The following is a 108,733-nucleotide window of genomic DNA, read 5'->3' as shown; positions in this document are numbered from 1 at the left end:
GAGACGGCCTTGGTCACGCCCTTGACGTGCTGGAACACGCCCTGCACGCCCCAGAAGCAGCCTCCGGCGAAGATAGCCTTCTCGCTGCCGCTGGCGGCCTTCTCGTCCACTGCCGGCGGCGGGATCACCACCGCGTCCTCGGCCGAGCGCGCCGGGCTCTGCCAGAAGGCGGCCGCCGCGGCCGCGACGATGAGCGCGGCAAGCGCGCTCTTGAAGATCGGCGTTCTCGTCCTTGCAATGCCGGTCATGTCTGATCTCCTTGATGGTGGCGAAGACTATACGACAGAACGTCCCGCCAGGTTTCTCAAATTGCCGTGCGCCGGCCCGGCCATTGTGCGGCCGGGCCATGGGACCAAGCCTTATTGCGCGGGCGCCATGGCGTCCGCCGGCTTCATCGCATCCGTTGCGGGCTTCATGGCATCGGCCGGCTTCATGGCGTCGGTGGCGGGTTTCATCGCATTCGTCGCCATCGGATCGGCGGGCTTCATGGCATCGGTCGCCGGCGCCATGGCATCGGTCGCGGGCTTCATCGCCTCGGTGGCCATCGCCGGCTTCATGGCGTTGGTCGCTTCGTCGGCACGGGCGCCGGCGGCGAAGGCGGTCATCGAAAGCGCAAGGGCGAGCGCGGTCAGAGTCTTGGTCATGATGGTATTTCCTCCTTGAAGAGGGCGCGCGGATGCGAGCCCGGTTATGCCGCGCTAGCGGCGTTGCGTAGAAAAAGAATCAGTCGGCGGCTGCAGCCAGGATCGGCCCGCCACCCGGCGACTGCACCAGCACCGCGGTGCTCAGCCCGCCGCTTGCCGCCGGCAGCGGCAGCGTGGTGGCGTCGCCGCTCCAGCTGCCGAGTTTCTCCAGCGAGTGCACGACATTGGCATGCGGCAGCGTGCGGCCGGTGTTCTCGCCGCGCGCCACCGGCACTTCGACGACGCCCTTGTTGTAGCGGACCAGCCAGACATCGGCGCGGCCGGCCGGCGCGGAACCGGCGCCGATGCTGATCTTGCCGCCGTCGAGCGACAGCGTCGGCCCGTTCGTGCGGCCACTTGCGGAAATCAGCTGCTCGATCTCGCCTGATGCCGCGCCCACCGCATCGGCACCGCCATTGACCACCACCTGCGGCGTGAACGGGCCGGAGCGGCCGAGCGACGGCTCATAGCGCACCTGGCGCTGGGTAAATTCCTCGCGGCCGAAAATGTCTTTCCAGCCGAGATAGTCCCAGTAGGTGACGTTGAACGACAGCGCCAGAACGCCCGGCTGGTCCTTGACCTTGATCAGGTTGGCATTGGCCGGCGGGCAAGACGAACAGCCCTGGCTGGTGAACAATTCGACCACGGTGAGCGGCTGGGCGAAGGCGGTGCCGCCAAGCATCATCAGCGCCGCGCCTGCGGCAGCCAGCATGCCGGCGCGTTTTGGGTTAAGTCCAGTCATCGGGGGTCTCCGTTGCGGCGGGTTCATCCCACACTTCGTCGCTGCCCGAGGCTTCGTTACATGGTTCACCGCTTCGTGATTGGGGGCGGACGCGTCGTTGCCTTCTCCCCTTGTGGGAGAAGGTGGATCGGCGCGAAGCGCCGAGACGGATGAGGGGTGTTCCAGCGGAGTGAGACGTTGGTTAATCTAACGTCATGCCACATCAGCCCGTCGCTCCTGCCAAACGAAACTTTGCCCGTTCGCTCCGACGTGAAATGACGGAGGCGGAAGACAAACTGTGGCACGAACTACGTGACCGCAGGCTCGATCGGATCAAATTTCGGCGCCAAGTTCCTGTTGGAAAATACGTCGCCGATTTCGCTTTGTCTTGAATCACTCCTCATCATCGAGATCGATGGGAGTCAGCATGCGGACTCAGAGTCAGACCAGGCCCGTAGAACGGAACTGGAGGCGAGAGGCTTTCGTGTGTTGCGCTTTTGGAACGACGATGTCCTGAAAGACATGGACAGCGTCTGCACCACGATAATCGCTTATGTAAGGGATGTCAGTTTGCAGCCATGGCGGTGAAAGAACGCCGGCGTCAAGCTGGAACACCCCTCATCCGTCTCGGCGCTGCGCGCCGATCCACCTTCTCCCACAAGGGGAGAAGGCAAGGGCACCGCCACCCCGCTTGCCCCTGCAACCCGCCCCTGCTAAAGCGCGCGGCATGAGCACGCCTCTCGACCACATCCGCAATTTCTCCATCGTCGCCCATATCGACCATGGCAAATCCACGCTTGCCGACCGGCTGATCCAGTCCACCGGCGGGCTGGAGCTGCGCGACATGAAGGAGCAGGTGCTGGACTCGATGGACATCGAGCGCGAGCGCGGCATCACCATCAAGGCGCAGACCGTGCGGCTGAAATACCGCGCCAACAATGGCGAGGACTATATCCTCAACCTCATCGACACGCCCGGACATGTCGACTTCGCCTATGAAGTGTCGCGCTCGCTCGCCGCCTGCGAGGGCTCGCTGCTGGTCGTCGACGCCTCCCAGGGCGTCGAGGCGCAGACGCTGGCCAATGTCTACCAGGCCATCGACAACAATCACGAGATCGTCGTGGTGCTGAACAAGGTCGACCTGCCGGCCGCCGAGCCCGAGCGCATCCGCGAGCAGGTCGAGGAAGTCATCGGCATCGACGCCTCCAACGCCGTGCTGATCTCGGCCAAGACGGGTCTGGGCATTCCCGATGTGCTGGAGGCAATCGTCCACCAACTGCCGCCGCCGCGCGAAGGCGACGCCTCGGCACCCCTGAAAGCCATGCTGGTCGACAGCTGGTACGACGCCTATCTCGGCGTCATCGTTCTGGTGCGCATCATCGACGGCGTTTTGAAAAAGGGCGCAACCATCCGCATGATGGGCACCGGCGCCAAGCATCTGGTCGAGCGCACCGGCGTGTTCACGCCCGCCCGCATCAATGTCGACGAGCTCGGCCCCGGCGAGTTCGGCTTCTTCACCGGCTCGATCAAGGAAGTGGCCGACACCCGCGTCGGCGACACCATCACCGAGGACAAGCGCCAGACCGCGCATGCGCTGCCCGGCTTCAAGCCGGCGCAGCCGGTGGTGTTCTGCGGCCTGTTCCCGGTCGACGCCGCCGATTTCGAGGATCTGCGCGCCGCCGTCGGCAAATTGCGCCTCAACGATGCCAGCTTCTCCTATGAAATGGAAACCAGCGCCGCGCTCGGCTTCGGCTACCGCTGCGGCTTCCTTGGCCTGCTGCATCTCGAAATCATCCAGGAGCGGCTGGAGCGCGAGTTCAACCTCGACCTGATCGCCACCGCGCCGAGCGTCGTCTACCGGCTGCTGCTCAATGACGGCTCGGTCAAGGAACTGCACAACCCCGCCGACATGCCCGACGTGGTGAAAATCTCGGCCATCGAGGAGCCGTGGATCCGCGCCACCATCCTGACCCCCGACGACTATCTCGGCGGCATCCTGAAGCTTTGCCAGGACCGGCGCGGCATCCAGGCCGACCTGTCCTATGTCGGCAAGCGCGCCATGCTGATCTACGACCTGCCGCTCAACGAAGTCGTGTTCGACTTCTACGACCGGCTGAAGTCGATCTCCAAGGGCTACGCCTCCTTCGACTATCATCTGACCGACTACAAGGAAGGCGATTTGGTGAAGATGTCGATCCTGGTCAATGAAGAGCCGGTCGACGCGCTGTCCATGCTGGTCCACCGCACGGCGGCGGAAAAGCGCGGCCGCCAGATGTGCGAGAAGCTCAAGGAGCTGATCCCGAACCACCTGTTCAAGATCCCGATCCAGGCCGCCATCGGCGGCAAGGTCATCGCCCGCGAAACCATCTCGGCGCTGCGCAAGGACGTCACCGCGAAGTGCTATGGCGGCGACGTCTCGCGCAAACGCAAGCTGCTGGACAAGCAGAAAGAGGGCAAGAAGCGGATGCGCCAGTTCGGCAAGGTGGATATTCCGCAGGAGGCGTTTATCCAGGCCTTGAAGATGGGGGATTAAGAAGCCGCTTGGCGCAACAGCGCGCCAAGTCATCGATCTGGTGGATCGATGACAGGCTTCGAAAGCGGGGGGAGCTGCCGGAGGCGTCGGGCCTCCCGCCAGCGCGGCGTTGAAGCTGCAAGGTGGAGAAGGCGCGCTCTGCGTAGCGGCGAGTCGATCGAACTACTCCTCAGCGAAATATCGATTTACTTCTGTAAGCATGTCACAGAATTCCACATCGAGTTCTGACGCGTGGAATTCATCCAAAACCTGAAACAACGAGATAGAGACCCCGAAGGCCTCGTCGAGCGCTCGATTAAAAGCAGAAAGAATTCTTTTCCCGAAATCCGATAGCCGAACCCGCGCGTCGCCCAATCTTTATCAAATTCGCTCTTAGCCAACTTTAGAATAGTTTGAGTGTCTCTCGCATCTCGCTTGAGTTGGTAGTATTTGCTCGTGGAAGATTGAACATTTATAAGGCAGTCCTCTCGAAAATCGGAAGAGATGGAAGACAGCAACTCACTTAACCAATCGTCTCCTATAATTTTATTCTTCTTCTTGGCAGCTTTTTCCGCGGCTCTGCAGACCGCATCGCGAGCGATGACGTAGTTCTCGATCTCCTTGCGCCGGAGGACGTGGCAAAAAACCCCTGACTTTCTAAGCTTCTGTTCGTGGCCTTCAATTTCCTCCAAGCATCTATAATCCCTGTCAAAGATCGCAGCGATCTTTGGCTGAATTCCAAACAACTCCTGAAATGCCCACGGCAAATTTCCGACCCGAGGCCATTGTTCATACCCACCAATTTTAAGCAGCATCGTATCAGGGTCGCTAAATACCCCATCCGAAATCAGCATCTGCTCAAACCTGCGATAGATGGAGCGATCATTTCCCTCGAATGCTATTATTCTTTTGGCTCTGGAAAGACGGGCAAAGTCAGCGTTTTCGGATGACCCCAACAGTGCATGCGCGCTCCGGTAGCCTTCTTCCGTCGTGATTCGTTTTCCGGTCTGAAATTCTGTCCTTACCAGGACGACGTCGCCCGAATTTGCTTCGTTCATGATCTCCGCAGAGTGCGTGGCAAGAAATATCTGAGAAAATCTTTTTTTGGCAATGCTGTACAGCTTTCTCTGAAGGTCCGCATGGAGATACACGTCTGGCTCGTCCAAAACGAGAATGTCTCCTCCCGACCCTCGAAGAAAATGGGTCATAATTTGCATCCACGCCTGGAATCCAAAACCCGACAAATATATTTCTCGCGGGTACTCGTTTTCGAGATAGATCATCTCCAGCGTTGATGGCACCCCGACAACTACCTTTGGCTTCCGAACCTCGATCCCTTTCCAATTTCCTTCGACTAGAGTCGAGAATTCCTGAAATTCGCGGTGGCTTTTCTGTCGCCATATGTTTCTAAAATTCCTTGCCGCAAGTCTCGTATGCTCGACGCTCTTAACGTAGTCGAGACCGTTTGGTTTCTCCGTCTCTTCAAACTGGCCTAAGGTCGGAACAACAACTATAGATTCCGGAAAGCACTCTTTGAAATACGATTTCGTGCTCCTTGCCCTGTTATCTGATTGGATAAAAACAATTGGCTGGCGATCGATGTTCAAAACAAGATGGAGAGCCGAACCATTGTCATGATATATAGAGACTATAACATCGTTCTCAGAATCGTTCGTCGGTATGTTCGCTATTGGGAGGCAAAAATTCTTGTTGGTCATTTCGTACGTCGCGCAGACGCCGTACGGATTTTGTGTCTTCAGAACTGGGAGTCTGTATTCTGCATAGCGTGCAACGTCTGCGAACAACCGAAGCGCGTCGAGGACAGTGGACTTGCCAGCATTGTTGGGGCCTACAAAGACATTTCTCTCTTTGCAGACAACGCGGAATTTAGAGTGCTTTCTAAAGTTTTCAAACTCAATTCGTCTTAGAATGTATGCCTCCCCTCGCCAAAACGGGCCAGAGAATGTTTACACGATTCTGTGAGAGTCGTAATAGTGCACACCTGTGTTTTCATTCCTTGCCGGGCAACGCGCGGGATTCCCAGTCCAGCGCTAATTGTCTTCATCGATGTCTCCCTTGTCCCAATCGATGACACCCTCCCGGATCAGCATTTTGATCTGATCCCAGATTAGCACTCGAGCTACCTCACTCGCGGTCTTGCCGTGTACGCCCGTCTTTGTAAGCCGCTTCAGATACTTGATGGTCTCTGGAGGCAAACTCGGATTGAGCGGGGAAGCCTTCTGTTGCCCCTTCGTCATAACTAATTAGTAGCGGATTAGTTATTGACGGTCGAATCCGGCCATGACACGAATTGGACTCGACACCGCTTTTGATTCGTGGTGCGCTAAAAAATGAGCGGGCGGCCCCTTGTGGATCCGCCCGCCCCGTCTCACTTCGATACCTTAGTAGGTCGCCACGTTGCACCGTGGCGGCCTACGAAAATGAGAGACAACCGTCTCCCATCGTCCGTATCTGAGACGAAGGTATTCCCGCACAAAGACGGTTTTAGCTTCGTCCCACACAAATCGCATCTGCATCGCAATCACCTCCTTCCTCGGAGCAGTCGCCCCGGGCTTAAAGGGCAATGTCGCGAGAAGGCGGCGATCCGAATCGAACTCGAATCGTGCGTTTCTAATATGGCTGATTCAATTGTTTGCCACCAGCCCTAGCAATTTAACAACGCACCGCTTGTAGGCGTCGCGGTAGCCGGTGATCGGACGCTCTCGTCCAACACCGTGCGTGGCGGTGCGCTGGCCCTTGAGATAGGGAGACCGGCTTTGGGAGCACTCCACCCTGGAGTATTCTCCTCCCGGCAAAGGATACATTACATGCGTTCCACCTCGCCGAAGGCGACAGAGGGGGTCGCCTCGCGTGAAGCGCTAGCCTTCATCTGTCGCAACAAGGCAACAAGGTTGAGCCCGGTCGGACCGACCCCCTCTGGCCTGCCGGCCATCTCCCCCTCAAGGGGGGAGATTACCCGCTCGACCGCCTCGCGTCGCTTCTCCGCTCATGCTCTAGTTCCCGTCTCCGATTCGGGACCGCCCATCATGCTCCGCCTCACCCTTGCCGCCCTTCTCCTCACCACCTCCGCCGACGCCGCCGATATGGCGTTCTTCGTCAAGAATTTGCGCAAGCAGGCTGTGGCGGTGGAGCTGTTCAGCCGTGACCGCAGGATGTCGTGGCCGGGCGGCGACCAGGTGTTTTTGATCGAGCCGAGCTCGCAGAAGTCGGTGCCGATCTCGTGCAATCCGGGCGAGAATATCTGCTACGGCGCCTGGGTGGATGGGCAGGATAATATCTCTGCCGGTGTCGGGCCGGATAATGACCAGCCGTGTGATACGTGCTGTTTCATCTGCGTGGAGAAGACGACGGAGACGATCGATCTGGTTGAGTGAGGGGCGGGGCGCCGAAGCTGCTGATCTCCCTCCTCGTGGGGGAGATGTCCGGCAGGACAGAGGGGGGCGCGAAGGATCGCCAGCGTATGGATCAGCAAGCCTAAAATTGAAATGACGCGGCTGCAGGAATGAGAGGTCGGCGGGACAGCGCCCCCCTCTGCCTTGCCAGGCATCTCCCCCACGAGGAGGGAGATTAGCGCTCCGCCGCCTTCGCCAATCACCCCAAAATCAGTCAGCCGCTCCCCTTCAATGTCAGCCGCCATCATGCGATGCTGGTTCCCTCGGCCGGGGGGCCGATTTGCCTCGGGGGAAACACCATGTCTTTCACTTGTCTGCGCCGCGTCGTCGTCGCGCTCTCGCTTGCCGCGCTGTTTGCGCCGGCAGCGCACGCAGCCGACATCACCTTCGCCGTCAAGAACAGCCATCCCAACGCCATGCGCCTCGAGCTCTACAGCCAGGACCGCGACTATGTCTGGCCGGGCAATGACAAGGATTTTTATCTCGACGATGGCGAGACCAAGCAGATCCCGGTGTCGTGCGACGAGGGCGAGTCCATCTGCTACGGCGCCTGGGTCGACGGCGACGAGGGCACCTATTGGGGCGTCGGCCCCAACAACAAGGAAAGATGCGAGGATTGCTGCTACACCTGCAATGGCGGCGAGACGGAGGAAATTGAACTGACGCCTTAGGAAGTACAGCCAATCTCCCCCCAAGTGGGTTCCAAGTGGGGGAGATGTCCGGCAGGACAGAGGGGGGCGCCATAGAGCGCAAGCCTCGGCAACCACCGAGCATCGTAATGCCGCACACGCCTCTACCGCCTCGACGTCGCGCAAACGCCAGATCGATGCGCAAAGTCCTGACGCCAGCCGAACTCAAGCTCTGGAACGAACTTCGTGCCCACCGGCTGATGGGGCTTGGCTTCCGGCGACAATTTCCGATTGCCGCCTACATCGTCGATTTCGCTTGCCCGGAGAAGAAGCTGGTCATCGAAGTCGATGGCTCCCCGCATGCGGACGCCGGCGCGGCTGCCGGTGATGAAACGCGGACATCGCACCTCGAACAAGATGGCTGGACCGTCCTGCGGTTCTGGAATGACGACGTCATCCGCGACGTCGACAATGTCTGCCAGCATATTGTGATTGCGGCTGGGCTTGGACGCGCATCCTGAACGGTGCCGGTGCTGGGCTTTAGGCAGGGAAAGGTCGGCGGGACAGCCCTGGCCTGCCGGCCATCTCCCCCACGAGGGGGGAGATCGGGTTTCGCCTTGGCTTTCGCCAATTATCCCAGCAATGCCCTCTGCCGCTTCGGCCCGCCCGCCTTGCGCCAGGAGTTGAACCGGTGCGTCGCGGCGGCAAACGAGATCTTCATCTGCTGGGCGACCGAATAGCGCGACTTGCCTTCGTCGAACAGGCGGTAGCAGCATTCGACGCCCTCCTCGGTCAGCTTGCCGTCGGGCGCCTTGTTGTGCGGATTGGCGGGGTCGAATTTTTCGACCTGCTGTTCGACCAGGCCTTTCAGCCGCTGCAAATCGGCCTCGATGCTGGCGATAAGATCGAGGACGGGTTTCGGATCGAAGTGGTCGTGCGGCTTTGCCGTCATCTCTTGGATACCTTTCGCTTTGCGTGTCGCGACCCATATAGGTGAACATTTGCCGATAATGAAGGGCGCGTTGCAATCCGGCGCTTCAACATTTCTTGACTGGTGATTGACCGCGGAGATTGCAGCGCCTAGTTTAGAATTGTTCTAAACTGGGGTGAATTTCTCATGCTTTCCCGTGTCTTCGGTTTCGGCCGCCGTCCTTTCGAAACGCTGTCGGAACAGGAGATCCTGGCGCTGGCAATTTCATCCGAAGAGGATGACGGGCGCATCTACCGCGCCTATGCCGACGGGCTGGCGGACAGTTTTCCGCAATCGGCGAAAGTGTTCGAGGCGATGGCGGCGGAGGAGGACGGCCATCGCGATTCCCTGATCGAGCTTTACCGCAAACGTTTCGGCGAGCGCATTCCGCTGCTGCGCCGCGAGCACGTGAAAGGCTATTACGAGCGCAAGCCCGACTGGCTGGTGCGGCCGCTCGGCATCGAGCATGTGCGGCGCCAAGCCGAAGAGATGGAGCGGCAGGCCTATCGCTTCTATGTCGAGGCGGCCAAGCGCACCGGCGATGTCTCGACGCGGAAACTACTCGGCGACCTGGCCACGGCCGAGCAAAGCCATGAGAATTCGGCGCATCGGCTGGAACAGAAACTCGTGCCGGGCGAGGTGAAGGACGAGGAAGCCAGCGCCGAGCAGCGCCAGTTCATCCTGACCTATGTGCAGCCGGGACTGGCCGGGCTGATGGACGGCTCGGTGTCGACACTGGCGCCGATCTTTGCCGCGGCGTTTGCCACCCACGACACCTGGCAGACGCTGCTGGTCGGCCTCGCCGCCTCGATCGGCGCCGGCATTTCGATGGGCTTTACCGAAGTCGCTTCCGACGACGGCAAGCTGTCGGGGCGTGGCTCGCCCATCAAGCGCGGACTGACCGTCGGCATCATGACGACGCTGGGTGGGCTGGGCCACGCGCTGCCTTACATCATCCCGCATTTCTGGACGGCGACGGCGGTGGCGGCCGTGGTGGTGTTCTTCGAATTGTGGGCGATCGCCTTCGTGCAGAACCGCTACATGCAAACCCCGTTCCTGCGCGCGGCGTTTCAGGTGGTGCTGGGCGGGGCGCTGGTGTTTGCGGCCGGGGTGCTGATCGGGAATGCGTGAGCGCCAAGCGCCCCCTCACCCAGCCTCCGCTTCGCTCGGCTGACCTCTCCCCGAGGGGAGAGGAGATTTTCGAAGCCTGCGCCAGTCTCTTCTCCCCAGCGGGGAGAAGGTGGCCGCGAAGCGGCCGGATGAGGGGGCCTGGCGCGACGCCGATACCTAGTCACCCATTCACCGCCCTGCTATCCTCTGGCGCCTCGTCCCTCTCCGTCAGCCCGTAATCCCGCAGCACATGCGCAATCCGCAGCCGGTAGCCGGCAAATATTCCGCCGCGGCCCGCATGCTGCGCCTGCCGGTGCTCTTCCGTGTTGCGCCAGGCTTTCACCGCTTCCTCGTCGCGCCAGAAGGACAGTGACAGGACCCGGTTGGGATCGCCCAGGCTCTGGAAGCGCTCGATCGAGATGAAACCGTCTATGCCGTCGAGCAGCGGCCGCAGTTCGGCAGCGATACCGAGATAGGCATCGCGCTTTCCCTCAGCCGGTTGCACCTCGAAGATGACAGCGATCATATCTCCTCCTTGACCGCGGTCTGGAACAGCTGCCGCGGTCCATGCGGCCCCGACACCAGCTTCAGGAAGATGCGGTCCTCTTTCAAGATGAACTTTTCGCGGCGGGCGAATTCGTAATTGGCCTTGCCCGCCGGATCGGCGGCGAGACGGGCGCGATATGCTTCGTAGGCGGCGAGGCTGTCGATGCTGTAGGCGGCGTAGGCGGTGGTGGCCGAGCCCTCATGCGGGGCGTAGTAGCCGATCAGATCGGCGCCGCAGCGCGGGATCGCCTGGCCCCAGGCCTTGGCATATTGCTCGAAGGCCGGCTTGCCGAACGGGTCGATCTCATAGCGGATGAAGCAGGTGATGGTCATCGTGATCTCCTTGGGTTTCGCATCGATAGTTCGAGCGGCGTCGAAACGTTGTGCCGCAGGGTCTGCTAAGCAAAAGCGCTGGCGGTCAGGCCTGCCAGAAGGATTTTGCGCATTCGCGGCGCACATCCTCACGGGTCAGGCCGAGATCGCGCAGCAGATGGTCGTTGACCTCCGCGAGATCTAGCCGCTGCAGATGGCGGTCGTACCAGCGGGCGAGAAGCCGCCGTTGCAGCCAGGTGACGAACGGGAACGGCCGGCGGCTGGCGAGTGGGGCGGAAGCGGTTGGCATCGGCGTTCTCCTTGATCCCGCCCGACAATAATGCTTATCTGACGAGAATGCTTCGATGGAGGCCTAACTATGCGTGAAGGACCCGACATTGCCCGCATCGCCAGCCTGGTCGGCGATCCGGCGCGGGCAAACATGCTGAATGCGCTGATGGGCGGCACGGCTTTGACGGCGAGCGAACTGGCGCTGGAGGCCGGCGTCTCGCTGCCGACGGCGTCCTCGCATCTGTCGAAACTGATGGAGGGCGGGCTTTTAACTTTGGCCAGCCAGGGACGGCATCGCTATTACGGCCTCGCCGGGCCGCAGGTTGCCGGCATGATCGAGGCGATCACCGGGGTGGCCGAAGCGGTCGGCCCCAAGCGGGTGCGGCCCGGCCCGCGCGACGGCGCCATGCGCGTGGCCCGCGTCTGCTACGACCACCTCGCCGGCGAGCAGGCGGTGGCGATGCTGGACCGGTTCGTCGCGCGCGGCATCCTGTTGCGCGACGACATTGAGATGAGGCTGGGGCCAGCAGCAGCCTCGCATTTTTCGGCCATCGGCATCGACGTCGGCGCCAAGCCGCGCCGGCCGGTCTGCCGCGCCTGCCTCGACTGGAGCGTGCGCCGCTCGCACCTTGCGGGAACGCTGGGCGCGGCTATTCTGGACAAGATCCTGGCGGAGAAATGGGCAAGGCGGGAGAAGGACAGCCGCGCGGTGGTGTTTTCACCGCCGGGGAAGCAGGCGTTCGAGCGGGTGTTTTTGGCGTAGAGGTTCGGCAGCGCTAATTGGGCGACGCTGGCGGGACAGCACCCCCCTCTGGCCTGCCGGCCATCTCCCCCTCAAGGGGGGAGATTACGCGCTCAACAGCTTTCGCCAATCTCGAACATCGTAAAGGTGAGCTGCGCCTCGAAGCTGCCAATCTCCCCCCTTGAGGACAGAGGGGGGTGTGACGGAACGCTTGCGTAGCAGGTGAGGCGCGCGACGCTCACCCCCGCTTCAGCACCTTCGCCTGCTCGAAGAAATCCGCCCACGGATCGGCCTTCTCCAATTCCTTCAGCGTCGTCTTGTCGCCGATCGGGAAGGAATTCGGCGCTAGCCCCTTCTCAACCTCCGCCCACGTCACCGGTACCGAGACCGTCGCGCCCTTCTTGGCGCGGGAAGAGTAGGGCGCGACGGTGGTCGAGCCCCTGCCATTGCGCAGATAGTCGACGAAGATTTTTCCGGTGCGCGCCTTTTTCGACAGCGTCGCCGTGTAGCGGTCGGGCGCGGCCTGCTCCAGCGCCTTGGCGAAATCATGCGAGAAGGTTTTGACCGCCTCCCAATCCGCCGACGGCTTCAGCGGCACCAGCACGTGATAGCCCTTGCCGCCTGACGGCTTGACGAAATTCGGCAGCGACAGATCGTCGAGCTTGCCTCTGATGTCGAGCGCGGCCTCGCGCACCGCCTTGACGTCGACGCCTTCGTCGGGATCGAGATCGAAGATGATCTGATCCGGCTTTTCCAGCTCATCGATCTTGCAGCCCCAGATGTGGACCTCGACTACGCCGTACTGGACCAGAGCGGCAAGGCCGTCGAAATCGCGGATGAACAGGATTTCCTCGCCATCGGTCGGGTCCTTCATGCGGGCAATCTTGTCGCTCATGCCGGCCGAAGCATGTTTCTGGAAGAAGCGCGGACCGCCGATGCCATCCGGCGCCCTGACCAGGCTGAGCGGCCGGTTGACGATGAACTGCTCCATGCGCGGCCAGACCAGCGCGTAGTGTTCGAGCAAGTCCTGCTTGGATATTTTCTCCTCGGGCCACAGCAGCTTGTCGGGATGGGATAGTTTTACGCTGGTCGTAATCGTCGCGGGCGCCTTAGCCCCGGCGGCCTTGCCGGCGCTGCTTGCCGCCGGCTTTGCCTTGTTCGCCGCCTTCGATGGCTTTTCCTGCACGACTTCCTCCGCCGGCTTGTCCTCGCGCAGTCCCTGGAACGACGCGTGGCGTATTATACGGTCCGAGGTCCAGCTGCGGAACTCCACTTCGCCGACAAGTTCGGGCCTGACCCAGACCAGGCCCTTGCCCTTCGGCACGGCGGCGGCAAAGGGCGAGGCGTCTGCCTTCAGCGCATCGAGTTTTTTCTTCAGATCGGTGGCGCTCCTGGCTGTGAAGCCCGTGCCGACGCGGCCGGCATAGTGGAGCTTGCCGCCCTCGTGGTAGCCGACCAGCAGCGAGCGCAGGCCGCGGCCGGTCTTGTCCGAGGGCAGATACCCGCCGATGACGAATTCCTGGCGGGCCGTGCATTTCGACTTCACCCAGCTTGGGCCACGGCCGCTGCGGTAGGGCGCATCGGCGCGCTTGGAGACGATGCCTTCAAGGCCCATGCGGCAGGCGTGCTGCAGCATGATCTTGCCGGGCTCGGCGAAATGGTCGCTGAAGCGGACGGGGGCATTTTCGGCCGTCTCGCCGAGCAGCTCCTGCAGCGCCTGCTTGCGCTCGACCAGCGGCTCGCGGCGCAAATCCTTGCCGTCAAGCCGCATCAGGTCGAACACATAGTAGGTGAAGCGGTCGGTTCGATTGGCGGAGAGATCCTGCTGCAACAGCGAGAAGGATGAAACGCCGCTGTCGGCGAGCACGACGATCTCGCCATCGATGATGGCGTCGCTGCATTTCAGCTGGGCCAGTTCCGCGACGATCTCAGGGCCGAATTTCTCCGTCCAGTCGAGGCCGGTGCGGGTCAGCAGCCGCACTTCCGTGCCGGCGATCTGCGCCTGCATGCGGTACCCGTCGAACTTCACCTCATGCAGCCAGTCCTCGCCGGGCGGCGCCTCGCGCTCCAGCGTCGCCAGCTGCGGCTCGACAAAGTCGAGGCGCTTGCCGGCTTTCGCCTTGCTGGATGCCGCGGGCTTGTTGGAGTGCCAGACCTTCGGCTTCTTGCCGTCGGCGGTCTTGCCTTCCGCGACCTCTTCGATGGTCAGGCCGGACTTCACCGATTTCGGTGCGTCCTTCAGGATATCCTCGCCGGGGCGGGCGGCGGCATCGTCGGATTTGATCAGCAGCCAGTTGTCGCGCTTTTCGCCCGGGCGGGGTCTTAATCTGACCAGATGCCACCGCCCATTCAGCTTCTGGCCGTTGAGTTCGAAGTCGATATGGCCCTTCTTCATCGCCTTGGCCGGGTCGATCTCTGGCGTCCATGTGCCTTCGTCCCAGACGATGACGGTGCCGCCGCCATACTCGCCCTTGGGAATGGTGCCCTCGAAGCCGGCATAGTCGATCGGGTGGTCCTCGACATGCACGGCCAGCCGCTTCTCGTGCGGGTCGAGGCTCGGGCCCCGCGTCACCGCCCAGCTCCACAACACGCCCTCATGCTCGAGGCGGAAATCATAGTGCAGCCTGGTCGCGTCGTGCTTCTGGACGACGAAGATGCCGCCGGGCTGCTTGCCGCGCGCGACCTTGCCCGCCGGCTCGGCCGTCTTCTTGAAATCGCGCTTGGACTGATATTGTTCGAGGCTGGCCACGGCGCCGACCCTCAAGCCGACTTGCGCTTGGGCGCAGAAGCTTTCGCCTTGCCGCTTTTTGCCGCCGGCTTGGCCTTCTTCGCCGGGCCTTCCGCCTGGCCGCCATCGGACAGGCTCTTCTTCAGCGCGTCGAACAGATTGACGACATTGGACGGCTTGGGCGCGGCCTGCGCTTTCGGCGCCTTCTTGCCGGCCTTCTTGGCGCGGATCAATTCGAGCAGCGCGTCCTCATACTTGTCCTCGAATGTCGACGGATCGAACTTCCCCTTCTTCTTGTCGATGATGCGTTCGGCCATATCGGTCATCTCCTGGTCGGTCTTCACCGCCTTGATGTCGCCGAAGATGCTCTCCGGCTCCCGCACCGTGTTGCCGTAGCGCAAGGTGGTCAGCACCATGCCTTTGCCGCGCGGCTCGATGACCACGGGCCGCTCGCGGCTATAGAGCACGACGCGCGCCAGCCCGGCCATCTTCTTGTCCGCCATGGCATCGCGGATGACGGCAAAGGCCTCCTCCGACACCTTGTCGGCGGGCGTGACATAATAGGGCGTGTCGAGATAAATCTGCTCTATCGAGGCTTTGTCGACGAAGCCATCCAGCGCCATCGTGTGCGAGGACTCGATCTGCACCGCTTCGATCTCTTCGTCCTCGATATGGACGAACTCACCGGGGCTCACCTCATAGCCCCTGATCTCGTCGCCATCGCCCAGCGGCTTGCCGGTTTCAGAATCGACATAGATGCGCTTGACCGTGTTGCCGGTCTTGCGGTTGAGCACCCGGAACGAAACTTTTTCGGCGTGGGTGACGACGTTGGTCAGTTCGACAGCGCAGGTGACCAGCGACAGTTTCAGATAGCCCTTCCAGGCCGGGCGAGGTGCCATGGCGAACTCCTGCGCGATGCGGTTCAAGCGAGAACGGGCAAGGCCCGTTCCGGTTCCGGGCGCGCAACCAGGGGCATTTCGGCAGCGAGCATGGAAATTTCGAGAGGCTCGCCAAATCTGAAACAGAACCGCGCCCAAGCGACATCCAGACGAAACATATGTGATGCAAAAGTCACAATGCCGGAAATGGCGACGAACCACACCGAAAGACCCCCAAACAGCCGCATTCCGGCCACGAAGCATGGGGTTTTCGACCAAAGATTAACATCGTGTTCACCGACTATTCACGCCTCGACACTATGATCCCCGCAATCGGACGGGACATCCGAAAATCGGGACAGGGACTTGAGTAAAATGAAATTCTGGGGCCACATCGCCGGCTATGCCGCCGCCATCCGTGAGTTCATCGCGCCGACCTATCGGCCGGAGCGCTACTACATGCGCGGCCCGGGTCCGGCCTGCGCCCGTCGCGGCAGCTCGCTCGGCGCGCATTGATCATGACATTCGAAACGCGTCACGACAGCCGGATCTGCAGACCGGAGGCCGATCCCCGCGCAACCACCTATCGCGCCGAGCGCCCCGCGCTGGCCGCGAGAAGCCGTGCGACAACGCCGCGGCTTTGATCCCGCTGCCGGCGGGCTTAGTGTCTGAAGACACAAGCTGCCGGACGTCCCGTGACTTCTTCTCCTGAACCCTTCGATGCCAGCCAGCCATTGATCGTTTTCGACGGCGTCTGCGTGCTGTGCTCGGGCTTCGTACGCACGGTGGTCGGGCTCGACCGCAAAAACCGCTTCCGCTTCGCCACGGCGCAGTCGCCCTTCGGCGAGGCGCTGTTCCAGAGATACGGGCTGCGCACCGACAGCTACGAGACCAATCTGGTCCTTGTCGGCGGCGCTCCCTTCATGCGGCTGGACAGTTTCATCGCGGTGATGGCCGAACTGGGCTGGCCGTGGCGGGCGGCGAAAGCGCTGCTGCTCATCCCGCGCCCCTTGCGTGACTGGCTCTACGAACGCATCGCCAAAAACCGCTACGCCATGTTCGGCCGCAAGGACAGTTGCGAGATCCTGTCCGCCGCGATACGTGCGCGCGTGATCGGCTAATCACATGTCACCCAAAAGTGACCTCGGTTCCGGGAACGACATACGCAAAAAGAGCGGCGCGATGAGGCTTCTGGTCGTTGGCGGCTATGGCATTTTCGGCGGCCGCATCGTGCAATTGCTGGAGAGCGAGCCACGCCTGATCCTGCTCGTCGCCGGGCGCTCACTGGCCAGAGCCGAGGCCTTGTGCAACGCCCGCACCGGCGCGGCGGCGCAGCTCGTGCCGGCGCGCTTCGATCGCAACGGCGACCTCGCGCAAGGCCGGCCTGTTCGTTCGCGCCTCAGTCCGGCAGCGCCGCGACGGCGACGATCTCGATGACGATGTCTGCCTGGGCAAGCGCTGCGACGCCGATTACCTCCGAAGGCGGCGGATTGTTGTCGCTGCAATGCTTCGGACAATGCTCGGCGAAAAACGCGTCCAGCACGTCGAGACGAAAATTAGGCGAGCTGAGGACGCCGCCGTCGGGAAATGGCCCTTTGACGAAAAAGGTCAGCCTGATGAGATGGTCGAGCCCGCTGCCAAGTTCTTCCAGATCCGATTTGATGTTGCCGAGAACTTCCCGCCACTGCGCCGCGGCATCGCCGGCGAAGCCGCCACCCTTCTTGCCGGCCGGATCGTAGTCAGCCGATGTCGCGGTGTTGCCGCAGAGATAGACGGTGCCTTTCGCACCGCTGACGACCGTGCCTTTGCCCCATGGCATCAACCGGCCGTTCTTGAATTTCTTGTGGGTCACGAGTTCCATTCTCTTCTCCCATGCCTCGTGTGACGTGCCCGCCAACGACAGAGGATAGTGCTGGGCGGAGCCACGGCCAGTCCGCTGCCGGTCATCCGCCAGCAGACGGAGGAACATCTGGTCCTTGCGAAATCTCCTGGCGGAGGCGAAGTTTTTTTCTGAAGCCTGTCGAAATCGGCCGCCGCCGCGCGACATACGTCTGGCCCCGCTAGGACGCGGCCTTCGAAACCACGGGAGAAGACCCATGCGATACATGCTTTTGATCAACAGCGACGAAGCCGCGCAGGCGAACACGCCAATCGAGAAGGCTCAGCAGATGAGCGCAGCATATGCCGCCTATACCGAAGCGTTGAAGAAATCCGGCGCATGGCTCGCCGGCGAACGGTTGCGCCCGACCCAGGCGACCACCTCGGTGCGGATCACAGACGGCAACACCAACGTGATCGACGGCCCCTATGCCGACACCAAGGAGCAGCTTGCCGGCTTCTACATGATCGAGGCGGCCGATATCGATACCGCCATCGACTGGGCGGCGCGCTGTCCGGCGGCGAGCGCCGGCACGGTCGAGTTGCGGCCGATCTGGGAAATGGCCGACTACATGCCCAAGAAATGACACCGTGATGGACAATCGCCCGGAGATCGCGCGGGCGGCGGCCGAAGCGGCCGCCCGGCAGAGTTACGGCAAGCTGGTCGCCTACCTTGCTGCGCGCACCCGCGACGTAGCCGGCACCGAGGACGCGCTGGCCGAGGCCTTTGCCGCGGCCCTTGAGCGCTGGCCACAGACCGGCGTGCCCGAGAAGCCGGAAGCATGGTTGCTGGCCGTGGCGCGCCGGCGGCGCGTCGACGCGGTGCGCCGTCGGCTGACCAGCGAGGCGAGCCGCGACCATCTCAAGCTGATGGCCGAGGAGATGGAGGCGAGCATGGAAGACGAAGACCTGCCCGACGAACGTCTCAGGCTGATGTTTGCCTGTGCGCATCCGGCGATCGAAGCCAGCGTGCGGGCGCCGCTGATCCTGCAGACGGTTCTGGGTTTCGACGCGGCGACGATCGCCTCGGCCTTCCTGGTTTCGCCGGCGACGATGGGCCAGCGTCTGGTGCGTGCCAAGAGCCGCATCCGCGAGATCGGCATTCCGTTCCGCGTGCCGGATCGGGCCGAACTCGGCGAGCGGCTGGAAACGGTGCTGGAAGCGATCTACGCGGCTTTCGCCGAAGGCTGGACCGACCCGGCAGGGACCGAGACGAGAGCGCGCAATCTGGCGACCGAAGGCATCTGGCTCGGGCGTCTGGTGGCGTCACTGATGCCGGACGAACCGGAAGCGCTCGGCCTGCTGGCGCTGATGCTGTTTGCCGAGGCGCGCCGCCCGGCGCGGCGCGATGCGGCTGGAGATTATGTGCCGCTCGCCGAACAGGATTGCCGTCTTTGGGATCACGCGCTGATCGACGAAGCCGAGGCGCTGCTGGGCCACGCCGCCACCATGGGCGTCATCGGCCGCTACCAGCTCGAAGCGGCGGTACAATCGGTGCATGCGACGCGGCGACGGACCGGCCAAACCGATTGGGCGGCGATCCGTAACTTCTACGATGCGCTGTCGGCGATATCAGGCTCGCCGGTGATTTCGATCAACCGCGCCGTGGCGATTGCCGAGGCCGAAGGGGCGGCGGCAGGACTGGCGGCGCTCTACGTGCTGGGCGACGACAAGCGGCTCAACGACTATCAGCCCTATTGGGCCGCTCGCGCCGGCCTGCTGGCCAGGCTCGGCAATGCGGCGCAAGCGGTCGAAGCCTATGACCGGGCGATCGGCCTTGAACGCGACCCCGCCGTGCGCCGCTTCCTGCAGGCGAAACGGGCGATCCTGCGAAATTGAAGCGTCCGTTCAGGCCGGCCACATCTCATGCGTGGTGTTGAGCCGTTTCATCAGCGGATGCGCGCGCAGCGCCGACCATAAGCGTTCGATGTTCGGCCAGTCGGCTCGCGCGTTGTCCATATCGGGGTGCCAGGCCACCAGCATGACGAGGTAGACGTCGGCCAGCGACATCGCGTCGCCGACCAGCCAGCCGCGCCCCTCGAGGGCTGCATCGACAATGGCGAAGCCGCGGTCCATCTCGGCAATGGCTGCCTGCTTGACGGCTTTCTTGCCGTCGGCATCGGTGGTGTAGCGATGGGCATAGTAGAGGCGCAGGATGGCGGGGTAGAGCACCGATGACATGAACGCCATCCAGCGCAGGAAACCGGCGCGATCCGGCGATCCGGCGGCCGGCGCCAGACCCGCCTCCGGATGGCGCTCGGCAAGCAGGATGCAGATCGCCGCCGATTCGGTTATCGATTGACCGTTGGGCAAGGTCAGCACCGGAACCTGGTTCAACGGGCTGATGTCGAGGAAAGCCGGGTCCGGCGGATCCTTCTTCGGCACGTCGATCTGGTCGAATTGCGCGTTTGCCAGCGCCAATGCGGCCTCGACGACGAAACCGCCACTGCCTGGGCGCGTGTAAAGTCTGTACATGAATGTCCTCCCCGGCCCACGCGGGCCGTTGGAGATTTGCACCGGCAGAGCGCCGCGCTCAAGCGGGTCGGTGCGGTGCCACGCGGTATTTTGTGCGGTCCAGACGGGAGCAAGCGCTGGAGATGTCGGCGGACAGAGGGGGTGACGGACCGCTACCTATCCGTCCTTCCCGCTCCGCGAAAACTAAGCTCCCAGCCCGTCGAACAGGATCGTCGACAGATAGCGCTCGGCGAAGGACGGGATGATCACCACCAGGTTCTTGCCCTTGTTCTCCGGCCGCGACCCGACGACGATCGCCGCTTGCAGGGCGGCGCCCGACGAGATGCCGACCGGCACGCCTTCAAGGCGGGCGACGAGGCGGGCGTTGGCGACCGAATCCTCGTTGGAGACCTTGACGATCTCGTCATAGATCGAAGTGTCGAGGATCTTGGGCGCAAAGCCGGCGCCGATGCCCTGGATCTTGTGCGGGCCGGGCTGGCCGCCCGACAGCACCGGCGAGGCCTCCGGCTCGACGGCGACGACATGCACCGAGGGCTTGCGTTGCTTCAGCACCTGGCCGACGCCGGTGATCGTGCCGCCGGTACCAATGCCGGCGACGAAGATGTCGACCCCGCCATCGGTGTCGTTCCAGATCTCCTCGGCGGTGGTGCGGCGGTGGATCTCCGGGTTGGCCGGGTTTTCGAACTGCTGCGGGATGACGGCGTCAGGCAGGGTGGCGGCCAATTCGTCGGCCTTGGCGATGGCGCCCTTCATGCCTTTCGGCCCTTCCGTCAGCACCAGTTCGGCGCCGAGCAGCGCCAGCATCTTGCGGCGCTCCACCGACATGGTTTCGGGCATGGTCAGGATCAGCTTGTAGCCCTTGGCGGCGGCGGCGAAGGCGAGCGCGATGCCGGTATTCCCCGAGGTCGGCTCGATCAGCGTCGTCTTGCCGGGTTTGATCCGGCCCGACGCTTCCAGCGCCTCGATCATGGAAACGCCGATGCGGTCCTTGACCGAGGCGATCGGATTGAAGAATTCGAGCTTGGCAAGAAGGTTGGCAACGACGCCCTTCTCCTTGGCGAACTTGTCGAGCCGCACCAGCGGCGTGTCGCCGATCGTCTCGGTGATCGAGTTGTAGACACGGCCGCGGCCGGGCACGCGCGCGGAAGGCTTGTTCATTGGTTTCGCTCCCAAATCAGATCAGGCAATTGGCGTCGGCGGACAGAATAGGGCTTTCGCCCGCGCAAGATAGGCTGCCGGCCGAAAATATCGAGTGGGCCGCTTGCTGAAAACGCTTGTCTCCTCAAGCCGCATTTTCCGGATGGACCGATCGGCGGAATGGATGGGCCTGAACCGATCTACTGACGTGCGGCAATGGCAGCGGCCGCGCCCACCATGAAGCCGGCGGCGGTGCGGTTCAGCGCCTTCAGCGCGCGTGGCGATTTCAGGAACCAGCGCGCCTTGGCGGCCAGCGCAAGATAGGGCACCAGCACCACGAAGAGCACGATAACGGTGAGCGCGACCAGGATGCCGTAGTCGGCGAGCGTGATGGTCTTCAGGTCGACGATGGTCGGCGTGATGGCGAGGTAGAAGATCATCGTCTTCGGGTTGCCCAGCGTGACGGTGAGGCCGGCAAGGAAGCTCGATACCAGGCCGCCCTTGCCTTTCCTGGCCTCGACAGTCTCTGGCGTGATCCCGGCCGTCCAGAAACGCCAGCCGAGGAAGGCGAGATAGGCGACGCCCAACCATTTGATGGCGAGAAACACCATGCCGAAGCTTTGCGCGACAAAGGCAAGGCCGAGCACCACCGCGGTGAGATAAATAAGGTCGCCGAGCATCAGGCCGAACGACATCGCCAGCGACGAGCGGAAGCCGGATCCGAGCGCCCGCGCCACAAGCGCGGTGACGCCGGGACCGGGAATGGCGGCGGCGATGCCCAGCGCAGCACTGTAGGCAAGGAAGCCGGTGAGGGTCATGACGGTCGCACCTCGTGAAACGACTCTGATGCCATGAAAGCCTGCAACGGCAAAAAGGATTCGATTGCGCCAAGCAGGACATGAAAGCCGGTCGTCATCACCTGAAAGCGAGAGATGGTTCACTTACGCCCCGAAGGCGGTCGGCTATCTCGCATGGCTCCGAACGGCAGGAGCACCCATGTTAGCCAAAAGACTTCACATCCAGCTCATGAAGTGGATGCCCAACAACTATTCCGAAGCACGCGGTCACGTCCACGAGCTGGAATGGTATCTGTGGTTCGAGGGGCGTCAGGCTTTCAGCCTGTTCGACAAGGGCGATAGCGATGTCGTTCCGCAGACTGGATATTTTACCGACAGCCGGGACCCTGGCGCTCACCCCATTCGTCCGATGATCTATCCGCTGGTCGTCAACAACCGGTTCAAGGTGCGGCTGGTGGCGATCGAGCGTGACGGACCGCAAAAGATAGACCCCGACGACACCGCCAAAGGCGAATTCTACATCGACCTCGACATCAAATATCCGCCGGTCTCCGACTGGCGCATCATCGCTGCCGATCCGCGCAACACCGACCCTCAACGTGGAAGCGTCGTTCCAGCTGCAATGGCTGGATTATGTCGATACCGCCGAGATTGCCGAGGATGGCCCGCCACGCATCATCGACAAGTCCAATTATCCCTATCCCTGGGGCGCCAATGTGATGGTGTTCGAGCACTGGCTCGGGCTTGGCCGCAAGGCGCCGCTCAAACTCATCGACCCGAACCGCGCATCGCGCCGCGAATACTGGATGATCAATGGCAATGCGGCTCGGCGCATGGTGCAGGACCTCTATCGCTTCCACATCAACCAACTGGGCGTCGCCAACGACACCATCAGCAGTGTTTACGTGCCGAAGCTCAATGCCGGCCACGTCACGGTGAGCCTTTACGAGCACGATTTCAGCGACAGCCGCTTCGCGCAAGGGGCGAAGAAGTCCTTCGGCTCGGTCGGGCTCTTCAATCTCAGGGATACCGGTTTTGATGACCGCGTCTCATCGGCCGAGGTGATCCATACCTATCCCAAGGTGATCCATCGGGACGTGCATTAGGGCCGGATTGCGCTGTTCGCCGGCTCAGGATGGGCCATCGACATGGGTGATGCGCCAGATGGTGCCGTTGCCATCCTCGGTGACGATAAGCGCGCCGTCCTTGGCCACCGCGACGCCGACCGGCCGGCCCCAGACGGCGTCGTCGGAGAGGACGAAGCCGGTGATGAAATCCTGGTACTCGCCGGTCGGCTTGCCGTCGCTGAATCTCAGCCGCACCACCTTGTAGCCGGTCCTCATACCACGGTTCCAGGAGCCGTGCAGGGCGACGAAGGCGTCACCCTTGTACTCTGCCGGGAAATTGCCGCCGTCATAGAAGGCGATGTTGAGCGGCGCCGAATGCGCCTGCATCAGCACGTCGGGCACGGTGACCGAGCCGGCGAGGTCTGGGCGCGCGCCCTCGTGACGCGGGTCCTGGTTGGCGCCGATATAATACCAGGGCCAGCCATAGAAGGCGCCGTCCTTGACTGAGGTGGCATATTCGAACGGCACATCGTCGCCGAGACCGTCGCGCTCGTTGACGACACACCACAGCGCGCCGGTGGCCGGCTGCACGGTCATGCCCGAGCAATTGCGCAGGCCGGTAGCGAGGATGCGGCCATTCTTGCCGTCGGGGCCGAAGGCCAGCACGTCGGCACGGCCATCCTCGGAACCCCAGGTGGCGCCGAGTGGCTGTGATTTTGCCCAGGCGTCAAGGCCGCCCTTCGGTGCCTTCTGCATGCCCTCCGCGACGTTCGATCCGGAGCCGACCGAGAGATACAGCGTCTTCCCGTCCGGCGAGAAGGCGATATCGCGGGTCCAGTGGCCGCCGGTAGGGATGTCGGAGACAATCGTCTCCGGTTCGCCGGAGGCTTTAAGGTCGCCGTCGCGATAGGCGTAGCGGACCACGCTGTCGTTGTTGGCGACGTAGACCCATTGCGGCTTGTCGCCAGGCGGGTAGAAGGCGATGCCATAGGGCTGGTTGAGATTGTCGGCAAAAATGCCCTCTTCGGCCGGCTTCGCGCTACCCTTGGCCAGCCGATAGACGCGGATCTGGTTGGCGTCGCTGTCGGCGACGAACAGGTCGCCGTTCGGCGCCACGCGCACGACCCGCGGATTGGAAATGCCGGAAGCAACCAGTTCGGCCGAAAACCCAGGCAGCAGGACGGGCTTCGCGCCCTCGGGCCGATCGCCAAGGCCGGCGCTGTTGGAGGCGGATTCGGTCATGTTGGGCTTTTGCAGATCATCCGGCTTGATCAGCCGGCGCACACCTGGCTTGTCGGCCTTCCAGTCGCCGAAAGCGTCCTTGCCGGTCAGCAGCGGTTGATCGGCCTCCTGGGCGAAGGTGCTGGTGGCCAGAAGCAGGGCAAGGCCTGCCAAGCCGGCAATCCGGATCATGCTGTTCTCCTCGAACTCGCGCCGGTCGGCGCGTCATGCACAAGGGAGATATTGTGCAGCCGCCGCAAAAGAGAAGCGTGCGCGCGCGCAGATTCGACGAGAGAACCGCTCAACTTTCCTCTTCGACGTCCAGATCGTCGTCGAGACGCTTTTCCAATGCGACGAGATCTTCCGGCAGCGGCAAGCCCATGGCGCGCATTTCGCGCAGTTTTTCGCGCAGCTGCTCCTGGATTTCGTGCTCGTCCTCCGGCTGGTTGACCATTTCTTCGAGCAGCATGCTGATCTGGGCCTTGAACGATTCAAGCGCCATTCTGCGCCCTCCTTTACGGTGATCCCGGCTTCGGAATTATCTTAACATCCGGGTAATCAATTGGGCCGTGTAGTCGACCATCGGCACGATGCGGGCATAATTCAGCCTGGTCGGGCCGATGACGCCGAGCGCGCCGACGACGCGGGCGTCCTTGTCGCGGTAAGGCGCCACGACCAGCGACGAGCCGGAGAGCGAGAACAGCTTGTTTTCCGAGCCGATGAAGATCCGCACGCCGGGGCCGTCCTCGGCGAGGTCGAGCAGCTGGATCAGCCCGTCCTGCGTCTCCAGATCCTCGAACAGGTGGCGCAGCAATTCGATATCGGCCTGGGCGGTGACGTTTTCGAGCAAATTGGCGCGGCCTCGCACGATAAGGCGCGCCGGCAGGCCGCTATCGGCGCCGGCCCACACCGCCAGGCCTTTCTCGACCAGATCCTGCGACAGCGTGTCCAGCGCTGCCCTGGTCTCGTCCTTGATGCGGGCGATCTCGATGCGCGCCTCGGCGAGCGTGCGGCCCCTGATATGGGCGTTGAGGAAGTTGGAGGCCTCGTGCAGCTGCGAGACGGTGATGCCGGCCGGCAGGTCGACGACGCGGTTCTCGACATCGCCATTCTGCGACACCATCACCGCCAGCGCCTTGGTCGGCTCGAGCTGGATGAACTCGATGTGCTTCAGCGCCACCTCGTTCTTGGTGGCGAGCACCAGGCCGGCGCCGCGCGACATGCCCGACAGCATCTGGCTGGCCTCGGTCAGCATGTGTTCCAGCGTCGCGCCCGAGCCGGAGGCGCGCACCTGCGCCTCGATGACCCGGCGTTCCTCGTCGGAGAGATCGCCAAGCTCCATGAAGGCATCGACGAAGAAGCGCAGGCCGGTCTGGGTCGGCAGGCGCCCGGCCGAGATGTGCGGGGCATAGATCAGGCCGAGATGCTCGAGGTCGCTCATCACGTTGCGGATGGTCGCCGGCGACAGCGACGACGGCAGGATGCGCGACAGGCTGCGCGATCCCACAGGCTCACCGTCCTTCAGATAGGATTCGACGATGCGCCGGAAAATGTCGCGCGAACGCATGTCGAGCGATTGCAGCGCGGGCGCCAGCAGACTGGGTTCGGTGACTGCCTTGGTCATTCGAGCCAAAAACCTCCGGCTCAAGGATATAGACTTCCATCGCCCCCGCGCAACCCGGCGTCTGTGCCAGATCGCCCGGCCTTTTCCTTTGCGCCATGGGCTGCATGCGTCTACAAGCCGCCGACGCAACCGTAAAAGAACAGAAAGAGGCCTCGATGCGCCCTTCTAAACGCCAAGCCGACGAAATGCGCGCCATCTCCTTCGAGCGCGGCGTCTCCAAACACGCGGAAGGCTCGTGCCTGGTGAAATTCGGCGACACGCATGTGTTGTGCACGGCGAGCCTGGAGGAAAAGGTGCCGGGCTGGATGCGCAATTCCGGCAAGGGCTGGGTGACGGCCGAATACGGCATGCTGCCGCGTTCGACCGGCGAGCGCATGCGCCGTGAAGCCTCGGCCGGCAAGCAAGGCGGCCGCACGCTGGAAATCCAGCGGCTGATCGGCCGCTCCTTGCGCGCCGTTGTCGACCTGCAGGCGCTGGGCGAACAGCAGATCACCGTCGACTGCGACGTCATCCAGGCCGATGGCGGCACCCGCACGGCCTCGATCACCGGCGGCTGGGTGGCGCTTTACGATTGCCTGCGCTGGATGGAAGCGCGGCAGATGGCCAGCGTTGCCAAGGTGCTGAAAGACCATGTCGCGGCAATTTCCTGCGGCATCCATGACGGCCAGCCGGTCATCGACCTCGACTACATCGAGGATTCATCTGCCGGCACCGACGCCAATTTCGTCATGACCGGCAAGGGCGGCATCGTCGAGATCCAGGGCACCGCCGAGGGCGAGCCGTTCTCGGAAGGGCAGTTCGCGGAGCTGATGGGCCTGGCAAAGAAGGGCATTCAGCGGCTGGTGAGCTTGCAGCAGATGGCTGTGGCCTGATTGAATTTAACGTGATGACGTCGGCGATCCTTCACACCCCCCTCTGGCCTGCCGGCCATCTCCCCCGCAAGGGGGGAGATCAGAGGTCGCTACCGTTTTCGCCAACCATCAACGTTGAGACGCCGCCAGCGGAACTGCCAATCTCCCCCCTTGCGGGGGAGATGCCCGGCAGGGCAGAGGGGGGCGCCTGATGCAACCCTCCGCTATTCTTGAGTCAGCGCTTTACGTCACGGATCTCGCCGCTGCCGAAGCCTTCTACTCCAACGTCCTCGGCCTCCCTCTCCTCGGCAAGGTCGACGGCCGCCATCTCTTCTTCCGCTGCGGCCCGGGCGTACTGCTCATCTTCAACGCCGAAGCCACCAAAATCCCGCCGGCACCGGATGCGCGGCTGAAAGTGCCGCCGCATGGCACGGTCGGCGAGGGCCATCTCTGCTTTGCCGCAAGTGCGGATGAACTCGCACAGAGGAAGGCGCAACTTGAGGCGAAAAACATCGCCATCGAAAGCGAATTCGAATGGCCGCAGGGCGGGCGTTCGATCTACATACGCGACCCCTCGGGCAATTCGATCGAATTCGCCGAGCCAAGGATCTGGGGCCTTTGATGCATTCTCTCGATGGAAAGAAGATCGTCGTTGCCAGCCACAATGAAGGCAAGCTGCGCGAATTCGCCGATTTGATGGGTCCGTTCGGCTTCGAGGCGAAGTCGGCCAAGGACTACGGCCTGCCGGAACCGGAGGAGACCGGCACCACCTTCGAGGAAAACGCCTACATCAAGGCCTTCGCCGCGGCTAAGGCGACCGGCCTGCCGGCGCTGTCGGACGATTCGGGCCTGTGCGTCGACGCGCTCGACGGCGCCCCCGGCGTCTACACCGCCAATTGGGCCGAAGCTCCCGATGGCAGCCGCGACTTCGGGATGGCCATGCAGCGCACCGAAGTGGCCTTGCAGGAGGTCGGCGCCGCCAAGCCAGCGCAGCGCAAGGGGCGGTTCGTCGCCGTCATCTGCCTGGCCTTCCCCAATGGCGAGGCTGAATATTATCGCGGCGAAGCTGAGGGAACGCTGGTGTGGCCGCCGCGCGGCGAACTGGGCTTCGGCTACGACCCGGTGTTTTTGCCCGACGGTTTCGACAAGACGTTCGGCGAGATGAGCGCTGAGGAAAAACACGGCTGGAAGCCCGGTCAGCCGACGGCGCTGTCGCACCGCGCCCGCGCCTTCCAGAAATTCGCCCGCGCCAGGTTAGGCTCAGCTTAATGTCGCTGGACCGCAGCCCGGGCTTCGGGGTCTACATCCATTGGCCGTTCTGCGCGGCCAAATGCCCGTATTGCGACTTCAACAGCCATGTCCGTCACCAGCCGGTCGACCAGGAGCGCTTTGCCCGCGCCTTCGAGAACGAGCTGAAGACCATGAGCGAGCGGACCGGGCCGCGCGAAGTGACCAGTATCTTTCTCGGCGGCGGCACACCGTCGCTGATGCAGCCGCAGACGGTGGCGGCGGTGCTGGACGCCGTGGCGAAGAACTGGACGGTGCCCGACGGCATCGAGGTGACGCTGGAAGCCAATCCGTCCTCGGTCGAGGCCGAGCGATTTCGCGGCTACCGCGCCGCCGGCGTCAACCGTGTGTCGCTCGGCGTGCAGGCGCTGAACGACAAGGATCTGCGCTTCCTCGGCCGGCTGCACAATGTCGACGAGGCGCTGCATGCAATTGGCCTGGCACGGGACATATTCCCAAGACTTTCCTTCGACCTGATCTACGCCCGCCCCGGCCAGACGCTGGACGACTGGCAGGCGGAGCTCGAACAGGCGATCGGCCATGCCGCCGACCATCTGTCGCTCTACCAGCTGACCATCGAAGAAGGCACGCCGTTCCATGCCCTTCATGCGGCGAACAAATTCATCATCCCCGATAATGACCGGGCCGCCGATCTCTATGCGCTGACGCAGGAGATCACCGCAGCGCATGGCCTGCCGGCCTATGAGATTTCCAACCACGCCAGGCCGGGCGCCGAGAGCCGGCACAATCTGACCTATTGGCGCTATGGCGAATATGTCGGCGTCGGACCGGGCGCGCATGGCCGCTTTATCGAGAACGGCCACCGCACCGTGACGATCGCCGAGCGGATGCCGGAGACCTGGGCCAATCTGGTGGAGGCCAGGGGCCATGGCGTCACCGGCGGCGAGATCCTGACGCGCTCCGAAGAGGCCGACGAGTTCCTGCTGATGGGGCTGAGGTTGGCCGAAGGCATCGACCTTTCCCGCTACGAGGCGTTTTCCGGGCGCGGCCTGTCGAGCGCCCGGCTGACCGTGCTGCAGGATGAGGGGCTGGTGGCGCCGATCGGCAATGCCAGGCTACGCGCCACGCCAGCCGGCATGATCGTGCTCGATGCCGTGGTGGCGGATTTGGCGCGGTGAGCCCACAGGGCAAATGGCCGGGCTGTTGGACGATTTATCGGCTTGAGCAAGGATGTTAGAAAGTCGACTTGTTGAACCGCTGGCGTGCCAGCGCCGCATCCGAGGTGACTCCTGCGATGACGTTCCTGATCCACGAGACCTTGATGACATTGAACACGGATGATGTGTTCGAGTTTGGATTGACCGAAATCTTGAGATCTCCAGAGCAAGACGACCTCTTTGAGGCTCAGGCGATTTTCATCAGGAACGCAACGGTCACATCGAAACTAAAATTGACCCACTTGAGCGAATTCAGCGTTGTCCTCAGTTTCATAACATATATTGGAAATAAGCTTCGCGGAATCGCCAAGGATGAGTTGCTCGAGTTTGATCTGAATGGACTCACATTTGATCAGTACATCCCTCTCAGCAAAAATCTGCGTAAGATCTGGGATGAGTAGTCGGTGAAGAACGTCCTGTTCGTCTGCAGCCAGAACCGCTTGCGCAGCCCGACCGCCGAGCAGGTGTTCTCCAAACGTAGGGATATCGAGGTCGAGTCGGCCGGCACCAATCACGATGCAGACACGCCGCTGACGCATGAGCTGGTCGCCTGGGCCGACATCGTCTTCGTGATGGAAAAGGCGCACCGCACCAAGCTGCAGAAGAAATTCAAGGAGAGCCTGAAGAAGGCCCGCGTCATCTGCCTCGACATCCCGGATGATTACGGATTCATGGATCCGGAGTTGGTGCGATTGCTGGAGGTGAGGGTGACGCGATACCTGGGCTGACTGATGTGGTTGGGGCGTTCCACGCCCGCGTTCGCCATCCTCGGACTTCACCCGAGGATTCATGCCGCGAGGTTAAGGCGCTGCAGCGGTTCAGAATTCTGCGCCGCTGCATCCTTCGGCAGAGGTCACGGAATGGATCATAGGGTCTGCGCCGCGTCACTTCGCTCCTTGCTTCGCCCTAGGATGACGATGTTGCACCGATCGACAAACTAAGCGTCGTGCTTGAAGCGGCGCTTGCCGCGGTGTTTCTCGGCATGCGCCTCTCCGGTCCGGGCCGGCTTGGCGTCGCTCTTGTCCCGGCGGACGCTGTTCTGGTCGTTCATCGGATGCGGCGGCGCGCCTTCGCGGGCGCTCTTCGTTTCAAGACGGGTGATGAAGATATCGAAACGATTGGGCATCGTACGGTCAGTGCTCCGTCGTGCTGTCCGGTTTGTTGTCCGAAAGCCTGACATTCGTCGGCAAGGCGGTGGCCGCCCGACTGGCCAGGCCGGTGTCGCTTTCGGCGAGCGCACGCTTGCCCTTTCGCGCAGTGAAGCGCTTGCGCTCGGCATAATAGGGCTCGAAAACGTCCTGCAATTCCAGGCTGTCCATCCTGTCCTCCTCCTCAAGAGACTCAGGTATTCAATCCGCCAGCCACGCTTTCGTTCCCCACTGTGGCAAAGACATGGCCGCCGGGTTACATCGGCGTCAGGTTTGGCTCGACGTTCGGGAGTTTTGCAACCCCGCGCGCGCCGTGCCAAACAGGGCGAAATGGAGAGACCCCGGTGACCGGCGAGAAGCGCAGCTATGTGATCGGGCAGACCGAGATCGCGGTCCGGTCGCTGGCGCCGGCGCTGTATCTGGTGGCGACGCCGATCGGCAACCTCTCCGACATCACGCTGCGCGCCTTGGAAACGCTGGCTGCCGCCGACATAGTCGCCTGCGAGGACACCCGCGTCTCACGCGTGCTGCTCGACCGATACGGCATCCGCAGGCGCACAACCGCCTATCACGAACACAATGCCGGCGAGGCGGGACCGAAGCTGATCGCAGCACTCGAGGCCGGGCAGAGCGTGGCGCTGATTTCGGATGCCGGCACGCCGCTGATCTCCGACCCAGGCTACCGGCTGGTCGGCGAAGCGCTGGAGCGCGGCCTGCGCGTGGTGCCGATCCCCGGCCCATCGGCGCCGCTGGCGGCGCTGACGGCGTCGGGCCTGCCGTCCGACGCCTTCCTGTTTGCGGGGTTTTTGCCGGTGAAAGCAGGGCAGCGGCTCACAAAGCTCGAAACGTTCAGGACGGTGTCGGCAACGCTGATCTTCTTTGAGTCGCCACGCAGGCTGGCCGATACGCTGCTTGCGATGGTCGAGGCGCTGGGTGATGGGCGCAAGGCGGCCATCGGCCGCGAGCTTACCAAGACTTTTGAAGAGATGCGGACGGGAACGCTGCAGGCGCTGGCCGACCACTATGCGGCGGCTGACACGCCGAAGGGCGAGATCGTCATCTGCGTCGGGCCCGCCGAGATCAAGGCCGAGCAACCCGCCGACATCGACAGGCTGCTGCTGTCGCTGGCCGCCGAAATGCCGGCGTCCAAGGCGGCGGCGGAAGCGGCGAAGATGACAGGCGGGCAGAAGCAGTCTCTCTACCGCCGGCTGCTGGAACTCAGGAATGCGGGTGGAGAAGGCGAAGGTGGCTGAGCGCCCGGCCGCCAGCCGCCAAAAAGCCTATCGGCGCGGCCATCGCGGCGAGTGGCTGGCGGCGGCGGCGCTGATGCTGAAAGGTTATCGCATCCTCGCCCGCCGGCATCGCACCCGCTTCGGCGAGATCGACCTGATCGCCAGGCGCGGCGACCTGGTGCTGTTCGTCGAGGTCAAGGCGCGGCGCACGCTGATGGAAGCGATGGAGGCGATTGGCCACGAATCGGAGCGCCGCATCGAGGGCGCGGCCGACATCTGGCTGTCGCGCCAACCGGACTACGGCAGATTGTCGATGCGCTTCGACATGATCGCGGTGCTGCCCTGGCGCTGGCCGGTGCATGTCGAGAACGCGTTTTTTGGGAGGAGTTAGCGGCCTTTACCCTCCCCCTTGCGGGGAGGGTCGGTGAGCAAGCGACGCGACGCGTCGTTGGCGAAACGGGGCGGGGGTGTGGCGCCGACCCCCACCCCGATCCGCTTTGCGGATCGACTGACCGGGGCGAGCCGCCTGTCTCGCCCGTCCTTCGGACCCCCACAAGGGGGAGGGTAAAGCTCACCCCCAGATCATCAACGCCACCAGCCCGACGCCACCCACGACCAGGCGCCACCAGCCGAACAGCGAATAGCCGTTGCGCGAGACGTAATCGAGCAGGAAGCGCACGACGATCAGCGCGGTAACGAAGGCGGCGACGAAGCCGATAGCGATGATCGGCAGATCGGCGCTGCTCAGCACGTTGCGGTTCTTGAACAGATCGAAGGCGAAGGCGCCGACCATGGTCGGGATGGCGAGGAAGAAGGAGAATTCCGCCGCCGCGCGCTTGTCGACGCCCAGCAGCAGCGCGCCGACGATGGTCGAACCGGAGCGCGACGTCCCGGGGATCAGCGACAGGCACTGGAACAGGCCGATTTGCAAATAAAGCCTTGTCGGGAAGCGCTCGACGTCGCGGTAGACCGGCTGCAGCTTCATGCGGTCGACGACCAGCAGCACGACGCCGCCGATGATCAGCATGATGCAGATCAGCCTTGGCGATTCGAACAGCACCGTCTTGATGAAATCATGCGCCAGCGCGCCGATGATGGCGGCCGGCAGGAAGGCAATCAGGATGCCGAGGACGAAATGCCGCGTCAGCCGGTCATGCGGCAGGTCGAGCAGCATCTGCCACAGACGGCGGAAATAGACGCTGAGGATCGCCAGGATGGCGCCGAGCTGAATCAGGATCTCAAAAGCCTTTCCGGTGGAATGGAAGCCGAGGAAATGGCCGGCGAGCAGGATATGGCCGGTCGAGGAGACCGGGATGAACTCGGTCAGCCCCTCCAGCAGGCCGAGCAGCAGGGCTTCGACGATGGTGTGGCTATCCATGGCAACCTCGGCATTCAAGGGACGGAAGGAAACGGCTGGCAAAAGGGCTTGCTTGTCACGGCGCGGAAGTCCCCCTATAGGTCGCAGCACCGTGACGGCCGCATGACGGGCCGCCAAGACTTACCGGTGCGGACGGCGATTCGCCAGTGCGCCTTAATATCGCGGAATCATGCTGACGCTTTTCCATCACCCGATGTTCGCCACCTGCCGCTTCGTGCGCCTCGCCTTCGGCGAGTATGGCGAGGAGCTGGCGCTGATCGAGGAAAAACCGTGGACGCGGCGCAAGGAGTTTTTGGCGCTGAACCCGGCCGGCACCTTGCCTATCCTGCTGGCCGAAGGCGACGTGCCGATCGTCGGCGCCATGGTGATCGCTGAATATCTCGACGAAACACGTGGTGTCCTGAAGCGCGACAAGCGCCTGTTTGCGGAAGACCCGATGCAGCGCGCCGAAATCCGCCGCCTGACCGACTGGTATCTCAACAAGGCCGAGAGCGAAGTGACCCGGCATCTGGTGCGCGAGCGCGTGCTGAAGCCGGTGATGCCGGAAACGGCGGGCGGCGGTTCCCCCGATTCGGCGGCGATCCGCGCGGCGCGCGCCAACATTCGCCAGCACATGAAGTACACCAACTGGCTGGCCGGCACCCGTCATTGGCTGGCCGGCAGCAAGGTCACCTATGCCGACCTGGCGGCGGCCGCGACGCTGTCGGTGCTGGATTATCTCGGCGAGATCGATTGGCGCGAGCATGCCGCGGCGCGCGAATGGTACACGCGGGTGAAATCGCGGCCGTCGTTCCGGCCGCTGCTCACCGACCGAGTGCGCGGCCTGTCGCCGGTGTCGCATTATGCGGACCTCGACTTCTAGAAGCCAAACCCTGCGCGCGCTGATCGACGCCGAGGCGCGGCGCGCCGGCTTCGATGCGGTTGCCGTCACCGCGCCCGATGCGATCCCGCTGGCGCCGGCCAGATTGGCCGAATTCATCGCCGATGGTTTTCACGGTTCGATGGCGTGGATTGCGGAGACGCTCCAACGCCGCAGCGAGCCTTCGACGCTGTGGCCCGAGGTGCGCTCGATCATCGTGCTGGCAATGAATTATGGCCCCGACCACGATCCGCGTGCGCTGCAGGCAAGGCGCGACCGCGGCGCGATCTCGGTCTATGCGCAAAACCGCGACTATCACGAGGTGATGAAGGGCCGGCTGAAGGAGATCGCCGGCAAGATCGTCGCGCGGGCCGGCGGCGACGTAAAGGTTTTCGTCGATACGGCGCCGGTTATGGAAAAGCCGCTGGCTGAGGCCGCCGGGCTCGGCTGGCAAGGCAAGCATACCAATCTGGTCAGCCGCGAGCACGGCTCCTGGCTGTTTCTCGGCACCATCTTCACCACGGCTGAGCTCACGCCCGATGCGACCGAGGTAGACCATTGCGGTTCCTGCCGCGCCTGTCTCGACGCCTGCCCGACCGATGCCTTTCCGGCGCCCTATCGGCTCGATGCCCGGCGCTGCATCTCCTACCTGACCATCGAGAACAAGGGGCCGATCCCGCAAGAATTCCGCGAAAAGATCGGCAACCGCATCTATGGCTGCGACGATTGTCTCGCCGCCTGCCCGTGGAACAAGTTTGCCCGCGCCGCTTCGGAAGCCAAGCTTGCTGCCCGCGACGAACTGCGCGAGCCGCCGCTAGGCGAGCTGTTGCAGCTAGACGACACGGCGTTCCGGACCTTTTTCTCCGGCTCGCCGATCAAGCGCATCGGCCGCGACCGCTTTGTCCGCAATGTGCTGGTTGCCGCCGGCAATTCCGGCGATGTTTCGCTGGCCGGCCCGGTGCGCGATCTGCTTGGCGATGCCTCGCCGCTGGTGCGCGGCGCGGCGATCTGGGCGCTGTCGCGGCTGGTGCCGGCCGCCGAATTCAACAGGCAGGCGGCGATCTACTCGAACACTGAAACCGACACGACAGTGCGGGGCGAATGGCTGTCCGTATTGCCAATTGAGGCGCACGCATGAGCGAAAAACAGGTTTTTATCTTCGGCGCCGGCTATTCGGGCAAAGCCTTTGCACGGGCCAATGCGGAGGCGATTACGATCTTCGGCACCACGCGCTCGGCCGAGAAATTCGAGGCATTGCGTCAGGCCGGCATCGCGCCGCTGCTGTTTCACGGCGCCCTGACACCTGAAATCGGCGAAACGCTGGAGACCACCACCCATCTTGTCATCTCCGTAGCCCCGGAGGAGGCCGGCGACCCTGTGCTTCTCGCCGCGCGCAAGGCGATCGAGGCGATGCCGGCGCTTCGCTGGATCGGCTATCTCTCGACCGTCGGCGTCTATGGCAATTATGACGGTGCCTGGGTCGATGAAACGGCCGAATGCCGGCCGGTGTCGAAACGCTCGTCGATGCGAGTGGCGGCCGAGCGGGGCTGGCTGCAGCTTGGACTCGAGACCGGCAAGCCGGTGGCCATCCTGCGGCTTTCCGGCATTTACGGGCCGGGTCGCAACGCGCTGGTCAATCTGGAAAACGGCACGGCCAGGCGGCTGGTCAAGCCCGACCAGGTGTTCAACCGCATCCATTGCGACGACATCGCCGGCGCGCTCTGGCACCTCATCGGTGGCAATAGAGGCGGCATTTTCAACATCACCGATGACGAGCCGGCGCCGCCGCAGGATGTCGTCACCTATGCCGCTTCGCTGATGGGCGTCGAGCCGCCGCCGGAGATTCCTTTCGAGACCGCCCAACTTTCGCCCATGGCGCGGTCCTTCTATGGCGAGAACAAGCGCGTCGCCAACGCCGCGATCAAGGCAGCGGGCTACCGGTTCCGCTATCCGGACTACCGCCAGGCGTTCGATCGGATGTGGGCCGACGGCAGCTGGCGCGACGGCGAGCCGCGCAGCCCGATGAAGGTAGATAATCGAAACGCGAGCCCGAGGGTGATATGATTCGATTGTGTTGCGGACTTTTGCAGTGGGGTTCATGACGATTTCGATGCGATCCTTGACCGGCAGACGGCCGTTCCTGACGGCGGCGCTGGCGATCGTGGCGCTGGCCGGGCTGGTGGCGGGCGCAATCACGGCCGAGCCACGGGCAAAAGACCTGTTCGGCGCCAAGAAGCTGCCGGCGGTGGCTGCGGCGCAATCCTTCGGCTTCTATTCAAAGGGCTGCTTCACTGGCGGCGTCGCCATTCCGATGGACGGCCAGAACTGGGAGGTGATGCGTCCCTCGCGCAACCGGCGCTGGGGTCATCCAACGATGATTGCGCTGATCGAGAAACTGTCGCGCGATGCCGCCGCCGACGGCTGGCCGGGGCTTCTGATCGGCGACATTTCGCAGCCGCGCGGCGGGCCGATGCTGACCGGGCACGCCTCGCACCAGATCGGCCTCGACGCCGACATCTGGCTGACGCCAATGCCCGACCGCAAGCTCACCACCCAGGAGCGCGAAAACATCAGCGCCACGCTGATGGTCGACGACAAGACGCATCTGGTGAAGGACAGGCTGTGGAAGCCGATGCATACCAAGCTGTTGAAGCGCGCGGCGAGCTATCCGGAAGTCGAGCGCATCCTGGTCAATCCTGGGATCAAGAAGAAGCTGTGCGACACCGTCACCGGCGACCGTACCTGGCTGAGAAAAATCCGGCCGTTCTGGGGCCATGACTATCATTTCCACATCCGCATCGGCTGCCAGCCGGGTTCGCCCAACTGCAAGGGACAGGAAGCGACGCCCGACGATGACGGCTGCGGCAAGCCGCTGGCCTGGTGGTTTACCGAGGAGCCGTGGCGCCCCAACAAGAACCCGGATGCGCCCAAGGCGCGCGACCTGATGACGATGGCGAACCTGCCGAAACAATGCCAGTTCGTGCTTGACCAGCCCGACGCGGACTCAGCCGAAGCCGTCACCTATCGCGGCGGCGGCGTGCCGATCGCCGCCAGGGCGCCGGAACCCGACGCGCCTCCGCCTATTGCGGGCAATGCGGGCGGCTTGCCAAACGCAGCCAACGCCTTCACCGCCACGCCGGAGATCGGCATTCCCCTGCCAAGGCGACGGCCGCCGGCAAACGTCGGACAGTGATGGCGAACTGACGCTTTCCCTTTCCGGGGCCATGCGCTAGTCAATCGATTGAACACCGGGCGATTGAACACCGGGCGATTGAAAAACCGGGCGATTGAAACGGTCGCAACGGCGCCGCAAAGGGGACGAGCAAGAGCATGTCAGGCGACGACGACACCGCGTTGCGGTTTCCAGTGCTGATCGGCGACATCGGCGGCACCAATGCGCGCTTTTCGATCGTGCTCGACGCAAATTCGGAAGCCGGTGAGCCGCATATCGTGCAAACCGCCAATTTCGCCACCATAGACGAGGCGATCCAGGCGGCGGTGCTCGACCGGTCGTCCATCCGGCCGAATTCGGCAGTGCTGGCCATCGCCGGACCGGTCGATGGCGACGAGATCCCGCTTACCAACTGTCCCTGGGTGGTGAAGCCGAAGCAGATGTTTGCCAATCTGGGCCTGGGCGACATCGTCGTGCTCAACGATTTCGAGGCGCAGGCGCTGGCCGTCGTGGCGCTCGGCGAAGAGCACATGGAAAAGATCGGCGGCGGCGCGCCGGAGGAGAATGCCGGGCGTGTCGTGCTCGGTCCCGGTACCGGCCTGGGCGTCGCCGGGTTGGTTCATGCCCTCCACCACTGGATACCGGTGCCTGGCGAAGGCGGCCACATGGATATCGGTCCGCGGACGCCGCGCGATTTCGAGGTGTTCCCGCATATCGAAAAGCTGGACGGCCGCATTTCGGGCGAGCAGATCCTGTGCGGGCGCGGTCTGGTCAATGTCTACCGGGCGGTCGCCAAGGCCGACGGCAAGCCGGCGCCGTTCACCACGCCGGCCGAAATTACCGGGGCGGCGCTGGCCAAGACCGACCCGGTTGCCGAGGAAGCGCTGGCGCTGTTCGTCACCTGCCTCGGCCGAACCGCCGGCGACCTCGCGCTGGTGTTCATGAGCCGCGGCGGCGTGTTTTTGACCGGCGGCATCGCGCAAAAGATCGTTCCGGCACTGAAGGAAGGCAGTTTCCGTGCCGCCTTCGAGGACAAAGCGCCGCACAGCGCGCTGATGGCCTCGATGCCGGTCTATGTCATCACCCACCCGCTGGCAGCGCTTCTGGGCCTTGCCGCCTATGCCCGCAACCCGTCGCTGTTCGGCGTCCAGACCGCGGGGCGGCGCTGGCGGGCATGATCCATTTCGTCCCGAACATGGGTCTGTTCCTGGAAATGGCTGCCGCTTTCGTGACCCTGACCTCGAGCCCCGACGAAGTTTCGCCATAGGCAAGCCGTAGCCGGGGCGCTAAGAGGGGGCCGAATTCCAGCCTGGCATCCCTAGATGCCGGTTGATTTCAGATCGAATCGACCTGAAATCATCCGGCTCTAAATCAAAGAGATAGAGCATGATGTCGTCCGAAAACCGCTTCACACTTTTCGGCATCATGCTCTAGCAAACCACGAAGCGCCCGCGATTTGACCGCTCAAAGTCCACTCAAACTGAAAGTCCAGCCAGCTGAGGTCACTGCGGTGCTGCGCCGCATCCTGGCCGAAAACGGCAGTGAATATCGCTGGACCTATGTCGTTGCCGTCGGCTGCCTGCTGATTGTTTCCGCCACCACCGCCTTCACGGCGTGGATCATGGCCCCGATGATCAACGAGATCTTCTACGAACGACGCGGCGACATGATCGTCTGGATCTGCGCCGGGTTCATGGCCGCCTCCGTGCTGCGCGGCTTCGCCGGTTACGGCCAGGCGGTCGCGTTGGCCAAGATCGGCAACAATCTGGTCGCCCGCTACCAGAAGCGCAGCTTCGACCACCTGATGAAGCTCGGCGTCGACTTCTTCAACGATACGCGTTCCGGTCGGCTGGCGGCACAGGTCAACGAGAATGTCGGCGGCGTTCGCGATCTGCTGTCGCTGACGCTGACCTCCATCAGCCGCGACGCGGTCTCGCTGATCGCCCTCGTCGGCGTCATGATCTACCAGGATCCGGTGTTGTCGCTCAGCTCGCTGCTGATCGGGCCGCCGCTGATCTGGGCCGTCGTCTACATCACCCGCCGATTGCGGCGCATCAACCGGGAATCGGTGCTGATCAACTCGCGGCTGAACGGGTCCGTACAGGAGGCCACGCAAGGCATCGCCATCGTCAAGGCCTTCACCCTGGAAGCCGAGCTGGCGCGCCGGATCGGCATCATGGCCGATACGGCCGAGCAGCGTAACAACAAGATCGCCCGGGTCGCGGAGCGGCTGTCGCCGATTTCCGAGATTTTGGGCGGTCTCGCCATTACCTCCGTCCTAGCCTATTCCGGCTACCGGGCGCTGGTGCTCGGACAACCACCAGGCGCTGTGTTTTCCTTCATCACCGCGCTGATCATGGCCTACGATCCGGCACGGCGCCTGGCTCGTACGCAGGTCGGTATGGAACGTGCCCTGGTCAACGCCCGGATGATTTACGAGCTGCTCGACCTGGAGCCTAAACAGGGCGATGCGCCCGACGCGGTCGAAGCCAGGATCACCACCGGCGAGGTTCGCTTCGACAATGTGACGTTCGGCTACAGCGCCGACATGCCGGTGATCAGGAACCTGAGTTTCACCGCCGCGGCCGGCAAGGTTACGGCGGTGGTCGGGGCCTCGGGTGCCGGCAAGACGACGCTCGTGGCGCTGCTGCAGCGCTTCTACGATGTCGACAAGGGTTCGATCGAGATCGATGGCCAGGACATTTCCAAAGTCACCAAGCACTCGCTGCGCGGCTCGATCGCCTATGTCTCGCAGGCGCCCTATCTGTTCGAAGGCAGCATACGCGACAACATCCGTTTTGGCCGACTTTCGGCGACCGACGCCGAGATCGAGCGGGCGGCGGTGCTGGCGGCGGCCGACGAGTTCATCCGTCAGCAGCCGCAGGGCTACGACACGCCCGTCGGCGAGGGCGGCTCGACCCTTTCCGGCGGCCAGCGCCAGCGCGTCTCGATTGCGCGGGCGATCGTGCGCAACGCGCCGATCCTTTTGCTCGACGAAGCGACCTCGGCGCTCGACAACGAGGCCGAGGCGCGCGTCCAGGAGGCCCTGACCCACGTGATGGAAGGGCGCACCACCATCGTGATAGCGCATCGCCTGTCGACGGTCGTCAACGCCGACCACATTATCGTGCTTGAAGAGGGGCGCCTGGTCGAGGAAGGCACCCATGCCGCACTGATGGCCGATCCAAACAGTGTCTACGCCCGCTTCCACCGCATTCAAGGCAAGAACGGACTGGGGCTTGTCGACAACTCGAAGCCCGTCCAAACTCCGGTCCGGCGCAGCCGCGCCAAGAAGGCGGTGGGGAGAACAGCATGAGCGAATCCAGCGAAATGGGCCTGGTGGTGGTGGGGGCGGCCGGCCGCATGGGCCAGACGCTGATCCGCGCCATCCATTCGATCCCCGGCGCCCGCGTCGTCGGCGCGGTCGAACGAACCGGATCGCCCTATCTCGGCAGGGATGCGGGCGAGCTTGCCGGCATCGGCATCATCAATGTGACGATCGGCGACGATCCGCTGCCGGTGTTCGCCAAGGCCGACGGCGTGCTCGATTTCACCATGCCGGCAGCCACCGTCGAATTCGCAGGCTATGCCGCGCAGGCACGCATTGCCCATGTCATCGGCACCACCGGCTGCTCGGCGGAAGACGACGCCAGGATCGAGGCCGCGGCGCGCCACGCGACGATCGTCAAATCCGGCAATATGAGCCTCGGCGTCAATCTTCTGGCGGTGCTGGTCGGGCAGGCCGCGCGCGCGCTCGGTCCAGAGGATTTCGACATCGAGATCCTCGAAATGCATCACAAGCACAAGGTCGACGCGCCCTCGGGCACCGCCTTGCTGCTCGGCGAAGCGGCGGCGGCGGGACGCGGCATTTCCCTTGCCGGCAACGATGTGCGGTCACGCGACGGCCATACCGGCGTGCGCAAGCCAGGAACGATCGGCTTTGCCAGCTTGCGCGGTGGCTCGGTGGTCGGCGACCACAGCGTCATCCTGGCCGGGACCGGCGAGCGCATCACGCTGTCGCACCATGCCGAGGACCGCGCCATCTTTGCCCGCGGCGCGGTCAAGGCCGCGCTCTGGGCGCGCGGTAAAAAGCCCGGACTTTATTCCATGCGGGACGTGCTCGGCTTGAGCTAAACCATCCATAATTTTGAAGGAGCAAACATGTCGGGAACTCTCGTGCTCGTGCGCCACGGCCAGAGCGAATGGAACCTGAAGAACCTGTTCACCGGCTGGCGCGATGTCGACCTTACCGAGCAGGGCCACAAGGAGGCCAAGGAAGCCGGCCAGAAGCTCAAGGCACGCGGCTTGAAATTCGACATTGCCTTCACCTCGGCGCTGATCCGGGCGCAGAAGACCTGCCAGCACATTCTCGACGCGGTCGGCCAGAGCGATTTGAAGACGATCCGCGACCAGGCGCTGAACGAGCGCGACTATGGCGATCTCTCCGGCCTCAACAAGGACGACGCGCGCCAGAAGTGGGGCGAGGAGCAGGTGCACATCTGGCGCCGCTCCTACGACGTGCCGCCGCCCGGCGGCGAAAGCCTGAAGGACACCGGCGCCCGCGTCTGGCCCTATTACCTGCACGACATGCAGTCGCATGTTCTGAAAGGCGGCACCGTGCTGGTCGCCGCGCATGGCAATTCGCTGCGCGCGCTGATCATGGCGCTGGACGGCAAGAGCGGCGAGGAGATCGTCAAGCTCGAGCTCGGCACCGGCGTGCCGGTGATCTACAAGCTCAACGCCGATTCCACCGTGGCGTCGAAGGACGTGCTGGAGGGGTGAGGTTTTCGGCCAGCGCATTCGCCAAGTCGGCGCTGCCCCTCATTGCCCTGCCGGGCAGTTCTCCCGGTATAGTGACGGGGAGAAAGGGCTGGCCGCAGCCTCGGCGCTCTTCTTGTGACGCAGGTGACCGGCGAAAATCATCGATGAGAGCGCCCCTCTCCCCGTCACTGTACGGGGAGAGGATGCCGGCAGGCAGGTGAGGGGCGGCGCTGACCCCCGGGAAACTAAGCCGGCAGGCAGAGGCCCTCGAAAAAGCGCGTTGACACATATCGTTTGCCCGCTTACATGAGCCCGCACCAGCCCAGATGGCGGAATTGGTAGACGCGCACGGTTCAGGTCCGTGTTCCGCAAGGAGTGGAGGTTCGAGTCCTCTTCTGGGCACCAAATTCCCGTTTCGGATAAGTCCGAAATGATTTAGACGCGAAGCAAAAAAGCCGGTTCCCGGGCTTTTTTGCTGATGGATGACAGATTGTCCAGCGGAGGGTCAATGCGGCGGGCGAACCGCTTTCATTGCTTCTTCTTCGAGTGTCTGGAGCTTCTCCCGAATCTCCTCCGGCTCGGCATGCTCCAAGCCGACGACATCGTTTCTGGTCTCATTCAGCGAAACGATAATCTCATCAAGCTTGGCGTGAATGGCGGCCGTGTCGCGGTAACCCTGGATCAGCACAACGCCGGTGATCACGATGGCCGCTACCGACAATGCGTAGGTGACCACATTCGTCAGGCCGAATGGCACCAATGCAGTACAGAGCAGCATGGCTACAAGAAGGACGTAGAAGCCCGGTGGCCGGGATAGAAAGTCGCCCATCACAAACAGGAAGCGATTCATATCCAGGCCGCGGTCAAAAATGCCACGAGTGCGGTGACGGCTACGCAAATTGGAATTGCCGCGAGTAAGGCAGCTTCCAGGACCCAAGTTTCCTTGTCGCTAAACATCAGACATCCTCCCGTTCAGAAAACGGCTGCCCGTAGAGCCTTCACAGCGCAGCCACAGCCCGCCGCTCCTGATCGGAGCGGCGGGCTCGCGCGTTACTCGATGATCTGCACGACCTTGCGCGTGTCGGGATCGACGAGAACCGCATGATCTCCGACAACCGTATACTTGTAGCGGACATCCGGAACGTCGATTGCGTGGAGCTCGACAGTGTCGGGAAGTGCCGTGCCGACGTTGAGTTCGACGCCGAGCAAACTGACTGAGGCCAGCTTCTGCTTATGGATATATTCGCGAACGACCGTCTGTTGTTCGGGCTTGAGAACAATAACATCCTCGGCAAACGAGGTGCCGATGCCCGCCATAAGGACGAGGGCGCCGGCGGCGCTGACGAAATATCTGGTCATGGGAATTTCCTTTCATAGGTCAGTTCGGAAGCGTGGATACGAGCAGATCAGCCGCCACTCGCAGGGGCTGGGGCAGGTGCCGCAGGCTTTGCAGGTGCAGCCGGAGCTTCCACCTTTGGCGCTTCAACCTTGACGTCGATATCCTTGCCGCCGTCGCCGCGGATATTGATGACGCCGGTAAAAATAAGCAATACTACGACTGCAATAAGTGCAAGAACAACAGCAATTGCAGTGCCGCCCCCACCACCAGAATTAACAACAGTTGGGCCGTCGGCCATGTGTTCCTCTCCTGTTTTATTTAGTTGCATTTGGGAAACGCCTGCCCCGCTTGAACGTTCCGCCTCGGGACTTGGGTCTTAGCTGATATCCGACTTTGGTCTGGTTCGCCGCGGACTGAAGTCACAGGAACAATCTGGCTGATCTCAAGTTCGGTCCCTCGGCGAACAGGCGTGGTGCCGTCGCCGGATTACGCGAGGAGAAAACCATGAAAATCCACTTTGCAAGTGCCGCTGCAGGCTTGTTGCTTTTGGCTGGGGTCGGCGCCGCCGCAGCTCAGGATGTCGTCATCACACCGGAGCAGGATACGGTCGTCCGCGAATACGTAAAAAAGCAGCCGCTGGCTTCGGTGAAGATCCCGGGCGTGGAGCTGAACGTCGGCAGTGCCTTGCCTGATACGGTCGAGCTGCACGAAGTTCCCAACGTCAAATACCGCTACGTCGTGGTCGACAACCGCACCGTCCTGGTCGACCCCGGCACCCGGAAAATTGTGAAGGTCTACGACTGATCGAATAGCTGCCGCCCGCCGCCGGCCATGGCGGCGGGCAGCGGATTTCACGTTGCGCTCCAGGATGATCGAAGATGATCGATGACGTCGAGACATCGCCAGCCCTCGATACCCGCCTGGGTTCTCTCAGGGCGAGAATGCGCGATGCGCGCATAACAGAGGCCGACATGAAGACCTTTCAGAAAGTCACATCCATCATGGTTGGCGGCAGTGGCCGCATCAGCGGCGATGACCTGATTGCAGCTTCGTTCGTCCTAGAGGACCAGCCGGAAGGCTTGTAAGGGGGAAGTACTCACGTCTGCAGGCTCCCGCAACGCTGATCCCAAGTGTTCTGGTGCTGAACACATTCCTGCTGCGGGCCGGCGTCGAAGGCGTGCCCGCTGGCGAGGTCGCGTCGCGCTCAAGCATCGTCCAGAACTCCATGTCGCCGCATGTGACGATACTCGGCCATGCTAGCCGATGCGGGCGCCATAGAAAATCACCGCGGCCGGCAGAACCGGGCAGGCCGGTCCAGAGCGTCGCCACGCCTATGGTCAGAAATGTCACCGAGGCCAGTTTGGTGCAGATCGGATGATGGTAGCGGGCGATCGCCATATCGACCGTACGGGCGCCGGCCTGGGAAGGACCCACCAGCGCGCCGAGGCCGACCGCCGCGCCCAGCGTGGTCGGCGCGCTGTTTGCCCTGCAACGCGGGGCTATGCGGCGTGCTCGCACAAGTTAGCTCCAGCTTGAGGCACGGCGTGAAGTCTCGGTGCTTGCCCCCACGATGGCGAGGTACGAAGTCAAAAGCGGTCAATGTGATTAGCGATCTACAGTCGACTTCAGCCGCCTTCGGATGATAGCGCCGCAATCACGAGATTTGTCGATAATAATCGATGTTAGGCTGTATTCGCGACTATCCCTCATAGTGGGCGATTAGATAAAATTGATATGATATCCCAGATTTGAGGAGATCGATCCATTCGGGCCGGCATCAGCATGATTGAACCGCAGCCACCGCAAGTTGACAGCGATCATCGGGCGGATCTGGTTTGGTACGAAGTCTTAATACGTCTCACCTAAGGTCCAACTTTGACTTCGGGAGCGCGACGTTCGACAGACATATCTCCGCAGGTTACATTCGCCAGTCAGACAGCGCTCCGCACTCGAATGGATGTCTCTGAATGCCGGGCCTCACGCCTTCACGACCGCACCCGAGAACCTTGGGATGGATGGGCACGACAGCGCTCGCCATGGGTGGCAGCAATCAAAGCCTGTTTCTGATTGCCGCCCTTTTTGTCGGCCAGGGGAATATTCCCGGTCAAGGAAGCGCTGCGGTTCCTTTGCTGGTTGTTGGTCTGCTTCTAAGCTGGGCCGCCGCGCCTGCGTGGACCGAATTGGTTCTCATGTGGCCAAACCGCGTCGGCGGTATCTCTGCAGCGTGCGCCGAAGCCTTCCGACCTTACAGTCCCGTTCTCTCGGCTCTGACGGGCACCTGCTATTGGTGGGGTTGGGTGCCGACCTGCGGACTGACAGCGGTTCTTTCAGCGTCTGCAATCCAGCAATGGTACCTGCCGGGCCTCCCCGTGGAGGCGGTCGCCTGCGGGCTTATCGCATTCTTTACGGCGGTCAACCTGTGTGGAATCAAGTGGGTGGTCCAACTGGCGATCCCGATCGCCACTGCCTCCGCGACGCTTGCGTTTCTCTCATCCCTCGTCCCGGTCATCAGTGGCTCGGTCGACTGGCGGCAGGCGACGGATTTTGCCCTGACCAGCCCGTTTACCGGCCTGTTCGGCGACATCACGTCGGTGATGGCGGGACTGTACCTGATCGGGTTTGCCGCACCGGCATTTGAGGCTGCAGCCTGCCATGTTGGCGAAACCATCGATCCCAACCGCAACATTCCTCTGGCGATGTGGGCCAGCGCCGCAATGGCCGGCGTCTATTTCCTGGTCCTGCCGGTTGTCTGGCTGGGTGTGCTCGGGCCGGAGCCGCTCGGTACCGACCTCGCCATAGCTCTCGGGCCCACCTTTGCGCCCTTGTTGGGGAGTTTCGGCAAGGCGGCCGCCATCTGGCTCATCATGCTGAACATGTTCCATGGAACGTTGCAGCCATTGGCAGGCGCCGCGCGGACCCTTGCGCAGCTGAGCGAAGACGGCCTGCTGCCGAGCTTCCTGGCCAGGCGCACCTCAACAGATTGTCCCTGGGCGGCAACGCTGCTCACAGCTGCCGCGGCAATCGGCTTCATGCTGTGCGGGTATCCGCTCTGGATGATCGCCGCGGCCAATTTTACGTACCTGATCAGCATCTGCATGCCAAACATCGCAGTCTGGCTCTTGCGCCGTGATAGTCCCGAAGCCGAGCGACCCTTCCGGGCTCCCAGGGGAACGATCATCCTTGGCGTAGGCGCGGCTGCAATATGGCTGTTGACCGCCATACTGGGATTTCAGCAATTTGGCCTTCCTACCGTCCTGTTCGGTCTGGCTTTGGCATATTCGGGTGCTGCGCTCTACGCCTGGCGCACGATGGAGGATCGATACGCACTCGGTCTACCCTTGCTGCCACATACGCTTCACCTGAAGCTTACCGGAGCCATGCTTTTTGTGCTCGTGCTTGACGGTGCCGGCTATTTCCTGGCGATCGGCAGCGTTCCCCAAGGCGACACTTCATTGGTCGCCGCGCTGGAGGACATTTTTGTCGTTGTCGCGCTGCTGACCATCAGCGTTGGCCTGATCTTGCCGGGAATGATCACCCATTCGGCGACCGAGGTGAGCAACGCGGCAAAGCGTCTGACATCCGGAACGCTGAAGGATTTCTCTCTCGCCATGGTCGCCCTGGGGCGGGGAGACCTCGCTGCGGCGCATGCCTCCGTGAATATCATGCCGGTTACGGTAAACTCTCGTGACGAACTTGGAGAGATGGCCGAAAGCTTCAACCTGCTCCAGGACAAGGTGAGGGAAGCCGCCCACGGCCTGGACGACGCGCGCGAGAACATGAACGTAGCGCGCACCGAACTGATGGCACGGCACGAGGAAATCGCGCATCTCGCGCACCACGATCCGCTTACCGGCCTGGCGAACCGAGCCGCGCTTGCAGCACACCTGGCCACGACGCTCGAGCGCGCAAAAGCAACGCACGCCAGCTTTGCCGTCTTCAGCATCGACCTTGACCATTTTAAAGAGGCGAACGACGTTTTCGGGCACGCCGCCGGCGACGATCTGCTTTGCACCATCTCCCGGCGTCTCCAAACCGCGGCGCCTGAGGCGTTTATCGCGCGCATGGGCGGCGACGAGTTCACGGTTGTCCTGACCATGGATGACCGGTCCGCGAGTGCCAAGGATGTTGCGGACCGTCTGTTCGAATCGGCGGCAGGCAAATTCGAAATCCGGGGCCAGCACATTTCGATCGGGGTGAGCATCGGCGCGGCGATCTATCCGAAAGACGGAGAGAATGCCGCGGCGCTGATGGCAAATGCCGACGCAGCGCTCTACCGGGCCAAGGCGGACGGTCGTCGAATGGTGCAATTCTTCGATCCTGAGATGGATAGGCGGCTAAGAGAGCGCTACGCCTTGCAGCGAGATTTGCGCTCTGCGGTCGCCCATGGCGAACTTGTGCTTCATTATCAGCCGCAAGCCAGGATGGACGGCGAAATCTTTGGTTTCGAGGCACTCGCCCGATGGCACCATCCAAAGCATGGGCTCATCTCCCCAAACGCGTTTGTCTCGCTTGCCGAACAGGATGGCACGATCGTTGAGATAGGTGAATGGACGCTCAGGCAGGCGTGCAGAGACGCGGCCTCCTGGCCCTCACCGCTGCAGATCGCCGTCAACCTCTCTCCCGTGCAATTCCGTTTCGGGGACCTGGTAGGCCTCGTTCATTCTATCCTCTACGAGACCGGCCTTGCTCCGGGGCGGCTGGAACTGGAAATCACGGAAGGGGTTCTCATCCGCGACCGGGCAACTGCCTTGTCGGTTTTGCGGAGGTTGAAGGCGTTGGGCGTCAGGGTCTCGATGGATGATTTTGGCACCGGGTATGCCTCACTGTCCTCGCTGCAGGCGTTTCCATTCGACAAGATCAAGATCGATCGCAGTTTTGTTTCGGGTGTCGGTTCGAATGTCCAATCGGCCGCCATCGTGCGCACGATACTCAGCCTGGGGAATGCGCTGGCCTTGCCTGTCATCGCGGAGGGTGTCGAAACAGAGGACGAGCGTGCCTTCCTGATGAGGGAAGGATGTCCCGAAATCCAAGGATATCTGGTGGGGCGCCCGCATCCGATAGCGCTCTACAAAGATGTGACGAATGGGCTTTCGCCGGGATCTGCCTTCGGGGAGCCCGAGGATACCACCGCACCCCAGGCGCTTGGCGTAACGCGATAGCCGCGGCGCCGTTCGTCGGCGCGCTGCTCCTGCAACACACCGGTGAGCGAGGACTGCCGACGGTACTGCTCGGGCTCGCCCTTATAAAGGTCGCACTGGTCGGCGCGCTGTTTGCCTTGCAGCGCGGGGCCATGCGAAGCATCCGAACCAGTTGGCGCGGGAGCCACCTCCCCTTCCGGCCAGTCCTCCAACAAACCACTTCAAACCCGGCCGTCTCGGCGCTACGTTCTACCTATGGCCCCACCCACCCAGCCGATCACCGTCACCCGCCGCGACCAGATGTTTCCCATCCTGGGCGACGCCGATATCGAGCGCATGCGCCGGTTCGGCGAGGCGAGTTCCTATGCCGCCGGCGAGCACATCGTCACCGCCGGCACTGTGGCGCCGGGGCTGATCGTCATCCTGTCGGGCACGGCCGATATCACCCAGGATGTCAGGCCCGGCCGGCGCGAGACCATCGTCACCCATGGCCCAGGCAATTTCATCGGCGAGCTGGCGCAGCTTTCCAGCCGGCCGTCGCTGGTCAATGCGGAGGCGGCCGAGCCGGTCGAGGCCTTCGTCATCCCCTCGCAGCGGCTGCGCGACCTGATGGTGCAGGAGGCAAGCCTTGGCGAGCGGATCATGCGGGCGCTGATCCTGCGCCGCGTCGGGCTCCTGGAAAGTGGCAGCAGCGGACCGATCGTCGTAGGCCCGGCCGGCAATGGCGACACGCTGCGGCTGCAGGGGTTTCTGCGCCGCAGCGGCCAGCCGCACCGCGCGCTCGATTCCGACAGCGACCCGTGCGCCAAGACGCTGATTGAGCATTTTCATGTTGACCCGCACCATCTGCCGATCGTGCTCTGCCCCAACGGCAAGCTGATGCACAATCCCGGCGAAACCGAACTTGCCCGCTGCATCGGCCTGCTGCGGCCGATCGATCCCGACATGGTCTATGACGTCGCCATTGTCGGCGCCGGGCCGGCGGGGCTGGCGGCCGCGGTCTATGCGGCATCCGAAGGGCTGTCGACCATCGTGCTCGATTGCCGCGCCTTCGGCGGCCAGGCCGGCGCCTCCGCGCGCATCGAGAACTATCTGGGTTTCCCCACCGGCATTTCCGGCATGGCGCTGATGGCGCGCGCCTACAACCAGGCGCAGAAATTCGGCGTCGAAATAGTCATCCCCGACGAGGCCAAGCTGCTCGGTGCAGCAGGCGAGGGCTACACGCTCGCCGTCGGCGACGGTGAAAGCCTGCGCGCGCGCACGGTGGTGATCGCCAGCGGCGCCCGCTACCGCCGCCTCGACATCGCCAAGCTGGCCGAGTTCGAGGGCACGTCGGTGCATTACTGGGCCTCGCCGATCGAGGCGCGGCTATGCACAGGGCAAGAAGTGGCGCTGGTCGGCGCCGGCAATTCGGCGGGGCAGGCGGCGGTCTATCTCGCCAGCCAGGTCCGCAAGGTGACGATGCTGGCGCGCCGCGGCGGCCTCAGGGAAACCATGTCGCGCTATCTGGTCGAGCGTATCGAGGCGCAACCGAACATCGAGGTGCTTGGCGAGACAGAGATCAAGGCGCTGGAAGGCGAAGGCGGCAATCTCACCCAGTTGCGCTGGCGCAACCCCGGCGGCGTCGAGACGCGCCCGATCCAGCATCTCTTCCTGTTCATCGGCGCCGACCCCAACACCGATTGGCTGGCTGGGTGCGATATCGCGCTCGACGCCAGGGGTTTCGTGCGCACCGGCGCCGACATAGGGGCGGGCCAGATGGAGACCAGCCGCAGCGGCGTGTTCGCCATCGGCGACGTGCGCGCAGGCTCGGTCAAGCGGGTCGCCGCCGCCGTCGGCGAAGGCGCCCAGGTGGTGGCTGCCTTGCACGCCTATCTCGCGCGACCCGACGCAGCAGCGCCCGAACTGGCCAGGAGAGCATAATGGATGAATGCAAACACACGCGCGACATCAAGACTGTGACGCCGAGCGCGCTCGGTTGCGAGGAGTGCCTGAAGAGCGGCTCGATGTGGGTGCATCTCAGGCTCTGCCGTACCTGCGGCCATGTCGGCTGCTGCGACGACTCGCCCAACCGCCACGCCACCAAGCATTTCCACGCCACCAAGCACCCTATCATCGAAGGCTACGACCCGCCGGAAGGCTGGGCATGGTGCTTTGTCGACGAGGCGTTCATCGACCTGGAAGGCGACGTGACGCCGCAGAACGGCCCGATCCCGAAGTTTTTCTGAGGCGAGCCAGGCTGGCAGCTGTGCCCTTATCGTACCAAAGGCGATCGTGTATGGCTTCCGCCCGAAGGTCAGGGCAATCGGATAGGGCGCGCCCCCACTCCGTCTCGGCTTCGCCGAGCCACCTCTACCCCCACATTCGTGGGGGAGAGGAAATGCCAACCACCGAGGCCGCAGCCCTGAAAGGCTTGGGTTTCCTCATCCCCCATGGACATGGGGGAGAGGTGGCCGCGAAGCGGACGGAGTGGGGGCAGGCGCTGTCCTACGCGATTGCCCCGCCCTTTGGGAGGCAGGTGTCCTTCTGCACAAGAAGCCTCTGCTTATTTTATGGAGCCAGTAACCGTGCGGTCGAGAGTCTCGGGACTGTGGTCGTTGCCGGCAAGTGCGGCAATGATCAGAAGACTGGCGACGACCGGGACGAACAGGATGGCCACGCGGGCCTGCACATAAAAAATGGCGCGCCATTCGCTGCGCTTTTCCGGGTTGTTGTCCATCACACTCACTCTCGCCATGCCTCCCAGGCGGGACATAGCGGCGAAGGGTTAAGCAAAGGCTGCTGAATGTGTTAACGCGCGGTGGATTGGGATTTAATCTCGACGGTCAGCGCCGCCCCTCATTGTCATCGGTACGCATCCGGTACGCCTACCCCCGCAGCGCCTGCTCCAGATCCGCGATCAGATCATCGCCATCCTCGATCCCCGCCGACAGCCGCACCAGCGAATCCGAAATGCCGATTTCCGCGCGCTTTTCCGCCGGGATCGAGCCGTGCGTCATCAGCGCCGGGTGTTCGATCAGGCTTTCGACGCCGCCGAGGCTTTCAGCCAGCGTGAACAGTTGCGTCCGTTCCAGGAAGCGTTTGGTGCCGGCGAGGTCGCGGTCGAGGTCGACCGAGATCATGCCGCCGAAGGCATGCATCTGTTGGACGGCGATGGCGTGCTGCGGATGGCTGGCCAGGCCGGGATAGACGACGCGGCGCACATCTTTTCGCGCCTCCAGCCACTGCGCAATCTTCAGGCCGTTCGTGGAATGCCGCTCCATCCTGAGCGCCAGTGTCTTGATGCCGCGCAGCGCGAGAAAACTGTCGAAGGGACCGGAGATGGCTCCGATGGCGTTCTGCAGGAATTTCAGCTGGGCGGCGAGGTCCTTGTTGTCGCCGACGATGGCGACGCCGCCGACCATGTCGGAATGGCCGTTGAGATATTTCGTCGTCGAGTGCACGACGATGTCGATGCCGAGTTCCAGCGGCCGCTGGATGTAGGGGCTGCAGAACGTGTTGTCGGCGACCGTCAATACGCCCTTGCGCCTGGCGAGTGCCGCAACGCCTTCGAGGTCGACGATGCGCAGGAGCGGATTGGTCGGAGTTTCGACCCAGAGCAGTTTTGTCTCCGGGCGAATCGCTGCTTCCACCGCCGCCAGATCGGTGAAGTCCACAAAACTCACCTGCAGATTGGCCGAGCGCTTGCGCACCCGCTCCATCAGCCGGAACGAGCCGCCATAGATGTCGTCGGTTGCAACGATATGGGCGCCGCTGTCGAGCAGCTCGAGCACGGTCGAGATCGCCGCCAGGCCGGAAGCAAAGGCAAAGGCCGCCGAGCCGCTCTCGAGATCGGCCACCGCGCGCTCGAAGGCAAAGCGGGTCGGGTTTTGGCTGCGGGCGTACTCAAACCCCTTGTGCACGCCGGGCGACTGCTGGCCATAGGTCGAGGTCGCGTAGATCGGCACCATCACCGCGCCGGTCAGCGGGTCATGGCTCTGGCCGCCATGGATGGTGCGCGTGGAAAAAGCCAGGCGGTTCTTGCCCGATGGGGATGTTTCAGCAGTCATCGTGCGCGCCTCAAATGGTTGATCAGGTCGATACGGGTTATCAGGCCGACGAACTCGTCGCCATCGAAGATGATGGCGACCTCGTTGCGGTCGAACACCGGCAGCAGCGCATCCAGCGTCTGGCTGGCCTGCAGCGTGTGCAGATTGGAGGTCATGGCGGTGCGCACCGGGGCGTTGAAGCGGTCCCAGCGGCCGTCATAGGGGCCGTCGACCTTGGCCAAGATGTCGCCCTCATCGATAATGCCGACCAGCTTGCCATTGTCCAGCACCGGCAGCTGCGAGACATCGGAGCGGCGCATGCGGCCATAGGCGTTGAGCAGGCTTTCGTCGGGGCCGACATAAACGGTGTCGCCGGTGCGGTGCGAGCGCATGACGAGGTCGCGCAGATCGCCATGCTGTTCCTGTTCGGCCAGCCCCTGCTCGGCCAGCCAGAAATCGTCGAACACCTTGGACAGATATTTGTTGCCGCTGTCGCAGACGAAGGTGACGACGCGTTTTGCTGTCGTCTGCTCGCGGCAATAGCGAAGCGCGGCCGACAGCAGCGTGCCGGAAGACGAGCCGGCGAGAATGCCTTCCTTCGAAAGCAGGTCCCGCACGGCCAGCATGCTCTGCTTGTCTGGGATGGAATAGGCTTTCCTGACCAGCGACAGATCGGCATTGGGCGGCACAAAATCCTCGCCGATGCCTTCGACGGTCCAGCTGCCGGCCTCTTCCATCTTGCCGGTCTTGATCAGAGGCGCCAGCACCGATCCGACGGGATCGGCCAGCACCATTTCGGTCTTCGGCGATGTTCTGGCGAAGTAGCGGCCAAGCCCGGTCAGCGTACCGCCGGAGCCGACGCCGACGACCACGGCGTCGAGGTCGCCATCGAGCTGGGCAAGGATTTCCGGTCCGGTGGTGGTCTCATGCGCCTCGGGGTTGGCCGGGTTGGCGAACTGGTTGGCGTAGAAGGCGCCGGGCGTTTCCGATGCGATCTTCTCGGCCATGTCCTGGTAATATTCGGCATGGCCCTTGCCGACATCGGAGCGGGTCATGCGCACTTCGGCGCCGAGCGCGCGCAGATGCTGGATCTTTTCGCGCGACATCTTGTCGGGCACGACGAGGATGATGCGGTAACCCTTGGGGATGCCGACCTGGGCGAGGCCGAGGCCGGTATTCCCGGCGGTCGCCTCGACGATGGTGCCGCCGCGCTTGAGCTTGCCTTCCTTCTCGGCCGCGGCAATCATTGACAGCGCAATGCGGTCCTTGATCGAGCCGCCTGGATTCTGGCTTTCGAGCTTGATGAACAGCCGGCACTTGCCGGTGTCGAATTTGGTCAGTTCGACCACCGGCGTCTGGCCGATGAGGTCGAGCACCGAGGCGTAGGGCGGACGCAGGCGGGATAACGCGCCGTCCGAACTGCCTGGCGCAGCTTTTCCGTGCTCGCTCATATCGATGTGCTCCCTTGAACAAGCGACCGCCTCGGGGCAGAGCGGCAGCGTAGCTTCTTTTCCGGCCGTTTGCAGTCGGAAAGAAGGTAGATCGTGCCAATCAACCGGCGAGAGGGGGAATGGAATTCCAGTTTGACGCCGGCTTTGGACTCAAGCCAAACACCCTGCGTAGCCATCCTTCCCACCCCCCTCTGAGGGGCGTGCTATCCCGCCGACGTCAACAGCTTTACCCTAGCAGCTGCTTGCTCAGCCTAGCGCATTGCACGCGGATGTCGGGGATGGCGTCGATCTCGAAGAAGGTGCCGCGGGTCAGCGGCCCGACGGCGAGGATCTTGGCCGATGCGGTGCCGTCGCCGGCGACGATTTCGCATTTGGCTGTGACATCGAGACCAAGCCGCAGCGGGTCGGGCCGCGCCAGGCCTCGGTCGACCAGCGAACGCACGACGCTGTTCGACGTCGTCGAGATGTCGCGGGCGATGCCGGTGCAATCATAGATGCGGGCGACCTGCAGCGTTTCCAGCGCCTTTGTGTGGCGAGACTGGATGCCGACGGTGAATCCATCGCCGGCCTCGATGCCGACGACACGGCCGGCGAGCGGGCGGATGCGGCCGGTGCGCACCGCCTCGGTGACGCGGGCATGCACCTCGGGCGCCAGCCGATGGCGATGGATGTCCCACCAGGCCTTGGTGTGCTCGACGAAGCGGCGCTTGGCCGAGGACGGCCAGTTCTGCCAGATCTTCTGGTTGAAGGGTCGCAGCCCATCGACGACGTCGCGCCAATCGATGCCGGCCTTCTGGTTTTCTCGGATCAGGTCGCGGAACCAGCCGACGAAATAGGAGAGCTGCGTGCCGAGCGGAATGTCGGCGACGTCGAGCTTGATCGGGTTGCCCTTGCGGTGCGGCGACGGCAGCAGGCCGCGCCGCGACACGGCGACGATCTCGCCGCGATGGCCGCGCTGCTCGAGCGACAGGAAGGCATCGACCATGCTGAGCCCGGTGCCCAGCACCAGCACGCGGGCTTCAGGATCGAGCGCTGTGTCGGCCTCAGTGCCCATGCGGATGGCATGACCTTGGCCGGCGCCGGGCTGCTCGTCATGGCCGGTGGCAAGCACCGCCAGATGCGCGACGACGCTGGTGCCGTTGGCCAGCACCACTTCGACACCGGACGATGTCGGCGAGATCGACAGGCTTTCCTCGCGAATCAGCCTGAGACGGCCGGTTTCCTTTTCGCGCGCTTCGAGTTCGTCGAGCACTTCCTTGAGGTAGCGGGCATAGACGCTGCGCGGTGCATAGAAGGGTGTCTGCGGCGTCTGTTCCTGGCTTATCAGGCCGCGCCCCTGCAACCAGCGCCAGAAATTCAGGGGATCGTCGGCATAGGCGCTCATCCCCGCGGCGCTGACATTCAGCACGTGCGCCGATAAGAGCGTCGAATAGGCGATGCCTTGGCCGAAATGCGGACGCTTTTCGATCAGCGTGACGCGAAGGTCCGGGTTGGGCGACTTCAGCAGATGCGCGGCAAGCACGACGCCGCTGGCGCCGCCGCCGACGATGATGATCGAGCTGCGGATGATCGAATTGGCGCGCGCGACGCTCATGCGAGCACGCTCAGGATCAGGCGGGGACCTTTTGCGCCGGCGCAAGCTCGTCGATGTCCCTCGCGACCGGAAGGTCGTCGAGGACGATGTCGCGCATCTCGGCCAGCGTGCGCTGGTCGAGCACCTCGGCGATCGCCTGCCGGACCTCGAGCATCAGATGTCGGACTTGGCATGTCGCCTCATTGCAGTCTTCACAGCGCTGATACTGAGTGCGGCTGGCGCAGGGGATGGGCGCCAGCGGTCCGTCGAGGACGCGCACGACATGGCCGACCTTGATCTCGTCGGCCGGGCGCGCCAGGCGATAGCCGCCATCCTTGCCCTTGCGGCTCTGGACGAAACCGGCATTGCGCAATTCGCCCAGAATGGCGTCGAGGAATTTCTTCGGGATGTTGTTGCCGCTGGCGATGTCGCCGACGAAGGCGAGCTGTCCCACCGGCAGATGCGCCAGATGGACCAGCGCCTTGAGGCCGTACTTGCCTTTTTTGGTGAGCATAGACCGAATGTTTCTCTGTCAGGCGATGGCCCAAACCATCGGTTGCGAAACGCCTGACGTGCCTCCCCGCCGCGTGCAAGCTGCTTCGACACATAAATTCTACTGACATGATATACAAGCCGAGAAACCTTGATTTTGCTTCGTTTTCACGCCGCAGGGGCCACTTTAGCACGGCTTTGTGCCGTTACGGTCACAGCCAGCCGCGAGCGATTGCGGCGATGAACGGCGGCTCCTGCTCCCAATGTCGATAAGATTACTATACTTACCCTCGAACACGCGGAACGTGTTTTCAAATCAACCGTCTTTTACAGCATGGATTTGCGCCATTTGGGGCTTTGCCGGGAATTTTGGGTCGCAGCCCGCGGATCGGCGAACATGACTCCCGACAACTCGGGCGCCGCCCTGCGCCCGATATCAGGACGCCGCCTTGCCGCTCTGAGACCGGGCGGCCTTGGCGGCCACCGGCACGCCGCTTGACCGCAGCATCCAGCGGTGGCCGTCGCTGCGGAAGTCGGTGAGGCTCAACGGCTCGACATCGATCCTGCGGCAGGCCGCAAGCGGCGCGCCGAGCACCAAATCAGGCCTCTTCCGTAGCGAGGGTTGGCAGGACCACCAACTCTTCAGCACCTTCGGGCGCCGTTTGCGTTTGTGCACGGTTCGACACGGGCCGGTCACCGCGCCCGCATCAGCCGGTGGTTTTTTTCTAACAAGTGCTTCTTGCTTGGAAGGATTTAACTCTACAAGAATGATAGAATTAGCTGAGTATGAACAGGCATCCGGTTTTCTCATTTTTCATGGAGCCTTTCATGTCCAGCATTTCGCGACGCATTGTCCTCCTGTCGTCGGCAGCTTTGGCGGGTGCGGCCTTTCTCGGCCCGGCCCAGGCGCAGGACCTCAACATCACCATCGGCTACCAGACGGTGGTCGAACCTTCCAAAGTAGCGCAGGCCGACGGCGCCTATGAAAAGGCGACCAAGGCCACGATCGAATGGCGCAGATTCGATTCCGGCGCCGATGTTATCGCCGCCGTCGCATCCGGTTCGGTCGATATCGGCTATGTCGGCTCGAGTCCGCTGGCCGCGGCCGCCAGCCGCGAACTGCCGATCCAGACCATCTTTGTCGTCGGCCTGATCGGCCAGTCCGAAGCGCTGGTCGCCCGCAATGGATCCGGCATCGAGAAGATCGCCGACCTCGCCGGCAAGAAGGTGGCGGTGCCGTTCGTGTCGACCACGCATTACAGCCTGCTTGCCGCGCTGAAGCACGAAAACGTCGACCCGAAGTCGGTCGAAATCCTTAATCTCAGGCCACCGGAAATCGCCGCCGCGTTCGCTCGCGGCGACATAGACGCGGCCTATGTCTGGGATCCGGCGCTCGGCCAGATCAAGACGACAGGCAAGGTGGTGCTGGATTCCTCGCAGGTTGCCGCCTGGGGGGCGCCGACCTTCGACGCCTGGATCGTGCGCACCGACTTCGCCGATAAGAACCCGGACGCCGTGCGCGATTTCATCAAGGTGACCGGCGAATCCTATGCCCAGTTCCTGGCTAAGCCCGAGGCATGGTCGGTTTCGTCGCCGGAAGCGGCCAAGATCGCCAAGATCACCGGCGCCAAACTGGAAGAGGTGCCGCAGCTCCTCAAGGGTTACGTCTTCCCGACATTGGAAGAGCAGGCTTCCGACAAATTCCTCGGCGGCGGCACGGTCAAGGCGATCGAGGCAGCTTCGGCCTTCCTCAAGGAGCAGGGCAAGATCGACGCCGTGCTGCCCGACTATTCGAAATACGTGTCGTCGAAATACGTGACCGAGGCTCTGGCCTCGAACTGATCTTCAGTTTTACGCAATTCCGGACGGAAAACCGCTTTACACTTTTCCTGGAATTGCCCTGAACACGCGCGGTTTCTTCTTCCCTGACGCCGCGTGCTGCCTGTCCCGGATCCGCTTAACGAGGGCCGGGGCAGGCTGATTTTCTTCCGGAGCCCCTTTTCATGCCGCATCTCGTACTCGACCCGCATCTCGTACTCGACAAGGTCTCGGTTCACTATGACGGCCAGGCAGCGCCGGCGGTCGACCGGGTTTCCATCGATGTCGCCAAGGGCGATTTCGTCGTGCTGGTCGGCCGCTCCGGCTGCGGCAAGACCTCGCTGCTCAATGTCGCCGCCGGCCTGGTCGAGCCCGCGCGCGGGGTCGCCACGATCGGCGGCCGGCCGATCACCGGCCCAGGCTCCGACCGGGCGGTCGTGTTCCAGAATGATGCGCTGTTTCCCTGGCTGACGGCCCGTGAAAACGTGGCCTTTGCGCTCAGGCTGCGCGGCGTGCCGCAAGCCGAGCGGGCGCGCCGCGCCGACCAGTTGCTGGCGCTGGTCAAGCTTGACGGCGTCGGCGACAAACGCATCTGGGAATTGTCCGGCGGCATGCGCCAGCGCGTCGGCCTCGCCCGTGCACTCGCGGCCGAGCCGGAATTCTTGCTGCTCGACGAACCGCTCGGCGCACTCGATGCGCTGACGCGCGAGCGCATGCAGACGACGCTGCTCGACCTGTGGACCGCAAGCCGGGTCGGCGTGCTGATGGTCACGCATGGCATCGAGGAGGCGCTGGTGCTGGCCACAAGCATCGTCGTTTTGGCGCCCGGACCGGGCCGCGTGGTGCGGACATTCGAGACCGGTTTCAGCCGGCGCTATGCCGCAGGCGAGCCGATCCGCGCCATCAAGGCCGATCCAGCCTTTGCCGCGGCGCGCGGCGAGCTGACCGATGCGATCTTCGAAGGAGAGGCGGCATGAGCGTCACCTCCTACAGCGAGCGGCCGGCCACCGGGACCGGCGAGGCCGATGCCATTTCGGTGCCGTGGTCGCGGCCGGTGCGGAAGCGGCGCGGGGTTTCCTCGCGGGCGATCAGCGCCGTCACCATCCTGGCCGCGCTGGCGGCATGGGCGCTGTCTGCGCGCCTGCAACTGGTGTCGCCGGTGTTCCTGCCGTCGCCCGCCGCCGTGTGGACCAAGTTCATCGTGGTGATCAAGGACGGCTTCGTCGACGCGACTTTGCTCCAGCATATCGTCGCCAGCCTCGGCCGCGTGTTCGCGGCGCTGCTCGCGGCCATCGTCATCGGCGTTCCGGTTGGGCTGGCTATCGGCATTTCGACGGTCGGGCGCGGCATCTTCGATCCGTTGCTCGAATTTTTGCGGCCCATCCCGCCGCTCGCCTATCTGCCGCTGGTCATCATCTGGTTCGGCATCGGCGAGCCGTCAAAGATCCTGGTGATTGCCATTGCCATGCTGGCGCCGGTGGCGCTGTCGACGGCCTCGGGCGTGCGCGGTATCTCAAAGGAGCGCATCGATGCGGCCCGTTCGCTTGGTGCGACGCAGCGCCAAGTGGTGCGCCATGTCATCCTGCCCAGCGCGCTGCCGTCGATCCTCACCGGCCTGCGCATCGCGCTCGGCGCCGGCTGGTCGACGCTGGTTGCAGCCGAGCTGGTGGCGGCAACGCGCGGCCTCGGCTTCATGATCCAGTCGGCCGCCCAGTTCCTGGTCACCGATGTCGTGGTGATGGGAATAGTGGTGATCGCGACAATAGCCTTCGTGCTGGAATTCATCATCCGCCGGATCGAGCGTCAGCTGGTTCCGTGGGCGGGAAAGGAATGACAACAAGTTTCTGCCGGTTTGACCGGCTGCTTCCCTTCGCAGCACGGCGACCGCCGATCCGGAACAGAAGGAGTGATGTCATGACCCAGTCCACCGCGGTGCTGTTCGCCCACCTCGGCAACTGGCTGCTCGCCTGGCGGGAGAACTCGTCGTCGCAGCCGCAACCGAAATCGCCGGCCCCGGTGCAACTCGACGCCGAACGCGACCGCCTGCCGCCACGCGACGAGGGATTTTACTGGGCCTGGCAGTATTGGTCGCAGTGAGGTGATGGTGATTAGCGCCAGCCTTCGCGATTTCGTCATCCTAGGGTGAAGCAAGGAGCGAAGCGACGCGGCGCAGACCCTAGGATCCATGCCGAGACGCTGATGCTACGCTCCAGGGGAGCAACAAACCGGGCGCCTACCACCCGGTTCCGCGAAACAGCTCAAACCACTCCGGATTGGCCTTCTCTATCAGTTCGATCTTCCACTGTCTCGGCCATCGCTTCAGCGACTTCTCGCGTTGAATGGCATCGGTGATGTCGAAGAATTCCTCATACCAGACCAGCCGTTGAACACCGTAGCGGCTGGTGAAGCCTGCGCCCTGGCCGGATTTGTGTTCAGGCATGCGGCGGGCGAGATCGTTGGTGACGCCGATGTAGATCGTGCCGCGTTTTTGGCTTGCAGTCATGTAGACGTAGTCGGTCATGGTTTCAGGGTATCGAGCCTCGGTTCGCGCACAAGCGACATTCTGATCCGTTCCACTCTACGGCAAACGTCACGGCATGGATCCTAAGGTCTGCGCCGCGTCGCTTCGCTCCTTGCTTCGCCCTAGGATGACGAGCGCTGGGTTCTGAAGAAAATATTTCCACGTCAAGCAGCCAACTCGCAAAATCGTTTCTCTACTAAATTTATAGACCTACGTAGCCTTGTCTCTCATCCACGGCAGGCAGCCCTTCCCGGCGCCGGTTCGCAGCGAAGGAAGAGGGATCATGTTCAGCCTGACCAGACGCATCTTCGGCATCGGCCTGTTGGCGGCGGGCATTGCTGCCTCGCTCAGTGCCTCGGGGCAGGAGTTGAAGCAGCTCAACATCGGCTATCAGAAGACCGGCCTGCCGGTCATCGCCCGGCAGCAGCAGGTGATCGAGAAGGCGCTGAGCGACAAGGGTGTCGCGGTGAAATGGGTCGAATTCACCGCCGGCCCGCCGCTGGTCGAGGCGCTCAATGTCGGCGCCATCGATGTCGGCTGGACCGGCGACGCACCGCCAATCTTCGGCCAGTCGGCCGGCGCCAACATCGTCTATGCGGCGGCACTGCCGGCCAATGGCGACGGCGAAGCGATCTTCGTCAAGCCGGCATCGCCGATCCAGTCGCTCGCCGACCTCAAGGGAAAGCGCATCGGCGTCGGCAAAGGCACCAGCGCGCACAATCTGCTGGTCGCGGCACTCGAAAAAGCAAACCTCCCCTTCGACCAGATCACCCCGGTCTATCTCAGCCCGGCCGATGCCGCGGCGGCCTTCGCCAGCGACCAGATCGATGCCTGGGCGGTCTGGGATCCGTTCTACGCCATCGCCGAGACACGCTACCAGCCGCGCGTGCTGGCGCGCTCCAGCGAGGTGCTGAAGGTGAACACCTATTTCCTCGCCAACAAGGATTTCGCCAAGGCGCATCCGGAGACGATCGCCACGACGATATCGGCGCTCGGCGTGGCGGCGAAATGGGCGGACGCGAACCGCGACAAGGTTGCCGCGGCGCTGCATGAGGTGACCGGCGTGCCGCTCGATGCACAGACGATCGCGGCCAACCGCACCAAATTCGGCATCTTCCCGATCACCGACGAGATCATCGCCGGCCAGCAGGCGACAGCCGATCGCTTCTACAAGCTCAAGCTGATCCCGAACGCGGTGCGCATCTCCGACGCCGTGTGGACCGCACCGGGCAATTGAACTTTCACGTGTGGCGCCGGGCGGAAAACGCCCGGCGCCTTTGCCGTTTCAAGCTTCAGGGATTTCGCCATGACCGCTTCATCAAGCCCGCAAGCCGGCCCGCTCGATTTCTTCTGGTTCATCCCGACGCATGGCGACGGCTCCTATCTCGGCTCCGAACAGCTGCAGCGGCCGCCGGAGTTCGCTTACTTCAAGGAGATCGCACAGGCCGTCGACCGGCTCGGCTTTCCCGGCGTGCTTTTGCCGACCGGGCAGAATTGCGAGGATTCCTGGATCACCGCTTCCGGACTAGCGGCGCTGACCGAAAAGCTCAAATTCCTGGTGGCGCTGCGGCCCGGCGTGACGCTGCCGACCTTCGCGGCGCGCCAGACCGCGGCGCTCGACCGGCTGAGCAATGGCCGCCTGCTGCTCAACGTCGTGGTCGGCGGCAACCCGACCGAGCTTGCCGGCGATGGCGTGTTCCTGCCGCATGACGAGCGCTATGCCCAGGCGCAGGAGTTCCTAACCATCTGGCGCGCGCTGGTGTCGGGCCAAAGCGTCAATTTCAACGGCAAATATTACCGCGTCGACAATGGCCGCCTCGACCTGTTGCCGAGCCAGGAGCGGCCGCCGCTCTATTTCGGCGGCTCGTCGGATGCGGGCCAGGAGCTCGCCGCCGCTCTGGTAGACATGTACCTGACCTGGGGCGAACCGCCGGCACAGGTGGCCGAGAAGCTCAGTGCTGCGCGCAAGAAAGCCGAACGGCGCGGCCGCAAACTGCGTTTCGGCATCAGGCTGCATTTCATCGTGCGCGAGACCGAGGAAGAGGCCTGGCGCGCCGCCGACCGGCTGATCAGCCACGTCACCGATGCCCAGATCGAAAATGCCCAGGCCCGCTTCACCAGGGAGATGGACTCTGTGGGACAGCGGCGCATGGCCGAACTGCATGGCGGCCGCCGCGACAGGCTGGTGGTTTCGCCCAATCTGTGGGCCGGCGTCGGCCTGGTGCGCGGCGGCGCCGGCACAGCTTTGGTCGGCTCGCCCGAGCAGATCGTCGAGCGCATCCGCGAGTATCAGGCGATCGGCATCGACACCATCATCGGCTCCGGCTACCCGCATCTCGAGGAAGCCTACCGCGTCGCCGAGCTTCTGTTCCCGCGTCTCGGCCTGGGCACCAGGCGGGCACGGGCGCATGAGCACATCGCCAATGAATTCGCCGTCGGGTTCCACGGCGCCAACCGCCTTCAGGCGTCGTCATGAGCCTGGCTCAACGGGTCAAACAGAACGGCATCGGCTGGCTGCTGCCGGCGTTGGTCATAATTGGCTGGGAAGCCGCCAGCCGCGCCGGCGTGATGCCGGCCAATGTGCTGCCGGCGCCGAGCGCGGTGGCCGAGGCCTTCTGGCGGCTGACGCTGTCGGGCGAGCTGATACAGAACATCGGCGTCAGCACGCTGCGCGCGCTGGCCGGCTTTGCCATCGGCGGCTCGATCGGCTTTGCACTCGGCCTTGCCAACGGGCTGTCGGCGCTCAGCCGCGGCCTGACCGACACGACGCTACAGATGATCCGCAACATCCCGCATCTGGCGCTGATCCCGCTGGTCATCCTGTGGTTCGGCATCGACGAGGAAGCAAAACTGTTCCTGGTGGCGCTCGGCGTGTTCTTCCCGATCTACGTCAACACGCTGCTCGGCATCCAGAGCGTCGACCCGCATCTGGTCGAGATGGGCCGGGTCTACGGCATGGACCGCCGCGCGTTGTTTTTTCAGGTGATCCTGCCCGGCGCGCTGCCGGCGATCTTCGTCGGCCTACGCTATGCCTTAGGCATCATGTGGCTGACGCTGATCGTTGCCGAAACCATCTCGGCCAGTTCCGGCCTCGGCTACATGGCCATGCAGGCACGCGAATTCCTGCTGATCGATGTCGTCGTGCTGTCGATCCTGATCTATGCGCTGCTCGGCAAGCTTGCCGACAGCTTCGCCCGCCTGCTCGAGCGGCTGTCGCTCGGCTGGCATCCCGCCTTCCAGAACGCCTGAGGGTTCGATGCCAACCGCCAGCCTGACCGCCATCCGTTCCTTCGTCGCCGCGCCGGAACCGTCACGGCCGGAGGAGGCCGTCGACAGGCAGCGCGCCTTTGCCTTCAAGGGCGTGGAAAAGCGCTTCGGCGACAAGGTCGTGCTCGACGGCATCGATCTCGATGTGCCCGTCGGACAGTTTGTGGCCGTCATCGGCAAGAGCGGCTGCGGCAAGAGTACGCTGTTGCGGCTGCTGGCCGGGCTCGATCGGCCAACCGCTGGATCCCTGTCATTCGGGCCGGAGGCGAAGGCCGGCGCGGGGGAAGAGAGCCGCTTCATGTTCCAGGAGCCGCGGCTGCTGCCCTGGGCCAGCGTGGTGAAAAACGTCGAGGTCGGACTGACCGGGCTTGCCACCGGTGCGGAAGCCAGGCGGCGCGCGCTCGCCATCCTGGGTGAAGTCGGCCTCGCCGACCGCGCCGACGAATGGCCCTCGGTGCTCTCGGGCGGCCAGAAGCAGCGCGTGGCGCTGGCGCGTGCCCTGATCGGACAGCCAAAGATTCTGGCGCTCGACGAGCCGCTCGGCGCACTCGATGCGCTGACCCGCATCGAAATGCAGCAGCTTCTGGAACGTATCTGGCTGGAGCAAAAATTCACCGCCGTGCTGGTCACGCATGACGTCGCCGAGGCGGTTGCGCTCGCCGACCGGGTGGTGGTGATCGACGAGGGCCGCATCGCGCTCGATCTCGACGTGTCGGTGGCGCGGCCGCGCCGGCGCGGTTCGGTCGAGCTTGCCAGGCTGGAGGGAAGGATTCTGGATCAGCTGTTCGGGTAGTGCTGTCGCGGGCAGGGCATTCTATCCGAACCGGATAGATAGGTAACAGAATGGACCGGCAATAAGGGGTGGCTGTTTTCTTGCTCGCCGGGTTGTGCCTGTTTGCGACTGCGGGTTTGACCAGCGCCTTCCCCCACTCCGTCACCGCTTCGCGGCGCCACCTCTCCCTCCTCCGGAGGGAGAGGAAGGGAGCCAGGCGCATAAGTTCGCGCCCCTGCAAGGCTCGCGCCTTTCCTCTCCCCCGTCGATCGGGGGAGAGGTGTCGAGCGAAGCTCGACGGAGTGGGGGTCGATCTGTGGCGGTCGACTTTCGTCGCAACTCACCCCGGCGAACGGCTCGCCCATACCAGCCCGGCGAAACCGACCAGCATGGTCACGATGCCGATATAGAGCCATTGCGACTGGCCGGTCATGAAGCTGCCGCCGACCACGCCAATGCCTTGCAGCGACCACAGCGCGCCGATGGCCAGTACGATCAGAGCCAGCAGATATCTGAACAGTCTCATCGCCAAGATTCCTTTCCGAAGTCGATCGTCAACTGCGCCATGACCGTGATGACAGAGCGAAAGGACGGCGCCCAATCGCGCTCTCTTGTACTTGTACTATAACGTCCTGCCTTGCTCACGGAATCTGTGAAACAGCTCGCAATATCGCCGGCGATACGGCCGCGCCACACGAAAGATGCCTGACAAACTGTTTCCCAGCGACTCCAAACGTGTGCCGGTGCCACGGAACTGCCCGATGCTTGCCGCATTTCCTGCCTTATTCCACACTTAACGGCTGGGGTCTGTCGAAAACGGAGCCAATCCCCCCAACATGAAGAAAACAAACCAGACCGCGCTTGTCGCGGTAACGATCGCGGCTGGCCTGATGGTCGGTGCATCCGCCTCCTCCGCCGCCGGCCAGTGCGGCCGCGCCTCCTGGTACGCACTGCATTCCAGGACCGCCAATGGCGAACGCATGAACCCGTCGGCGCTGACCGCCGCGCACCGCAGCCTGCCTTTCGGCACCAAGTTGAAAGTGACCAACCAGAATAATGGCCGCAGCGTCATCGTGCGCATCAACGACCGCGGCCCGTTCATCAAAGGGCGCGTGCTCGATCTGTCCAAGGGCGCCGCCGGCCAACTCGGCTTCATCGGCTCCGGCCATACCTCGGTGTGCATGGCGCGCGTCTAGATCTGTCCAAGTCCGGCCCGATCGGGCCGGACACATCCTGCCCCGTCGTCCAACAGCCTTGCATTTTGCAGTGCACATTGAGCCGGCTGCACCCGCCCAACGCGGTTTCTCAAGGCCTTGGACGAAAGATTGGCATATGTCACGCCACGTGACGTATTGCATCGCAGCAATATCTTGTTAACCTCCGCGCGAGACATTCAAGGCTCGGCGCTGTCCGTCGTCCCTTCGGTCACGGCAGCTGCGGAGTACCTGATGTTCTACCAGCTCTATGAAATGAACCATGCCGCCCTGCAGCCCGCGCGGCTTTATGCCGATGCAGTGCGGCTGTTCTACACCAACCCGCTCAATCCGTTTTCGCATACGCCGTGGGGCCGCTCGGTCGCCGCCACCGCCGAACTGTTCGAGCGCACAACGCGCCGCTACAGCAAGCCGCATTTCGGCCTGAGCAAGACCGTGGTCGACTGGAAGAGCGTCGAGGTCAGCGAAAAGACGGTGTGGTCGAAGCCGTTCTGCAATCTTACCCGCTTCGAGCGGTCGGTGCCCGCCGGGCGAAAGGCCGACCCCAAGCTTCTCATTGTGGCGCCGATGTCGGGCCATTATGCGACGCTGCTGCGCGGCACGGTCGAGGCGATGCTGCCCTATGCCGACGTGCACATCACCGACTGGGTCGATGCCCGCATGGTACCGGTGACCGACGGCCATTTCGACCTCGACGATTATATCGACTACATCATCGACATGCTGCATGCGCTGGGGCCGGACACCCATGTGATGGCGGTGTGCCAGCCTTCGGTGCCGGTGCTGGCAGCGGTGGCGCTGATGGAAAAGCGCGGCGATCCCTTCGTGCCCTCGACCATGACCTTGATGGGCGGGCCGATCGACACCCGCCGCAATCCGACCGCGGTCAATCTTCTGGCCAAGGAAAAGGGCATCGACTGGTTCCGCGACAACGTCATCATGCACGCGCCCTGGCCGGTGCCGGGCTTCGGCCGCGAAGTCTATCCGGGCTTCCTGCAGCTGTCGGGCTTCATGAGCATGAACCTCGACCGGCACATCACCGCCCACAAGGACTTCTTCATGCACCTGGTCAAGCATGACGGCGACAGTGCCGAGAAGCACCGCGATTTCTACGACGAATATCTGGCGGTGATGGACCTGACGGCGGAATTCTATCTGCAGACCGTCGACACGGTGTTCGTGCGCCATGCGCTGCCCAAGGGCGAGATGACGCATCGCGGCGAGGTGGTCGACACCAAGGCGATCCGCAATGTCGCGCTGTTCACGGTCGAAGGCGAGAACGACGACATTTCCGGCCTCGGCCAGACCCAGGCCGCGCATGATCTCTGCCCCAACATCCCGGCTGACCGGCATGCGCATTACATGCAGCCGGCCGTCGGCCATTACGGCGTCTTCAACGGGTCGCGATTCCGCTCGGAAATCGTTCCGCGCATCGTCGATTTCATCACAAGCTACGGCCGCCAAACACGCGTAGCGGTGAAACCCAAGCTGGTCCGCTCCGCCAAAAGCTGAGGCTCGATCCAGCTGCAGAGTGCATTGCCCGCAGCAGCGGGGCGATTTTGCGCGCCACAGGCGTTCTGTTGCACAATAGACGCTGTTGGGCGGGCGCGGGTAACCATGCCGAAGAATCTGGCTCCCCCGATAATTGACACGGAGTGTAAATCCCCTTTAACCTTTCGTTAACAACAAGGGCGAACGGGGACAATGACTTCCTCACCGATAGCACGGACGCTGCGCTTGTGGGCGGCAGCAGGGCTGGCGATCTCTGCGTGCGGGGCAGTGCCGGCACTTGCAGGCGGCGCCATGGCGACGGGCGGCATGACCTCGCAGCCGATCGGCCACTATGATTTCTGTAAAACCCAGCCCGGCGAATGCTCGATCCGGCCGAGCAACCTCAACCCCGCCGCGATGACCGACGCCTTCATGCGCAAGCTGATCAACGTGACGTCAAGGGTCAACGCCGCCGTAAAGCCGATGAGCGACTACGACATCTATGGCAAGGACGAGGTCTGGGCCTATCCCGACAAGGGCGTCGGCGATTGCGAAGACTATGTGCTGGAAAAGCGCCGCCAGCTCTCGCGCTCTGGCGTGTCGCTGGCCGATCTCTTGATCACCGTCGTGCGCAAGCCGGACGGCGAAGGCCATGCCGTGCTGACGGTGCGCACCGACAAGGGCGACTACGTCCTCGACAATCTGACCGACAAGGTGAAGATCTGGGACGCCACCGGCTATCGCTTCCTCAAGCGGCAGGCCATCGACAACACCGGCCGCTGGGTCTCGATCCGCGGCGGCCAGCAGGTGCTGGTCGGCGCGGTTCAGTAAATAAGGACGATGCATGTGAGCGCGTCGCTGCGAACAGCTTCGTCGGAAGCCCGCGGCTAATTACTTTCACGAGATAACCGCAAGTCGGCGCTGCCCCTCATTGCCCTGCCGGGCATTTCTCCACGTATAGTGACGGGAGAAAGATGCTGCCATCGGTGATTTCGCCAATCGTCAACGTTGCAAAATAGTCGCCGGCAGGCGGATGAGGGCAGCGCTGCCCTCGAAATCTTATCTCTCGAAACGCCTCCTCAAAAAATTTCGCTACCTGCGTGAACCAAACCGTCTCCAGCGGCGACACACAGCCGTAACCAGAACCCAACCACCCAAACATGGAGACTTCAAATGACTGCTTTCCTTCGTAATGCCTTCCTCGCCGTTGTTGCGGTGTCTTCCTTGGCCGGATCCGCCATGGCCGATCAGACCGGTTGCGCCAAGACCAACAACTGGGGCAATCGCTGTTGCGAGCTCAACTCGGACTGCCTGGGCGGTGGCCGCGGCGGCGATCATGACAGCACTGGCGGCCGTGGCGGCCAGGCCGGCGCGAAGTAATCGTGCCATATGCCCGCTGGCTATCGGCCGGCGGGCATCGCTTTCAGGAACAGCGCAAGCAAACCTTGCGCCTTGGCATCGCTTACCGGATTACTCTCGCCGCTCCAGTGCGGCCCGGATCGACGCGGTGATGCGGGCAAGCTCGGCTTCGTCCAGCTTCTCGATGTTTTCGGCCAGGAGATTGGCCAACTCGGTGGCGGCAGGACTGAGGCCGGACGTATCGAGTCTCACCCGCGGATGTGAGGCCTCGGCCAGACGCGCCAGCTCTTCGGCATCGTCCCAGATGACGTTGAAATAGCCGATGATCTTCTGGATCAGCGTCCAGGTCGGCGCGCCGCGGCGGCCATGTTCCAGCGCCGACAAATAGGCGGCGCTGACTCCGATCGCCTGCGCCATGTCCTTCTGGCGCAAGCCGCGCTCGGCTCGAAGCGCCCGCAGTTTTTCGCCGAACGGCGTCATCAGCGGGTTCGCCTGAGTCGAACGTAGAGCGCGCCCGAACCGCCGTGGTTGCGGGCGGCGTGATCGTGGCTGGAGACCAGCGGCCGGAAGGCAGGCGTCGACAGCCAGGCAGGCACGACGCGCCGCAAGACGCCGTCGCCGCCCGACGACGACCCTTTTCCCGTAATGACGAGGACATAGCGGATGCCGCCGGCATGGGCCCGGTGCAGGAACGAAAACAGCAGCGAATAGGCCTCGTCCTGGGTCATGCCATGCAGATCGACGCGGCCTTCGATCGGCAGCCGGCCCTTCTTCAGCTTGTCCAATGTCGGCTCGTCCAGCGCGTGCGATACATGCTGCGCCTTCGGCTTGGCGGCGAGGACCGGACCGACAGCGACCGGCGCCTGTGCCGGCTTAGGGTCTACGACGATGTCGGGAATCTCGACCGCGGTCCGGCCCTTCAGCGGTCGGGCGGTGCGCGCCACCAGGTTCCACAGCACCCGATCGTCTTCGTTGAGTTTATCGGGGCGCTTGCTCATCGATTCGATTCCGAAACGAGAGCGCCTGGAACCAAGGCATAGAAATCGGCCGCATTGCGAACGACGCCGGCGATCTCGCCGGCCGCATCGCCGGAGCCGGCGAACAGATCGCCCCGCACCGGTCCGGTGATGGCCGAGCCGGTGTCCTGCGCAATCATCAGCCGCCGGAACGGTTTTCCGTCGAAGGCGGTCAGCGACGGAGCGTCGATGTAGAAGGGGGTACCGAATGTGTGCAGCAGCCGGTCGACCGCGAGCGAACGGCCCGGCGTCAACGGCACCTTGGCGGCGGCGATAGGACCGAGTGCGGCATCGTCGACATCGGCTTCGCGAAAGAAGATGTAGGAGCGGTTCTGCCAGAGGATCTCGTCGATGCGGTCCGGATGCGCCCTGAACCAGGCGCGGATCGACTGCATCGTCACCTTCTCCAGCGGGATTTCGCTTAGTCCGGCGAGAATCTTCCCCGGACCGCTGAAACGCTGGCCGGATTTGGCGGCATAGGTGACGCGGCAAAGCCGGCCGTCGGTCATCTTCAGCCTGGCCGCACCTTGCACATGGATGAAGAAGACATCGACCTTGTCGGCAAGCCAGGCGATTTCCAGGCCTTGGCCGGCCAGCGCGCCTCTCTCGATCTCACCGCGGTTGAAATATTCAACCAGGCCCTGCGGCGTGTCGCGGGCGAAGGCGAGATAGTCGTCCATGTCCTTGGGACGGTTGGCGTCGTCGATGTCGACGAGATCGGCCGGCCGCGCCAGAAGCGGCACGGTAAATTCATCCGTGCGCACCGGCGAGGCCTCGGCCTCGGGCTCGTAGAAGCCGGTGACCAGGCCGGGGTTTTCGGATCGAATCTGGACTGGGGCGAAATGGCGCTCGAAAAAAGCCCTGGCCTCCGACCGATTCGCTGGCGAAACGGTGCGCGCCTCGTCATAAGCGCCGGCAAAGGCGTCGAACCCGACGCCCAACGAACCGGTGCGGTAGGGCTTGTTCAGGGCATGAAAGGCCGAACGGCGGAAGGCTTCGAAAGCGGGCAGATGGTCATCGGAATTCCAACCGGGAAGATCATCGAAGGACTTTTCCACGAAAAGCGGCGAGAGCGACACCTCAGCCTCGCCACTGCCCATGTTTGCCTGCATGTCGCTATCCCAAAAAAGCTGCCCGCACCGGGCGACATGCATAGGATCAGTCTTCTTCCTCGGTGGCGACCAGCTTCCAGTTCGGATCGCGCGAGCGTGTGTCGCGGGCGAAGGTCCAGACATCCTTGACCTCGGCCACCGTCTCGGGATCGCCGTCGATGACGGCACCCGCCTTGTCGCGGGTCGCCGAAATCAGTTCGCTCACGATGCGCAGCGTGATGTGGGCCTCGCCGCCCTTCATCTCGGCCGAGACGATGTCGGCCTTGTCGATGCCGACGAAGGAGGACTGGATCTTTTCGGCTTTCGCCTCGCGGTCGCCAATCGCGGCAACGAAGCCGTCAAAAACCTCGCGCGACAACAGGTTCTTCAGCGTTTTGCGGTCGCCATCGGCATAGGCCATGACGATCATCTCATAAGCCATCTTGGCGCCGTCGACGAAGACTTTGGGGTCGAAAGAGGGATCATTATCCTTGATCGCGCGCAGGCCCTTGTTGAGGTCGGTGTCGGGCTTGGCGAAGGCATCGATGGCCGCATAGGTCTCGGCAGCCGTCTCGCCCGGCATGCGCTTGCGTGGCAGCGAAACCACATTTTCGGGCTTCTGGGTCGCGTCCTTCTCGGTGCGGCTGGCCGTGTACGGATCGAAGGGCGGGCGCTCGCTGCCCGTGCGGCGGCCAAGCACGTTGCGCAGCTGGAAAAAGATCACCACCGCCGCAATCAGAAAGAAAATGGTGCCGAAGTCGAAGAATCCCATATCTTTCGCCAATCAATCCCTGACCTGGCCGGGACCGCCAGCCAATCGGGCGGCGGTCGCATGGCGTTAAACATGCAAAGCATATAGAACGCATGGCGCAATCATTCAAATCAAAGGCAGGCATACCTATCTAACGGCCTCAGTGCCAGCGGCGATTATGCGCCGCCCGGCAAACATGGAAACGATCGGTCAAGACTTGCGCATTTCCTTCCTTCCTCTGTTCCTGCTTGCGCTGCCGCTGCTGGAAATCGCCGGTTTCGTCATTGTCGGCCGCGAGGTCGGGGCGTTGGCGACGGTCGGTCTGGTGCTGGCTTCAAGCATTGCCGGCGTGCTTCTGCTCCGGCACCAGGGTTTTGGCGTCATGGCGCGGGTCCGCGCCGAGATGGCCGGCGGCGGCGACCCCAGCCGCCAGCTCGCGCATGGCGCCATGATCGTGGTCGCCGCCATCCTGTTGATCATCCCCGGCTTCATTACCGATATTGTCGGCCTGCTGCTGTTCCTGCCGCCGGTGCGCGACCTTGCCTGGCGCAGGCTCAAGGGCCGCATCGTCGTCGCGACCGATTTCACCGCCGGCGGTTTTCGCGGCAGGTCGCGCGACAAGGTCATCGACCTCGACGACCGCGACTATTCGCGCGAGGACGATTTCAAGCGCGGTCCCGACCATAACTCGCCGTGGCGCCGCCTGAAGGACGACTGAACGTCACCTTGCCAACGACTGACTATTGACCCCTTTCGGCCTGAAGGCGGCAAACCTTGTCTTGTCTTGCCGACCATGCTAGCCAACGCCCGATTTCAATTCGGTCAGCGCTGCTGTCCAGGCAAAAGGAACAAGGCTCATGGCCAGCAAAGATGACGCGCCGGTCGGCGCCGCCAACGGCAACGGCGAAACGGCGCAGCCGTCGCTCAACGTGCTTGCCCAGTATGTGAAGGACCTGTCCTTCGAAAGCCCCGGCGCGCCGAACTCGCTGCGCGGCCGCGACAAGGCCCCAGGCATTGCGATCAACGTCAATGTCAATGCCAACCCGCTCTCCGACAAGCAGTTCGACGTCAATCTGACCTTGAACGCCAAGGCGTCCTTCGACCAGGAAGTGCTGTTCAATGTCGAACTGGTCTATGGCGGCGTCTTCGCCATCGCCGGCTTCCCGCAGGAGCACATGCTGCCGATCCTGTTCATCGAATGCCCGCGGCTTTTGTTCCCGTTCGCCCGCCAGATCATCGCCGAAGCCACCCGCAATGGCGGCTTCCCGCCGTTGATGCTCGACCCGATCGATTTTGCCCAGATGTTCCAGCAGAAGCTGGCCGAGGACCAGGCGGCATCGAAGGTCAAGGTGAGCTGAAGGCAAGCGTCACGCGCATGAGTTGAAAGCCCGGCTTCGTGCCGGGCTTTTAGTATACTGAGATGCTGGCGGGACAGCACCCCCCTCTGCCTTGCCAGGCATCTCCCCCTCAAGGGGGGAGATTGGCCGTCATCGCGACCTTCGCCAACTTTAGACGTTGCAGGAATGGGCTGGAGCGGCGAAGCTGCTGATCTCCCCCCTTGAGGGGGAGATGGCCGGCAGGCCAGAGAGGGGTGTGACGGAACGCTACCTCCGCGATCCGTTCACCCCGCCGCCACCTTCAGCCACAGCGCCTTTTCACCGAGCGTCGCCACCAGCCCCGCATGCGCCGCTCGCTCGCCCTCGGTCAGGCGCGGCGGCAGGGCGATTGGCCTGGCGGCGATCGAGATGTCGATATCGGCAACGTCGCCATTGCTGTTGAGCTGCACCACGACGGCGTCGAGGACAAGTGCGGCCTGCTTGCCGCCGATAAGTTCGATGTAGACTTCGGCCAGGAGCTCGGAATCGAGCAGCGCGCCGTGCTTGGTGCGGTGGCCGTTGTCGATGCCGTAGCGGCGGCAGAGCGCGTCGAGCGAATTGGGTCCCATAGGGTGCTTGCGCCGCGCCAGCGCCAGCGTGTCAACGACGCGCCCGGTGTCTATGGCCGGCTGGCCGAGCCGCCCGAATTCCGTGTTGAGGAAGCCGATGTCGAAATTGGCGTTGTGGGCGACGAGCTTGGCGCCGTCGGTGAAGGCGAGCCATTCCTCGGCGATTTCGGCAAAGGTCGGCTTGCCGACGAGGTCGGCGGCGCTGATGCCGTGCACGGCTTGCGCCTCGACATGGACGGCGCGCCCCTGCGGATTGATGAATTTGTGGAAGGTGCGGCCGGTCGGGAAGCGGTTGACCAGCTCGACGCCACCAAGCTCGATGATGCGGTCGTCGCGCATGTCGAGTCCGGTGGTTTCGGTATCGAAAATGATCTCACGCATAGAATCAACCCACTCCTGGAGGAGTAGAATCATGGAGCGGAACAAAATGGCAATGGGCAATGCCGACAGCCTGCCGTCAGGAGCCTGATGGGCGCGACTTATCCCCCAGGAGTTAGCAGGCAAGCTCAGCGTCCTGAGAGCTCGGCAATGATCGCGCCGACCGCGGCGCGGGCGGCGTCCATGCCTTCACCGGTGTCGATGACGAAATCGGCCTGCCGGCGTTTTTCGGCATCGGGCACCTGCTTGGCCAGGATGGCCGCCAGCTTTTCCTCGCTCATATCAGGACGCGCCAGCACGCGGGCGCGCTGGATATCGGCCGGCGCGGTCACGACAACGACCTTGTCGACACGGTTGCGGCCGCCGGTTTCGAACAGCAGCGGTATGTCGAGCACGACGAGCGGCGCGGCGGCGGCGCGGTGCCTTGCCAGAAAGGCGTCGGCATCGGCCCGCACCAGCGGATGAACGATCGCCTCCAATGTCTTCAGCGCGGCGGCGTTGCCGATCACGCGGCGCGCCAACTCGGTGCGGTCGACCGAACCGGCAATCACGGTGCCGGGAAAGGCCGCCTCGACGAGAGGTGCTGCCTTGCCGGCATAGAGGCGATGCACGGTCTCGTCGGAATCATGCACCGGCACGCCGGCGTCGACGAACATCTTCGCCGTGGTCGACTTGCCCATGCCGATCGATCCGGTGAGGCCAAGCACGATCATCATTTGGCGCCCATCATTTGCAACCCATCATTTGGCGAGGATGTCGGCGACGATCATCTGCCGCAGTTCGGCAGTGACCTGCGGCATCTTGCCGAACCAGCGTTCGAAACCGGGCACAGCCTGGTGCAACAGCATGCCGAGCCCGTCGACCGTCTTCAAATTTCTCGCGCGGGCAGCGGCAAGCAGCGGTGTTTCCAGCGGCACATAGACGATGTCTGCGACAATGGCGTGAGCTGGCAGGCCGGCCGGATCGGCGGCCAGCGTCGCATCGCCATGCATGCCAAGTGCCGTCGTGTTGATCAGCAAGCCGGCATCGCCAAGCAAGTCGCCGACCGCGCCATGCGCCGAGACGCCGGCCCCGAAGCGGTCGGCGAGTTCCTGCGCCCGCGCCAATGTGCGGTTGACGATGCGGATATCTTTGATGCCGCGCACTTTAAGCGCGTGGATGACCGCGCGCGACGCGCCACCGGCGCCGAGCACCACGGCCGGAGCGTTTCTCTCCCAGCCCGGGGCATGCTCGTCGAGATTGCCGGCAAAGCCGATCCAGTCCGAATTGCCGCCCCACAGCACGCCGTCGTCCAGCCACAGCATGTTGACCGCGCCGATCATCTCCGCCGCCTCGTCGCGGCGCTCGACCCGGGCAAAGGCGACTTCCTTGTGTGGAATGGTGACGTTGCCGCCCTGATAGCCATTGGCCGGGAGGGAAGAGAGGAACTCGGGAAAATCGGCCGGCGCGACATCGATCGCATGATAGCTGCCGTCGATGCCGTATGTGTTCAGCCAATAGCCGTGGATCTTCGGCGAGCGCGAATGCGCGATCGGATGGCCGGTGACGAAAGCTTTTTTCTCAACCATCGATGGCTCCGAGCGCACGCAATTCCGCCAGCACCGGTAACAGCGGCAGGCCGACAATGGTGAAATAATCGCCTTCGATCTTTTCGAACAGCTGGATGCCTTCGCCCTCGATCTGGTAGGCGCCGACGCTCGACAACGCCTTGGCGCCGACGCGGGCCAGATGCCGGCCGATGAAGGCCGGATCGAGCTTGCGCATGGTAAGGCTGGCGATGCCGACGTGACGCCACAGCACCTTGCCGTTGCGGCAGAGCACGGCGGCGCTGTTCAGCTGATGCGTCTTGCCCGACAGCGCCAACAGATGGCGGCGGGCGCCTTCCATGTCGGCCGGCTTGTGGAACACTTCATCTTCCAGTGACAAAGTCTGGTCGCAGCCGAGCACCAGGGCGCCCGGTCTGCGTTCGCTGACCTCGGTCGCCTTGGCTTCGGCGAGTATCAGGGCGACATCTTCCGGCGACACACCGCTGTCCTGCAACGGCGCCTCGAGCGCACGCTCGTCGACATCGGCAGGCACCGCTTCGATGCCGAGCCCGGCATTGATGAGCATTGCTTTGCGGAACGGGCTGCCGGAGGCAAGGATGATTTTTTCGGTCATGGGTTCTGGGCCTGGTCGATAGTGGTCGATTGGGGCAGGAGGTCGCGTTGCCATCCCATCATCTATTCTTCCCCCGCAGGGCAACAATGGCTGCCGCGGTCTCTTCGATCGAACGGCGGCTGACGTCTATCATCGGCCAATTGTGGCGGGTGCAGATCTGGCGGGCATAGGCGAGCTCTTCGGCGATCGAGGCACGGTCGACATAATCGGTCGCTTCGTAGGTGCTGCTGTTGCCGAGCACGCGGTTCTGCCGGACATGCGAGATGCGTTCGGCGGTGGCGATCAGCCCGACGATCAGCGGCTTGGTGGCAGCGACCAGGCTTTCGGGCACCGGCACGCCGAGCACGATCGGGATGTTGGCGGTCTTGATGCCGCGGTTGGCGAGATAGATGCTGGTCGGCGTCTTCGATGTCCTGGAAATGCCGATCAGCACCACATCCGCGTCGTCCATATTGAGCGGCAGCTGGCCGTCATCATGCTCCATCGTAAAATTGAGTGCGTCGATACGGTGGAAATAATCGGCATCGAGCACATGCTGGGCGCCGACGCGGCGGCCGGCCGGCGTGCCGAGATAGGACTGGAACACGGTGAGGACCGGCTCCAGCACCGAAACGCAGGGCAGCCCCATGGCGGCGCAGCGCTCGTCAATGCCGCGCGCCAGCTTCTGGTCGACGACGGTGTAGAGGATGATGCCCGGTTCCTCCTCTATGTCCTCGAAGACTTTCGCCACCTGCTTTTCGGTGCGGATGAGCGGATAGATATGCTCGATGGCGCGCGCATCCTTGTATTGCGCCGAGGCGGCTCGGCCGGCCGCCAGCAGCGTCTCGCCGGTGGCGTCGGAAATCAGGTGCAGGTGAAAGAAGCTCTGGGGTTTGTTCACAGGGGGCGCCTCAGGCTGTGGGCTTGTGTGGATAAACCGGGGCCGCAAAGGCGACCGGCTGGAGGCGACTGTATCAGAAGGCCAGTTGTCCACAATTCGATGCGCTGTCAGCTTCACTGTGCGGTTGGGGACAAATCTGGGGACGGGCGTTTTTGCCAGCGCTTCATCCACAGAGGCGGTTTTTCAGCGGCTACGTCAAACCATTGACTCCAGTGATGGAATCCTGGTCATCCACACTCTTTGCCAATCCCGCGGAAGAAACACGCGACAAAATGCTGGCTGGCCTTTTCCAGGGCAAAGCGGGACAGGTGACAACCACCGATACCAACAGACTCTTAGAATCAGAAGATTCTAGAAATAGACTATTTAATTTTAGAGAAGGCAGGGAAGAGAGCGCTCAATGCCCGAGAACCGCATCGTGCTGGACGTGCTGAGAGGCGAGGCAGTGTTTCCGCCGCCGCTCTGGATGATGCGCCAGGCCGGGCGCTATCTGCCGGAGTACCGCGAGACCAGAAAGCGCGCCGGGTCCTTTCTCGATCTTTGCTACAATCCTGATCTGGCTGTCGAAGTGACGCTGCAGCCGATCGAGCGCTTCGGCTTCGATGCCTCGATCCTGTTCTCGGACATTCTGGTCGTGCCGCATGCGCTGGGACGCGATGTCCGCTTCGAGGAGGGCCGCGGGCCGCTGCTGACGCCAATCACTGCAGCTGAGATTTCGGCTCTCAACAGTGAAACGTTTCACGTGAATCTCGAACCGGTCTACGAGACGGTTCGCCGGCTGCGGGCAAGATTGCCTGACGAGACCACGCTGATCGGCTTCTGCGGCGCGCCGTGGACGGTGGCGACCTACATGATCGCCGGCCACGGCACACCCGACCAGGCGCCAGCGCGGCTGTTTGCCTATCGCGAACCGACGGCCTTCAAGCATCTCCTGAAAGTGCTCGCCGATCACTCCGCGGCCTATTTGATCCGCCAGATCGAAGCCGGTGCCGACGTGGTGCAGATTTTCGATTCCTGGTCCGGCGTGCTTGATGATGCGTCTTTCGAGCAGTTCTGCGTGCAACCGGTGGCGGAGATCGTCGGCCAGGTTCGTGCGGTTCATCGCCATGTTCCGATCATAGGCTTTCCCAAGGGCGCCGGCGCCCGCTACGAGACCTATCGTGAGAAGACCGGTGTCACGGGGCTGGGGATCGACTGGACCGTACCCCTGGCGGCGGCGAACGAACTGCAGCGCTCGGGTGCGGTCCAGGGCAACCTCGATCCCTTGCGGCTCGTGGCCGGCGGCAAAGCCCTGTCGGACGGCGTCGATGCGATCCTCAAGGCGCTGGGCGACGGACCGCTGATCTTCAATCTCGGCCATGGCATCACGCCGGAGACGCCGGTGGCACATGTCGAGGCGATGGTGAAGCAGGTGCGGAGCGCGACACGCTGATGGCTCAATCGGATAATACGCGCGGCAACGGCACTCGTGGGGCGATGATGCGGATGACCATCGGCATCGGAGTGCTGGTTGTTCTCGCCGCACTTTTGTTTTTCTTTGCGCCTGAGGGTTTCTATCCCTGGGCGAAGGCAATCCATATCCTGGCCGTCATCTCCTGGATGGCCGGCATGCTCTATCTGCCGCGATTGCTGGTCTACCACGCCGACACAGAGAAGGGGTCCGTCCAATCGGAGACCTTCAAGGTGATGGAGCGGCGTCTGCTGCGCGGCATCATCAATCCGGCGATGATCGTCACCTGGGTGTTCGGGCTTTGGCTTGCCTGGAAAGTGTTTGGCTTTCACGGCGGCTGGCTGCACGCCAAGATAGGCTTGGTGCTGTTGCTGTCGGGCGTGCATGGCTATCTGGCCGGTGCTGTCAGGAAATTCGCCGAGGACCGCAATGAAAAACCGGCGCGGCACTGGCGAATCGTCAACGAGATCCCCACATTGCTGATGATCGCCATCGTCATCCTGGTTGTCGTCAAGCCGTTCTAGGCCCATTTCGGTCGACAAAACGCAGCTTGCTCTTTCCCCCGACCGACGATAAAAGACGGGTCTTCCTTCCCGTCATGCGCCGCCCTTGATTGCTTTCGGCCGCGCCCGGCATTTATCGCATCCAGCCGATATATTTTCCCCAAAGCAGATTCAGAGTCCGTCTATGCAAGAAATGAAACTCGCAGAGTTCAAGAACAAGAAGCCGCCAGAGCTGATCGCCTATGCCGAATCGCTCGAAGTAGAAAACGCCAGCGTCATGCGCAAGCAGGAACTGATGTTTGCCATCCTGAAGAAACTGGCCGCCCAGGACGTCGAGATCATCGGCGATGGTGTGGTCGAGTTGTTGCAGGACGGTTTCGGCTTCCTGCGCTCGGCCAACGCCAATTATCTGCCGGGTCCCGACGATATCTACATCTCGCCCTCGCAGATCCGCCGCTTCTCCTTGAAGACCGGCGATACCGTCGAAGGGCCGATCCGCAGCCCAAAAGAGGGCGAGCGCTATTTCGCCCTTCTCAAGGTCAACACGATCAATTTCGACGATCCCGAAAAGATTCGTCACAAGATCCATTTCGACAATCTGACGCCGCTCTATCCGACCAAGCGGCTGAAGATGGAGATCGACAATCCGACCGGCAAGGACATCTCGTCGCGCGTGATCGACCTGGTGGCGCCGATCGGCAAGGGACAGCGCGCGCTCATCAACGCGCAGCCGCGTACCGGCAAAACGGTGCTGATGCAGAATATTGCCCACTCGATCACGGCCAATCATCCGGAATGCTATCTGATCGTACTTCTGATCGACGAACGGCCAGAAGAAGTGACCGACATGCAGCGTTCGGTGAAGGGCGAGGTCGTGTCCTCGACCTTTGACGAACCGGCGGTGCGCCACGTCCAGGTCGCCGAAATGGTCATCGAAAAGGCCAAGCGCCTGGTCGAGCATGGCCGCGACGTCGTTATTCTGCTCGATTCGATCACCCGCCTCGGCCGTGCCTACAACACCGTCGTGCCGTCCTCCGGCAAGGTGCTGACCGGCGGTGTCGACGCCAACGCGCTGCAGCGGCCAAAGCGCTTCTTCGGCGCGGCCCGCAACATCGAGGAAGGCGGCTCGCTGACCATCATCGCCACCGCGCTGATCGACACCGGCAGCCGCATGGACGAAGTGATCTTCGAAGAGTTCAAGGGCACCGGCAACTGCGAAATCCAGCTCGACCGCAAGGTCGCCGACAAGCGCATCTACCCGGCCATGGACATTTTGAAGTCCGGCACCCGCAAGGAAGACCTGCTGGTCTCCAAGCAGGATCTGCAGAAGATCTTCGTCCTGCGCCGCATCCTGGCGCCGATGGGAACCACCGACGCGATCGAGTTCCTGATCGACAAGCTGAAGCAGACCAAGACCAACGCCGATTTCTTCGACTCGATGAACACGTAAGCTTCTCGTCGGCCATCGTTTCGCATTGAAGCCCCGTTCCGGGAACTGGGACGGGGTTTTTCATTGCGGGGGCAAACAGGTCGCATTTCCGACAGGGCGTGGCCTTGGGCGGCAATTTCCATCGCTGTCGTCATGCGAGTAATCGCGTCTCGAAGATCGGAAGCCGCATGGAGAAAACAATCCCGACCCTGATCGGCTTCTCGGCCATCCTGACATGGTCCTTCCTGGCGCTGCTTTCGACGGCGGCGGGACCGATTCCGCCCTTTCAGCTGGCGGCGATGACGTTTCTGCTTGGCGGGTTGGTCGGCGCGTCGAGCTGGCTTGTCCGTCCGGCGGCGATCAAGTCGCTGCGCCAGCCGTGGCAGGTCTGGGCGCTCGGCACAGCGGGGCTGTGCATCTATCACTGCGCCTATTTCTTCGCCATCCAGTCGGCGCCGCCGGTCGAGGTCAGCCTGATCGCCTATCTCTGGCCGTTGCTGATCGTCGTCTTTGCCGCCTTCCTGCCTGGAGAAAAGCTTAGGGCCCATCACATCGCCGGCGTCATGCTCGGCCTTGCCGGCGCCATTGTGGTGATCACCAAGGGCGGCACGATCGGACTGGCCAATGGTGTGATGAAGGGGCATGTCATCGCGCTGTTCTGCGCTTTCATCTGGGCCGGCTATTCGGTTTTATCGCGCCGCTTCGGCAAGGTGCCGACCGATGTCGTCGTCGGTTACTGCTTCATCACGGCTGCGGTCGCCTTGGTGCTGCACCTCACCCTTGAGACCACCGTCTGGCCACAGACGGCGACGCAGTGGAGCGCCATCGTCATCTTGGGCGTAATACCGCTAGGCGCGGGCTTTTACGCCTGGGACTATGGCTGCAAGCACGGCGACATCATGATCCTCGGCGCCCTCTCCTATGCCGCGCCCCTCTTCTCGGTCCTCGTGCTTCTGCTGGCAGGCTTTGGTGTGTTTCACTGGTCGGTGGCTGTTGCTTGCATCCTGATCACGGTCGGAGCGGTGGTCGCAGCCAAGGATTTGCTGTTCCGGCCGCGGCCGCTATCCATTGATGTGAAGCCGCTTCCTTCGGCGTTGGACGGAAACACGGGTTGAGCTACCGGCGTCGCAGCAGCGGCTCGGTTCCTACGGAATCCGTCGCCACCGGCATGATAGCGGTGCATAGCCCCGGTCTGCCGTCGGCGGCCGGATGCCACTGGCCAATGTTAAGTCGATTCGCATCCGTTCCAATCGGGCGACGATTGGCGTGACGCGGGTCGGGATTTCCGATTCGCAACCGGAACGAGGCTTTCCCTGTGGGGAGATGGGCTCCAGCTTCACGGTTCCGGGCCAGGAACAGGTGTTAACGATGCCGGCCAGCCGTAGGGCTTGCTGGCCCGCCCAGAACTGCTTGGCGTCGGGATTAGGACCCGCCTGCTCGCACATGGATGACAAGGCGGCTATACAGATTTGGTAATCCGGTCGCTCTCGCGATCGACCTTGATATTGACGGACAGCCGGTTCATGACGGCCGCGACACTGTGGGATTGTTGACACCTAGGCGACCGGTGAGAACGGGCAAATGATTTCGGGCGATTCGATCGTTGCGCTTTCCAGCGGGCGCCTGCCCGCCGGCATCGCTGTCATCCGCATTTCCGGACCGAGGACTCGATTCGTTGTCGAAACGGTGGCTGGTGGCACGGTCAAGGACCGGTGTGCGACCCTGCGCAAGCTCCGAACGGTGGACGGGTCGCTTATCGACAACGGCCTGGTGCTGTTTTTTCCTGGGCCGAACAGTTTTACCGGCGAGGATGTCGCCGAGTTCCACGTCCATGGCGGCCGCGCCGTCGCCGGCAAGATGCTGGAGATCGTCGCCGGCTTTGACGGCCTGCGTCATGCGGAGCCTGGGGAATTTACGCGCCGGGCTCTTCTCAACGGCAAGCTGGATCTGGTCGAGACGGAGGCGTTGGCCGATCTGGTCAACGCCGAAACCGAAGCGCAGCGGCGCTTTGCCGTGCAGAATGCCGAAGGAGTGCAAAGCGAACTCTATCTTGGCTGGCGCCATCGCCTGATCCATGCACGGGCCATGATCGAGGCGGAAATCGACTTCGCCGACGAAGACGACGTGCCCGGTTCCGTTTCGGACACGGTTTGGTCCGATGTGCGCGCAATGGTGGGGGAGATCGGCCGGCATGTCGATGGCTTCCATGCCGCCGAGATCATCCGTGACGGGTTTGAGGTTGTCATCCTCGGTGCACCCAACGCCGGCAAATCCAGCCTGTTCAACGCGCTGGCCAGGCGTGAGGCGGCGATTGTTACCGACGAGCCCGGCACGACGCGGGACTTGCTCGAAGTGGTGCTGGATGTCCACGGAGTGCGGGTCAGGGTAACCGACACCGCGGGCCTGCGCGAGGCGCCCGGCAAGATCGAAGCGATCGGTATCGAAAAGGCGCGGGCCAAGGCGCACACGGCCGACCTGGTGCTGTTGCTGGAAGATCTGGCGGACCCGAGTGCGATCGGCAACATGCCTGTCGAGGCCCCGGCTTTGAGAATCGGCACCAAGGTCGATCTCTTGAAAGGTTCGCCGCGATTGGAGGCGTATGATGCGTTGATCTCGACGGTGGACGGCACTGGGTTGGCTGAACTCCTGGCCGAGATCGGCAGGCGCGCCGCGGCTGCTATCGGCGATGCCGGTGACATCCTGCCGTCTCGGTTGCGGCATGTGGAGCTGCTCAATGAGACCAGGCGCTTTCTGATCTCGGCTTTGTCGGGGCAAGAGCGCGGCCAGGAGCTGCGGGCGGAGGAGCTGCGTCTTGCGGCGGACCGGCTCGGCCGGATTGTCGGCGCGGTAGAAGTCGAGGACCTGCTGGACGTAATCTTTTCGCAGTTTTGCATTGGAAAGTGACTCACGTGAAACAGGGGGGCGCGCTGTGTGAGTGACTCACGTGAAACACAGGGGGCCGCCCTAGTGCGTTTCACGTGAAGCGAGACGTTTAACAAAAGGGCAACTGGCCGAAAGCCTGCACCGCCCCTCATTGTCCCCGTTCATGGGGAGAAGATGCCGGCAGGTAGATAAGGGCCAGCGCCAACCGAGGCTTCGCTGCTTCCATGACTCACGTGAAACACCTCTGCGGCTTTCAGCACTCCGTTCCCCGTGAACGAATCAACCTGCAATCCTTGACAGCGTCCTCTCGTGGGGACATGTGTCGGGAAATCTCTGAATCTGGAAGGGACAATGATCGATCACTATGATGTGGTTGTGGTGGGCGGTGGCCATGCCGGGTGCGAGGCTGCGAGCGCTGCCGCCCGCGCCGGTGCCAGGACCGCGCTGATCACGCTGCGCTTCGACACGGTCGGTGTCATGTCCTGCAATCCGGCGATCGGCGGCCTCGGGAAGGGCCATCTGGTGCGTGAGATCGACGCCATGGACGGGCTGATGGGCCGCATCGCCGATGCTGCCGGCATCCAATTCCGCCTGCTCAATCGCCGCAAAGGCCCTGCCGTGCGCGGGCCGCGCACGCAGGCCGACCGCAAGCTTTACCGGCTGGCCATGCAGGAAGCGATTCGGCAGCAGAACGGTCTCGACGTCGTCGAAGGCGAAGTCTTGGATTTCGAGATCGAAGAAGGACGGATCGCCGCTGTGCTCCTGGCCGACGGGCGCCGGTTGGCGTGCGGTGCAGTCGTCCTGACCACCGGCACTTTTCTGCGCGGTCTTATTCACATTGGCGACAAGAAGATTGTCGCCGGGCGGATGAACGAGCAAGCGAGCCTTGGCCTGTCGGCGACGATGAGCCGCGCCGGTTTCGCGCTTGGACGGCTGAAGACCGGCACGCCGCCGCGGCTCGATGGCCGCACCATCGACTGGGCGTCGCTGGAAAGCCAGGCGGCCGACGAACATCCAGTACCGTTCTCGCTGCTCACCGACACAATCAAGAATCCGCAAATCCATTGCGGCATCACGCGTACGACGCCGGCGACGCACGCGCTGATCCGCGCCAATATCGGCCGCTCCGCCATGTATTCCGGCTCGATCGAAGGCGTAGGTCCACGTTACTGCCCGTCGATCGAAGACAAGATCGTCAAGTTCGGCGATCGAGAAGGTCATCAGATATTCCTGGAGCCGGAAGGGCTGGACGATGACACCGTCTACCCCAATGGCATCTCGACCTCCCTGCCCGAAGACGTCCAGCTCGACATTCTGAAGACGATCCCGGGCCTGGAACGCGCGACCATGCTGCAGCCCGGCTACGCCATCGAATATGACCACGTCGATCCGCGCGAGCTCGAGCCGACGCTTGAGACCAAACGTATTGCGGGGCTTTTCCTCGCCGGTCAGATCAACGGCACCACCGGTTATGAAGAAGCCGGCGCGCAGGGCCTGCTCGCCGGGCTCAACGCCGCGCGCAAGGCGGCGGCCGACGACCAAATCGTGCTCAGCCGCACCGAAGCCTATATCGGAGTGATGGTCGACGACCTCACCAGCCGCGGCATTGCCGAGCCCTACCGCATGTTCACTTCGCGGGCGGAGTTTCGCCTATCGCTGCGCGCCGACAATGCCGATGAAAGGCTTACGCCTCTGGCAAATCGGCTTGGTATCGTGTCGCCGGAGCGAACGCGGCGGTTCAATGAAGTCACACAGGATCTTGATAGGGCGCGAAAACTCGCAATTGCGACGACGATGACGCCCAACGAAGCGGCGCGGCATGGGCTGGAGATCAACAGGGACGGCGTGCGCCGCTCCGCTTATGAATTGCTCGCTCATCCCGGCGTCGATATAGCCTGGCTGGCCCGTGTTGCGCCGGCCTTTGGCGCAATCGACGTCAAAACCGCTGAGCGGCTCGAAACGGAAGCGAAATATTCGGTTTACCTTGATCGCCAGCAGGCGGATGTCGGACAGATCCGCCGCGAGGAAAGCCGGTTGATCCCGGCGTCGGTGGATTTCGCCGATGTTCCCGGCCTGTCCAATGAGCTGAAGCAGAAGATGCTAACGCGTCAGCCGCGTTCGATCGCTGACGCGCAGCGTATGGAAGGCATGACGCCGGCGGCGCTGGCAATCATCGTCGCGCACGTCCGCAACGCTGAATCGGCCGCGCAAAGGGCCGTTGCGTGAGCGCTGCCTCATGGGCGAGCCTGCAAGAGGCCGCGGGACCGGTTTCACGTGAAACATTCGATCGGTTGGTGAAGTTCGAACAGTTGTTCCTGAAATGGAACCGCAGCATCAATCTGGCCGCGCCGTCGACGCTGGACGACGTCTGGGGCCGCCACATTCTGGATAGCGCGCAACTGGCGCGAATCGCACCGCAGGCCAAACGCTGGGCCGATCTCGGTTCGGGCGGCGGTTTTCCGGGCCTAGTGCTGGCTTTCCTGCTGGTCGAGCGCGATGGCGCGTCGATCGATCTGGTCGAGAGCAACCGCAAGAAAGCGTCGTTTTTACAGGCGGTCATTGGCCAGTTCGGTTTGCCGGCACGGGTCGTCGCCCGGCGCATCGACGACAGCTATGCGCTTGTTTCCGAACCGGAAATCATCACGGCGCGGGCGCTGGCCGCGCTGCCGGCGCTGCTCGATCTGTCGGCGCCGTGGCTGACCAAGGGATCGCGGGCGCTGTTCCACAAAGGCCGGGATTACCGCTCCGAGGTGGAAGAAAGCACTCACCGCTGGGCTTTCGATCTGGTAGAACATCCGAGCATGACCGACGCCCATGGCGTCATCCTCGAAGTGACCGATCTGCAGACTGCGTAAGCTCTCCTTCGCAACCTTGGCGACGCAATGAATACCTGGCCCACATGAATACCTGGCACAGACCCATGAAAACCGGACCTCGCATCATCACCGTCGCCAACCAGAAGGGCGGCGTCGGCAAGACAACCACCGCCATCAATCTGGCCACGGCGCTGGCCGCGATCGGCGAAAAGGTGCTGATCGTCGATCTCGACCCGCAAGGCAATGCCTCGACGGGTCTCGGTATCGACCGCAAGGACCGCACCGTCTCCTCCTACGATGTGCTGACCGGCGAACTGGGCCTGGAAGAGGCCGCCATTCCAACGGCGGTGCCCGGCCTGTCGATCGTGCCGTCGACGCTCGATCTGCTCGGCATCGAGATGGAAATCGCCTCGGCGCCGGATCGGGTGCTTAAGCTGCGCAACGCGCTGCGCGCCGCCACCGAGCGTGGTGCGCCGTTCGGCTATGTGCTGATCGACTGCCCGCCCTCGCTCAACCTTTTGACTTTGAATTCAATGGCGGCAGCCGATTCTGTTCTTGTGCCGCTGCAGTGCGAGTTCTTCGCGCTGGAAGGGCTAAGCCAACTCCTGGAAACGGTGGAGCAGGTGCGCCGTTCGATCAATCCGGACCTGATCATCCAGGGCATCGTGCTGACCATGTATGACGGCCGCAACAACCTCGCCAACCAGGTGGTGCAGGACGTGCGGGCACACATGGGCGACAAGGTCTACGAGACCATCATTCCTAGGAATGTGCGAGTGTCCGAGGCGCCGTCCTATGGCAAGCCGGCGATTCTCTACGACCTGAAATGCTCCGGCAGCCAAGCCTATCTGCAATTGGCATCCGAAGTGATCCGCCGCGAGCGAAAATTGCGCGCTGCATGATTAGGCAGGGTCGATAAACAAAGCCGATCCGGCACTGAAACGATCAAGAATCTGGAATTGAGATGAGCGAAGACCTTTCGAGAAAGAGACTGGGGCGTGGACTGGCGGCGCTGATCGGGGAGATCGACCGCCCGGTGGCAGCGGCCGAAAAGCCGGGCCTGAATGCCGACGGCAAGGTGCCGATCGAGTTTCTGAGCCCGAACCCGAAAAACCCGCGCCGGCATTTCGGCGACGCCGACCTCACCGATCTCGCGCAGTCGATCCGCGAGCATGGCGTGGTGCAGCCGGTGGTGGCGCGGCCTTCGCCGACGCAGGCCGGGCGCTACGAAATCATCGCCGGCGAGCGGCGCTGGCGCGCGGCCCAGCGAGCCGGGCTGACCGAGATCCCGATCATCGTGCGCGACGTCAACGACCGCACAGCGCTGGAACTGGCGATCATAGAAAACGTCCAACGCACCGATCTCAACCCGGTCGAGGAGGCGCTCGGCTACCAGCAATTGATCGACGACCACGGCTACACACAGGCCGACCTCGGCAATGTAATCGGCAAGAGCCGCAGCCACGTCGCCAACACGCTCAGGCTGTTGAAGCTGCCCGACGTGATCCGCGACATGCTGGTCGACGGCGCGCTGTCGGCCGGCCATGCCCGGACGCTGGTGACGGCGCAGGATCCCGCCGGGCTAGCCAAGCAGATCGTCGAAGAAGGGCTTTCGGTGCGCCAGGCCGAGGCGCTGGCGCAGATGCCGGCGGGCGGTACGCCGCCCAAGGCAAAACCAGCACACGGCGCATCGGGCAAGGATGCCGACACGCTGGCGCTGGAAAGGCTGATGACCAACACGATCGGCATGATCGTGACCATCGAGCACAAGGGCAAGGGCGGCGCGATCCGCGTGGACTACCGCAGCCTGGAGCAACTGGATGAGCTGTGCCGGCGGTTGAAGGACGAGCGGTAGAGGGTTGAGGTTGCGCCATATTTAGCCGGCGAATGAAGTTCTGGCTTAGGATGAAGGGCTGGCGGTGCCGGCCCTTCTTTTTATTGGCGATTGCCGAAGGGATCGAACTGCTGATCTCCCCCCTTGAGGGGGAGATGGCCGGCAGGCCAGAAGGGGTCGTCTCGCATCAAGCGCCGACCTCGTTTGTCGTTGCGAAAGGCGCCAGCGCTCCACGCGCGGCGACTCCCTCTGTCGCCTTTGGCGACATCTCCCCCTCAAGGGGGGAGATCACCGCTGCGCCAGCCTCGCGCTCTCCACCGCAATGCCGAGCAGCGCCTGCCGTGCCAGCGCTTCCGACAAATCCGGCCTGCGCCTGGTCTGCAGCACGGCCGATTGCAGCCGGTTCAGCGCGCGGCTGAGCGCCTCGACGTTCCAGCGCTCCAGCGCCTTCTCCACCAGCTTGCGCCGCGAGAAAAACACCGGCGGACGGGCGCCGGCCATGGCCGAGGCGGCGTTGCGGCCGGCGGTGTCCATCTGGCCGCGCATGACCTGAAGCTGCTGCAGCTGCCGCATCGCCGAGGACAGCACCAGGAAAGGATGGCCGCCGGACAGGCAGTGGCGGGTGAAGGCGGTGTCGAAGTCACCGATCTTGCCTTCCAGCACAGCATCGACCGCGTCGTCGAAGGAGGCGCCGGAGACGTCGCCGGACATCGCCCTGACGTCATCGAGGCCAATGTCCTTCTGGCCGTGGGCGTAAAGCACCAGCTTTTCGATTTCACCGCGTGAGGCCAACCGGTCGCCGCCGAGATTGCGGCGCAGCGCCTGGCGTGCGTCGAGCGCCATCGACATGCCGGCCTTGCGCAACTCGTCGTCGATGACGCTGTCGATGTCGCGGGCTTCATCGGCGTAGCAAGGCAGCGCCATGGCGGTGTCGGCGGCCTCGACGATCGCGCGCAGTCCGACGCCCTTTTTCAGGTCGCCGGCCTCGATGAGAATGATGGCGTCGCGCGCGGGCTCCGCGGTCAGCGCCTTGACGTCGTCGGCCAGGGCCTTCTGGCCGCTGGCATTTCGCACCCACAGAAGCCGCCGGTCGGAGAACATCGGCACGGTGCGGGCTTCGTCGAGCAGCCGGCCCTGGTCGCGATCGACCTCCGCGCCATCGAGCCGGACGACTGAGAACGGATCGTCGAGCGACAGGCCGGTTTTCGCGGCAAAGGCTTTGGCCCGCTCGGCGACCAAGCCGCGGTCGGGACCGTAAAGCAGGACGATCGATATGCGCGCGTCAGGCTTCGCCAGCCACGAATCGACCTCGTATCCTTTTTTCTGCGCCATGGAGGGTGGTTAGCATGATGCGGTCGCTGAGTGAACGTTCTCCAAAGCGTTCGAGACCTTGGCGCCCTTCCTCTCCCTCCGGAGGGGGGAGAGGTGGCTCGGCTGTCCGAACCGGATAGATAGGTAACAGAATGGACCGATAGCATGGGTGACAGTTTTCTTGTCCGCCGGAGGACCGGCGATGGTTTGGCGAGAGACTGGCATCATGGACGAGCGGCTACGGTTTGTTGTGGAGTGTCTTTCTGGGGATGAGACGATGGTTGCGCTTTGTGCGGCCTACGGGATCTCACGCAAGAACGGCTACAAATGGCTAGGACGCTATCGGACGTTTGGGCCTGAGGGTTTGCACGACCTGCCGCGAGCCCCGCTCAATCATGGCCGTGCGACAGCTCAGGATCTGGTTGAGCGGATTGTGGCGGCCAAGGAGCTGCATCCGCTTTGGGGTCCAAAGAAGATCGTGGCACGGCTCAGGCGCACGGCTCCCGAGTTCATGTGGCCTTCAGCCTCGACGGTCGGCGCGATCCTTGCGCGGCATGGGCTTGTCCGCGCCCGCAAGCGACCCCGCCTGCGGGCCTGCGGCAATGGACCCTGGCCACAGCCGCAAGAACCGAACGCGGTGTGGACTGGCGATCACAAGGGCTGGTTCCGGACCCGCGACGGCTGGCGTTGCGAACCCTTGACGGTGATGGATGCGTCGAGCCGCTATCTTCTGGCGCTCGAAGCGACGGGGTCGACGGCCGATAGCGAAGCCTGGCCGGTGTTCGAACGGCTGTTTGAAGAGCATGGCCTGCCGGATCGCTTCAGAAGCGACAATGGCCCGCCCTTCGCATCGGCCGGCGTCACCGGGCTGACGCCGCTTGTCGTGCGCTTCATCAAGCTCGGCATCACCTTGGAGCGGATCGCACCCGGCAGGCCACAGCAGAACGGACGTCACGAGCGCTTTCACCTGACCATGCTGCCGATGGCCGAGGCACCGGAAGCCGACCGAACGGCACAGGGCCAGGCCTTCGAGACCTTCCGCCACAGCTACAATGAGGAACGTCCCCATGAGGCGCTGGGCATGGATACGCCCGCCCAGCACTACCGGTCCTCACAGCGCGCCATGCCCAGGACACCACCCGAGCCCGTCTATCCGGCCGAGGCCTCGGTCCGCCGCGTGCGCCACAATGGCGAGATCCGATGGAATGGCGGCTTCATATATGTCTCGCAAGCGCTGGCGGGCGAACCGGTCGCTGCGTTGGAGACCGAAGACGGACAATGGACACTCTCATTCCATGCCCACCCGCTCGGCATCATCGACACACGGCACATGAAGCTTGTCCGCCGCAGCGCCGCGCCAACCAATCCGCTTGGCGCTGCGGCCGACGCATAGGGGGAGAGAAGTGTCACCTATGTATCCGGTTCAAAGTGTTACCCATCTATCGGCTGGACACGGCGAAGCCGAGACGGAGTGGGGGAGCCACGTGGCAATCGCCGCGAACGGACAAAGGAAGGGCACTATCTCAAGCATTGCCTAGGGCCCAAGGGTCGACCCCCACTCCGTCGAGCTTCGCTCGACACCTCTCCCCCGATCACGGGGAGAGGAAAGCGCGAGTTCGCGGACCTTGGTGCTTCATCTCTCCCGGATGCCGTGAAGTGACTATCTGCCGGAAATCCTGCAAAACTTTGCGCCTAATTGCGCGCTGCTCCCCAACATCGACAAGAAATTTCGCAGACATATCTGCATCTTGGGGTCGCCTGCCGGCCGTGACGCCGGATGGGTTGCGGCGCCCCATGAATTGGCGCTGTGCCGGGCGCGCGGATGTGCAAATATCGACGCCAGGCAAATGGGAGGACCATGGTCATGACCGATGCTGGGATGTTGCGGTTTCATGTGCCGGAGCCGGAAGTGCGGCCGGGCGGAACGCCCGACTTCTCCAACGTGCCGATCCCCAAGGCCGGCTCGGTGCCGCGACCGGACATCGATGTCGATCCGCGCACCATCCGCGACATGGCGTTTTCGATCATCCGTGTGCTCAACCGCACCGGTGAGGCGGTCGGGCCGTGGGCCGGGCTGCTCACCGACGAGGAGCTGCTCGAGGGGTTGCGCCACATGATGACGCTGCGCAGCTTCGATGCGCGCATGCAGATGGCGCAGCGCCAGGGCAAGACCTCGTTCTACATGCAGCATCTGGGCGAAGAGGCGGTGAGCTGCGCTTTCCGCAAGGCGCTGATGCCGGGCGACATGAATTTCCCGACCTATCGGCAAGCCGGCCTGCTCATAGCCGGCGGCTATCCGATGGTCACGATGATGAACCAGATCTATTCCAACGAGGCCGATCCGCTCAAAGGGCGGCAATTGCCGATCATGTATTCGTCGAAGGAGCACGGCTTCTTCTCGATCTCCGGCAATCTGGCGACGCAATACATCCAGGCGGTCGGCTGGGCGATGGCTTCCGCTATCAGCAACGATTCGAAAATCGCGGCGGCGTGGATCGGCGACGGCTCGACGGCCGAATCCGATTTCCATTCCGCACTGGTGTTCGCCTCGACCTACAAGGCGCCGGTCATCCTCAATGTCGTCAACAACCAGTGGGCGATCTCGACGTTTCAAGGCATTGCGCGCGGCGGTTCCGGCACCTTTGCCGCGCGCGGCCTCGGCTTCGGCATTCCGGCGCTGCGCGTCGACGGCAATGATTATCTCGCCGTGCATGCCGTGGCCAAATGGGCGGCGGAGCGGGCGCGGCAGAATCTCGGGCCGACGCTGATCGAATATGTCACCTACCGTGCCGGCGCGCATTCGAGCTCGGACGACCCGTCTGCCTACCGGCCGAAAACCGAATCCGACGCCTGGCCGCTCGGCGATCCGGTGATGCGGCTGAAGAACCATCTGATCCTGCGCAGGGTCTGGTCGGATGAGCGCCATGCCCAGGCGGAGGCCGAAATTCTGGAGACGGTGATCGCGGCGCAGAAGGAAGCTGAAAGCCACGGCACGCTGCATGCCGGCGGCAAGCCGTCGACGCGTGAAATGTTCGAGGGCGTATTCGCCGAGATGCCGCCGCATCTCAGACGTCAGCGCCAGCAGGCGGGAGTCTGACCATGCCGAGACGAACCATGATCGAGGCGATCCGCGACGCCATGGACGTGTCGATGGCGCGCGACGAACGCGTCATCGTCTATGGCGAGGACGTCGGTTTCTTCGGCGGGGTTTTTCGCTGCACGGCAGGCCTGCAAGCGAAGTACGGCAAGACCCGCTGCTTCGATGCGCCGATCAACGAATCCGGCATTGTCGGCTCCGCCATCGGCATGGCCGCCTATGGGCTGAAGCCATGCGTGGAAATTCAGTTTGCCGACTACATGTACCCGGCTTACGACCAGCTGACGCAGGAAGCAGCACGCCTGCGCTATCGCTCGAACGGCGATTTCACCTGCCCGATCGTTGTCCGCATGCCGACCGGCGGCGGCATTTTTGGCGGCCAGACGCACAGCCAGAGCCCGGAAGCGCTGTTCACCCATGTGTCGGGGCTGAAGACGGTGGTGCCGTCCAATCCTCATGATGCCAAGGGGCTGCTGATCGCGGCGATCGAGGATCCCGATCCGGTGATTTTTCTGGAGCCGAAGCGGCTCTATAACGGACCGTTCGATGGCCATCACGACCGACCGGTGACGCCATGGTCGAAGCATGAACTGGGCGAGGTCGCCGACGGCCATTACACGGTGCCGCTCGGCAAGGCGGCGATCCGCCGGGCGGGCTCGGCCGTCACCGTGCTCGCCTACGGCACCATGGTCTATGTCGCGCAGGCGGCCGTGGAAGAAACCGGCATCGATGCCGAGATCATCGATTTGCGGACCCTGCTGCCGCTCGATCTCGACGCGATAGTCGCTTCGGTGAAGAAGACCGGACGCTGCGTCGTCGTGCACGAGGCGACACTGACCTCCGGCTTCGGCGCCGAGCTGTCGGCGCTGGTGCAGGAAAATTGTTTCTACCATCTTGAAGCGCCGGTGGCGCGCGTCACCGGTTGGGACACGCCCTACCCGCATGCGCAGGAATGGGATTATTTCCCGGGGCCGGCCCGTGTCGGCCGCGCGCTTCTCGAAACCATGGGAGCCTAGGGATGGGCGAACACATCATCAAGCTGCCGGATGTCGGTGAAGGCGTCGCCGAGGCCGAACTTGTGGAGTGGCACGTCAAGGTCGGCGACCTCGTGCGCGAGGACTCGGTGCTTGCCGCCGTGATGACCGACAAGGCGACGGTGGAAATACCTTCGCCGGTCGATGGCGAGATTCTGTGGCTGGGCGCCGAGATCGGCGACACGGTGGCGATCGGCTCGCCGATCGTGCGGCTGAAAGTGGCGGGGGAGGGCAATGTCGCCGAAGGCTCGAAATCGTCAGAGGTCACGGCGGCACCGACCCCCACCCCTGCCGGGGCGAGCCACGGGTCTCGCCCGTCCTCCGGACCCCCACAAGAGGGAGGCGTTTCGGCCACGAAATCCGACGCCAAGTCGCCACCACCTGCACCAGCAGCCAAAAGCGCACGGGCAGCTGAGACTGAATCCCCCTCCCCCTTGTGGGGAGGGGCCAGGGGTGGGGGTGCTGCGCCGACATCTAAAGGTGCGGCACCCTCCGGCGCGCCGCGCCCGGAGGGCGAAAAGCCCCTGGCGTCGCCCGCCATCCGGCTCAGGGCGAAGGAGGCGGGGATCGATCTGCGCCAGGTGTCGGGTACCGGCCCTGCCGGCCGCATCAGCCACGAAGATATCGAGGCCTTTCTCGCGCGCGGGCCGCAGGTGGCGAAGGCGTCGGGTCTGGCGCGCAATGACAGCGTCGAGGATATCAAGGTCATCGGACTGCGGCGCAAGATCGCCGAAAAAATGTCGCTGGCGAAGTCACGCATCCCGCACATCACCTATGTCGAGGAGATCGACGTCACAGCACTTGAGGAGTTGCGCGCGGCGCTCAACAAGGAAAAGCGCAAGGGTGTGGAGAGGCCGAAGCTGACGCTGCTGCCGTTCCTGATGCGGGCGATGGTCAAGGCGATTGCCGACCAGCCCAACATCAACGCGCTGTTCGACGACGAGGCCGGCATCATCCATCAGCATGGCGGCATCCATATCGGCATTGCCGCGCAGACGCCGTCGGGCCTGGTGGTGCCGGTGGTCAAGCATGCCGAGGCGCGCGACCTCTGGGATTGCGCGGCCGAGCTCAACCGCCTGGCCGAAGCGGCGAAGTCCGGCACGGCCAGCCGCGACGAGCTGTCGGGATCGACCATCACCATCACCTCGCTCGGCGCCATGGGCGGCGTGGCGACGACGCCGGTCATCAATCATCCTGAGGTGGCGATCGTCGGCGTCAACAAGATGATGGTGCGGCCGGTCTGGGACGGCACCCAGTTCATCCCGCGCAAGATGATGAACCTGTCATCGAGCTTCGATCACCGGGTGGTCGACGGCTGGGATGCGGCGGTGTTTGTGCAGCGCATCAAGGCGCTGATTGAGACGCCAGCGCTGATATTTGTGGATTGAGGGGCGGAACGACCGAGATGACGGCGGGACAGCACCCCCTCTGCCTTGCCAGGCATCTCCCCCACAAGGGGGGAGATTGGACGTCACGCAGGGTTTCGCCAATCTCCATCGTTGCAGGAATGAGCGAAGCGAAGAAGCTGCTGATCTCCCCCCTCGTGGGGGAGATGTCCGGCAGGACAGAGGGGGGCGCGAAGGATCGCGACGGAACATTCCCTCGCATCAAAGGGTCACGCCATGAAAGAAATCTCCTGCAAGCTGCTGGTCATCGGCGCCGGGCCCGGCGGCTACGTCTGCGCTATCCGTGCCGGCCAGCTCGGCATCGATACGGTGATCGTTGAAGCCGGCAAACCGGGCGGCACCTGTCTCAATGTCGGCTGCATCCCGTCCAAGGCGATGATCCATGCGGCGGAAGAGTTCGAGAAGGTCGCGCATATGGCCGGCGGCAGCAGTCCGCTCGGCATTTCTGTGGCGGCTCCGGTGCTCGATCTCGGCAAGACGGTTGCGTGGAAGGACGGCATTGTTAGCCGGCTGACCGGGGGCGTTGCCGGGCTACTGAAGAAGGCCAAGGTCAAGACCGTCTATGGCTGGGCGACGTTCCGCGACGGCAAGACCGTCGCGGTCGAGACCGAGACCGGCACCCAGATCATCCGCGCCGAAACGGTTGTGATCGCCACCGGCTCGGCGACGGTGGAACTGCCGTTCCTGCCGTTCGGCGGCCCGGTGATTTCATCCACAGAAGCGCTGGCTCTCGGCGAGGTGCCGAAAAAGCTCGCCGTGGTCGGCGGCGGCTATATCGGGCTGGAACTCGGCATGGCGTTCGCCAAAATGGGCGCCGCGATGACCGTGGTCGAGGCGCTGCCGCGCGTGCTGGCGCAGTATGATGCGGAACTGACCCGGCCGGTGGTGAAACGGCTGGCCCAGCTCGGCGTCGAGGTGATGCTTGGCGCCAAGGCCAAGGGGGTCAAGGGCGACGCGCTGCTGGTCGAGACCGCGGACGGCAAGAGCACCAAAATCGCGGCAGACAAGATCCTGGTCACGGTCGGCCGCAAGCCGGTGACGGAGGGCTGGGGCCTCGATCAGATCGATCTCGACATGGCCGGCAAGTTCATCAAGATCGACGACCAGTGCCGCAGCTCGATGCGCGGCATCTATGCCATTGGCGACGTCACCGGCGAGCCGATGCTGGCGCACCGGGCGATGGCGCAAGGCGAAATGGTGGCCGAGATCGTCGCCGGCCACAAGCGCAGCTGGGACAAGCGCTCGATCCCGGCCGTCTGCTTTACCGATCCGGAGCTGGTGACGGCAGGGCTAACGCCGGAGGAGGCGAAGGCGCTGGGCGAAATCAAGATCGGCCAGTTCCCCTTCGCCGCCAACGGCCGGGCGATGACGAAACTCGGCGAGGACGGGTTCGTCCGCGTCGTGGCGCGCGCGGACAACCATCTGGTGCTGGGCATCCAGGCGGTCGGGCAAGGCGTGTCGGAACTGGCGGCGGCATTCGGCCTGGCGCTGGAAATGGGCGCGCGGCTGGAGGATATCGCCGGGACCATCCATGCGCATCCGACGCAAGGCGAAGGCTTCCAGGAAGCGGCGCTGAAGGCGCTGGGCCACGCGCTGCATATTTGAAGTGCGCTTACCCTCCCCTTGTGGGGAGGGTCGATCCGCTTAGCGGAGCGGGGTGGGGGTCCTCGCCGACCGTCAGCGCTCACCCCCACCCCGTCTCGCCATCTCCGCTTCGCTCCGACCGCGAGCCGACCCTCCCCACAAGGGGGAGGGTGGCCGCTCAGCCGTTGGTTGTCGCAGATCAGCGGAATGTACTAAGTGTCGGTCCATGGACACCGGCCTGAAGAAATACATCGCCATACGCTACAACATCGCCGCTGGCTTCAAGCCAAGCCAGTGGGACGGAAAGGGCCGCGCCAATCTCGACCCGGTCTGGCTGGTCGAGCGCCTGGCGTTGTTCGACACCTATTGCGCGTCGTCGCTCGAAGGCCAGTCGCTGAAGGATTTTGCCGTCCTTGTGGCGTTCGATGCCGATACGCACGAGAACTATATTCGCACCGTGTGCAGCTGCGTGACCGGTGTCGACGTCAGGCCGATCCTTGTCGAGGCCGGCGAGGATTACAATGATCGCTTCAATGCCTTCGTCCAGGCCGATACCGATGCCGACTATGTTTCGCTCACGCGGCTCGACAGCGACGACGCGCTGGCGCCGACCTTCATGGAGCGCGTCGAGCACTACGCGCGCCGGGAGATCGAAAAGGGTGTGGTGGACCTGCAGCCGCTCTACATTGCCTTTCCGGACGGCCAGAATTTCGACACGGCAAGCGGACGCTACACGCACCACGACTATGTCACGTCGGCGTTCGGCACGCTGGTCGAAAGGAGATCGCCGGCGATGAGCGGCGTCTACAGCGAGCACCACGCAAAAATGGCGACGCGCTTCAACACCGTCGTGGCGGCATCGAAGGGCGCGCAATGGTGCATCGTCATCCATGGCAACAACGCCGCCAACGTGTTGAGGGGGAAGCCGGTCTCGGGGCCGTCCTTTACGGTGGGCCGACCGGGTGTCGAACCCGAGGTGCCAGCGCGAAGGCAAAGCGCGCCACGACAGACGACGCAGCCCCGCATGGCGCCGCGAACCGCGGGCAACTTCATCCGGTTTCTGCTCGGACGACCGATGGCTCTGCGGAAGTAGCGGGCGCTTTACCCTCCCCCTTGTGGGGAGGGTTGATCCGCGGAGCGGAGCGGGGTGGGGGTCCTCGCCAACCGTCGGCGCTCACCCCCACCCCGTCTCGCCATCTCCGCTTCGCTCCGATTGCGCGCCGACCCTCCCCCCAAGGGGGAGGGTGAAGTAGCTCAGCTCGCCAGCCGGCTCACCATCTCGTGCTGCGCATAAGCGCGCCCAAAACGATTGGCGAGAAACGCATCCAGCGCGATGTCTTCCTGCTTGACGAAACCGGTCGCCGGCAAGGTGCCGTCGGCCAGCATGTCGAGCACGGCGCAGATGCCGGACGCGGTGGTGATCTGGATTGCGCTGCGCACCTGGCTGCCAATGCGCTGCGAATAGATCTTGTTGGCGTAGGTTTCCTGCAGCAGGCGGCCATTGCGGCGGCCCGAGACGGTGACGAAGACGATGACCACGTCCTGCAGCGTTGCCGGCAGGGCGCTCTCGAAGATATCCTTCAGCACGTCGCGGCGGTGGCGCAGGCCGAGATCGTTGAGCAGCGCCTTCATGATCGCCGCGTGGCCGGGATAGCGGATGGTGCGGTAGTTCAGCGTGCGCACCTTGCCCTTCAGCGTCTCGGCCAGCGTGCCGAGACCGCCGGAGGTGTTGAAGGCCTCATAGGTGACGCCGTCGAGCGAGAACTCTTCGCGCTCCTCCAGCGGCGGCACCTCGATCAGCTCGCCCTCGACGATCGCCTCGCAGGGTTCGCAATATTCGTTGATGACGCCGTCGGTGCTCCAGGTCAGATTGTAGTTCAGCGCATTGGACGGGTATTGCGGCAGCGCGCCGACGCGCATGCGAACGCTTTCCAGCGTGTCGAAGCGGCTGGCGAGATCGTTGGCGACGATCGAGATGAAGCCCGGCGCCAGGCCGCATTGCGGAATGAAGGCGCTGTTGCCCGACTTGGCCAGCTCCTTGACGCGGCGGGTGGAGACGACGTCCTCGGTCAAATCGAGATAGTGTACGCCGGTGGCGGCCGCGGCCTCGGCGATGCGAGTGGTCAAATGGAAGGGGGCGGCGCTCAGCACGGCGAAGGCGCCGGCAAGGGCGGCCTCGAGTGCGCCCGGCGCTGCGATATCGAGCTCCAGCCCCTCGACGCCGGCGGGAAGTTCGGCCGCGGCAAGCTGCGCCGCCGCGCGGTCGACAACGGTGACGCGGTAGTCGCCGCTGTCGGCGAGCATGCCTGCAATGGTGGAGCCGATCTTGCCGGCGCCGACGACGATGATTTTCTTCATGACCTTGCCCCTCGTGAAAACTCTTTGGCCCAGACCGCCGCGCGGTGGACGCGATGCCTTCAAGAATCGCAGCTTGCCTGTCGAAAGGAAGCGTGGGATCGTTCGAAATGAACCCTGCAATTGAACGATACGCCGACGAGGTTCGTCGAAATGCTCAGTGACGCCGAACAAAAACTGCTTTCCCTGCTGCGCGCCAATGCCCGCGCGTCGACCACTGAGCTGGCGCGCCAGCTCTGCGTTTCGCGCACGACAGTGCAGAGCCGGATCGAGCGGCTGGAACAGCGCGGCATCATCACCGGCTATGGCGTGCGGATGGCGCCGGACTACGAGCAGGGGCTTGTGCGGGCGCATGTGCTGCTCACCGTCACGCCCAAGCTCGCCGACAAGGTGGTGCGGGCGCTGCAGGCGCTGCCGCCGGTACGGACGCTGCACTCGGTGAGCGGCAATTTCGACATGATCGTCATCGTCGACGCGCCGTCGATCAGGGATCTGGATGCGTTGCTGGACGAGATCGGGGCGATGGACGGGGTCGAGCGGACGTCGTCGTCGATTATTTTGTCGACACGGATCGATCGGTAGGTGGAACGCATGAGCCGCTAATCTCCCCCGTGCGGGGGAGATGGCCGGCAGGCCAGAGGGGGTCGGTTCGACTGGGCTCGGCCTACCTGCCGCTGCAGAAGGAGGTTAGCGCTCCACGCGAGGCGACCCCCTCTGTCGCCTTCGGCGACATCTCCCCCTCAAGGGGGGAGATTAGCTGCTAAGCCGCCGCCGTTCCGGCTCGCTATCCAGCCACGCCACATCCTCCGCCGACAGCTTGATATCCAGCGCCTTCAAACTGTCCTCCAACTCGTCCAGCGTGCGCGGGCCGATCAACGGCACCGACGGAAAAGGCTGCGCCAGCACATAGGCGAGCGCGATGTGGATCGGACTTTTGCCCAGGCGCTGCGCCAGCTCGATGGCACGGTCGCGGCGGCCGAAATTTTTTTCCGAGTACCAGACCCGCACCAGCTCCTCATTGTCCTGCTTGTCGCGGCCGGCGCGGTCGGTGAAGAAGCCGCGGCCCTGGCTCGACCAGGCGAAGTTGGGCATCTGCCTTTTCGTCAGCCAGGATTTCCAGTCGTCGGTCGACGAGGTGATGCAGCCGGCCCAGATCGGCTCCAGCATCTCGGCCAGCGAGAAATTGTTCGAGAGCACGCCGGGCTTCTGCTTGCCGGTGCGCTCGGCATAGGCAATCGCCTCGTCCATGCGCGCCATCGTCCAGTTCGAGCCGCCGAACGGGCCACGGATGCGGCCGGCCTTGACCTCGGCGTCCATCGCATCGACGAATTCGCCGACCGGCACATCCGGGTTGTCGCGGTGCATGAAATAGAGGTCGACATGGTCGGTCTGCAGCCGGTCCAACGACTGGGCGAGCTGCTTGCCGATGACATCGGGATAGCAGAGCGGCGAGTGGGCGCCCTTGGCGATAATCACCGACTGCTCGCGCACGCCGCGATTCCTGAGCCACTGGCCAAGCAGCGTTTCGGTGTAGCCGGCGCCGTAGACATAGCCGGTATCGAACAGATTGCCGCCGGTCTCGAAGAAGGCGTCGAGCAGGATTGCGCCCGACGAGAAGGTGCGGAAATCCTCGAAGCCGAGCGCCACCACGGAGGCCGGCTTCGACAGGCCCGCAATCTTGCGCTTGCCGATGGCGGTGCCGCCGGTGCGCAGCGGCCGGCCCGAAAGGGTGTTCGTTCGCTTAGCCGGCTTTTCGATCTCATATTCGAGCCCGACGGCAGCGCGCCATTTGTCGAGCACACGCAGCGTGCCGAGACTGTCGGCCCAGCCCATGCCCGGCCAGGCGAATTCCTGTTTGCCGGCCAGGATCGCCTCGCCGGCGGCGTCGACCTCGAAGGAATAGAGATGGCGGGTTTCGTTGACGCTGATGGTCTCGCGCGTGTCGTCGGCGAGAGTTACATCGATCCGGCCAGGGCCGCCATCGCGGTTGCCGCCGCCGGCGAACCAGAAATCCGGCACCTCGATGCGGCCCTTGGTGCCGAGGATGCGCAGGACATTGTCCTGTTTCAGCGAGATGCTGCAGGACACCTCGGCAACTATTCCACCGGGAAAATGCAGCAGCGCCGAGGCCCATTCGTCGACGCCGGACTTGCCGAGATGGGCGGTGCCGACAACCTTGTCCGGCTCGGCGAAGGGTTTTCCAGTCGCAGCCCCGGCAATCAGCCGCACCATCGAGACGGGATAGCCGCCGACATCGAGGATGCCGCCGCCGGCGAGATCGTTGGCGTAGAGCCGGTGCTCGGGCATGAAGCCCGGCATGGCGAAGCCGAAGCTCGACTTCATCAGCCTGACATCGCCGATGACGCCCGACTTGATGAGTTCCACCAGCTTCGCCGTCTGCGGGTGCAGCCGGTACATGAACGCTTCGCCGAGGAAGGTGCCGGCCTTGCGCGCAGCATGGATCATGGCGTCGGCCTCGAAGGCGGTCAGCGCCAGCGGCTTTTCGCACAGCACATGCTTGCCGGCTTCCGCCGCCTTGATTGCCCATTCGGCATGGCCGGGATGCGGGATGGCGATATAGACGGCGTCGACCTCGGGGTCAGCGAGCAGCGCGTCGTAACCGTCGAGGATGCGGGCGCCGGGAAACGTCTCGGCCAGGCCTGCCTTGCCGGGATTGCGGGCGCCGAGCGCCACGATCGTGCCGGTGCGCGAGCCTGCCACGCCGCGGGCGAACGCTTTGGCGATGTCGCCAGGCCCGAGTATCCCCCAGCGGATGGGCGCGATTGCAGTCATGGTCATTCTCCTTGCAAGGCTGGAAGCGCTCAGCGCAGCCGCTGGCCGTTTTCGTCGAACAGATAGGATTTGCGGATGGACACGGTGATCTCCTGGGTGTCGGGGACCTTTGCCGCGTCGCGCTGGATCACCAGGTCTTCGCCATGGGCGGTCCTGGCATAGATGAAGCTGGTGCCGCCGAGATGCTCGACCACGTCGATGCCGACGGTGAGGTCGGCGTCGCCTTCGCCGCCATTGCCGAAATGTTCGGGCCGCACGCCGACAATGACCTTGGCTCCTGTTTGCGGCACGGCGCCGGTCAACGGTTGCATAATGCGGGTCATTTCCTCGCCCACCAGCTCGACGGTGACGCTGCTCATGTTGCGCCCGACGACGCGGCCCTTGATGAAATTCATCTTCGGCGAGCCTACAAAGCCGGCGACGAACTGGTTGTCGGGATTGTCGTAGAGATCGAGCGGCCTGCCGATCTGCTCGACATGGCCACCGCGCAGCACGACGATCCGGTCGGCCAGCGTCATCGCCTCGGTCTGGTCGTGGGTGACATAGATCATCGTTGTGCCGAGTTCCTTGTGCAGGCGCGAGATCTCGACCCGCATCTGGACGCGCAGCTCGGCGTCGAGATTGCTCAACGGCTCGTCGAACAGGAAGACTTGCGGTTCGCGCACGATGGCGCGGCCAATGGCGACGCGTTGGCGCTGGCCGCCGGACAATTGCCTCGGCCGCCGCGCCATCAACTCTGTGATGCGCAGGATTTCGGAGGCCCGCTTCACCCGCCGCTCGGTGTCCTCCTTGGGGTTGCCGGTCATCCTGAGACCAAAGCTCAGATTCTGCTCCACGCTCATGTGCGGGTAGAGCGCGTAGGACTGGAACACCATGGCGATGCCGCGCTCGGCCGGCTCGACATCGTTCATCACCTTGCCGCCAATGGCGATCTCGCCGCCGCTGATATCCTCCAGCCCGGCGATCATCCTGAGCAGCGTCGATTTTCCACAACCCGACGGGCCGACAAAGACGACGAACTCGCCATCGGCGATATCGATGTTGGCGCCATGGATGATCTCATAGACGCCGAAGCGTTTTACGACATTGGTGAGGGTGACTGCCGCCATATCGCTCTAGTCCTACTTGACGGCGCCGGCGGCGATGCCGGCGATGAAATGGCGCTGCAGCAGCACGAAGACGACCAGCATCGGTACGGTCAGCATGACGGCGCCGGCCATGATGCCGCCCCATGAGACCTTGGTCAGGCCGATCAGCGTGCCGAGCGCCACAGGGGCCGTCATGGCGCCGGGCTGGCTGTTGATCAAAAGCGGCCAGAGATAATTGTTCCACGAGGCGAGGAACAGAATGATGGCGAGCGCCGCCAGCATCGGCCGCGCCAGCGGCAAAGCGACGAACAGGAAGATGCGCCATTCCTTGACGCCCTCGACACGTGCCGCGTCGAAAAGGTCGGCCGGCATCATCGAGAAAGCCTGGCGCATGAACAGCACGCCCAGCGAATTGAACAAGGGTGGCACGATCAGCGCAATCCAGGTGTTGGCGAGCTGGAAGTCGCGCGCCACCATGATGAATTGCGGGATCAGCACCACCGCATAGGGCAGCGTAATGGTGCCGAGGATGATCGCCACCACCGCGCCCTTGCCGAAGAACTGATAGCGGGCGAGCGCCCAGCCGGCCATCGAGGTCAGCAGCACCGAGAAGAAGGTGTAGGTCACCGCCACCGCCACCGAAATACCGATAGCGCCGACGAAATTGGTGTCGCGCTGCAGGTTGTTGAAATTGTCGACGAAATTGCCGTGCGGCAGAAGCTCTATGCCGGGGCTGAAAATGCCGTTGTCGGGCATGGTCGAAAACACCACCATCATCCACAGCGGAAACAGCCAGATCACCGCCAGCGGTGTCAGGACCAGATGCAGCAGGACGCTGCGGCCGAGCCGGCGTTGCGACGGCGAACTCATTTCGGCTCTCTTGTCAGCCACAGCTGCACCAGCGTGATGGCGATGGCCAGCCCCGCCATGGTGTAGGCGACGGCCGAGGCGTAGCCGAAATTGAGCGAGCGAAAACCCTGGCGGTAGAGCAGCAGGCCAAGCGTCTCGGTGCCGCCGCCGGGGCCGCCGCGCTCCGTGATCAGGAACGGCTCGGTGAACAGCTGCATGGTGCCGATGATCGACAGCACGGCGCAAAACACGATGACCGGCTTGAGCAGCGGCAGCGTTATGTAGAAGAACTGCTTGAGCTTGCTGACGCGGTCGAGCGTCGCTGCTTCATAGACGTCCTCGGGGATCGACTGCAGGCCGGCGAGCAGGATGATGGCGTTGTAGCCGGCCCAGCGCCAGGTTACCGCGATCATGATCAGCGCCATGGCCGGTGTGACGTTGGAGAACCAGTCGATCTTGGCCAGGCCGACGCCGGCGAGGAGCTTGTTGATGATGCCGAAATCCAGGTTGAACATCAGCCGGAACACGGCGGAATAGGCGACCTCGCCGACCACCACCGGAGCGAAGAAGGCAAAGCGGTAGAGGCCACGTGCTTTCAGCAGCGGCGAGTTCAGCAGCACCGCCATGATGATCGCCAGCGAGATCATCACCGGCACCTGGATGACGAGGATGAGCAGCGTGTTCTTCAGCGCGTTGAAGAAAGCGGGGTCGCCGATCAGGCGGCCCCAGTTGAACGTCGGCGCAAAGCGCCAGGGCACCGTGCGCGTCGCCTGGAAGGAAATCATGAACGAGGAGATGATCGGCCACACCCAGAAGATGGCGAAGATCAGGAGGTAGGGCGTGAGGAAGCGATAGGCCGTGGCGTTCTGGTAGCGCATGGTTCCTCCTCCTTCCTCTTTCCCGGCTGATATCCGGCGTGTTGTTAGCCGGCGGACGCCGCCGGCAATTGGCGATCTGTTGGGCGAGAGCGTCCCTTTCCCCGCCACTATACGGGGAGAGGATGCCGGCAGGCAGGTGAGGGGCAGCGCCAACAGTCCGGCAAATTGCCCTATATCTGGCCCGCCAGCATCACCGCCTTGGTCACTTGATCGGCAGTCCCGTCGCCGAAGCGATCTGGCTGGCGGCGTCGTCGAGGGCGGCCTTGGCATCGGGATAGCCGCCGCCGAGATATTTGGTCTGCACGGCGCGCATGATGATTTCGGCGTCGCTCTGGAACGGCGTGCCGCGGCTCGGCACCACCTTGGGCAGCGTGGCGAGAATGTCCTTCCACACTGCCTGGCCGCCCCAATAGGGCAGGCCCTGCGAGACGTAGGGGTCGTCGAGGGCCGAGATCAGTGACGGCACTAGGCCGAAATCCCTGAGCATGGTGATCTGGCCTTCATTGGTCTCGAGCGTGTATTTCAGATAGGCGTAGGCGGCCTCCTTGTTCTTCGAGGCTGAGGTGATGGCGAGCGACGAGCCTCCGAGATTGGCCGCGCGGGGGCCGTCGGCGGTCAGGCTCGGCATTAGGTAGACACCCCATTTGCCGTTTTCGCCGGCGGATTCGGTGCGGATGGTGCCCTCATACCAGCCGCCATAGACCTGGGTGGCGACGGTGCCGGCGGTGTTGTTGGTGATCTTGGTGCCCCAGTCGGCCGACGAGATGATGCCGGCGTCCTTCATGTCCTTGATCTTGGCCAGCGTGTCGACGCATTTCGGCTGGTTGACGGTGATCGACTGCCCATCGGCGGCGAAATAGCCGCAGCCCTGTTCGTTGGAAATCATGCGGAAGAATTCGGTGTCGCCGTTGAAATCGGCATTGGTCATGGTGACGCCGGGATTGGCGGCCTGGACCTTCTTGCCGGCGGCGATGAAATCGTCCCAGGTCTTGATCGAGGCCGGATCGACGCCGGCCTTCTCGTAGAAGTCGCGGCGGTAGAAGGCGGCTACCGGGCCGGAATCCCACGGCATGGCATAGGCCTTGTCGCCGACCTCCAGTTCGGTGCGCTTGAAGTCCGGGAATTTCTTCTGGTCGTCGGCGGTGTAGCCCAGCGTGTGCAAATCGACGAAGCAATCGGGGAACTGGCTCCAGTAGTTCTCGGCCTCGCCGTTTTCGATCGAGACGATATCGGGCAGGCCGACGCCGCCGGCCGCACAGCCGGCGATCGACTTGTCATAGGTCGGCTGGTTGCCGAGATCCTGAACGGTGACCTTGACGTCGGGATACTGTTTGTTGAAGCCGGCCACCGTAGCCTTCAGCGACGAAGCGGCGATATTCCAGCTCCAGATCGTAATTTCGCCGGACTGCGCCAAAGCCGGGGCTGAGCCCAGGCCAAGCGCCAGCGCGGCACAGATCAGTGTCGTGCGCATTGAAATCCTCCCATTTCATTTGCTCTCTCTTCGCGAGCATGGCTAGACTAGGCGGCGCGGAAGGCTTGTCCCTGACAACGGGAATAAAAGATGGGCGGAAAGTAAGATGCCGGAACGGCCGTTTTACCAGCCTGGCGCCAGCAGCGTCGAAGGCCTGCCGATGGCTTTGCAGATGTTTCACAACCATCCGCTGGTGATGCTGAAGCCGCATTGGCATGCCCAGGTCGAGGTCAATTTCATCGTCCGCGGCAGCGTGCACTACCGCATGAACGAGCACGAGATCGCGCTCACGGCGGGCGACATGTGCCTGTTCTGGGGCGGGCTGCCGCACCAGATGGACGATCTCTCCGACGACGCCATCTATGCCGGCGCGCATCTGCCGCTGGTGCATTTCTTCCGCCTGCACCTGCCGACGGATGTCCGCCACCGGCTGATGACGGGCGCCACGCTGGTGACATCGGCGACCGACCAGGCCGATCATCACAATTTCGAACGCTGGAACCGCTATTTCCGCTCGGGCGATCCGGCGATAACCGAGCACGCCGTGAACGAGCTGCTGCTGCGGTTGGAGCGGGTGCGCTTCGAGCCCTACCGGCTGGTGCCGGAAACCGCCATCGGCCAGGAACCCGGCGGCCCGTTCGACCAGCAATCGCTGCGCAATGTCGGTCGCATGTGCGACTTCATCGCCGAGAATTTCCTCTACGACATAGACTGCGTCGACATCGCGGCGGCGGCCGACATCCATCCCAAATACGCCATGAGCATTTTCAAGAAGTCGACCGGCATGACGCTCAACGAATATATGAACCTGCTGCGGCTGAGCTATGCGCAGGCGCTTTTGATGCATGAAGACGCCAATGTGCTGCGCGTCGCCATGGATTCAGGCTTCGGCTCGCTCAGCGCCTTCAACAAATCCTTCCGCAAGCTGGCGGGGATGTCGCCCTCGGATTTTCGCCGGGGTGCGGTGGGCCGGTAGGTTCAACGGTCGTCTTGATCAACCCGCAGCCGTTCGGGTGGAAACATGTGCAAGGCTAATCGCGACCACCTTTGTCGACTGCGATCATCAACTTGGAGAATTGTCAGCGACTTCGCGTTTCATGAGCGCCTTCGACCTGGCTCTGGCGTTGTCATTTCAAGCCGGGACCGGTGCCCTCCGCCCGAGGAAACCCGACAATTACCGCCAGCCCAGGCCGGCGATCCTCCAGCGCAATCGTTGCACCATGCAGGTCGGCGATTGCCCGCACCAGGCTGAGGCCAAGGCCGCTGCCGGGCGTGGTGCGGCTGGAGTCGAGCCGGTAGAGCCGCTGGAACACTTTTTCGCGCTCCTGCGCCGGGATGCCGGGGCCATTGTCGGCGACCTCAGCCAGAATGCGGTCGCCTTGCCGCCGCACCGATAGAAGGATTGCCGTGCCATCGGGGCAATGCCGCAGCGCGTTCTCAACCAGATTGGCAAACAATTGCGTCAGCAGGTCGCGGTCGCCGTGGACCAGGCATGGCGTGCCGTGGACGATCGTGGCCGACAGCGACTTGCCGTCATCCTCGGCGACACCGGCGTAGATTTCGGCAATGGCATCGATGACGCCGGTGAGGTCGAGATCGACAAAGCGCGCCTTGCGGGCGCCGGCCTCGATCTGGGCAATACGCAACAGCGCATCGAAAGTATCGTTGATCTGCAGGCTTTCCCCACGTGCCTCCGCCAGCTCATCGGCAACGGCCTCACCCCGCGCGGTCCTGTCGGCCGCAGCTTCCAAAATCATCTGCAGCCGGTTGAGCGGCGTCTTCAGATCATGCGCGATGTCGGCGCTGACCTGGCGCATGCCGTCCACCAGCGCCGCCAGCCGCTCCAGCGCGGCGTTGACCTGGCGCGAGACGCCGTCAATGTCGTCGCCATTGCCGAGCAGTGGAATGCGGGCGTCGAGCCGGCCGTTGGAGACATCGTCCATGGTGGTGGCAATGCCGTCGAGGCGACGCTGCACACGCGACGCCAGCAAGGCGCCGCCAGCCACCGCCAGCCCTGAAATGATCAGGGTGGCCCAGCCGAAGTTCATCAAAACGATGCGTTCCAGCTCCTCGGTTTCGGAAAGCGAAAAGGCAATTGTCAGGCTGTTGGGCCCGACCGAACCGGTCCAGGCGCGGTACATAGTGTCCGGCGCAACGCCTGGCAGGGAAGCGGCAAAATCGGAAAAGCCATCCGGAAGGTCGGCGGCGGTGAAATTCCCGGCCAGATGATTGCCGGCGGGATCGGTGAGCGAGAACAGCTGTTCCTTGCTCGGGCTGAGCGCGGCGTGGCTGTCGACTGCCGAAACCAGATCCTCCCGGTCGTTTCCGGCATAGGTCACCGCCACGACCGAATAGGTCTCCTTGACCGACTGGTCGAGCTGCTCGGCAAGATCCGCGCTCATCAGCTGGTAGACGATGGCGCCTGACAGGATGAAGGCGAGCACGAACAGCAAGGCGAAGGTCAGGGCCAGCCGAAACGGCGTGCTGCGCAGCAGGCGAGAGCCTGTCTCAGTCATAGTGCGTTTCAGTCATTGCAAGCTTCAGTCATGGCAAGTTTCTGTCATGCCGCGCCTCAGTCGTGAACACTGTAGCCAGTGCTGCGCACGGTGTGGATCAACGCGGTTTCGAACGGCCTGTCGATCTTGGCGCGCAGCCGGCTGATATGGGTTTCGACGACGCTGGTCTTGGGGTCGAAGTGAAAATCCCAGACCCGTTCCAGAAGCATGGTGCGGGTGATGACGCGGCCCTCGCCGCGCATCAGCACTTCGAGCAGGCTGAATTCGCGCGGCTGCAGGTCGATCGCCTGGCCCTGCCTGGTGACGCGGCGCTGGATCAGGTCCATTTCGAGGTCGGCGATGCGCAGCGTCGTCTTCAGCTCCTGCACCGCAGGGCGACGGCCGAGCGCGTTGATGCGGGCGAGCAGTTCGGAAAAGGCGAATGGCTTGACGAGATAGTCGTCGCCGCCGGCCTCGAGCCCTTCAACCCTGTCGTCGACGCCGCCGACCGAGGTCAGAAAGATCGCCGGCGTACGCACGCCCGCTGCCCGCACCGCCTTGATCATCGACAGGCCGTCGAGGCCGGGCAGCATGCGGTCGACGACGATCACGTCATAGGCGTCGCGTGTCGCGGCAAACAGCGCGTCGCGGCCATCGCGGCTGAGGTCGCAGATATGGCCTGCCTCGCCAAGGCCCTTGACGACATAGTCGGCGGTGCGTGGGTCGTCCTCGACAAGGAGAAGTCGCATCGTTGTTCCGATCGTTGGCGATTGAGCAGTTCCCGGCTCTCGAACCTTATCCGGTTGCGACAACAGGTCGACCACCAAGCACCCAGCCTTGCGGCTTTTTCTTGGCGGCAGATCGCTCCGCTCAGCAGGTTGATCAAAGGGACATTGACACTCGAAAGCTGCGCTCTAGCGTGCGACACATCCGGTTACGCAATCATTAGGCTAATCGAGTCAGGGGACAAGAAATGACGACGATTGCCGATGTCGCGCGCCATGCCGGAGTGTCGGTCGCAACCGTCTCGCATGTGATGAACCGCACGCGCCATGTCGAGCCTGAGACGGCCGAGCGCGTGCATTCGGCCATCGCCGCCTTGCGCTACAGCCCGAACACGCTGGCGCGCAGCCTGAGGCGCGGCGAGACCAAGACCATCGGCCTGCTGCTGCC

Annotated in this window: 116 protein-coding genes, 1 tRNA gene and 1 pseudogene (2 of these 118 cut by a window edge); 69 read left to right on the top strand and 49 right to left on the bottom strand. The window is 63.4% G+C overall.

From position 1 onward, the window contains the following. The 3 genes from msrA to ACYG9V_RS04790 all read right to left on the bottom strand — a co-directional run. Positions 1–248 carry the 5' end (the start) of a peptide-methionine (S)-S-oxide reductase MsrA gene (gene msrA / locus ACYG9V_RS04800; protein WP_352500157.1) on the bottom strand. 478 nt of this gene lie to the left of the window's left edge, so 248 of the gene's 726 nt are visible here — the first part of the coding sequence; its start codon is at positions 246–248; its stop codon lies off the left edge, out of view. 111 nt (positions 249–359) lie between these two features. Then, a complete protein-coding gene (locus ACYG9V_RS04795; protein WP_352764709.1) occupies positions 360–644 on the bottom strand; it encodes a hypothetical protein in 285 nt (94 codons plus the stop codon). A gap of 79 nt (positions 645–723) precedes the next feature. Further along, positions 724–1,425 carry a DUF1223 domain-containing protein gene (locus ACYG9V_RS04790; protein ID WP_023755324.1) on the bottom strand — a complete coding sequence of 234 codons (702 nt, stop codon included), beginning with the start codon at positions 1,423–1,425 and terminating at the stop codon, positions 724–726. A 194-nt stretch (positions 1,426–1,619) separates the two neighbouring features. On the opposite strand from ACYG9V_RS04790, the gene ACYG9V_RS04785 reads away from it, so the two are divergent. The 3 genes from ACYG9V_RS04785 (at position 1,620) to lepA (ending at position 3,937) form a co-directional block, all read left to right on the top strand. Then, positions 1,620–1,796 (top strand): endonuclease domain-containing protein, encoded by a 177-nt coding sequence (locus ACYG9V_RS04785; protein ID WP_348528088.1) that lies wholly within the window; start codon positions 1,620–1,622, stop codon positions 1,794–1,796. Continuing rightward, on the top strand, positions 1,717–1,992 hold the full coding sequence (locus tag ACYG9V_RS04780; protein ID WP_348528089.1) for an endonuclease domain-containing protein: 276 nt from the start codon (positions 1,717–1,719) through the stop codon (positions 1,990–1,992). Before ACYG9V_RS04785 ends, ACYG9V_RS04780 begins: the two co-directional genes overlap by 80 nt. 139 nt (positions 1,993–2,131) lie before the next feature. Continuing rightward, complete coding sequence (lepA, locus tag ACYG9V_RS04775; RefSeq protein WP_023673259.1) at positions 2,132–3,937, top strand: translation elongation factor 4; 1,806 nt, start codon at positions 2,132–2,134, stop codon at positions 3,935–3,937. Positions 3,938–4,122: 185 nt separating this feature from the next. Here lepA and ACYG9V_RS04770 read toward each other — a convergent pair whose 3' ends face one another. After that, positions 4,123–5,835, bottom strand: coding sequence for an ATP-dependent nuclease (locus ACYG9V_RS04770; RefSeq protein WP_352764781.1), 1,713 nt, complete (start codon positions 5,833–5,835; stop codon positions 4,123–4,125). Positions 5,836–6,963: 1,128 nt separating this feature from the next. Here ACYG9V_RS04770 and ACYG9V_RS04765 point away from each other — a divergent pair. The 3 genes from ACYG9V_RS04765 to ACYG9V_RS04755 all read left to right on the top strand — a co-directional run bounded on the left by ACYG9V_RS04765 (position 6,964) and on the right by ACYG9V_RS04755 (position 8,479). Continuing rightward, positions 6,964–7,311, top strand: a complete 348-nt coding sequence (locus ACYG9V_RS04765; RefSeq protein ID WP_352764708.1) for a hypothetical protein — start codon at positions 6,964–6,966, stop codon at positions 7,309–7,311. A 317-nt stretch (positions 7,312–7,628) separates the two neighbouring features. After that, a complete protein-coding gene (locus tag ACYG9V_RS04760; protein ID WP_023681251.1) occupies positions 7,629–8,000 on the top strand; it encodes a hypothetical protein in 372 nt (123 codons plus the stop codon). 107 nt (positions 8,001–8,107) lie between these two features. Next, the gene (locus tag ACYG9V_RS04755) at positions 8,108–8,479 is read left to right on the top strand and encodes an endonuclease domain-containing protein (protein ID WP_031203649.1); all 372 of its coding nucleotides are present in this window, start codon (positions 8,108–8,110) and stop codon (positions 8,477–8,479) included. A 110-nt stretch (positions 8,480–8,589) separates the two neighbouring features. Here the strand turns inward: ACYG9V_RS04755 and ACYG9V_RS04750 are convergent, their stop codons facing one another. After that, the gene (locus tag ACYG9V_RS04750) at positions 8,590–8,910 is read right to left on the bottom strand and encodes a hypothetical protein (protein WP_023681249.1); all 321 of its coding nucleotides are present in this window, start codon (positions 8,908–8,910) and stop codon (positions 8,590–8,592) included. A gap of 165 nt (positions 8,911–9,075) precedes the next feature. Between ACYG9V_RS04750 and mbfA the strand changes: the two genes are divergently transcribed. Next, positions 9,076–10,059: an iron exporter MbfA gene (gene mbfA, locus ACYG9V_RS04745; RefSeq protein ID WP_352764705.1), complete on the top strand. Its 984-nt coding sequence runs from the start codon at positions 9,076–9,078 to the stop codon at positions 10,057–10,059. 160 nt (positions 10,060–10,219) lie between these two features. Here mbfA and ACYG9V_RS04740 read toward each other — a convergent pair whose 3' ends face one another. The 3 genes from ACYG9V_RS04740 to ACYG9V_RS04730 form a co-directional block, all read right to left on the bottom strand. Next, positions 10,220–10,564, bottom strand: coding sequence for an antibiotic biosynthesis monooxygenase family protein (locus ACYG9V_RS04740; protein WP_352764703.1), 345 nt, complete (start codon positions 10,562–10,564; stop codon positions 10,220–10,222). Further along, positions 10,561–10,917, bottom strand: a complete 357-nt coding sequence (locus ACYG9V_RS04735) for an NIPSNAP family protein (RefSeq protein ID WP_023692959.1) — start codon at positions 10,915–10,917, stop codon at positions 10,561–10,563. The genes ACYG9V_RS04740 and ACYG9V_RS04735 overlap by 4 nt, the downstream gene beginning before the upstream one ends. An 85-nt stretch (positions 10,918–11,002) precedes the next feature. Then, on the bottom strand, positions 11,003–11,206 hold the full coding sequence (locus tag ACYG9V_RS04730) for a DUF1127 domain-containing protein (RefSeq protein WP_352520690.1): 204 nt from the start codon (positions 11,204–11,206) through the stop codon (positions 11,003–11,005). 69 nt (positions 11,207–11,275) lie between these two features. Between ACYG9V_RS04730 and ACYG9V_RS04725 the strand changes: the two genes are divergently transcribed. Continuing rightward, entirely contained in the window at positions 11,276–11,950 is a 675-nt protein-coding gene (locus ACYG9V_RS04725) for an ArsR/SmtB family transcription factor (RefSeq protein WP_352764700.1), read from the top strand. 217 nt (positions 11,951–12,167) lie between these two features. Here ACYG9V_RS04725 and ligD read toward each other — a convergent pair whose 3' ends face one another. Then, complete coding sequence (gene ligD / locus ACYG9V_RS04720) at positions 12,168–14,678, bottom strand: DNA ligase D (protein WP_352764698.1); 2,511 nt, start codon at positions 14,676–14,678, stop codon at positions 12,168–12,170. A gap of 11 nt (positions 14,679–14,689) precedes the next feature. Further along, positions 14,690–15,556, bottom strand: coding sequence for a non-homologous end joining protein Ku (ku, locus tag ACYG9V_RS04715; RefSeq protein WP_023681243.1), 867 nt, complete (start codon positions 15,554–15,556; stop codon positions 14,690–14,692). Between the two features lie 345 nt (positions 15,557–15,901). Between ku and ACYG9V_RS04710 the strand changes: the two genes are divergently transcribed. The 3 genes from ACYG9V_RS04710 to ACYG9V_RS04700 all read left to right on the top strand — a co-directional run bounded on the left by ACYG9V_RS04710 (position 15,902) and on the right by ACYG9V_RS04700 (position 16,972). Next, positions 15,902–16,051, top strand: coding sequence for a hypothetical protein (locus tag ACYG9V_RS04710; protein WP_196813601.1), 150 nt, complete (start codon positions 15,902–15,904; stop codon positions 16,049–16,051). A gap of 179 nt (positions 16,052–16,230) precedes the next feature. Further along, positions 16,231–16,656 (top strand): thiol-disulfide oxidoreductase DCC family protein, encoded by a 426-nt coding sequence (locus ACYG9V_RS04705; protein ID WP_031199395.1) that lies wholly within the window; start codon positions 16,231–16,233, stop codon positions 16,654–16,656. Positions 16,657–16,717: 61 nt separating this feature from the next. Next, positions 16,718–16,972, top strand: coding sequence for a hypothetical protein (locus tag ACYG9V_RS04700; RefSeq protein WP_023749321.1), 255 nt, complete (start codon positions 16,718–16,720; stop codon positions 16,970–16,972). Here ACYG9V_RS04700 and ACYG9V_RS04695 read toward each other — a convergent pair. Then, complete coding sequence (locus ACYG9V_RS04695) at positions 16,935–17,396, bottom strand: RidA family protein (RefSeq protein WP_023687546.1); 462 nt, start codon at positions 17,394–17,396, stop codon at positions 16,935–16,937. The genes ACYG9V_RS04700 and ACYG9V_RS04695 overlap by 38 nt on opposite strands. A gap of 235 nt (positions 17,397–17,631) precedes the next feature. Here ACYG9V_RS04695 and ACYG9V_RS04690 point away from each other — a divergent pair, with 235 nt between their 5' ends. Together ACYG9V_RS04690 and ACYG9V_RS04685 are read left to right on the top strand one after the other, a co-directional pair. Continuing rightward, entirely contained in the window at positions 17,632–18,000 is a 369-nt protein-coding gene (locus ACYG9V_RS04690; protein ID WP_352764695.1) for a YciI family protein, read from the top strand. 7 nt (positions 18,001–18,007) lie between these two features. After that, positions 18,008–19,252, top strand: a complete 1,245-nt coding sequence (locus tag ACYG9V_RS04685) for an RNA polymerase sigma factor (protein ID WP_352764693.1) — start codon at positions 18,008–18,010, stop codon at positions 19,250–19,252. Between the two features lie 9 nt (positions 19,253–19,261). On the opposite strand, the gene ACYG9V_RS04680 is transcribed toward ACYG9V_RS04685, so the two are convergent. The 4 genes from ACYG9V_RS04680 to ACYG9V_RS04665 form a co-directional block, all read right to left on the bottom strand. Next, entirely contained in the window at positions 19,262–19,888 is a 627-nt protein-coding gene (locus ACYG9V_RS04680; RefSeq protein WP_023827544.1) for a glutathione S-transferase family protein, read from the bottom strand. A gap of 183 nt (positions 19,889–20,071) precedes the next feature. After that, positions 20,072–21,046, bottom strand: a complete 975-nt coding sequence (cysK, locus tag ACYG9V_RS04675) for a cysteine synthase A (RefSeq protein WP_023692952.1) — start codon at positions 21,044–21,046, stop codon at positions 20,072–20,074. Positions 21,047–21,225: 179 nt separating this feature from the next. Continuing rightward, the gene (locus ACYG9V_RS04670) at positions 21,226–21,843 is read right to left on the bottom strand and encodes a LysE family translocator (protein WP_023698059.1); all 618 of its coding nucleotides are present in this window, start codon (positions 21,841–21,843) and stop codon (positions 21,226–21,228) included. 181 nt (positions 21,844–22,024) lie between these two features. After that, positions 22,025–22,420 carry a hypothetical protein gene (locus ACYG9V_RS04665; RefSeq protein WP_352764690.1) on the bottom strand — a complete coding sequence of 132 codons (396 nt, stop codon included), beginning with the start codon at positions 22,418–22,420 and terminating at the stop codon, positions 22,025–22,027. Position 22,421: 1 nt separating this feature from the next. Here ACYG9V_RS04665 and ACYG9V_RS04660 point away from each other — a divergent pair, with 1 nt between their 5' ends. Further along, a complete protein-coding gene (locus ACYG9V_RS04660; RefSeq protein ID WP_352764688.1) occupies positions 22,422–22,928 on the top strand; it encodes a hypothetical protein in 507 nt (168 codons plus the stop codon). Between the two features lie 24 nt (positions 22,929–22,952). Here ACYG9V_RS04660 and ACYG9V_RS04655 read toward each other — a convergent pair whose 3' ends face one another. From ACYG9V_RS04655 to hrcA, 3 genes are all read right to left on the bottom strand, one after another. Further along, a complete protein-coding gene (locus ACYG9V_RS04655; protein WP_352764685.1) occupies positions 22,953–24,302 on the bottom strand; it encodes a PQQ-dependent sugar dehydrogenase in 1,350 nt (449 codons plus the stop codon). Between the two features lie 109 nt (positions 24,303–24,411). Then, the gene (locus tag ACYG9V_RS04650) at positions 24,412–24,612 is read right to left on the bottom strand and encodes a hypothetical protein (protein WP_023672050.1); all 201 of its coding nucleotides are present in this window, start codon (positions 24,610–24,612) and stop codon (positions 24,412–24,414) included. A gap of 36 nt (positions 24,613–24,648) precedes the next feature. Next, complete coding sequence (gene hrcA / locus ACYG9V_RS04645; RefSeq protein WP_023681233.1) at positions 24,649–25,734, bottom strand: heat-inducible transcriptional repressor HrcA; 1,086 nt, start codon at positions 25,732–25,734, stop codon at positions 24,649–24,651. 155 nt (positions 25,735–25,889) lie between these two features. Between hrcA and rph the strand changes: the two genes are divergently transcribed. The 7 genes and pseudogenes from rph to ACYG9V_RS04610 all read left to right on the top strand — a co-directional run. Continuing rightward, the gene (gene rph / locus ACYG9V_RS04640; RefSeq protein WP_023672052.1) at positions 25,890–26,606 is read left to right on the top strand and encodes a ribonuclease PH; all 717 of its coding nucleotides are present in this window, start codon (positions 25,890–25,892) and stop codon (positions 26,604–26,606) included. Between the two features lie 190 nt (positions 26,607–26,796). Then, complete coding sequence (locus ACYG9V_RS04635; RefSeq protein ID WP_023672054.1) at positions 26,797–27,207, top strand: VOC family protein; 411 nt, start codon at positions 26,797–26,799, stop codon at positions 27,205–27,207. Beyond that, complete coding sequence (gene rdgB / locus ACYG9V_RS04630; RefSeq protein ID WP_023692946.1) at positions 27,207–27,854, top strand: RdgB/HAM1 family non-canonical purine NTP pyrophosphatase; 648 nt, start codon at positions 27,207–27,209, stop codon at positions 27,852–27,854. Before ACYG9V_RS04635 ends, rdgB begins: the two co-directional genes overlap by 1 nt. Next, positions 27,854–29,011, top strand: a complete 1,158-nt coding sequence (gene hemW / locus ACYG9V_RS04625; protein WP_023681230.1) for a radical SAM family heme chaperone HemW — start codon at positions 27,854–27,856, stop codon at positions 29,009–29,011. Before rdgB ends, hemW begins: the two co-directional genes overlap by 1 nt. 68 nt (positions 29,012–29,079) lie before the next feature. Beyond that, positions 29,080–29,451, top strand: a complete 372-nt coding sequence (locus ACYG9V_RS04620; protein WP_023672057.1) for a hypothetical protein — start codon at positions 29,080–29,082, stop codon at positions 29,449–29,451. Positions 29,452–29,454: 3 nt separating this feature from the next. Further along, positions 29,455–29,778, top strand: coding sequence for a low molecular weight protein tyrosine phosphatase family protein (locus ACYG9V_RS04615; protein WP_023698066.1), 324 nt, complete (start codon positions 29,455–29,457; stop codon positions 29,776–29,778). Positions 29,779–29,969: 191 nt separating this feature from the next. After that, positions 29,970–30,104 (top strand): annotated as a pseudogene (locus ACYG9V_RS04610) (EamA family transporter); the annotation flags it as partial. Between the two features lie 79 nt (positions 30,105–30,183). On the opposite strand, the gene ACYG9V_RS04605 reads toward ACYG9V_RS04610, so the two are convergent. After that, positions 30,184–30,369, bottom strand: coding sequence for a hypothetical protein (locus tag ACYG9V_RS04605; RefSeq protein WP_023687558.1), 186 nt, complete (start codon positions 30,367–30,369; stop codon positions 30,184–30,186). A 173-nt stretch (positions 30,370–30,542) separates the two neighbouring features. On the opposite strand from ACYG9V_RS04605, the gene rsmI reads away from it, so the two are divergent. After that, positions 30,543–31,451: a 16S rRNA (cytidine(1402)-2'-O)-methyltransferase gene (gene rsmI, locus ACYG9V_RS04600; RefSeq protein WP_352764682.1), complete on the top strand. Its 909-nt coding sequence runs from the start codon at positions 30,543–30,545 to the stop codon at positions 31,449–31,451. Continuing rightward, positions 31,444–31,821, top strand: a complete 378-nt coding sequence (locus tag ACYG9V_RS04595) for a YraN family protein (RefSeq protein ID WP_023698068.1) — start codon at positions 31,444–31,446, stop codon at positions 31,819–31,821. The genes rsmI and ACYG9V_RS04595 overlap by 8 nt, the downstream gene beginning before the upstream one ends. A 180-nt stretch (positions 31,822–32,001) precedes the next feature. On the opposite strand, the gene ACYG9V_RS04590 is transcribed toward ACYG9V_RS04595, so the two are convergent. After that, on the bottom strand, positions 32,002–32,808 hold the full coding sequence (locus ACYG9V_RS04590; protein WP_023681226.1) for an undecaprenyl-diphosphate phosphatase: 807 nt from the start codon (positions 32,806–32,808) through the stop codon (positions 32,002–32,004). A 169-nt stretch (positions 32,809–32,977) separates the two neighbouring features. Between ACYG9V_RS04590 and ACYG9V_RS04585 the strand changes: the two genes are divergently transcribed. The 9 genes from ACYG9V_RS04585 to ACYG9V_RS04545 all read left to right on the top strand — a co-directional run bounded on the left by ACYG9V_RS04585 (position 32,978) and on the right by ACYG9V_RS04545 (position 42,005). Continuing rightward, positions 32,978–33,670 carry a glutathione S-transferase family protein gene (locus tag ACYG9V_RS04585; RefSeq protein ID WP_023681225.1) on the top strand — a complete coding sequence of 231 codons (693 nt, stop codon included), beginning with the start codon at positions 32,978–32,980 and terminating at the stop codon, positions 33,668–33,670. Continuing rightward, entirely contained in the window at positions 33,651–34,805 is a 1,155-nt protein-coding gene (gene queG, locus ACYG9V_RS04580; protein ID WP_352764678.1) for a tRNA epoxyqueuosine(34) reductase QueG, read from the top strand. The genes ACYG9V_RS04585 and queG overlap by 20 nt, the downstream gene beginning before the upstream one ends. Continuing rightward, positions 34,802–35,731: an SDR family oxidoreductase gene (locus ACYG9V_RS04575; protein ID WP_023710340.1), complete on the top strand. Its 930-nt coding sequence runs from the start codon at positions 34,802–34,804 to the stop codon at positions 35,729–35,731. The genes queG and ACYG9V_RS04575 overlap by 4 nt, the downstream gene beginning before the upstream one ends. Positions 35,732–35,777: 46 nt before the next feature. Beyond that, positions 35,778–36,860, top strand: a complete 1,083-nt coding sequence (mepA, locus tag ACYG9V_RS04570) for a penicillin-insensitive murein endopeptidase (protein ID WP_460221917.1) — start codon at positions 35,778–35,780, stop codon at positions 36,858–36,860. 137 nt (positions 36,861–36,997) lie between these two features. Then, positions 36,998–38,017, top strand: coding sequence for a glucokinase (locus ACYG9V_RS04565; RefSeq protein ID WP_023726739.1), 1,020 nt, complete (start codon positions 36,998–37,000; stop codon positions 38,015–38,017). Between the two features lie 278 nt (positions 38,018–38,295). Beyond that, the gene (locus ACYG9V_RS04560) at positions 38,296–40,155 is read left to right on the top strand and encodes an ABC transporter ATP-binding protein (protein WP_460221916.1); all 1,860 of its coding nucleotides are present in this window, start codon (positions 38,296–38,298) and stop codon (positions 40,153–40,155) included. Continuing rightward, the gene (dapB, locus tag ACYG9V_RS04555) at positions 40,152–40,973 is read left to right on the top strand and encodes a 4-hydroxy-tetrahydrodipicolinate reductase (RefSeq protein ID WP_023747442.1); all 822 of its coding nucleotides are present in this window, start codon (positions 40,152–40,154) and stop codon (positions 40,971–40,973) included. Before ACYG9V_RS04560 ends, dapB begins: the two co-directional genes overlap by 4 nt. Before the next feature lie 27 nt (positions 40,974–41,000). After that, positions 41,001–41,621: a 2,3-bisphosphoglycerate-dependent phosphoglycerate mutase gene (locus tag ACYG9V_RS04550; RefSeq protein WP_023672068.1), complete on the top strand. Its 621-nt coding sequence runs from the start codon at positions 41,001–41,003 to the stop codon at positions 41,619–41,621. Between the two features lie 299 nt (positions 41,622–41,920). Then, positions 41,921–42,005 (top strand) — tRNA-Leu (locus ACYG9V_RS04545). Between the two features lie 100 nt (positions 42,006–42,105). Here ACYG9V_RS04545 and ACYG9V_RS04540 read toward each other — a convergent pair. From ACYG9V_RS04540 to ACYG9V_RS04530, 3 genes are all read right to left on the bottom strand, one after another. Then, entirely contained in the window at positions 42,106–42,450 is a 345-nt protein-coding gene (locus tag ACYG9V_RS04540) for a low affinity iron permease family protein (RefSeq protein WP_023672069.1), read from the bottom strand. A 200-nt stretch (positions 42,451–42,650) separates the two neighbouring features. Further along, a complete protein-coding gene (locus ACYG9V_RS04535; RefSeq protein WP_023672071.1) occupies positions 42,651–42,959 on the bottom strand; it encodes a DUF1236 domain-containing protein in 309 nt (102 codons plus the stop codon). 47 nt (positions 42,960–43,006) lie between these two features. Next, entirely contained in the window at positions 43,007–43,267 is a 261-nt protein-coding gene (locus ACYG9V_RS04530) for a hypothetical protein (protein WP_245272152.1), read from the bottom strand. A gap of 176 nt (positions 43,268–43,443) precedes the next feature. Here ACYG9V_RS04530 and ACYG9V_RS04525 point away from each other — a divergent pair, with 176 nt between their 5' ends. From ACYG9V_RS04525 to ACYG9V_RS04505, 5 genes are all read left to right on the top strand, one after another. Then, a complete protein-coding gene (locus ACYG9V_RS04525; protein ID WP_023672073.1) occupies positions 43,444–43,743 on the top strand; it encodes a DUF1236 domain-containing protein in 300 nt (99 codons plus the stop codon). Between the two features lie 74 nt (positions 43,744–43,817). Beyond that, the gene (locus ACYG9V_RS04520; protein ID WP_023672074.1) at positions 43,818–44,024 is read left to right on the top strand and encodes a hypothetical protein; all 207 of its coding nucleotides are present in this window, start codon (positions 43,818–43,820) and stop codon (positions 44,022–44,024) included. Positions 44,025–44,906: 882 nt separating this feature from the next. Further along, positions 44,907–48,098, top strand: coding sequence for an amino acid permease (locus ACYG9V_RS04515; protein WP_352652523.1), 3,192 nt, complete (start codon positions 44,907–44,909; stop codon positions 48,096–48,098). A gap of 234 nt (positions 48,099–48,332) precedes the next feature. Continuing rightward, a complete protein-coding gene (locus ACYG9V_RS04510) occupies positions 48,333–50,000 on the top strand; it encodes an FAD-dependent oxidoreductase (RefSeq protein WP_023745894.1) in 1,668 nt (555 codons plus the stop codon). Continuing rightward, entirely contained in the window at positions 50,000–50,305 is a 306-nt protein-coding gene (locus ACYG9V_RS04505; protein ID WP_023672079.1) for a UBP-type zinc finger domain-containing protein, read from the top strand. The genes ACYG9V_RS04510 and ACYG9V_RS04505 overlap by 1 nt, the downstream gene beginning before the upstream one ends. A 317-nt stretch (positions 50,306–50,622) precedes the next feature. Here the strand turns inward: ACYG9V_RS04505 and ACYG9V_RS04500 are convergent, their stop codons facing one another. From ACYG9V_RS04500 to ACYG9V_RS04475, 6 genes are all read right to left on the bottom strand, one after another. After that, positions 50,623–50,799, bottom strand: coding sequence for a hypothetical protein (locus ACYG9V_RS04500; protein ID WP_460222081.1), 177 nt, complete (start codon positions 50,797–50,799; stop codon positions 50,623–50,625). A 145-nt stretch (positions 50,800–50,944) separates the two neighbouring features. Beyond that, entirely contained in the window at positions 50,945–52,126 is a 1,182-nt protein-coding gene (locus tag ACYG9V_RS04495; protein WP_352443640.1) for a trans-sulfuration enzyme family protein, read from the bottom strand. Continuing rightward, positions 52,123–53,556 (bottom strand): pyridoxal-phosphate dependent enzyme, encoded by a 1,434-nt coding sequence (locus ACYG9V_RS04490; protein ID WP_023692936.1) that lies wholly within the window; start codon positions 53,554–53,556, stop codon positions 52,123–52,125. The genes ACYG9V_RS04495 and ACYG9V_RS04490 overlap by 4 nt, the downstream gene beginning before the upstream one ends. 226 nt (positions 53,557–53,782) lie before the next feature. Next, complete coding sequence (locus tag ACYG9V_RS04485; protein ID WP_352764672.1) at positions 53,783–55,150, bottom strand: FAD/NAD(P)-binding protein; 1,368 nt, start codon at positions 55,148–55,150, stop codon at positions 53,783–53,785. A 16-nt stretch (positions 55,151–55,166) separates the two neighbouring features. Further along, positions 55,167–55,643 carry an RrF2 family transcriptional regulator gene (locus ACYG9V_RS04480; protein ID WP_023672084.1) on the bottom strand — a complete coding sequence of 159 codons (477 nt, stop codon included), beginning with the start codon at positions 55,641–55,643 and terminating at the stop codon, positions 55,167–55,169. A 414-nt stretch (positions 55,644–56,057) separates the two neighbouring features. Next, positions 56,058–56,219, bottom strand: a complete 162-nt coding sequence (locus tag ACYG9V_RS04475) for a hypothetical protein (RefSeq protein WP_023706948.1) — start codon at positions 56,217–56,219, stop codon at positions 56,058–56,060. A 230-nt stretch (positions 56,220–56,449) separates the two neighbouring features. Between ACYG9V_RS04475 and tauA the strand changes: the two genes are divergently transcribed. From tauA to ACYG9V_RS04455, 4 genes are all read left to right on the top strand, one after another. Next, the gene (gene tauA / locus ACYG9V_RS04470; RefSeq protein WP_352764669.1) at positions 56,450–57,463 is read left to right on the top strand and encodes a taurine ABC transporter substrate-binding protein; all 1,014 of its coding nucleotides are present in this window, start codon (positions 56,450–56,452) and stop codon (positions 57,461–57,463) included. A 161-nt stretch (positions 57,464–57,624) separates the two neighbouring features. Continuing rightward, on the top strand, positions 57,625–58,416 hold the full coding sequence (locus tag ACYG9V_RS04465) for a taurine ABC transporter ATP-binding protein (RefSeq protein ID WP_352520706.1): 792 nt from the start codon (positions 57,625–57,627) through the stop codon (positions 58,414–58,416). Beyond that, the gene (locus ACYG9V_RS04460) at positions 58,413–59,273 is read left to right on the top strand and encodes an ABC transporter permease subunit (RefSeq protein ID WP_352764666.1); all 861 of its coding nucleotides are present in this window, start codon (positions 58,413–58,415) and stop codon (positions 59,271–59,273) included. Before ACYG9V_RS04465 ends, ACYG9V_RS04460 begins: the two co-directional genes overlap by 4 nt. 80 nt (positions 59,274–59,353) lie before the next feature. Next, positions 59,354–59,536, top strand: a complete 183-nt coding sequence (locus ACYG9V_RS04455) for a hypothetical protein (RefSeq protein WP_023672089.1) — start codon at positions 59,354–59,356, stop codon at positions 59,534–59,536. A gap of 136 nt (positions 59,537–59,672) precedes the next feature. Here ACYG9V_RS04455 and ACYG9V_RS04450 read toward each other — a convergent pair whose 3' ends face one another. After that, positions 59,673–59,960, bottom strand: a complete 288-nt coding sequence (locus tag ACYG9V_RS04450; protein WP_352498543.1) for a GIY-YIG nuclease family protein — start codon at positions 59,958–59,960, stop codon at positions 59,673–59,675. Between the two features lie 283 nt (positions 59,961–60,243). On the opposite strand from ACYG9V_RS04450, the gene ACYG9V_RS04445 reads away from it, so the two are divergent. The 4 genes from ACYG9V_RS04445 to ACYG9V_RS04430 all read left to right on the top strand — a co-directional run bounded on the left by ACYG9V_RS04445 (position 60,244) and on the right by ACYG9V_RS04430 (position 64,020). Further along, positions 60,244–61,197 carry a sulfonate ABC transporter substrate-binding protein gene (locus tag ACYG9V_RS04445; protein ID WP_352764663.1) on the top strand — a complete coding sequence of 318 codons (954 nt, stop codon included), beginning with the start codon at positions 60,244–60,246 and terminating at the stop codon, positions 61,195–61,197. A gap of 69 nt (positions 61,198–61,266) precedes the next feature. Continuing rightward, positions 61,267–62,436 carry an FMNH2-dependent alkanesulfonate monooxygenase gene (ssuD, locus tag ACYG9V_RS04440; RefSeq protein ID WP_352764662.1) on the top strand — a complete coding sequence of 390 codons (1,170 nt, stop codon included), beginning with the start codon at positions 61,267–61,269 and terminating at the stop codon, positions 62,434–62,436. After that, positions 62,433–63,209 (top strand): ABC transporter permease subunit, encoded by a 777-nt coding sequence (locus ACYG9V_RS04435; RefSeq protein WP_023706945.1) that lies wholly within the window; start codon positions 62,433–62,435, stop codon positions 63,207–63,209. Before ssuD ends, ACYG9V_RS04435 begins: the two co-directional genes overlap by 4 nt. A 7-nt stretch (positions 63,210–63,216) precedes the next feature. Continuing rightward, positions 63,217–64,020: an ATP-binding cassette domain-containing protein gene (locus ACYG9V_RS04430; protein ID WP_023827556.1), complete on the top strand. Its 804-nt coding sequence runs from the start codon at positions 63,217–63,219 to the stop codon at positions 64,018–64,020. Positions 64,021–64,339: 319 nt separating this feature from the next. Here ACYG9V_RS04430 and ACYG9V_RS04425 read toward each other — a convergent pair whose 3' ends face one another. Continuing rightward, positions 64,340–64,525, bottom strand: coding sequence for a hypothetical protein (locus tag ACYG9V_RS04425; RefSeq protein ID WP_023686050.1), 186 nt, complete (start codon positions 64,523–64,525; stop codon positions 64,340–64,342). Between the two features lie 310 nt (positions 64,526–64,835). On the opposite strand from ACYG9V_RS04425, the gene ACYG9V_RS04420 reads away from it, so the two are divergent. From ACYG9V_RS04420 to ACYG9V_RS04405, 4 genes are all read left to right on the top strand, one after another. Then, positions 64,836–65,195, top strand: a complete 360-nt coding sequence (locus tag ACYG9V_RS04420) for a septal ring lytic transglycosylase RlpA family protein (protein WP_023672096.1) — start codon at positions 64,836–64,838, stop codon at positions 65,193–65,195. 252 nt (positions 65,196–65,447) lie between these two features. Further along, on the top strand, positions 65,448–66,725 hold the full coding sequence (locus tag ACYG9V_RS04415) for a polyhydroxyalkanoate depolymerase (RefSeq protein WP_023824080.1): 1,278 nt from the start codon (positions 65,448–65,450) through the stop codon (positions 66,723–66,725). 192 nt (positions 66,726–66,917) lie between these two features. Next, positions 66,918–67,535 carry a transglutaminase-like cysteine peptidase gene (locus tag ACYG9V_RS04410; protein WP_023805854.1) on the top strand — a complete coding sequence of 206 codons (618 nt, stop codon included), beginning with the start codon at positions 66,918–66,920 and terminating at the stop codon, positions 67,533–67,535. Between the two features lie 342 nt (positions 67,536–67,877). Further along, positions 67,878–68,084, top strand: a complete 207-nt coding sequence (locus ACYG9V_RS04405; protein WP_023710325.1) for a hypothetical protein — start codon at positions 67,878–67,880, stop codon at positions 68,082–68,084. Positions 68,085–68,174: 90 nt separating this feature from the next. Here the strand turns inward: ACYG9V_RS04405 and ACYG9V_RS04400 are convergent, their stop codons facing one another. The 4 genes from ACYG9V_RS04400 to ACYG9V_RS04385 form a co-directional block, all read right to left on the bottom strand. Then, complete coding sequence (locus ACYG9V_RS04400) at positions 68,175–68,543, bottom strand: helix-turn-helix domain-containing protein (RefSeq protein WP_023687588.1); 369 nt, start codon at positions 68,541–68,543, stop codon at positions 68,175–68,177. Then, complete coding sequence (locus tag ACYG9V_RS04395; protein ID WP_352520181.1) at positions 68,543–69,061, bottom strand: Smr/MutS family protein; 519 nt, start codon at positions 69,059–69,061, stop codon at positions 68,543–68,545. The genes ACYG9V_RS04400 and ACYG9V_RS04395 overlap by 1 nt, the downstream gene beginning before the upstream one ends. Next, entirely contained in the window at positions 69,058–70,158 is a 1,101-nt protein-coding gene (gene mltA / locus ACYG9V_RS04390; protein ID WP_352520189.1) for a murein transglycosylase A, read from the bottom strand. The genes ACYG9V_RS04395 and mltA overlap by 4 nt, the downstream gene beginning before the upstream one ends. A 79-nt stretch (positions 70,159–70,237) precedes the next feature. Beyond that, positions 70,238–70,942 carry a Tim44/TimA family putative adaptor protein gene (locus ACYG9V_RS04385; RefSeq protein WP_023672103.1) on the bottom strand — a complete coding sequence of 235 codons (705 nt, stop codon included), beginning with the start codon at positions 70,940–70,942 and terminating at the stop codon, positions 70,238–70,240. A gap of 196 nt (positions 70,943–71,138) precedes the next feature. Between ACYG9V_RS04385 and ACYG9V_RS04380 the strand changes: the two genes are divergently transcribed. Together ACYG9V_RS04380 and secB are read left to right on the top strand one after the other, a co-directional pair. Continuing rightward, positions 71,139–71,639, top strand: coding sequence for an FxsA family protein (locus ACYG9V_RS04380; RefSeq protein WP_023687591.1), 501 nt, complete (start codon positions 71,139–71,141; stop codon positions 71,637–71,639). 139 nt (positions 71,640–71,778) lie between these two features. After that, a complete protein-coding gene (gene secB, locus ACYG9V_RS04375; protein WP_023672105.1) occupies positions 71,779–72,279 on the top strand; it encodes a protein-export chaperone SecB in 501 nt (166 codons plus the stop codon). A gap of 263 nt (positions 72,280–72,542) precedes the next feature. Here the strand turns inward: secB and dnaQ are convergent, their stop codons facing one another. From dnaQ to ACYG9V_RS04350, 5 genes are all read right to left on the bottom strand, one after another. After that, on the bottom strand, positions 72,543–73,247 hold the full coding sequence (gene dnaQ, locus ACYG9V_RS04370; RefSeq protein WP_023672106.1) for a DNA polymerase III subunit epsilon: 705 nt from the start codon (positions 73,245–73,247) through the stop codon (positions 72,543–72,545). 125 nt (positions 73,248–73,372) lie between these two features. Beyond that, entirely contained in the window at positions 73,373–73,957 is a 585-nt protein-coding gene (gene coaE / locus ACYG9V_RS04365) for a dephospho-CoA kinase (protein ID WP_031196671.1), read from the bottom strand. A gap of 27 nt (positions 73,958–73,984) precedes the next feature. After that, on the bottom strand, positions 73,985–74,812 hold the full coding sequence (locus tag ACYG9V_RS04360; protein WP_023706940.1) for a shikimate dehydrogenase: 828 nt from the start codon (positions 74,810–74,812) through the stop codon (positions 73,985–73,987). Beyond that, positions 74,805–75,404: a Maf-like protein gene (locus tag ACYG9V_RS04355; protein WP_023706939.1), complete on the bottom strand. Its 600-nt coding sequence runs from the start codon at positions 75,402–75,404 to the stop codon at positions 74,805–74,807. Before ACYG9V_RS04355 ends, ACYG9V_RS04360 begins: the two co-directional genes overlap by 8 nt. 58 nt (positions 75,405–75,462) lie before the next feature. After that, on the bottom strand, positions 75,463–76,401 hold the full coding sequence (locus ACYG9V_RS04350) for a pyruvate, water dikinase regulatory protein (RefSeq protein WP_460221915.1): 939 nt from the start codon (positions 76,399–76,401) through the stop codon (positions 75,463–75,465). Between the two features lie 283 nt (positions 76,402–76,684). On the opposite strand from ACYG9V_RS04350, the gene hemE reads away from it, so the two are divergent. The 9 genes from hemE (at position 76,685) to ACYG9V_RS04305 (ending at position 87,220) form a co-directional block, all read left to right on the top strand. After that, a complete protein-coding gene (hemE, locus tag ACYG9V_RS04345) occupies positions 76,685–77,716 on the top strand; it encodes a uroporphyrinogen decarboxylase (RefSeq protein WP_023702444.1) in 1,032 nt (343 codons plus the stop codon). Next, positions 77,716–78,258, top strand: a complete 543-nt coding sequence (hemJ, locus tag ACYG9V_RS04340) for a protoporphyrinogen oxidase HemJ (protein ID WP_352764653.1) — start codon at positions 77,716–77,718, stop codon at positions 78,256–78,258. Before hemE ends, hemJ begins: the two co-directional genes overlap by 1 nt. Before the next feature lie 163 nt (positions 78,259–78,421). Next, a complete protein-coding gene (gene rho, locus ACYG9V_RS04335) occupies positions 78,422–79,687 on the top strand; it encodes a transcription termination factor Rho (RefSeq protein ID WP_023672113.1) in 1,266 nt (421 codons plus the stop codon). Between the two features lie 167 nt (positions 79,688–79,854). Beyond that, on the top strand, positions 79,855–80,781 hold the full coding sequence (gene yddG / locus ACYG9V_RS04330; RefSeq protein ID WP_023827719.1) for an aromatic amino acid exporter YddG: 927 nt from the start codon (positions 79,855–79,857) through the stop codon (positions 80,779–80,781). Between the two features lie 466 nt (positions 80,782–81,247). Further along, positions 81,248–82,570: a tRNA uridine-5-carboxymethylaminomethyl(34) synthesis GTPase MnmE gene (mnmE, locus tag ACYG9V_RS04325; RefSeq protein WP_023827720.1), complete on the top strand. Its 1,323-nt coding sequence runs from the start codon at positions 81,248–81,250 to the stop codon at positions 82,568–82,570. Between the two features lie 330 nt (positions 82,571–82,900). Next, positions 82,901–84,775, top strand: coding sequence for a tRNA uridine-5-carboxymethylaminomethyl(34) synthesis enzyme MnmG (gene mnmG / locus ACYG9V_RS04320; protein ID WP_352764650.1), 1,875 nt, complete (start codon positions 82,901–82,903; stop codon positions 84,773–84,775). Then, positions 84,772–85,404 carry a 16S rRNA (guanine(527)-N(7))-methyltransferase RsmG gene (gene rsmG / locus ACYG9V_RS04315; protein ID WP_023710319.1) on the top strand — a complete coding sequence of 211 codons (633 nt, stop codon included), beginning with the start codon at positions 84,772–84,774 and terminating at the stop codon, positions 85,402–85,404. The genes mnmG and rsmG overlap by 4 nt, the downstream gene beginning before the upstream one ends. Positions 85,405–85,469: 65 nt before the next feature. Beyond that, complete coding sequence (locus ACYG9V_RS04310; RefSeq protein ID WP_023672118.1) at positions 85,470–86,267, top strand: ParA family protein; 798 nt, start codon at positions 85,470–85,472, stop codon at positions 86,265–86,267. 62 nt (positions 86,268–86,329) lie between these two features. Continuing rightward, the gene (locus ACYG9V_RS04305) at positions 86,330–87,220 is read left to right on the top strand and encodes a ParB/RepB/Spo0J family partition protein (RefSeq protein WP_023710318.1); all 891 of its coding nucleotides are present in this window, start codon (positions 86,330–86,332) and stop codon (positions 87,218–87,220) included. Between the two features lie 267 nt (positions 87,221–87,487). On the opposite strand, the gene holA is transcribed toward ACYG9V_RS04305, so the two are convergent. Further along, entirely contained in the window at positions 87,488–88,531 is a 1,044-nt protein-coding gene (gene holA, locus ACYG9V_RS04300) for a DNA polymerase III subunit delta (protein ID WP_352764648.1), read from the bottom strand. A 181-nt stretch (positions 88,532–88,712) separates the two neighbouring features. Between holA and ACYG9V_RS04295 the strand changes: the two genes are divergently transcribed. From ACYG9V_RS04295 to ACYG9V_RS04270, 6 genes are all read left to right on the top strand, one after another. Beyond that, positions 88,713–89,903 (top strand): integrase core domain-containing protein, encoded by a 1,191-nt coding sequence (locus ACYG9V_RS04295; protein ID WP_023826017.1) that lies wholly within the window; start codon positions 88,713–88,715, stop codon positions 89,901–89,903. Between the two features lie 471 nt (positions 89,904–90,374). Beyond that, positions 90,375–91,607, top strand: a complete 1,233-nt coding sequence (locus ACYG9V_RS04290; protein WP_352765804.1) for a 3-methyl-2-oxobutanoate dehydrogenase (2-methylpropanoyl-transferring) subunit alpha — start codon at positions 90,375–90,377, stop codon at positions 91,605–91,607. Between the two features lie 2 nt (positions 91,608–91,609). After that, the gene (locus tag ACYG9V_RS04285; RefSeq protein ID WP_023672171.1) at positions 91,610–92,623 is read left to right on the top strand and encodes an alpha-ketoacid dehydrogenase subunit beta; all 1,014 of its coding nucleotides are present in this window, start codon (positions 91,610–91,612) and stop codon (positions 92,621–92,623) included. Between the two features lie 2 nt (positions 92,624–92,625). Next, positions 92,626–94,029, top strand: coding sequence for a dihydrolipoamide acetyltransferase family protein (locus ACYG9V_RS04280; protein ID WP_352765803.1), 1,404 nt, complete (start codon positions 92,626–92,628; stop codon positions 94,027–94,029). A gap of 234 nt (positions 94,030–94,263) precedes the next feature. Further along, on the top strand, positions 94,264–95,652 hold the full coding sequence (gene lpdA, locus ACYG9V_RS04275) for a dihydrolipoyl dehydrogenase (RefSeq protein WP_352765802.1): 1,389 nt from the start codon (positions 94,264–94,266) through the stop codon (positions 95,650–95,652). 205 nt (positions 95,653–95,857) lie between these two features. Continuing rightward, positions 95,858–96,724, top strand: coding sequence for a glycosyltransferase (locus ACYG9V_RS04270; RefSeq protein ID WP_352765801.1), 867 nt, complete (start codon positions 95,858–95,860; stop codon positions 96,722–96,724). Positions 96,725–96,885: 161 nt separating this feature from the next. On the opposite strand, the gene ACYG9V_RS04265 is transcribed toward ACYG9V_RS04270, so the two are convergent. Then, on the bottom strand, positions 96,886–97,989 hold the full coding sequence (locus tag ACYG9V_RS04265; RefSeq protein ID WP_352765800.1) for a saccharopine dehydrogenase family protein: 1,104 nt from the start codon (positions 97,987–97,989) through the stop codon (positions 96,886–96,888). Positions 97,990–98,139: 150 nt separating this feature from the next. Here ACYG9V_RS04265 and ACYG9V_RS04260 point away from each other — a divergent pair, with 150 nt between their 5' ends. Next, positions 98,140–98,568 (top strand): Lrp/AsnC family transcriptional regulator, encoded by a 429-nt coding sequence (locus ACYG9V_RS04260; protein WP_352765799.1) that lies wholly within the window; start codon positions 98,140–98,142, stop codon positions 98,566–98,568. 171 nt (positions 98,569–98,739) lie between these two features. Here the strand turns inward: ACYG9V_RS04260 and ACYG9V_RS04255 are convergent, their stop codons facing one another. The 5 genes from ACYG9V_RS04255 to ACYG9V_RS04235 all read right to left on the bottom strand — a co-directional run bounded on the left by ACYG9V_RS04255 (position 98,740) and on the right by ACYG9V_RS04235 (position 105,065). Next, a complete protein-coding gene (locus tag ACYG9V_RS04255) occupies positions 98,740–100,779 on the bottom strand; it encodes an aldo/keto reductase (protein ID WP_352765798.1) in 2,040 nt (679 codons plus the stop codon). A gap of 29 nt (positions 100,780–100,808) precedes the next feature. Further along, on the bottom strand, positions 100,809–101,888 hold the full coding sequence (locus tag ACYG9V_RS04250; protein WP_023706780.1) for an ABC transporter ATP-binding protein: 1,080 nt from the start codon (positions 101,886–101,888) through the stop codon (positions 100,809–100,811). A 12-nt stretch (positions 101,889–101,900) separates the two neighbouring features. Beyond that, complete coding sequence (locus tag ACYG9V_RS04245; RefSeq protein ID WP_352765797.1) at positions 101,901–102,737, bottom strand: carbohydrate ABC transporter permease; 837 nt, start codon at positions 102,735–102,737, stop codon at positions 101,901–101,903. After that, a complete protein-coding gene (locus ACYG9V_RS04240; protein WP_023672163.1) occupies positions 102,734–103,594 on the bottom strand; it encodes a carbohydrate ABC transporter permease in 861 nt (286 codons plus the stop codon). The genes ACYG9V_RS04245 and ACYG9V_RS04240 overlap by 4 nt, the downstream gene beginning before the upstream one ends. Before the next feature lie 202 nt (positions 103,595–103,796). Continuing rightward, on the bottom strand, positions 103,797–105,065 hold the full coding sequence (locus ACYG9V_RS04235) for an ABC transporter substrate-binding protein (RefSeq protein WP_023726709.1): 1,269 nt from the start codon (positions 105,063–105,065) through the stop codon (positions 103,797–103,799). Between the two features lie 106 nt (positions 105,066–105,171). Here ACYG9V_RS04235 and ACYG9V_RS04230 point away from each other — a divergent pair, with 106 nt between their 5' ends. Further along, positions 105,172–106,041, top strand: coding sequence for a helix-turn-helix domain-containing protein (locus tag ACYG9V_RS04230; RefSeq protein WP_023706782.1), 870 nt, complete (start codon positions 105,172–105,174; stop codon positions 106,039–106,041). Between the two features lie 151 nt (positions 106,042–106,192). Here ACYG9V_RS04230 and ACYG9V_RS04225 read toward each other — a convergent pair whose 3' ends face one another. Then, positions 106,193–107,581 carry a HAMP domain-containing sensor histidine kinase gene (locus ACYG9V_RS04225; RefSeq protein WP_023708792.1) on the bottom strand — a complete coding sequence of 463 codons (1,389 nt, stop codon included), beginning with the start codon at positions 107,579–107,581 and terminating at the stop codon, positions 106,193–106,195. A 56-nt stretch (positions 107,582–107,637) separates the two neighbouring features. Next, entirely contained in the window at positions 107,638–108,309 is a 672-nt protein-coding gene (locus tag ACYG9V_RS04220) for a winged helix-turn-helix domain-containing protein (RefSeq protein ID WP_352765796.1), read from the bottom strand. Between the two features lie 224 nt (positions 108,310–108,533). Between ACYG9V_RS04220 and ACYG9V_RS04215 the strand changes: the two genes are divergently transcribed. Then, positions 108,534–108,733, top strand: the beginning of a protein-coding gene (locus ACYG9V_RS04215) for a LacI family DNA-binding transcriptional regulator (protein WP_023742039.1). The gene runs 802 nt beyond the window's last position; the window shows 200 of its 1,002 coding nt (coding positions 1–200); its start codon is at positions 108,534–108,536; the stop codon falls past the right edge of the window.

The sequence above is a fragment of the Mesorhizobium sp. W016 genome, from assembly GCF_054719485.1.
The sequence above is the reverse complement of the archived record's forward strand: the minus strand, read 5'-3'. Positions and strand labels throughout refer to the sequence as shown.

What these genes read in the sequence shown, in the direction of transcription:
- ACYG9V_RS04795 (WP_352764709.1), bottom strand. Translation starts at nt 644, where the DNA reads ATGACCAAGACTCTGACCGCGCTCGCCCTTGCGCTTTCGATGACCGCC.
- ACYG9V_RS04790 (WP_023755324.1), bottom strand. Translation starts at nt 1,425, where the DNA reads ATGACTGGACTTAACCCAAAACGCGCCGGCATGCTGGCTGCCGCAGGC.
- ACYG9V_RS04785 (WP_348528088.1), top strand. Translation starts at nt 1,620, where the DNA reads ATGCCACATCAGCCCGTCGCTCCTGCCAAACGAAACTTTGCCCGTTCG.
- lepA (WP_023673259.1), top strand. Translation starts at nt 2,132, where the DNA reads ATGAGCACGCCTCTCGACCACATCCGCAATTTCTCCATCGTCGCCCAT.
- ACYG9V_RS04765 (WP_352764708.1), top strand. Translation starts at nt 6,964, where the DNA reads ATGCTCCGCCTCACCCTTGCCGCCCTTCTCCTCACCACCTCCGCCGAC.
- ACYG9V_RS04760 (WP_023681251.1), top strand. Translation starts at nt 7,629, where the DNA reads ATGTCTTTCACTTGTCTGCGCCGCGTCGTCGTCGCGCTCTCGCTTGCC.
- ACYG9V_RS04755 (WP_031203649.1), top strand. Translation starts at nt 8,108, where the DNA reads ATGCCGCACACGCCTCTACCGCCTCGACGTCGCGCAAACGCCAGATCG.
- ACYG9V_RS04750 (WP_023681249.1), bottom strand. Translation starts at nt 8,910, where the DNA reads ATGACGGCAAAGCCGCACGACCACTTCGATCCGAAACCCGTCCTCGAT.
- mbfA (WP_352764705.1), top strand. Translation starts at nt 9,076, where the DNA reads ATGCTTTCCCGTGTCTTCGGTTTCGGCCGCCGTCCTTTCGAAACGCTG.
- ACYG9V_RS04740 (WP_352764703.1), bottom strand. Translation starts at nt 10,564, where the DNA reads ATGATCGCTGTCATCTTCGAGGTGCAACCGGCTGAGGGAAAGCGCGAT.
- ACYG9V_RS04735 (WP_023692959.1), bottom strand. Translation starts at nt 10,917, where the DNA reads ATGACCATCACCTGCTTCATCCGCTATGAGATCGACCCGTTCGGCAAG.
- ACYG9V_RS04730 (WP_352520690.1), bottom strand. Translation starts at nt 11,206, where the DNA reads ATGCCAACCGCTTCCGCCCCACTCGCCAGCCGCCGGCCGTTCCCGTTC.
- ACYG9V_RS04725 (WP_352764700.1), top strand. Translation starts at nt 11,276, where the DNA reads ATGCGTGAAGGACCCGACATTGCCCGCATCGCCAGCCTGGTCGGCGAT.
- ku (WP_023681243.1), bottom strand. Translation starts at nt 15,556, where the DNA reads ATGGCACCTCGCCCGGCCTGGAAGGGCTATCTGAAACTGTCGCTGGTC.
- ACYG9V_RS04700 (WP_023749321.1), top strand. Translation starts at nt 16,718, where the DNA reads ATGAGGCTTCTGGTCGTTGGCGGCTATGGCATTTTCGGCGGCCGCATC.
- ACYG9V_RS04695 (WP_023687546.1), bottom strand. Translation starts at nt 17,396, where the DNA reads ATGGAACTCGTGACCCACAAGAAATTCAAGAACGGCCGGTTGATGCCA.
- ACYG9V_RS04690 (WP_352764695.1), top strand. Translation starts at nt 17,632, where the DNA reads ATGCGATACATGCTTTTGATCAACAGCGACGAAGCCGCGCAGGCGAAC.
- ACYG9V_RS04685 (WP_352764693.1), top strand. Translation starts at nt 18,008, where the DNA reads ATGGACAATCGCCCGGAGATCGCGCGGGCGGCGGCCGAAGCGGCCGCC.
- ACYG9V_RS04680 (WP_023827544.1), bottom strand. Translation starts at nt 19,888, where the DNA reads ATGTACAGACTTTACACGCGCCCAGGCAGTGGCGGTTTCGTCGTCGAG.
- cysK (WP_023692952.1), bottom strand. Translation starts at nt 21,046, where the DNA reads ATGAACAAGCCTTCCGCGCGCGTGCCCGGCCGCGGCCGTGTCTACAAC.
- ACYG9V_RS04670 (WP_023698059.1), bottom strand. Translation starts at nt 21,843, where the DNA reads ATGACCCTCACCGGCTTCCTTGCCTACAGTGCTGCGCTGGGCATCGCC.
- ACYG9V_RS04655 (WP_352764685.1), bottom strand. Translation starts at nt 24,302, where the DNA reads ATGATCCGGATTGCCGGCTTGGCAGGCCTTGCCCTGCTTCTGGCCACC.
- ACYG9V_RS04650 (WP_023672050.1), bottom strand. Translation starts at nt 24,612, where the DNA reads ATGGCGCTTGAATCGTTCAAGGCCCAGATCAGCATGCTGCTCGAAGAA.
- hrcA (WP_023681233.1), bottom strand. Translation starts at nt 25,734, where the DNA reads ATGACCAAGGCAGTCACCGAACCCAGTCTGCTGGCGCCCGCGCTGCAA.
- rph (WP_023672052.1), top strand. Translation starts at nt 25,890, where the DNA reads ATGCGCCCTTCTAAACGCCAAGCCGACGAAATGCGCGCCATCTCCTTC.
- ACYG9V_RS04635 (WP_023672054.1), top strand. Translation starts at nt 26,797, where the DNA reads ATGCAACCCTCCGCTATTCTTGAGTCAGCGCTTTACGTCACGGATCTC.
- rdgB (WP_023692946.1), top strand. Translation starts at nt 27,207, where the DNA reads ATGCATTCTCTCGATGGAAAGAAGATCGTCGTTGCCAGCCACAATGAA.
- hemW (WP_023681230.1), top strand. Translation starts at nt 27,854, where the DNA reads ATGTCGCTGGACCGCAGCCCGGGCTTCGGGGTCTACATCCATTGGCCG.
- ACYG9V_RS04605 (WP_023687558.1), bottom strand. Translation starts at nt 30,369, where the DNA reads ATGGACAGCCTGGAATTGCAGGACGTTTTCGAGCCCTATTATGCCGAG.
- ACYG9V_RS04590 (WP_023681226.1), bottom strand. Translation starts at nt 32,808, where the DNA reads ATGGATAGCCACACCATCGTCGAAGCCCTGCTGCTCGGCCTGCTGGAG.
- ACYG9V_RS04585 (WP_023681225.1), top strand. Translation starts at nt 32,978, where the DNA reads ATGCTGACGCTTTTCCATCACCCGATGTTCGCCACCTGCCGCTTCGTG.
- queG (WP_352764678.1), top strand. Translation starts at nt 33,651, where the DNA reads ATGCGGACCTCGACTTCTAGAAGCCAAACCCTGCGCGCGCTGATCGAC.
- ACYG9V_RS04575 (WP_023710340.1), top strand. Translation starts at nt 34,802, where the DNA reads ATGAGCGAAAAACAGGTTTTTATCTTCGGCGCCGGCTATTCGGGCAAA.
- mepA (WP_460221917.1), top strand. Translation starts at nt 35,778, where the DNA reads ATGCGATCCTTGACCGGCAGACGGCCGTTCCTGACGGCGGCGCTGGCG.
- ACYG9V_RS04565 (WP_023726739.1), top strand. Translation starts at nt 36,998, where the DNA reads ATGTCAGGCGACGACGACACCGCGTTGCGGTTTCCAGTGCTGATCGGC.
- dapB (WP_023747442.1), top strand. Translation starts at nt 40,152, where the DNA reads ATGAGCGAATCCAGCGAAATGGGCCTGGTGGTGGTGGGGGCGGCCGGC.
- ACYG9V_RS04550 (WP_023672068.1), top strand. Translation starts at nt 41,001, where the DNA reads ATGTCGGGAACTCTCGTGCTCGTGCGCCACGGCCAGAGCGAATGGAAC.
- ACYG9V_RS04540 (WP_023672069.1), bottom strand. Translation starts at nt 42,450, where the DNA reads ATGAATCGCTTCCTGTTTGTGATGGGCGACTTTCTATCCCGGCCACCG.
- ACYG9V_RS04535 (WP_023672071.1), bottom strand. Translation starts at nt 42,959, where the DNA reads ATGACCAGATATTTCGTCAGCGCCGCCGGCGCCCTCGTCCTTATGGCG.
- ACYG9V_RS04530 (WP_245272152.1), bottom strand. Translation starts at nt 43,267, where the DNA reads ATGCAACTAAATAAAACAGGAGAGGAACACATGGCCGACGGCCCAACT.
- ACYG9V_RS04525 (WP_023672073.1), top strand. Translation starts at nt 43,444, where the DNA reads ATGAAAATCCACTTTGCAAGTGCCGCTGCAGGCTTGTTGCTTTTGGCT.
- ACYG9V_RS04520 (WP_023672074.1), top strand. Translation starts at nt 43,818, where the DNA reads ATGATCGATGACGTCGAGACATCGCCAGCCCTCGATACCCGCCTGGGT.
- ACYG9V_RS04515 (WP_352652523.1), top strand. Translation starts at nt 44,907, where the DNA reads ATGCCGGGCCTCACGCCTTCACGACCGCACCCGAGAACCTTGGGATGG.
- ACYG9V_RS04510 (WP_023745894.1), top strand. Translation starts at nt 48,333, where the DNA reads ATGGCCCCACCCACCCAGCCGATCACCGTCACCCGCCGCGACCAGATG.
- ACYG9V_RS04505 (WP_023672079.1), top strand. Translation starts at nt 50,000, where the DNA reads ATGGATGAATGCAAACACACGCGCGACATCAAGACTGTGACGCCGAGC.
- ACYG9V_RS04495 (WP_352443640.1), bottom strand. Translation starts at nt 52,126, where the DNA reads ATGACTGCTGAAACATCCCCATCGGGCAAGAACCGCCTGGCTTTTTCC.
- ACYG9V_RS04490 (WP_023692936.1), bottom strand. Translation starts at nt 53,556, where the DNA reads ATGAGCGAGCACGGAAAAGCTGCGCCAGGCAGTTCGGACGGCGCGTTA.
- ACYG9V_RS04485 (WP_352764672.1), bottom strand. Translation starts at nt 55,150, where the DNA reads ATGAGCGTCGCGCGCGCCAATTCGATCATCCGCAGCTCGATCATCATC.
- ACYG9V_RS04480 (WP_023672084.1), bottom strand. Translation starts at nt 55,643, where the DNA reads ATGCTCACCAAAAAAGGCAAGTACGGCCTCAAGGCGCTGGTCCATCTG.
- tauA (WP_352764669.1), top strand. Translation starts at nt 56,450, where the DNA reads ATGTCCAGCATTTCGCGACGCATTGTCCTCCTGTCGTCGGCAGCTTTG.
- ACYG9V_RS04465 (WP_352520706.1), top strand. Translation starts at nt 57,625, where the DNA reads ATGCCGCATCTCGTACTCGACCCGCATCTCGTACTCGACAAGGTCTCG.
- ACYG9V_RS04460 (WP_352764666.1), top strand. Translation starts at nt 58,413, where the DNA reads ATGAGCGTCACCTCCTACAGCGAGCGGCCGGCCACCGGGACCGGCGAG.
- ACYG9V_RS04455 (WP_023672089.1), top strand. Translation starts at nt 59,354, where the DNA reads ATGACCCAGTCCACCGCGGTGCTGTTCGCCCACCTCGGCAACTGGCTG.
- ACYG9V_RS04450 (WP_352498543.1), bottom strand. Translation starts at nt 59,960, where the DNA reads ATGACCGACTACGTCTACATGACTGCAAGCCAAAAACGCGGCACGATC.
- ACYG9V_RS04445 (WP_352764663.1), top strand. Translation starts at nt 60,244, where the DNA reads ATGTTCAGCCTGACCAGACGCATCTTCGGCATCGGCCTGTTGGCGGCG.
- ssuD (WP_352764662.1), top strand. Translation starts at nt 61,267, where the DNA reads ATGACCGCTTCATCAAGCCCGCAAGCCGGCCCGCTCGATTTCTTCTGG.
- ACYG9V_RS04435 (WP_023706945.1), top strand. Translation starts at nt 62,433, where the DNA reads ATGAGCCTGGCTCAACGGGTCAAACAGAACGGCATCGGCTGGCTGCTG.
- ACYG9V_RS04430 (WP_023827556.1), top strand. Translation starts at nt 63,217, where the DNA reads ATGCCAACCGCCAGCCTGACCGCCATCCGTTCCTTCGTCGCCGCGCCG.
- ACYG9V_RS04425 (WP_023686050.1), bottom strand. Translation starts at nt 64,525, where the DNA reads ATGAGACTGTTCAGATATCTGCTGGCTCTGATCGTACTGGCCATCGGC.
- ACYG9V_RS04420 (WP_023672096.1), top strand. Translation starts at nt 64,836, where the DNA reads ATGAAGAAAACAAACCAGACCGCGCTTGTCGCGGTAACGATCGCGGCT.
- ACYG9V_RS04415 (WP_023824080.1), top strand. Translation starts at nt 65,448, where the DNA reads ATGTTCTACCAGCTCTATGAAATGAACCATGCCGCCCTGCAGCCCGCG.
- ACYG9V_RS04410 (WP_023805854.1), top strand. Translation starts at nt 66,918, where the DNA reads ATGACTTCCTCACCGATAGCACGGACGCTGCGCTTGTGGGCGGCAGCA.
- ACYG9V_RS04405 (WP_023710325.1), top strand. Translation starts at nt 67,878, where the DNA reads ATGACTGCTTTCCTTCGTAATGCCTTCCTCGCCGTTGTTGCGGTGTCT.
- ACYG9V_RS04400 (WP_023687588.1), bottom strand. Translation starts at nt 68,543, where the DNA reads ATGACGCCGTTCGGCGAAAAACTGCGGGCGCTTCGAGCCGAGCGCGGC.
- ACYG9V_RS04395 (WP_352520181.1), bottom strand. Translation starts at nt 69,061, where the DNA reads ATGAGCAAGCGCCCCGATAAACTCAACGAAGACGATCGGGTGCTGTGG.
- ACYG9V_RS04385 (WP_023672103.1), bottom strand. Translation starts at nt 70,942, where the DNA reads ATGGGATTCTTCGACTTCGGCACCATTTTCTTTCTGATTGCGGCGGTG.
- secB (WP_023672105.1), top strand. Translation starts at nt 71,779, where the DNA reads ATGGCCAGCAAAGATGACGCGCCGGTCGGCGCCGCCAACGGCAACGGC.
- dnaQ (WP_023672106.1), bottom strand. Translation starts at nt 73,247, where the DNA reads ATGCGTGAGATCATTTTCGATACCGAAACCACCGGACTCGACATGCGC.
- coaE (WP_031196671.1), bottom strand. Translation starts at nt 73,957, where the DNA reads ATGATCGTGCTTGGCCTCACCGGATCGATCGGCATGGGCAAGTCGACC.
- ACYG9V_RS04360 (WP_023706940.1), bottom strand. Translation starts at nt 74,812, where the DNA reads ATGGTTGAGAAAAAAGCTTTCGTCACCGGCCATCCGATCGCGCATTCG.
- ACYG9V_RS04355 (WP_023706939.1), bottom strand. Translation starts at nt 75,404, where the DNA reads ATGACCGAAAAAATCATCCTTGCCTCCGGCAGCCCGTTCCGCAAAGCA.
- hemE (WP_023702444.1), top strand. Translation starts at nt 76,685, where the DNA reads ATGCCCGAGAACCGCATCGTGCTGGACGTGCTGAGAGGCGAGGCAGTG.
- hemJ (WP_352764653.1), top strand. Translation starts at nt 77,716, where the DNA reads ATGGCTCAATCGGATAATACGCGCGGCAACGGCACTCGTGGGGCGATG.
- rho (WP_023672113.1), top strand. Translation starts at nt 78,422, where the DNA reads ATGCAAGAAATGAAACTCGCAGAGTTCAAGAACAAGAAGCCGCCAGAG.
- yddG (WP_023827719.1), top strand. Translation starts at nt 79,855, where the DNA reads ATGGAGAAAACAATCCCGACCCTGATCGGCTTCTCGGCCATCCTGACA.
- mnmE (WP_023827720.1), top strand. Translation starts at nt 81,248, where the DNA reads ATGATTTCGGGCGATTCGATCGTTGCGCTTTCCAGCGGGCGCCTGCCC.
- mnmG (WP_352764650.1), top strand. Translation starts at nt 82,901, where the DNA reads ATGATCGATCACTATGATGTGGTTGTGGTGGGCGGTGGCCATGCCGGG.
- ACYG9V_RS04310 (WP_023672118.1), top strand. Translation starts at nt 85,470, where the DNA reads ATGAAAACCGGACCTCGCATCATCACCGTCGCCAACCAGAAGGGCGGC.
- ACYG9V_RS04305 (WP_023710318.1), top strand. Translation starts at nt 86,330, where the DNA reads ATGAGCGAAGACCTTTCGAGAAAGAGACTGGGGCGTGGACTGGCGGCG.
- holA (WP_352764648.1), bottom strand. Translation starts at nt 88,531, where the DNA reads ATGGCGCAGAAAAAAGGATACGAGGTCGATTCGTGGCTGGCGAAGCCT.
- ACYG9V_RS04295 (WP_023826017.1), top strand. Translation starts at nt 88,713, where the DNA reads ATGGTTTGGCGAGAGACTGGCATCATGGACGAGCGGCTACGGTTTGTT.
- ACYG9V_RS04290 (WP_352765804.1), top strand. Translation starts at nt 90,375, where the DNA reads ATGACCGATGCTGGGATGTTGCGGTTTCATGTGCCGGAGCCGGAAGTG.
- ACYG9V_RS04285 (WP_023672171.1), top strand. Translation starts at nt 91,610, where the DNA reads ATGCCGAGACGAACCATGATCGAGGCGATCCGCGACGCCATGGACGTG.
- ACYG9V_RS04280 (WP_352765803.1), top strand. Translation starts at nt 92,626, where the DNA reads ATGGGCGAACACATCATCAAGCTGCCGGATGTCGGTGAAGGCGTCGCC.
- lpdA (WP_352765802.1), top strand. Translation starts at nt 94,264, where the DNA reads ATGAAAGAAATCTCCTGCAAGCTGCTGGTCATCGGCGCCGGGCCCGGC.
- ACYG9V_RS04270 (WP_352765801.1), top strand. Translation starts at nt 95,858, where the DNA reads ATGGACACCGGCCTGAAGAAATACATCGCCATACGCTACAACATCGCC.
- ACYG9V_RS04265 (WP_352765800.1), bottom strand. Translation starts at nt 97,989, where the DNA reads ATGAAGAAAATCATCGTCGTCGGCGCCGGCAAGATCGGCTCCACCATT.
- ACYG9V_RS04260 (WP_352765799.1), top strand. Translation starts at nt 98,140, where the DNA reads ATGCTCAGTGACGCCGAACAAAAACTGCTTTCCCTGCTGCGCGCCAAT.
- ACYG9V_RS04255 (WP_352765798.1), bottom strand. Translation starts at nt 100,779, where the DNA reads ATGACTGCAATCGCGCCCATCCGCTGGGGGATACTCGGGCCTGGCGAC.
- ACYG9V_RS04250 (WP_023706780.1), bottom strand. Translation starts at nt 101,888, where the DNA reads ATGGCGGCAGTCACCCTCACCAATGTCGTAAAACGCTTCGGCGTCTAT.
- ACYG9V_RS04245 (WP_352765797.1), bottom strand. Translation starts at nt 102,737, where the DNA reads ATGAGTTCGCCGTCGCAACGCCGGCTCGGCCGCAGCGTCCTGCTGCAT.
- ACYG9V_RS04240 (WP_023672163.1), bottom strand. Translation starts at nt 103,594, where the DNA reads ATGCGCTACCAGAACGCCACGGCCTATCGCTTCCTCACGCCCTACCTC.
- ACYG9V_RS04235 (WP_023726709.1), bottom strand. Translation starts at nt 105,065, where the DNA reads ATGCGCACGACACTGATCTGTGCCGCGCTGGCGCTTGGCCTGGGCTCA.
- ACYG9V_RS04230 (WP_023706782.1), top strand. Translation starts at nt 105,172, where the DNA reads ATGCCGGAACGGCCGTTTTACCAGCCTGGCGCCAGCAGCGTCGAAGGC.
- ACYG9V_RS04225 (WP_023708792.1), bottom strand. Translation starts at nt 107,581, where the DNA reads ATGACTGAGACAGGCTCTCGCCTGCTGCGCAGCACGCCGTTTCGGCTG.
- ACYG9V_RS04220 (WP_352765796.1), bottom strand. Translation starts at nt 108,309, where the DNA reads ATGCGACTTCTCCTTGTCGAGGACGACCCACGCACCGCCGACTATGTC.